This is a genomic window from Acinetobacter sp. 8I-beige (assembly GCF_902505955.1).
In the GTDB taxonomy this organism is placed as follows: Bacteria; Pseudomonadota; Gammaproteobacteria; order Pseudomonadales; family Moraxellaceae; genus Acinetobacter; species Acinetobacter johnsonii.
The window spans coordinates 788,060-903,402 of record NZ_LR732790.1 but is presented as its reverse complement, the minus strand read 5'-3'; the positions used below and the strand labels follow the sequence as shown (position 1 = coordinate 903,402).

106 protein-coding genes, 7 tRNA genes and 1 pseudogene (1 of these 114 cut by a window edge) are annotated in these 115,343 nt (G+C 41.6%); 58 read left to right on the top strand and 56 right to left on the bottom strand.

Features of this window, described 5'->3' with window-relative positions:
• A protein-coding gene (rpsB, locus tag GVX98_RS04250; RefSeq protein ID WP_004982536.1) for a 30S ribosomal protein S2 crosses the window boundary here: on the bottom strand, positions 1–479 show its 5' portion. Its footprint begins 271 nt before the window's first position; 479 of the gene's 750 nt are visible here — the first part of the coding sequence; its start codon is at positions 477–479; the stop codon falls past the left edge of the window.
• Between the two features lie 207 nt (positions 480–686).
• On the opposite strand from rpsB, the gene map reads away from it, so the two are divergent.
• From map to GVX98_RS04230, 5 genes are all read left to right on the top strand, one after another.
• Positions 687–1,514, top strand: a complete 828-nt coding sequence (gene map / locus GVX98_RS04245; RefSeq protein ID WP_004695821.1) for a type I methionyl aminopeptidase — start codon at positions 687–689, stop codon at positions 1,512–1,514.
• A 327-nt stretch (positions 1,515–1,841) separates the two neighbouring features.
• Positions 1,842–2,912, top strand: coding sequence for an OmpW family protein (locus GVX98_RS04240; protein WP_159127340.1), 1,071 nt, complete (start codon positions 1,842–1,844; stop codon positions 2,910–2,912).
• Between the two features lie 153 nt (positions 2,913–3,065).
• Positions 3,066–4,274: an MFS transporter gene (locus GVX98_RS04235; protein ID WP_004982539.1), complete on the top strand. Its 1,209-nt coding sequence runs from the start codon at positions 3,066–3,068 to the stop codon at positions 4,272–4,274.
• Positions 4,267–4,401: a hypothetical protein gene (locus GVX98_RS16970; protein ID WP_004982541.1), complete on the top strand. Its 135-nt coding sequence runs from the start codon at positions 4,267–4,269 to the stop codon at positions 4,399–4,401. Before GVX98_RS04235 ends, GVX98_RS16970 begins: the two co-directional genes overlap by 8 nt.
• A 167-nt stretch (positions 4,402–4,568) precedes the next feature.
• Complete coding sequence (locus GVX98_RS04230) at positions 4,569–5,525, top strand: TauD/TfdA family dioxygenase (protein ID WP_159127339.1); 957 nt, start codon at positions 4,569–4,571, stop codon at positions 5,523–5,525.
• Positions 5,526–5,814: 289 nt separating this feature from the next.
• On the opposite strand, the gene serC is transcribed toward GVX98_RS04230, so the two are convergent.
• Positions 5,815–6,894, bottom strand: a complete 1,080-nt coding sequence (gene serC, locus GVX98_RS04225) for a 3-phosphoserine/phosphohydroxythreonine transaminase (RefSeq protein ID WP_004982544.1) — start codon at positions 6,892–6,894, stop codon at positions 5,815–5,817.
• A 428-nt stretch (positions 6,895–7,322) separates the two neighbouring features.
• Here serC and GVX98_RS04220 point away from each other — a divergent pair, with 428 nt between their 5' ends.
• From GVX98_RS04220 to GVX98_RS04205, 4 genes are read left to right on the top strand one after another with little or no spacing between them, the layout of a single operon-like run.
• Positions 7,323–8,753 carry a TolC family protein gene (locus tag GVX98_RS04220; protein WP_228716287.1) on the top strand — a complete coding sequence of 477 codons (1,431 nt, stop codon included), beginning with the start codon at positions 7,323–7,325 and terminating at the stop codon, positions 8,751–8,753.
• Between the two features lie 21 nt (positions 8,754–8,774).
• Positions 8,775–9,923, top strand: a complete 1,149-nt coding sequence (locus GVX98_RS04215; protein ID WP_159127337.1) for an HlyD family secretion protein — start codon at positions 8,775–8,777, stop codon at positions 9,921–9,923.
• The gene (locus GVX98_RS04210) at positions 9,923–11,053 is read left to right on the top strand and encodes an ABC transporter permease (RefSeq protein ID WP_004982550.1); all 1,131 of its coding nucleotides are present in this window, start codon (positions 9,923–9,925) and stop codon (positions 11,051–11,053) included. Before GVX98_RS04215 ends, GVX98_RS04210 begins: the two co-directional genes overlap by 1 nt.
• Complete coding sequence (locus tag GVX98_RS04205) at positions 11,050–12,138, top strand: ABC transporter permease (RefSeq protein ID WP_159127336.1); 1,089 nt, start codon at positions 11,050–11,052, stop codon at positions 12,136–12,138. Before GVX98_RS04210 ends, GVX98_RS04205 begins: the two co-directional genes overlap by 4 nt.
• A gap of 33 nt (positions 12,139–12,171) precedes the next feature.
• Here GVX98_RS04205 and GVX98_RS04200 read toward each other — a convergent pair whose 3' ends face one another.
• From GVX98_RS04200 to GVX98_RS04175, 6 genes are all read right to left on the bottom strand, one after another.
• Positions 12,172–12,615, bottom strand: a complete 444-nt coding sequence (locus tag GVX98_RS04200; protein WP_159127335.1) for a DUF3887 domain-containing protein — start codon at positions 12,613–12,615, stop codon at positions 12,172–12,174.
• Between the two features lie 73 nt (positions 12,616–12,688).
• Complete coding sequence (gyrA, locus tag GVX98_RS04195) at positions 12,689–15,670, bottom strand: DNA gyrase subunit A (RefSeq protein ID WP_159127334.1); 2,982 nt, start codon at positions 15,668–15,670, stop codon at positions 12,689–12,691.
• A gap of 306 nt (positions 15,671–15,976) precedes the next feature.
• Positions 15,977–16,585 (bottom strand): hypothetical protein, encoded by a 609-nt coding sequence (locus GVX98_RS04190; protein ID WP_159127333.1) that lies wholly within the window; start codon positions 16,583–16,585, stop codon positions 15,977–15,979.
• A gap of 260 nt (positions 16,586–16,845) precedes the next feature.
• Positions 16,846–17,781: an FAD-binding protein gene (locus GVX98_RS04185; protein ID WP_004982561.1), complete on the bottom strand. Its 936-nt coding sequence runs from the start codon at positions 17,779–17,781 to the stop codon at positions 16,846–16,848.
• A gap of 17 nt (positions 17,782–17,798) precedes the next feature.
• Positions 17,799–18,551, bottom strand: a complete 753-nt coding sequence (locus GVX98_RS04180; RefSeq protein ID WP_005400499.1) for an electron transfer flavoprotein subunit beta/FixA family protein — start codon at positions 18,549–18,551, stop codon at positions 17,799–17,801.
• A 481-nt stretch (positions 18,552–19,032) separates the two neighbouring features.
• Positions 19,033–19,638, bottom strand: a complete 606-nt coding sequence (locus GVX98_RS04175; protein ID WP_159127332.1) for a LysE family translocator — start codon at positions 19,636–19,638, stop codon at positions 19,033–19,035.
• Between the two features lie 114 nt (positions 19,639–19,752).
• On the opposite strand from GVX98_RS04175, the gene GVX98_RS04170 reads away from it, so the two are divergent.
• Together GVX98_RS04170 and GVX98_RS04165 are read left to right on the top strand one after the other, a co-directional pair.
• Complete coding sequence (locus GVX98_RS04170) at positions 19,753–20,247, top strand: Lrp/AsnC family transcriptional regulator (RefSeq protein ID WP_004695793.1); 495 nt, start codon at positions 19,753–19,755, stop codon at positions 20,245–20,247.
• A complete protein-coding gene (locus GVX98_RS04165) occupies positions 20,247–20,852 on the top strand; it encodes a GNAT family N-acetyltransferase (protein WP_159127331.1) in 606 nt (201 codons plus the stop codon). The genes GVX98_RS04170 and GVX98_RS04165 overlap by 1 nt, the downstream gene beginning before the upstream one ends.
• Here GVX98_RS04165 and GVX98_RS04160 read toward each other — a convergent pair.
• From GVX98_RS04160 to GVX98_RS04135, 6 genes are all read right to left on the bottom strand, one after another.
• On the bottom strand, positions 20,779–21,177 hold the full coding sequence (locus tag GVX98_RS04160; protein ID WP_078425374.1) for a hypothetical protein: 399 nt from the start codon (positions 21,175–21,177) through the stop codon (positions 20,779–20,781). The genes GVX98_RS04165 and GVX98_RS04160 overlap by 74 nt on opposite strands.
• 339 nt (positions 21,178–21,516) lie before the next feature.
• Positions 21,517–22,428, bottom strand: coding sequence for a tyrosine recombinase XerC (locus GVX98_RS04155; protein ID WP_159127953.1), 912 nt, complete (start codon positions 22,426–22,428; stop codon positions 21,517–21,519).
• A 154-nt stretch (positions 22,429–22,582) separates the two neighbouring features.
• Complete coding sequence (gene dapF, locus GVX98_RS04150; RefSeq protein WP_004695783.1) at positions 22,583–23,428, bottom strand: diaminopimelate epimerase; 846 nt, start codon at positions 23,426–23,428, stop codon at positions 22,583–22,585.
• Positions 23,429–23,434: 6 nt separating this feature from the next.
• Positions 23,435–24,685, bottom strand: coding sequence for a diaminopimelate decarboxylase (gene lysA / locus GVX98_RS04145; protein WP_159127330.1), 1,251 nt, complete (start codon positions 24,683–24,685; stop codon positions 23,435–23,437).
• 32 nt (positions 24,686–24,717) lie between these two features.
• A complete protein-coding gene (locus GVX98_RS04140; protein ID WP_125273268.1) occupies positions 24,718–24,942 on the bottom strand; it encodes a hypothetical protein in 225 nt (74 codons plus the stop codon).
• Between the two features lie 133 nt (positions 24,943–25,075).
• Positions 25,076–26,479, bottom strand: a complete 1,404-nt coding sequence (locus GVX98_RS04135; protein ID WP_004695775.1) for an amino acid permease — start codon at positions 26,477–26,479, stop codon at positions 25,076–25,078.
• A 331-nt stretch (positions 26,480–26,810) separates the two neighbouring features.
• On the opposite strand from GVX98_RS04135, the gene GVX98_RS04130 reads away from it, so the two are divergent.
• The 3 genes from GVX98_RS04130 (at position 26,811) to GVX98_RS04120 (ending at position 30,788) form a co-directional block, all read left to right on the top strand.
• Entirely contained in the window at positions 26,811–28,172 is a 1,362-nt protein-coding gene (locus tag GVX98_RS04130) for a sodium:alanine symporter family protein (protein ID WP_004695773.1), read from the top strand.
• A 143-nt stretch (positions 28,173–28,315) separates the two neighbouring features.
• Entirely contained in the window at positions 28,316–29,707 is a 1,392-nt protein-coding gene (gene radA / locus GVX98_RS04125) for a DNA repair protein RadA (protein WP_004982587.1), read from the top strand.
• A 118-nt stretch (positions 29,708–29,825) separates the two neighbouring features.
• The gene (locus GVX98_RS04120) at positions 29,826–30,788 is read left to right on the top strand and encodes a Tim44 domain-containing protein (RefSeq protein WP_004982589.1); all 963 of its coding nucleotides are present in this window, start codon (positions 29,826–29,828) and stop codon (positions 30,786–30,788) included.
• Between the two features lie 476 nt (positions 30,789–31,264).
• On the opposite strand, the gene GVX98_RS04115 is transcribed toward GVX98_RS04120, so the two are convergent.
• Positions 31,265–32,443 (bottom strand): S1C family serine protease, encoded by a 1,179-nt coding sequence (locus tag GVX98_RS04115; protein ID WP_004982593.1) that lies wholly within the window; start codon positions 32,441–32,443, stop codon positions 31,265–31,267.
• A gap of 168 nt (positions 32,444–32,611) precedes the next feature.
• Between GVX98_RS04115 and GVX98_RS04110 the strand changes: the two genes are divergently transcribed.
• From GVX98_RS04110 to GVX98_RS04075, 8 genes are all read left to right on the top strand, one after another.
• Positions 32,612–33,370: a Nif3-like dinuclear metal center hexameric protein gene (locus tag GVX98_RS04110; protein WP_004982594.1), complete on the top strand. Its 759-nt coding sequence runs from the start codon at positions 32,612–32,614 to the stop codon at positions 33,368–33,370.
• 345 nt (positions 33,371–33,715) lie between these two features.
• Positions 33,716–34,336: a superoxide dismutase gene (locus tag GVX98_RS04105; RefSeq protein WP_114837192.1), complete on the top strand. Its 621-nt coding sequence runs from the start codon at positions 33,716–33,718 to the stop codon at positions 34,334–34,336.
• Between the two features lie 209 nt (positions 34,337–34,545).
• Entirely contained in the window at positions 34,546–35,172 is a 627-nt protein-coding gene (locus GVX98_RS04100; protein ID WP_159127329.1) for a superoxide dismutase, read from the top strand.
• 144 nt (positions 35,173–35,316) lie between these two features.
• Positions 35,317–35,392: transfer RNA gene (locus GVX98_RS04095), tRNA-Asn, on the top strand.
• Positions 35,393–35,396: 4 nt separating this feature from the next.
• Positions 35,397–35,472, top strand: a tRNA-Asn gene (locus GVX98_RS04090).
• A 196-nt stretch (positions 35,473–35,668) separates the two neighbouring features.
• Positions 35,669–35,744: transfer RNA gene (locus GVX98_RS04085), tRNA-Asn, on the top strand.
• A 287-nt stretch (positions 35,745–36,031) separates the two neighbouring features.
• Positions 36,032–36,107, top strand: a tRNA-Asn gene (locus GVX98_RS04080).
• A gap of 20 nt (positions 36,108–36,127) precedes the next feature.
• The gene (locus tag GVX98_RS04075) at positions 36,128–36,628 is read left to right on the top strand and encodes a DUF2726 domain-containing protein (protein WP_159127328.1); all 501 of its coding nucleotides are present in this window, start codon (positions 36,128–36,130) and stop codon (positions 36,626–36,628) included.
• Between the two features lies 1 nt (position 36,629).
• Here the strand turns inward: GVX98_RS04075 and GVX98_RS04070 are convergent, their stop codons facing one another.
• The 6 genes from GVX98_RS04070 to glnA form a co-directional block, all read right to left on the bottom strand.
• A complete protein-coding gene (locus GVX98_RS04070; protein WP_039890041.1) occupies positions 36,630–36,860 on the bottom strand; it encodes a hypothetical protein in 231 nt (76 codons plus the stop codon).
• A 99-nt stretch (positions 36,861–36,959) separates the two neighbouring features.
• Complete coding sequence (locus GVX98_RS04065; protein WP_159127327.1) at positions 36,960–38,411, bottom strand: S9 family peptidase; 1,452 nt, start codon at positions 38,409–38,411, stop codon at positions 36,960–36,962.
• Positions 38,412–38,518: 107 nt separating this feature from the next.
• Complete coding sequence (ubiA, locus tag GVX98_RS04060) at positions 38,519–39,400, bottom strand: 4-hydroxybenzoate octaprenyltransferase (RefSeq protein ID WP_159127326.1); 882 nt, start codon at positions 39,398–39,400, stop codon at positions 38,519–38,521.
• The gene (locus GVX98_RS04055; protein WP_010327240.1) at positions 39,397–39,882 is read right to left on the bottom strand and encodes a chorismate lyase; all 486 of its coding nucleotides are present in this window, start codon (positions 39,880–39,882) and stop codon (positions 39,397–39,399) included. Before GVX98_RS04055 ends, ubiA begins: the two co-directional genes overlap by 4 nt.
• Before the next feature lie 87 nt (positions 39,883–39,969).
• Positions 39,970–40,245, bottom strand: a complete 276-nt coding sequence (locus GVX98_RS04050; RefSeq protein WP_004982609.1) for a hypothetical protein — start codon at positions 40,243–40,245, stop codon at positions 39,970–39,972.
• Positions 40,246–40,334: 89 nt separating this feature from the next.
• A complete protein-coding gene (gene glnA, locus GVX98_RS04045) occupies positions 40,335–41,750 on the bottom strand; it encodes a type I glutamate--ammonia ligase (RefSeq protein ID WP_005400480.1) in 1,416 nt (471 codons plus the stop codon).
• An 842-nt stretch (positions 41,751–42,592) separates the two neighbouring features.
• On the opposite strand from glnA, the gene GVX98_RS04040 reads away from it, so the two are divergent.
• Genes GVX98_RS04040 through trpC form a run of 3 tightly spaced genes read left to right on the top strand, consistent with a single transcriptional unit; the run spans position 42,593 to position 45,063 of the window.
• Complete coding sequence (locus GVX98_RS04040; RefSeq protein ID WP_005400479.1) at positions 42,593–43,177, top strand: aminodeoxychorismate/anthranilate synthase component II; 585 nt, start codon at positions 42,593–42,595, stop codon at positions 43,175–43,177.
• A 16-nt stretch (positions 43,178–43,193) separates the two neighbouring features.
• Positions 43,194–44,240, top strand: coding sequence for an anthranilate phosphoribosyltransferase (trpD, locus tag GVX98_RS04035; RefSeq protein ID WP_005400478.1), 1,047 nt, complete (start codon positions 43,194–43,196; stop codon positions 44,238–44,240).
• A gap of 16 nt (positions 44,241–44,256) precedes the next feature.
• A complete protein-coding gene (gene trpC, locus GVX98_RS04030) occupies positions 44,257–45,063 on the top strand; it encodes an indole-3-glycerol phosphate synthase TrpC (RefSeq protein ID WP_004695695.1) in 807 nt (268 codons plus the stop codon).
• A 115-nt stretch (positions 45,064–45,178) separates the two neighbouring features.
• Here trpC and GVX98_RS04025 read toward each other — a convergent pair whose 3' ends face one another.
• The gene (locus tag GVX98_RS04025) at positions 45,179–47,017 is read right to left on the bottom strand and encodes a LuxR C-terminal-related transcriptional regulator (protein WP_228716265.1); all 1,839 of its coding nucleotides are present in this window, start codon (positions 47,015–47,017) and stop codon (positions 45,179–45,181) included.
• Entirely contained in the window at positions 46,999–47,832 is an 834-nt protein-coding gene (locus tag GVX98_RS16875) for an AAA family ATPase (RefSeq protein ID WP_228716264.1), read from the bottom strand. Before GVX98_RS16875 ends, GVX98_RS04025 begins: the two co-directional genes overlap by 19 nt.
• Positions 47,833–48,182: 350 nt before the next feature.
• Between GVX98_RS16875 and GVX98_RS04020 the strand changes: the two genes are divergently transcribed.
• From GVX98_RS04020 to GVX98_RS03995, 6 genes and pseudogenes are all read left to right on the top strand, one after another.
• Positions 48,183–48,677, top strand: a complete 495-nt coding sequence (locus GVX98_RS04020; protein WP_159127325.1) for a 2,4'-dihydroxyacetophenone dioxygenase family protein — start codon at positions 48,183–48,185, stop codon at positions 48,675–48,677.
• A 72-nt stretch (positions 48,678–48,749) separates the two neighbouring features.
• Positions 48,750–50,384, top strand: a pseudogene (locus GVX98_RS04015) (long-chain fatty acid--CoA ligase).
• A gap of 32 nt (positions 50,385–50,416) precedes the next feature.
• Positions 50,417–51,241 carry an SDR family NAD(P)-dependent oxidoreductase gene (locus GVX98_RS04010; protein WP_159127324.1) on the top strand — a complete coding sequence of 275 codons (825 nt, stop codon included), beginning with the start codon at positions 50,417–50,419 and terminating at the stop codon, positions 51,239–51,241.
• Positions 51,242–51,507: 266 nt separating this feature from the next.
• Positions 51,508–52,194 carry a Smr/MutS family protein gene (locus GVX98_RS04005; RefSeq protein ID WP_159127323.1) on the top strand — a complete coding sequence of 229 codons (687 nt, stop codon included), beginning with the start codon at positions 51,508–51,510 and terminating at the stop codon, positions 52,192–52,194.
• A gap of 93 nt (positions 52,195–52,287) precedes the next feature.
• The gene (gene folE, locus GVX98_RS04000; protein WP_171054237.1) at positions 52,288–52,836 is read left to right on the top strand and encodes a GTP cyclohydrolase I FolE; all 549 of its coding nucleotides are present in this window, start codon (positions 52,288–52,290) and stop codon (positions 52,834–52,836) included.
• Positions 52,837–52,922: 86 nt separating this feature from the next.
• Positions 52,923–53,282 (top strand): cupin domain-containing protein, encoded by a 360-nt coding sequence (locus GVX98_RS03995; RefSeq protein ID WP_004982633.1) that lies wholly within the window; start codon positions 52,923–52,925, stop codon positions 53,280–53,282.
• 56 nt (positions 53,283–53,338) lie between these two features.
• Here the strand turns inward: GVX98_RS03995 and GVX98_RS03990 are convergent, their stop codons facing one another.
• The 5 genes from GVX98_RS03990 to hemE form a co-directional block, all read right to left on the bottom strand.
• A complete protein-coding gene (locus GVX98_RS03990; RefSeq protein ID WP_159127322.1) occupies positions 53,339–54,715 on the bottom strand; it encodes a diguanylate cyclase in 1,377 nt (458 codons plus the stop codon).
• A gap of 196 nt (positions 54,716–54,911) precedes the next feature.
• On the bottom strand, positions 54,912–56,795 hold the full coding sequence (locus GVX98_RS03985; protein WP_004982635.1) for a DUF4105 domain-containing protein: 1,884 nt from the start codon (positions 56,793–56,795) through the stop codon (positions 54,912–54,914).
• A gap of 69 nt (positions 56,796–56,864) precedes the next feature.
• Positions 56,865–57,335: a DUF3015 family protein gene (locus tag GVX98_RS03980; protein WP_004695672.1), complete on the bottom strand. Its 471-nt coding sequence runs from the start codon at positions 57,333–57,335 to the stop codon at positions 56,865–56,867.
• Positions 57,336–57,481: 146 nt separating this feature from the next.
• Positions 57,482–58,279, bottom strand: coding sequence for a DUF817 family protein (locus tag GVX98_RS03975; RefSeq protein WP_171503326.1), 798 nt, complete (start codon positions 58,277–58,279; stop codon positions 57,482–57,484).
• Positions 58,280–58,315: 36 nt separating this feature from the next.
• Positions 58,316–59,386: a uroporphyrinogen decarboxylase gene (hemE, locus tag GVX98_RS03970; RefSeq protein WP_159127320.1), complete on the bottom strand. Its 1,071-nt coding sequence runs from the start codon at positions 59,384–59,386 to the stop codon at positions 58,316–58,318.
• Positions 59,387–59,588: 202 nt separating this feature from the next.
• On the opposite strand from hemE, the gene GVX98_RS03965 reads away from it, so the two are divergent.
• From GVX98_RS03965 to GVX98_RS03955, 4 genes are all read left to right on the top strand, one after another.
• Positions 59,589–60,845: a L,D-transpeptidase gene (locus tag GVX98_RS03965; RefSeq protein WP_159127319.1), complete on the top strand. Its 1,257-nt coding sequence runs from the start codon at positions 59,589–59,591 to the stop codon at positions 60,843–60,845.
• 83 nt (positions 60,846–60,928) lie between these two features.
• Positions 60,929–61,216, top strand: coding sequence for a hypothetical protein (locus GVX98_RS16870; RefSeq protein ID WP_228716263.1), 288 nt, complete (start codon positions 60,929–60,931; stop codon positions 61,214–61,216).
• A gap of 306 nt (positions 61,217–61,522) precedes the next feature.
• On the top strand, positions 61,523–61,993 hold the full coding sequence (locus tag GVX98_RS16865) for a hypothetical protein (RefSeq protein WP_228716262.1): 471 nt from the start codon (positions 61,523–61,525) through the stop codon (positions 61,991–61,993).
• Between the two features lie 122 nt (positions 61,994–62,115).
• Positions 62,116–62,811 carry a pirin-like bicupin family protein gene (locus GVX98_RS03955; protein WP_159127318.1) on the top strand — a complete coding sequence of 232 codons (696 nt, stop codon included), beginning with the start codon at positions 62,116–62,118 and terminating at the stop codon, positions 62,809–62,811.
• Between the two features lie 78 nt (positions 62,812–62,889).
• Here GVX98_RS03955 and GVX98_RS03950 read toward each other — a convergent pair whose 3' ends face one another.
• The 3 genes from GVX98_RS03950 to GVX98_RS03940 all read right to left on the bottom strand — a co-directional run bounded on the left by GVX98_RS03950 (position 62,890) and on the right by GVX98_RS03940 (position 64,924).
• On the bottom strand, positions 62,890–63,243 hold the full coding sequence (locus GVX98_RS03950) for a DUF1304 domain-containing protein (protein WP_159127317.1): 354 nt from the start codon (positions 63,241–63,243) through the stop codon (positions 62,890–62,892).
• A gap of 67 nt (positions 63,244–63,310) precedes the next feature.
• On the bottom strand, positions 63,311–64,288 hold the full coding sequence (locus GVX98_RS03945; RefSeq protein WP_004982648.1) for a zinc-binding dehydrogenase: 978 nt from the start codon (positions 64,286–64,288) through the stop codon (positions 63,311–63,313).
• A 3-nt stretch (positions 64,289–64,291) separates the two neighbouring features.
• The gene (locus tag GVX98_RS03940; RefSeq protein WP_004695655.1) at positions 64,292–64,924 is read right to left on the bottom strand and encodes a TetR/AcrR family transcriptional regulator; all 633 of its coding nucleotides are present in this window, start codon (positions 64,922–64,924) and stop codon (positions 64,292–64,294) included.
• 171 nt (positions 64,925–65,095) lie between these two features.
• Here GVX98_RS03940 and GVX98_RS03935 point away from each other — a divergent pair, with 171 nt between their 5' ends.
• Positions 65,096–66,244, top strand: coding sequence for a DUF1624 domain-containing protein (locus GVX98_RS03935; protein ID WP_159127316.1), 1,149 nt, complete (start codon positions 65,096–65,098; stop codon positions 66,242–66,244).
• Positions 66,245–66,385: 141 nt separating this feature from the next.
• Here GVX98_RS03935 and GVX98_RS03930 read toward each other — a convergent pair whose 3' ends face one another.
• The 6 genes from GVX98_RS03930 to greB all read right to left on the bottom strand — a co-directional run bounded on the left by GVX98_RS03930 (position 66,386) and on the right by greB (position 70,310).
• On the bottom strand, positions 66,386–67,258 hold the full coding sequence (locus GVX98_RS03930; protein ID WP_159127315.1) for a DMT family transporter: 873 nt from the start codon (positions 67,256–67,258) through the stop codon (positions 66,386–66,388).
• A gap of 25 nt (positions 67,259–67,283) precedes the next feature.
• Positions 67,284–68,189 carry a DMT family transporter gene (locus tag GVX98_RS03925; protein ID WP_159127314.1) on the bottom strand — a complete coding sequence of 302 codons (906 nt, stop codon included), beginning with the start codon at positions 68,187–68,189 and terminating at the stop codon, positions 67,284–67,286.
• Positions 68,186–68,764 carry a TetR/AcrR family transcriptional regulator gene (locus GVX98_RS03920; protein ID WP_159127313.1) on the bottom strand — a complete coding sequence of 193 codons (579 nt, stop codon included), beginning with the start codon at positions 68,762–68,764 and terminating at the stop codon, positions 68,186–68,188. Before GVX98_RS03920 ends, GVX98_RS03925 begins: the two co-directional genes overlap by 4 nt.
• A gap of 561 nt (positions 68,765–69,325) precedes the next feature.
• Positions 69,326–69,415: transfer RNA gene (locus tag GVX98_RS03915), tRNA-Ser, on the bottom strand.
• Positions 69,416–69,636: 221 nt separating this feature from the next.
• Positions 69,637–69,726: transfer RNA gene (locus GVX98_RS03910), tRNA-Ser, on the bottom strand.
• 89 nt (positions 69,727–69,815) lie between these two features.
• Positions 69,816–70,310: a transcription elongation factor GreB gene (greB, locus tag GVX98_RS03905; protein ID WP_159127312.1), complete on the bottom strand. Its 495-nt coding sequence runs from the start codon at positions 70,308–70,310 to the stop codon at positions 69,816–69,818.
• Between the two features lie 365 nt (positions 70,311–70,675).
• Here greB and GVX98_RS03900 point away from each other — a divergent pair, with 365 nt between their 5' ends.
• Positions 70,676–71,788, top strand: a complete 1,113-nt coding sequence (locus GVX98_RS03900) for a transglycosylase SLT domain-containing protein (protein ID WP_159127311.1) — start codon at positions 70,676–70,678, stop codon at positions 71,786–71,788.
• A 66-nt stretch (positions 71,789–71,854) separates the two neighbouring features.
• Here the strand turns inward: GVX98_RS03900 and GVX98_RS03895 are convergent, their stop codons facing one another.
• Positions 71,855–72,238, bottom strand: coding sequence for an SCP2 sterol-binding domain-containing protein (locus tag GVX98_RS03895; protein WP_004695646.1), 384 nt, complete (start codon positions 72,236–72,238; stop codon positions 71,855–71,857).
• Positions 72,239–72,465: 227 nt separating this feature from the next.
• Entirely contained in the window at positions 72,466–73,389 is a 924-nt protein-coding gene (gene ttcA / locus GVX98_RS03890) for a tRNA 2-thiocytidine(32) synthetase TtcA (protein ID WP_004695645.1), read from the bottom strand.
• A 502-nt stretch (positions 73,390–73,891) separates the two neighbouring features.
• On the opposite strand from ttcA, the gene GVX98_RS03885 reads away from it, so the two are divergent.
• Both GVX98_RS03885 and htpX read left to right on the top strand, forming a co-directional pair.
• Positions 73,892–74,764 carry a lytic transglycosylase domain-containing protein gene (locus GVX98_RS03885; protein ID WP_159127310.1) on the top strand — a complete coding sequence of 291 codons (873 nt, stop codon included), beginning with the start codon at positions 73,892–73,894 and terminating at the stop codon, positions 74,762–74,764.
• A 117-nt stretch (positions 74,765–74,881) separates the two neighbouring features.
• Entirely contained in the window at positions 74,882–75,787 is a 906-nt protein-coding gene (gene htpX / locus GVX98_RS03880; RefSeq protein ID WP_004982663.1) for a protease HtpX, read from the top strand.
• A 203-nt stretch (positions 75,788–75,990) separates the two neighbouring features.
• Here htpX and GVX98_RS16860 read toward each other — a convergent pair whose 3' ends face one another.
• From GVX98_RS16860 to GVX98_RS03860, 4 genes are all read right to left on the bottom strand, one after another.
• Positions 75,991–76,224, bottom strand: coding sequence for a hypothetical protein (locus GVX98_RS16860; RefSeq protein ID WP_004982665.1), 234 nt, complete (start codon positions 76,222–76,224; stop codon positions 75,991–75,993).
• Between the two features lie 6 nt (positions 76,225–76,230).
• Positions 76,231–76,824, bottom strand: coding sequence for a DUF4112 domain-containing protein (locus GVX98_RS03870; protein ID WP_159127952.1), 594 nt, complete (start codon positions 76,822–76,824; stop codon positions 76,231–76,233).
• Positions 76,825–76,939: 115 nt separating this feature from the next.
• The gene (mgtE, locus tag GVX98_RS03865) at positions 76,940–78,286 is read right to left on the bottom strand and encodes a magnesium transporter (protein ID WP_004695636.1); all 1,347 of its coding nucleotides are present in this window, start codon (positions 78,284–78,286) and stop codon (positions 76,940–76,942) included.
• 133 nt (positions 78,287–78,419) lie between these two features.
• The gene (locus GVX98_RS03860) at positions 78,420–81,524 is read right to left on the bottom strand and encodes a multidrug efflux RND transporter permease subunit (RefSeq protein WP_159127309.1); all 3,105 of its coding nucleotides are present in this window, start codon (positions 81,522–81,524) and stop codon (positions 78,420–78,422) included.
• Positions 81,525–81,780: 256 nt separating this feature from the next.
• On the opposite strand from GVX98_RS03860, the gene GVX98_RS03855 reads away from it, so the two are divergent.
• Both GVX98_RS03855 and GVX98_RS03850 read left to right on the top strand, forming a co-directional pair.
• Positions 81,781–82,926 carry a glycerophosphodiester phosphodiesterase gene (locus tag GVX98_RS03855; RefSeq protein ID WP_159127308.1) on the top strand — a complete coding sequence of 382 codons (1,146 nt, stop codon included), beginning with the start codon at positions 81,781–81,783 and terminating at the stop codon, positions 82,924–82,926.
• A 208-nt stretch (positions 82,927–83,134) separates the two neighbouring features.
• A complete protein-coding gene (locus tag GVX98_RS03850) occupies positions 83,135–83,509 on the top strand; it encodes a diacylglycerol kinase (RefSeq protein WP_035326984.1) in 375 nt (124 codons plus the stop codon).
• Between the two features lie 104 nt (positions 83,510–83,613).
• On the opposite strand, the gene GVX98_RS03845 is transcribed toward GVX98_RS03850, so the two are convergent.
• Positions 83,614–85,218 carry an isocitrate lyase gene (locus GVX98_RS03845; protein WP_004982675.1) on the bottom strand — a complete coding sequence of 535 codons (1,605 nt, stop codon included), beginning with the start codon at positions 85,216–85,218 and terminating at the stop codon, positions 83,614–83,616.
• Between the two features lie 648 nt (positions 85,219–85,866).
• Here GVX98_RS03845 and GVX98_RS03840 point away from each other — a divergent pair.
• The 4 genes from GVX98_RS03840 (at position 85,867) to GVX98_RS03825 (ending at position 90,298) form a co-directional block, all read left to right on the top strand.
• Entirely contained in the window at positions 85,867–86,856 is a 990-nt protein-coding gene (locus GVX98_RS03840; RefSeq protein ID WP_004982677.1) for a LysR family transcriptional regulator, read from the top strand.
• A gap of 129 nt (positions 86,857–86,985) precedes the next feature.
• On the top strand, positions 86,986–88,314 hold the full coding sequence (locus tag GVX98_RS03835; RefSeq protein WP_004982679.1) for a hemolysin family protein: 1,329 nt from the start codon (positions 86,986–86,988) through the stop codon (positions 88,312–88,314).
• Positions 88,315–88,551: 237 nt separating this feature from the next.
• Positions 88,552–89,892: a CitMHS family transporter gene (locus tag GVX98_RS03830; RefSeq protein WP_004982682.1), complete on the top strand. Its 1,341-nt coding sequence runs from the start codon at positions 88,552–88,554 to the stop codon at positions 89,890–89,892.
• 121 nt (positions 89,893–90,013) lie between these two features.
• Complete coding sequence (locus GVX98_RS03825; protein WP_004982685.1) at positions 90,014–90,298, top strand: hypothetical protein; 285 nt, start codon at positions 90,014–90,016, stop codon at positions 90,296–90,298.
• Positions 90,299–90,346: 48 nt separating this feature from the next.
• Here the strand turns inward: GVX98_RS03825 and GVX98_RS03820 are convergent, their stop codons facing one another.
• Positions 90,347–90,859: a hypothetical protein gene (locus tag GVX98_RS03820; RefSeq protein WP_004982687.1), complete on the bottom strand. Its 513-nt coding sequence runs from the start codon at positions 90,857–90,859 to the stop codon at positions 90,347–90,349.
• Between the two features lie 173 nt (positions 90,860–91,032).
• Between GVX98_RS03820 and GVX98_RS03815 the strand changes: the two genes are divergently transcribed.
• Entirely contained in the window at positions 91,033–91,761 is a 729-nt protein-coding gene (locus GVX98_RS03815; protein WP_004982689.1) for a hypothetical protein, read from the top strand.
• A 40-nt stretch (positions 91,762–91,801) separates the two neighbouring features.
• Here GVX98_RS03815 and GVX98_RS03810 read toward each other — a convergent pair whose 3' ends face one another.
• On the bottom strand, positions 91,802–93,568 hold the full coding sequence (locus GVX98_RS03810; RefSeq protein ID WP_159127307.1) for an alkaline phosphatase: 1,767 nt from the start codon (positions 93,566–93,568) through the stop codon (positions 91,802–91,804).
• A gap of 213 nt (positions 93,569–93,781) precedes the next feature.
• Here GVX98_RS03810 and GVX98_RS03805 point away from each other — a divergent pair.
• Together GVX98_RS03805 and GVX98_RS03800 are read left to right on the top strand one after the other, a co-directional pair.
• Positions 93,782–93,867, top strand: a tRNA-Leu gene (locus tag GVX98_RS03805).
• Positions 93,868–93,964: 97 nt separating this feature from the next.
• The gene (locus GVX98_RS03800) at positions 93,965–94,333 is read left to right on the top strand and encodes a hypothetical protein (protein ID WP_151836785.1); all 369 of its coding nucleotides are present in this window, start codon (positions 93,965–93,967) and stop codon (positions 94,331–94,333) included.
• Positions 94,334–94,388: 55 nt separating this feature from the next.
• Here GVX98_RS03800 and GVX98_RS03795 read toward each other — a convergent pair whose 3' ends face one another.
• The 4 genes from GVX98_RS03795 to rlmE all read right to left on the bottom strand — a co-directional run bounded on the left by GVX98_RS03795 (position 94,389) and on the right by rlmE (position 98,522).
• The gene (locus GVX98_RS03795) at positions 94,389–94,700 is read right to left on the bottom strand and encodes a DUF5713 family protein (protein ID WP_004982696.1); all 312 of its coding nucleotides are present in this window, start codon (positions 94,698–94,700) and stop codon (positions 94,389–94,391) included.
• A 160-nt stretch (positions 94,701–94,860) separates the two neighbouring features.
• Positions 94,861–95,712: a dihydropteroate synthase gene (folP, locus tag GVX98_RS03790; RefSeq protein WP_159127306.1), complete on the bottom strand. Its 852-nt coding sequence runs from the start codon at positions 95,710–95,712 to the stop codon at positions 94,861–94,863.
• A gap of 134 nt (positions 95,713–95,846) precedes the next feature.
• The gene (gene ftsH / locus GVX98_RS03785) at positions 95,847–97,739 is read right to left on the bottom strand and encodes an ATP-dependent zinc metalloprotease FtsH (RefSeq protein ID WP_159127305.1); all 1,893 of its coding nucleotides are present in this window, start codon (positions 97,737–97,739) and stop codon (positions 95,847–95,849) included.
• A 132-nt stretch (positions 97,740–97,871) separates the two neighbouring features.
• A complete protein-coding gene (gene rlmE, locus GVX98_RS03780; RefSeq protein ID WP_004695608.1) occupies positions 97,872–98,522 on the bottom strand; it encodes a 23S rRNA (uridine(2552)-2'-O)-methyltransferase RlmE in 651 nt (216 codons plus the stop codon).
• Positions 98,523–98,716: 194 nt separating this feature from the next.
• Here rlmE and yhbY point away from each other — a divergent pair, with 194 nt between their 5' ends.
• Both yhbY and GVX98_RS03770 read left to right on the top strand, forming a co-directional pair.
• Entirely contained in the window at positions 98,717–99,040 is a 324-nt protein-coding gene (yhbY, locus tag GVX98_RS03775; RefSeq protein ID WP_004695606.1) for a ribosome assembly RNA-binding protein YhbY, read from the top strand.
• Between the two features lie 12 nt (positions 99,041–99,052).
• The gene (locus GVX98_RS03770) at positions 99,053–99,592 is read left to right on the top strand and encodes a DOMON-like domain-containing protein (protein ID WP_159127304.1); all 540 of its coding nucleotides are present in this window, start codon (positions 99,053–99,055) and stop codon (positions 99,590–99,592) included.
• Positions 99,593–99,678: 86 nt separating this feature from the next.
• Here the strand turns inward: GVX98_RS03770 and GVX98_RS03765 are convergent, their stop codons facing one another.
• On the bottom strand, positions 99,679–100,125 hold the full coding sequence (locus GVX98_RS03765) for a hypothetical protein (protein WP_010327273.1): 447 nt from the start codon (positions 100,123–100,125) through the stop codon (positions 99,679–99,681).
• A gap of 308 nt (positions 100,126–100,433) precedes the next feature.
• On the opposite strand from GVX98_RS03765, the gene carA reads away from it, so the two are divergent.
• From carA to GVX98_RS03745, 4 genes are all read left to right on the top strand, one after another.
• The gene (carA, locus tag GVX98_RS03760; RefSeq protein ID WP_116760350.1) at positions 100,434–101,576 is read left to right on the top strand and encodes a glutamine-hydrolyzing carbamoyl-phosphate synthase small subunit; all 1,143 of its coding nucleotides are present in this window, start codon (positions 100,434–100,436) and stop codon (positions 101,574–101,576) included.
• A gap of 14 nt (positions 101,577–101,590) precedes the next feature.
• Complete coding sequence (carB, locus tag GVX98_RS03755; RefSeq protein WP_159127303.1) at positions 101,591–104,824, top strand: carbamoyl-phosphate synthase large subunit; 3,234 nt, start codon at positions 101,591–101,593, stop codon at positions 104,822–104,824.
• A gap of 93 nt (positions 104,825–104,917) precedes the next feature.
• The gene (gene greA / locus GVX98_RS03750; RefSeq protein WP_004695598.1) at positions 104,918–105,394 is read left to right on the top strand and encodes a transcription elongation factor GreA; all 477 of its coding nucleotides are present in this window, start codon (positions 104,918–104,920) and stop codon (positions 105,392–105,394) included.
• 211 nt (positions 105,395–105,605) lie between these two features.
• Positions 105,606–106,223 (top strand): CatB-related O-acetyltransferase, encoded by a 618-nt coding sequence (locus GVX98_RS03745; protein ID WP_159127302.1) that lies wholly within the window; start codon positions 105,606–105,608, stop codon positions 106,221–106,223.
• A 34-nt stretch (positions 106,224–106,257) separates the two neighbouring features.
• Here the strand turns inward: GVX98_RS03745 and GVX98_RS03740 are convergent, their stop codons facing one another.
• On the bottom strand, positions 106,258–107,061 hold the full coding sequence (locus GVX98_RS03740; RefSeq protein ID WP_151836778.1) for a hypothetical protein: 804 nt from the start codon (positions 107,059–107,061) through the stop codon (positions 106,258–106,260).
• 516 nt (positions 107,062–107,577) lie between these two features.
• Here GVX98_RS03740 and GVX98_RS03735 point away from each other — a divergent pair.
• A complete protein-coding gene (locus tag GVX98_RS03735; protein ID WP_004982711.1) occupies positions 107,578–108,018 on the top strand; it encodes a universal stress protein in 441 nt (146 codons plus the stop codon).
• Positions 108,019–108,061: 43 nt separating this feature from the next.
• Here GVX98_RS03735 and GVX98_RS03730 read toward each other — a convergent pair whose 3' ends face one another.
• Together GVX98_RS03730 and GVX98_RS03725 are read right to left on the bottom strand one after the other, a co-directional pair.
• Positions 108,062–108,385 (bottom strand): MGMT family protein, encoded by a 324-nt coding sequence (locus tag GVX98_RS03730; RefSeq protein WP_159127301.1) that lies wholly within the window; start codon positions 108,383–108,385, stop codon positions 108,062–108,064.
• Positions 108,386–108,499: 114 nt separating this feature from the next.
• A complete protein-coding gene (locus GVX98_RS03725; RefSeq protein WP_159127300.1) occupies positions 108,500–109,999 on the bottom strand; it encodes a sodium:proton antiporter in 1,500 nt (499 codons plus the stop codon).
• A 223-nt stretch (positions 110,000–110,222) separates the two neighbouring features.
• Here GVX98_RS03725 and GVX98_RS03720 point away from each other — a divergent pair, with 223 nt between their 5' ends.
• Positions 110,223–110,780 (top strand): hypothetical protein, encoded by a 558-nt coding sequence (locus GVX98_RS03720; RefSeq protein WP_159127299.1) that lies wholly within the window; start codon positions 110,223–110,225, stop codon positions 110,778–110,780.
• A gap of 54 nt (positions 110,781–110,834) precedes the next feature.
• Here the strand turns inward: GVX98_RS03720 and GVX98_RS03715 are convergent, their stop codons facing one another.
• Together GVX98_RS03715 and GVX98_RS03710 are read right to left on the bottom strand one after the other, a co-directional pair.
• The gene (locus GVX98_RS03715) at positions 110,835–111,740 is read right to left on the bottom strand and encodes a neutral zinc metallopeptidase (protein ID WP_159127298.1); all 906 of its coding nucleotides are present in this window, start codon (positions 111,738–111,740) and stop codon (positions 110,835–110,837) included.
• A 41-nt stretch (positions 111,741–111,781) separates the two neighbouring features.
• A complete protein-coding gene (locus GVX98_RS03710; protein WP_159127297.1) occupies positions 111,782–112,708 on the bottom strand; it encodes a DUF808 domain-containing protein in 927 nt (308 codons plus the stop codon).
• A 197-nt stretch (positions 112,709–112,905) separates the two neighbouring features.
• Between GVX98_RS03710 and trpS the strand changes: the two genes are divergently transcribed.
• On the top strand, positions 112,906–113,919 hold the full coding sequence (trpS, locus tag GVX98_RS03705) for a tryptophan--tRNA ligase (protein ID WP_159127296.1): 1,014 nt from the start codon (positions 112,906–112,908) through the stop codon (positions 113,917–113,919).
• Positions 113,920–114,378: 459 nt separating this feature from the next.
• A complete protein-coding gene (locus GVX98_RS03700; protein WP_159127295.1) occupies positions 114,379–115,023 on the top strand; it encodes a YqiJ family protein in 645 nt (214 codons plus the stop codon).
• Positions 115,024–115,343 lie beyond the last annotated feature (320 nt).

The following is a 115,343-nucleotide window of genomic DNA, read 5'->3' as shown; positions in this document are numbered from 1 at the left end:
GGTAAACCACCCATGTTCTTAACGCCGCCTAAAGCGCGTTCAAGTTTTTCCATCTCACGAGTACGCTCTAAAGCTTCACGTTTAGTAAGCTTAGCGAAAGTACCATCTTGAGATTGAGTTTGAAGGTCTTTAAGACGGTTGATAGATTGGCGAAGTGTTTTCCAGTTCGTCAACATACCACCTAACCAACGGTGATCAACATATGGTTGACCAGCACGTTGTGCTTGTTCACGGATGATGTTAGAAGCAGCACGTTTCGTACCAACAAACAATACTTTATTCTTTTTGCTAGCAAGGTTGTTAACAAAGTTCAAAGCATCATTTAACGCAGGAACAGTGTGCTCAAGGTTGATGATGTGAATTTTGTTACGCGCACCAAAGATGTATTGACGCATCTTTGGGTTCCAGAAACGTGTTTGGTGACCGAAGTGTGCGCCTGCTTGAAGAAGGTCGCGCATGCTTACGTTGTAATCTGCCATTTTCTTTACCTTAAAGTTTGGGTTAGGCCTCCATATATCCGCATCCTCCACCCTAACGGGCACCCAGAGAAATGTGTCGATATATGTGCGGATTTTATTGCCCCATCGCACAAAGCCCGTGAAGTTTATTCACGAAAAAGCATTTGATAAAATGGGCGGCTATTTATACCATAGTCACACACAAATTTCCAAAAGTTTTTAGAGATCATGAACAGTACTTACGAAGCACCCCGTCGACTCATCAAAAGCGCTGAAGACATCGAAAAGATGCGTGTGGCTGGACGACTGGCGGCTGAAGTCTTGGATATGATCAAGCCACATATTAAACCAGGTGTGACTACACTTGAGTTAGATACGATTTGTCACGATTATATTGTCAATAAACAAGACGCGATTCCAGCATGTTTAGGTTACGGTGCAGCACCAGGTCGCCCTGCTTTCCAACATGTGATTTGTACTTCTGTAAACCATGTGGTCTGTCACGGCATTCCTTCAGATGCAAAAGTGTTGAAAAAAGGCGATATTTTAAATATTGATGTGACGGTCATTAAAGATGGTTTCCACGGCGATACCAACATGATGTACATCGTGGGTGGCGAAACTTCTATTCTCGCGAATCGTTTATGTAAAGTGGCACAAGAAGCAATGTACCGTGGAATAGCAACAGTGAAGCCGGGTTCAACCATTGGCGACATTGGTCACGCCATTCAACAATATGTCGAATCGGAACGTTTTGGTGTCGTGCGTGAATACTGTGGTCACGGTATTGGGACTGTGTTCCATGACGAACCTCAAGTCTTACACTATGGTCAACCAAACTCAGGCATGATTTTAGAAGAAGGCATGACCTTTACCATTGAACCAATGGTCAATGGTGGTGATTGGAAAACTAAATTACTGGGGGATAAATGGACGGTAGTGACCAAAGACCATAGTTTGTCTGCACAGTATGAACATACATTGTTGGTCACTAAAAACGGGGTTGAAGTGTTAACTGCACGTCCTGAAGAAGATTTATCACGCTTTCAGTCTTAATTGCTGTCATTGGCATGAAATATGATGCCATCTGTCAAAAAGACCACCTTCAGGTGGTCTTTTTTATGACTAAGCAAATATTGAATTTTAAATTTATTTTTATTTTACATATACATAGAATCAAAAAACACTCAACAGTAGCTTTCTATTACATTCATTCACCTGTAACAAAGATTGCAAGCTAGTAACACGATCACACAAAACGGGTTTTGACATTCACAAATGTCAAAAACACATGTCCTTCAAAAACAACAGCTTTATCGTAGCAGCAACCTTAATAATACGCTCTATAAAAACGAATAGCTAATTTGGACATGGAGTCCCAGAATGAAAAAAATATTGCTTTGTGTAGCAACGTCTATTGCTGCTTTACCTATGCTTGCACATGCAGATTCACCTTATTTTAGTCTACAAGATGGTGATGGCTTTAAACGCTTCTCTGTATCGGTCGGTGCTTTGCACGTTATGCCACAAGGTAAAGCTCAACCTTTCCGAGTTAACACATCGGTTAAAGAAAGCGAAACTGCAAAAGTTGGAGATATCAAAGCACAAACGGTGCTCGACAATATCAAGCCAGGAAGTAGCGTCAATCCTCTCTTAAAGGCTACTCTTGATGGGCTAGCTTTAATTAATGCTGATGTCCCCTCAGCACTAAGTGGGACTGCTGAAATACGTGGCCTCAGTCAATGGGACAACCCAGGCACAGGTTTAGAAGCCGATGATGTCACCACATTGGGCATCATGACCAATTACTTTTTTACCGACAATATTTCTTTTGAAATGAAAGCAGGGATTCCACCTAAAGTCGATTTACAAGGCAAAGGAAAAATTTATGCGCCTTTTTCAGCAACTGCAACACCTATGGGCGGAGCTTTAGGAAATTTAGAACTTGAAAATGATATTTTCATTACCGATTTGGAAGCACACGGCCCTGCGGCATCTGCACGTGCGTGGACACCTGCTTTCGAGTTCCAATATCACTTTGGTAAAACAGGTGTGAATAAATTCCGCCCCTATGTCGGTGTGGGAATGATGTATGCCTACTTTAATGAGCTGGAAATTAACCCACAAACTGAAAAAGACTTGATTGCAGCAGGTCATATGATTGCCAATATTAAAGAAGGAAATGCTGGCGCATCACTTGAAGGGAAAAAAAGTTCAGCCAATCCCAAAGTTAAGCTAGAAGCAACTGATGCCTTCGCGCCTATTGCAACCGTCGGTTTCACCTATGACTTTAATGATAAATGGTTTGCTGTCGGTTCCGTGTCCTATGCTCATCTTAAAAATGAAACCACGATTACCGTCAAAGATGCTACGCACGGTGAACTGATTAAATCCACAGCCGATATTGAAATTAACCCTATTCTAGCGTATGCAGGTGTCGGCTACCGGTTCTAAGCCTTAAAAGAACTACAAAAAAGACGACACCAAGTCGTCTTTTTTCATGAATATTCATTGTTTTTATTGATCAAATAGTCAATTTTTTATCATCGCTTTCAGCAAATAATTCACTTAATATAGCGAACTCTAAGCTCATTTTTTGGTTGAAATATGTCAGAAACTCATTTTTCCAAACCGCTGATTTACATGCTCATTGGAAGTGCAATAATTCTGGCATTATCACTGGGTGTCCGACATGGCTTTGGACTCTACCTTGTGCCTATGAGTGATGAGTTTGGCTGGGGACATAATGTTTTTAGTCTAGCGATTGCGATGCAAAACCTGATTTGGGGCGCTGCGCAGCCCTTTACAGGCGCATTAGCAGATAAATATGGCTCTAAAATCGTGGTTGCCGTCGGTGGTGTGTTGTATACCATCGGTTTGCTGCTCATGGCAGTCAGCTCTACGGGTTGGTTACTCAACTTAAGTGTCGGTCTTATTTTGGGCCTAGCATTATCTGCGACCTCTTTTTCTGTATTGTTATCCGCGGTGGGTCGTGCTGCACCGCCTGAAAAACGTAGCCTTGCTATGGGCATTGCCAGTGCAGCGGGTTCTTTTGGGCAGTTCATTATGCTGCCGTCAACCTTACTGCTGTTACAAAACTTTGGCTGGTCTGCGGCGTTGGTCGTTAGTGCACTTTTAATTGCGATGATTATTCCACTGGCTTGGATGCTCAAAGCTCCCGCCTTTGTTGTACCGAATGCGTCAACCAATCAAGTTCAGCTCAGTTTTAAAGATATTTTAGTCATTGCGAAAAACCATAAACCATTTTGGTTCCTATCACTTGGTTTTTTGGTCTGTGGCTTCCAAGTGGTCTTTATAGGTATCCATTTACCTGGCTATTTGATTGACCATGGTTTTAATGCAACTACAGGAACTGTTTTCTTAGCGCTGGTCGGTTTATTTAATATCGTTGGCACCTACACTGCGGGCTGGCTAGGTGGGAAGTATTCTAAACCAAAGTTACTGATGGGCTTATATGGACTCAGAGGCATTGCCATTATTGCCTTTTTGATGCTCCCACTCAGCACAGTCACCATCTATAGCTTTGGTGTAGTGATGGGTTTATTATGGTTATCTACAGTGCCTTTGACCAACGGTATTGTGGCCAATATGTTTGGTATTAAATATCTGAGCATGCTGAGCGGCATCGTGTTCTTTACTCATCAAGTCGGTTCATTTTTCGGTGGATGGCTGGGTGGTGTGAACCATGACGTGACAGGTAATTATGACTTGATTTGGCTGTTCTCTATTATTCTGAGTGTTTTTGGCGTACTGGTACATTTCTTTGTCGATGAAAAGGCAGTTGTCCATGACTAATTCATTTTTATGGCTCAAATGCGGTATCGGCATTAGTATTATTGCTTTGTTTGCTCTGGCGATTAGCCTTTGGCTGAATACGCCTGACCTGTTTGAGTATTTTAATCAGGCATTTTGCGCACATTAAATCTGCATATTTTGAGCTCAATATTTCATTATAAAAGAAAAACAATATAATCATCAGCTTAGTATTTTTTAATTTTTTTCATAAGTTTAGAACTTCTTTTAATTTTAAGATTACACATATTTTGATTACATTTTCTCTAGACCGCATATCTAGAGAAAATAATCAAAATGACCGCATTAACTCAACTTTCACAAGCGATTCATGATGCCCCGCGTTGGCATCAACCTGAACAATTTCAAGATCCAGAAGAAATACAAATTATCCCACTGGCGGAAGAAGCCTTAGGTGCTGTGGTTTTTGGTTTAGATGCCCGTAAAGCCCAAGCAGGAGAAACCATTTATCGCTTAAAACAAACTTTGGCTGAACATCTAATTTTAATTTTTAAAAACCAAACTTTGGATGATCTGCAATATTTAGCCTTTGCCAGCTATTTTGGTTCTATCTTCCGCCCAAGTGCAGACAATCCAGTGCTGGCTAGTCAGTCTGACACTGGTGTTCCACCCGATGTGGTTCCTGTTTCCAATGCAGTCGGTCAAGGCGACTACACTGGTCATGGCGAACTTACCCCACATGCCGATCACCAGTGGACACCTCTTCCCTCTTTTGGCTCTCTGCTCTATGCTCTTGAGCTTCCTCAAGACGGTGGACAAACCTCTTGGTTCAATACCATCAAAGCCTATGATGCGCTTCCCGATGCCGTCAAAAAGCAGATCGAACAGCTACAGCTGATTACTTATAACCCCTTCATCCGTGCACAAAGTAATACAGGCAATACGGGTTATGGAGACAGCCCTTATTATCGCTTTAAAGATCAACCTATTTTAGGTCATGCCTATCCGCATCCCTTAGTCCGCACACATCCAGAATCTGGGCGCAAAGCACTTTGGCTCAATACCCGTTCGGAAGTTGAATTGCTCAATGTCGATGATAGCGAAGGCAGTGAACTGATTGCTGCACTTCGTACGCACATCATCAAACCTGAGTTTCGTTATGAACATCACTGGGAAACTGGAGATATTGTATTTTGGGATAATCAGGTGACACTACATTCACGTCGTCCCTTTCCTGTCGATCAACGTCGCTTACTCAAACGTATTAGTCTTGCAGGTGGGCGTCCGTACTAGGCGATAAATACAATGAATAATTCATTGGCATGACACCAAAATGTCACGATTGTTTTAGATAATCTGTTAAAAAACCAATAAAAAAGCCTATCAAATAATGTACGAATGATCAGTAAATGCATTTCAATAGAATGCACTTACTGTAGGACTATTCTCAACGGAGTCTTACTGTTTTAAATCGAATTTTTGGAGTTCTTTCTGTTCTTTTGTTTAGCAAAAAGAAAATGCCAGTCAGTTTCTTAACTGACTGGCATTACAACTTTTAAGTTGGCTTTTCTGACTCTATGGCTTAAGCATTGCGTTTCGCAAAGTCATCCATAAAATTCACTAGCGCTTGAACGCCTTCTAGTGGAACCGCATTATAAATACTTGCGCGCATCCCACCAACTGAGCGGTGACCTGCAAGGTTCAACAAATGGTTTTCTTCAGCTTCTTTGAGGAAGAGTTTTTCTAAATCAGGATTCGCTAAAGTAAACGGCACATTCATAATTGAACGGTTTTGCACAGCAATTGGGTTTGCATAAAAATCGCTTGCATCGATATAGCCATAAAGCAGTTTCGCCTTTTCAAGGTTCACTTTATGAATCGCCTCAACACCACCTTGTTCAAGCAACCATTCAAACACTAAACCTGATAAGTACCAAGCATAGGTCGACGGTGTATTGACCATCGAATCATTCTTCGCTTGTGAAGCGTATTTCAAGATGCTTGGAATTTCAGGTTTGGCTTGATCTAGCAGATCTTCACGAACAATAACCAAGGTTAAACCCGCTGGACCAATATTCTTTTGCGCGCCTGCATAGATGATACCAAATTTAGTCACATCAACAGGTGCAGACAAAATACTTGAAGACAGGTCTGCAACCAATGGTGCATTGGTTTCTGGAATAGCCGCAAACTGAAGACCACCAATCGTTTCATTATCGACATAATGCACATAAGCCGCATCTTGAGATAAGTTCCAAGTGCTTGAGTCTGCAATGGCAAGTTTTCCATCAATTTGCGTACCCGCTTCAATGACGTTGATATCGCCATAGCGCTGCGCTTCTTTCAGTGCTTTCTCAGACCAAATTCCAGTATGGATATAGTCCGCTTTGCTGTTTTTACCCAACAAATTTAAAGGAATCGCGGAGAACTGAAGTGAAGCACCACCTTGAAGGAACAAGACTTTATAGTTCTCTGGAATGTTCATGAGTTTACGTAAATCTGCTTCTGCTTTTTCAGCCACAGCAACATAGTCTTTACTACGGTGACTCATTTCCATGATGGAAAGACCCTTGCCTTGCCAATCAAGCATTTCAGCTTGTGCTTTTTCTAAAACGGCAGTAGGTAATGCAGCAGGACCAGCACAGAAGTTGTACGCGCGCATGATTTTTCCTTTCAAAGTGAAACACAATAAAATGATGGCATTTAACCACAGATAGCCAGTGCTTGCAGTAAATTCAACTGAAAATATTTCAATGTAATCTCACCTTTACAGTCAAAAACTCAATCAAGATCAACGATCCAGTTTGAACTCAGCACTCCTCAATCAATTACAGCAGCGCTTTCCGATTCACCAAAGCTCAAACGAAAGCATTTCCTTTGCTTAAAAATGTCGCTAATCTATTGATATACATTTGCAAATTAAACAATTCAGTAACTGAGTCAGCATTCAGAACAGTTAGATTATGCGTATAATGTGCAAAAACATAGAAAAGAGTCGTGCTCATGCCACAAAGACTATTCAACATGCTTAATACACCAGCCAACAAATTCTTATTGCGTACATCACTGCCATCAATCTTGTCATTAAGCATGTTCGGTCTCAGTCTCGGAATCAGCTCGACAACTTTTGCTGCATCCATCAGCTATCAACAAGCTGAGCAAAGTGTGTTACAAGACTCGTTTAGCACACAGGCCACCCAAGCCTTACAACAAGCCTCCAAACTAGAAGCTGAAGCGGTCAAAGGTTTGGGGCTACCCCGTATCGATCTGAACGTACGTGCTTATGCTTTTCATAATGAGCTCGATGTACCTCTTGGTGCACTCAAAAATAATTTAGAACAAACACTGACTGATGGCGTAGCCACGAAAATTGATGAGTGGCAAAACACCTATCCAAATGTGGGCGATTTAAGTGGTTTAGAGCAAGGTATTGATCAAACCATTCACAAAGGTGTCGGGCTTATTCCGAATAGCTCGCAAATTACCTTAGAAGATCAAGTCATACGCCCGACCATTTCTGCAATGATGCCGCTTTATACAGGTGGGTTAACCTCAAGTGCAAAACAAGTCGCCAATATCAAAGCAAAACGTAGCGAACTCAGTACAAAACAACAGCAAGACCTACAACGCTTTGAGCTGATTCAAGCCTATTTCAATGTTCAACTGCAAAAACAGTTACTCGCGTCTAGCGAATATAATTGGCATGCAATGCAAAAACACTATGACAATGCACTTAAACTCGAACAACAGGGCTTTATTAGTAAAGGCCAGCGCATGCAGTTTGAAGTGGCAAAAAACAATGCACAGCGCAGTGAGCAAGCCAGTCAGGCCAATTTAAAAGCCAGTTTATTTCAACTCAATAATCTTTTGCAAAGCAGCCAAATCACTGAGCTAACCACACCACTCTTTATTAACAGCACCCAAAACCAAGATTTAAATACCCTACTCAAGTCATATGCAGATCAATCGGCTTTAGTACAAAAACTACAAATGGACACTCAATTGGCACAAGCCAATGTCACCGCACAAAACGCCGCCAAGAAACCACATATTTTTGCCTTTGGTGAATACAGTCTAGACGATAAAAATAACTGGATCGTTGGCTTAGCCGCACAGTACAATCTGTTCTCAGGCATTGATAAAAACAAAAATGTCCAAGCAGCAGAGTTACAACGCTACGCTTCTGAACTGATGACAGCACGGACTAAACAAGAAATTGAAAATGTGATTTATAAATCGTATAGCGAAGCCACCACAGCGCAGCAAAGTGATCAGTTATTACAGCAAAATATAAAAGCAGCGCAAGAAAATTTACGTATACAAGAACTGTCCTTTAAAGAAGATATGGGAACAGCGACCCAAGTGATCGATGCACAAAATATGCTCAGCGCTTTAAAAGCAGAAACCGCACTGAATGCCTATAAATATGTCATGTCACTGGCGACGCTTCTACAAAGTCATGGTTCGATCCATCAGTTCCAAACTTATCTTCTGCAACCCAATACGCGATTTATTCGTTAATTCTTTGATGAGAGCCATTTAATGAATCAAGATCAAAACCAATCTGATCCGCAAAAACCTGAAAAACAAGAAGATCAAGTGGTGCCATCAACAGAGGAATTAACCACAAATGATACTCAAGAGCAGGCACAGACTGAGAGCGAACAGACTAAGCCAGCATCAACCAATACAAACACCGAGCAAAAGTCCAAAGCGATCAAGCTGATTGGGGGGCTTGCTCTCATCATTCTATTCATCGTGATTGCTTTTGGACTGTGGAAGGCCTATCAACCGAAAACGGTTGAAATCCAAGGTCGAGTTGAGGCAGAAACGATCCATGTCAGTACCAAAGTGCCCAGTCGAATTGATGAAATTTATGTCCATGACGGACAGAAGATCAGCAAAAACCAAGAACTCGTTCGACTGTATAGCCCTGAAGTCGATGCCAAAAAACAGCAAGCACTGGCCAGCTTACAGGCTGCCTTAGCACTCCAGTCCACCGCTGACCGTGGCTCTCAGGAAGAAAATATTGCGAGTTTATACGCCAACTGGCAAGCACTGAAAGCACAGCAAACTTTGGCACAAACCACCTATCAACGTGGTGCAAACTTGTACCAACAAGGTGTCATCTCACGCCAACGTCGCGATGAAATGTATGCTGCGGCGCAATCAGCTGCTCAAATGACAGAAGCCGCATATCAACAATATGCTCGGGCTGAACGTGGCAGCACTCCACAGCAAAAAAGTTCAGCAGATGCTCAAGTGCAAATTGCAAAAGCAGCTGTTGCTGAAGTCAATGCACTTGAAGCTGAAACCAAACTAATCTCGCCGATTGACGGTACCGTGTCTAAAACCTATGGCAAACCCTCTGAATTGGTAGCGATGGGTGTGCCGATTGTCAGTATTATTCAAGATCGCGAGCTTTGGGTATCACTGAATATTCGTGAAGACCAATACGCCAACATCTATCAGGCAAAACAAATTGAAGGCTTTATTCCAGCCTTAAACCTGAATACAAACTTTAATATTAAGAATATTGATGCCGAAGGCGAATTTGCCACTATTAAGACTACACGCCAAACAGGAGGCTATGACATTCGTAGCTTTAAAGTTCATTTGACGCCTACGCAAGCCATTCCAGACCTAAAAGTTGGCATGAGTGTGTTGTTTAAAGTCAAAGAGAGCAAATAATGCTAAGCGGGCTACTGCGGGAACTGAACTATTTACTGAAGCATAAGTGGGATCTATGTTTAGTCACGCTTGCCCCACTGTTTATTATCGTACTGTTTTCCAGCATGTTTGCCCAAGGTAAACCTGAACATTTGCCTATTGCGATTATTGATCAGGACCAAAGCGAGCTCAGCCAAAACATACAGCGCTACTTGAGACTCAACCATACTTTAGATGTCGCCATCGTCAGTGATCAAAATACCGAAGTTGAAAAGCTACTGAACCAAACCAAAGTTTGGGGTTACGTCAGTATTCCCAATGGCGCCGAACAACGTTTTGTTCAAGCTAAAGATGCTGAAATCAGCATCGCCTATAACCAAAGTTACTTTAGTGTGGGGAACACCATTTCATCAGCCATGTTACTCAGCACAGTTGAAGCCATGGCAGACTATGCTGGTGAAAGCTATTTAGAAAATACGATCCCTTATTTAGATGTACCTACACCACACGTTAAAATTTCGACCTTATACAACCCAAATTTGAGTTATGAGTTCTATTTAGAACCCTTTATGATTCCTGCGATTTTGCATTTACTACTCTGCTGCTGTGTCGCATTTTCAGTCGGTCAAGAATTTAAGTTTCATACAGCGCAAAATTGGCTAAACAAGCAATCTGCTTTTAAAGCCATCCTCACGAAAAACCTGACCTATGTACTTATTTTTAGCTTATGGACATGGGCGTGGATGTTTTGGCTGATTGAGATTCGCGGTTGGTTTGTTGCAGGTCAGCTTTGGTTGATCATGTTGGCACAGCTTTTATTTTATAGTGCCTATGCCTTGATCAGTAGCACCATTGTTTTAGCCACCAATAATTTATCCAAAACCTTTGGTTTAATTGCTGTGTACGGCGGCTCATCACTCAGTTTTGCAGGAGTGACCCTCCCCTTAAATAACGCACCACTGTTTACCAAATTTTGGGCCAATATTATCCCTTACACACCTTATGCCAAACTACAAACCGAACAATGGGTCATTGGTAGCCCAATCAGTTCAGCGCTATTGCCTTTACTCATACTTATCCTCTATGTGGTCTTTTACGCTTTGACCTCTATCCTGCTCCTCAAAAAACGAATCAAAGGAGCAGTGTCATGAAGTCATTTTTGCACTATTACATCAAGACATTTAAAGACATTATCGCCAATCAGTCGATTTTAACCACGCTCATCCTCTCGGTGATTTTCTATAGTGTTTTCTATCCGACTGCCTACAAAGCACAGCAAGCAGAAGCTTTGCCGATTGTAATTGTGGATGAAGAACAAAGTATCGTGACCAATAACATCATTCAGCACGTTGCGCTCAGTCCAAATGTTGAAGTGAAAGCTGTGACGGGCAATTTCCTCGATGCTGAAAATATGATTAAACAACAGCAAGCCGATGGTATTTTGCTCTTACCCGAAAATCTTTCCAATAGTCTTCGGCATGGCGAAGTCGGTGGGATTGGGCTCTATCTCAGCGCGGCAAACTTCTTAAAAACCAAGCAAATTGGACTAGGTCTCGCTACCTCAATTGAAAATACTGTACGCGAGCACGTGGAAAAATTTGGCAATATTTCGCACTTTTCACCAGCCATTTCCATTCATCAAACGCCGCTTTTTAACACCATGTCGGGTTATGGCAGTTATATTTTCCCCGCCATTGCTCCGCTGATTATTCATCAAACCATCGTGCTCGGTTTAGGGATGTTATTGGCCAGATACCGCGAACAGAAATGGCGACCAACGACGATAGAATTTTTTGCGATTTTTTGCGCCATCCTGACCATTGGTATGCTCGGTTGTTTATATTTATTTGGCTTTATTTATTGGTTAAATGACTACCCACATGGGGGAAATTTTAGTGGTATGTTACTGGCCGTGCCGATTTTTATAGGCTGTATCGTGGCTTTAGGCATGTTGATTTCAACATTTTTCGATATGCCTGAACGTGCAGGACATGTCATTGTATTTACCTCTATTCCGCTATTTCTACTTTCAGGAACAGCATGGCCACACGCCGCAATGCCCGCTTGGATGCAATACTTGGGTAATGTTTTGCCATCGACCCAAGGGATTCAAATGTTTATTCAACTGAACCAAATGGGTGTACCAACTGCACTTATTCTGCCGAAACTACTGTATCTCTTTGTGTTTGGTATAGCGTGCGCAGCATTTGCTTATTGGCGTCTCAAGCGTCGCTAAATTTTAGAACGTATTGATAGCAATCCTACCCATTTAATCCGTTGAAGCCCCATAAAGTTTGACATCAAAGCTACGAATTTTTGTGCTTCCGCCGGCTTTGTCAAAACCAACATCGTATTGAACTAGGTTTTTATTGCTATAAGCATACTCATAGGTAACTGCATACAAACTTGGTTTTTCCGTCGACTTTTCAATGTGTTTTGATACAATTTTTTGAGTCGTTATGGCTTGTTTAGGAATCGATTTTGCAAATTTTCGCATGTCTTTTTCATGAGTTTTAAATTCACGCTGTAACTCTGGCTCAAAATAAGTATAGAGCTGCGGAAAATCACCCTGAGTAAAGGCTTGATAAGCTTGCTGAGCTACTTTCTCTTGAGCAGGACTCGGATTTGGGATCGAATCCAATGCCTGTTGTCCCAATTTATCACACGCTGTTAAAGCCAACGCACAACTCAAAACCAGTAATTTTGCTTTCATAAAATATTATCCACCACTAGGTCATCGCCAATATGAAAAAGGACGCCGAAGCGCCCTTTTCTTTTTCATTCAGTTAGTCTTCGTTCGATGTATTGGTATCTGTTGTATTTTCAGATGCATCTACATTTACTTCGTCAACCACAGTTTCTTCAGTTGTTTCAATAGAAGCATCTAAAATATCATCTTCGACTTCAACTGCTTCAACAGCAACAACACCGACCAAGATTTCTTCATTACCTAAACGAATCAGACGTACACCTTGTGCATTACGACCCGTTCTAGCAACTTCAGAAGCACGAGTACGAACTAAAGTACCGCCATCAGAAATCAACATCAACTCTTTAGATTCATCAATTGCAACCGCACCGACCAACTCACCGTTACGTTCAGATGTTTTGATGGCAATAACACCTTTACCACCACGTTTCTTGGTTGGGAAGTCATCAACAGGCGTACGTTTCCCATAACCATTTGCAGAAGCACACAGTACTTCGCCAGTTTCAGGTACAACAACCAATGAAACAATACGGCTCGCCACATTTAAATCAGAAGATTCTTCATCATCTGAATCTGTGTCGGTTTCAACATCATCTTCGGCCTGGGCTGCAGCCAAAGTGACGCGCATACCACGTACCCCTTTTGCAGTACGTCCCATCACACGTGCATCAGTTTCAGAGAAGCGAATTGCTTTACCTTCATTTGAGAACAACATGATTTGCTGTTCGCCATCGGTGATTGCAACACCAATCAAGGTATCTTCTTCTTTCAGCTCAATTGCACGTAAGCCATTTGAACGAACATTACTAAATTGCTCTAATTCAACACGCTTGACTGTACCAGATGCTGTTGCCATAAATACAAAGAAATTCTTACGCATTTTCTCTGCAAGATCAGCAAATTCAACAACCGTTTCATTGTCTAAATCAGTTGTTGAAAGCTCAACACCCAACTCTTTCAATTGCTTACGTAATGCATCAGAAAGTTCATCAGCATCTTCAGCCAACTCATCGAATGAAGCTTTTAATGCTTCATAATGCGCGTCGATAATACTATTTTCACGTAATGTCGCGACATTGCTACGCACAAAGTTTTTAAACTCAGCTAAGCGTTCTTTAAATTTCTTCGGTGCATCAATCACAGGAAGAATTGCTGTGATCGTCTCATCGGCATCTAACGGTAACAAGTTCACCATTGGGCGACCTTTTGAACCGCGCGACGCTTGAGGCACTTCAAACACTCTCAGGCGATAGACTTTACCAACATTGGTAAAGCACAGTACTGTAGCATGGTTAGATGTCACAATCAGATGCTGGATGTAATCATCTTCTTTCATCGAGGTCGCAGATTTACCACGGCCACCACGACGCTGCGCAGCATAGTCTGAAAGTGGTTGAGTTTTCGCATAACCTGTTTTTGAAACAGTCAGTACCACTTGCTCTTCAGGAATTAAATCTTCACGAGAGAAGTCAATACGAGACTCAACAATTGCGGTACGACGAGCATCACCGTATTGTTGCAAAATTAAAGCTAATTCTTCTTTAATCACGCCCATCAATAAGTTGAAGTCATTTAAAATAGCTGTGAGTTCAGTAATTTGACCTAAAATCTCAGTATATTCAGCTTGTAACTTGTCTTGTTCAAGACCCGTTAAACGGTGCAAACGAAGTTCAAGAATAGCACCGACTTGCGCAGGCGATAAACGATATATCTGACCATCTAAACCAAACGGACGACTTGGATCTTCACCTTCAATTTCGTCTGGACGTACAGAAACAGAACCTGCTTTTTCAAGCAGTGCAATTACATTCCCAGCTGCCCACTCACCTGCTTGTAAACGCTCACGCGCCTCAGCTGGGTTTGCAGAGGTTTTAATGGTTTCAATGATCGCATCAATATTTGCTAATGCTACCGTCAAACCTTCTAAAATATGGCCGCGCTCACGTGCCTTGCGCAATTCAAACATGGTACGACGCGTCACCACTTCTTGGCGGTGACGAATAAATGCCGCAACAATGTCTTTCAAGTTCATTAACTTTGGCTGGCCGTTGTCTAAGCACACCATGTTAATGCTGAATGAGTTTTCCAACTGTGTATTTTGGAATAAGTTATTCACCACAACTTCAGCGTTTTCACCACGCTTTAAGTCAATGGCAATACGCATCCCGTCTTTGTCAGATTCGTCACGTAGCTCAGAAATACCTTCCAGTTTTTTCTCTTTCACCAACTCAGCGATACGTTCAATCGTTCTTGCTTTGTTGACTTGATATGGAATTTCTGTGAAAACGATCGTGGTACGACCTGTTTTTTGGTCTTCTTCAAAGTGGTATTTACCACGAATATGCAAACGACCTTTACCCGTACGGTAAGCATCAACAATGCCCGCTTTACCGTAAATAATACCACCTGTAGGAAAGTCTGGACCCGAAATATATTCCATCAATCCTTCAATTGAAATATTTGGGTTTTCAGCATAGGCCAAACAAGCGTTCACTACTTCAGTCATGTTGTGCGGCGCCATATTGGTCGCCATACCCACAGCAATACCTGTAGTACCGTTAATCAGTAAGTTAGGAATACGCGTTGGCATCACTTGCGGAATACGTTCAGAGCCGTCGTAGTTGTCTTCCCAATCCACCGTATCTTTTTCAAGATCGGCAAGAATCTCGTGAGTCAACTTACGCATACGAACTTCGGTATAACGCATCGCAGCTGCGCTATCGCCATCGACCGAACCAAAGTTCCCCTGACCATCAACCAATTGATAACGCAAGCTAAAGTCTTGAGCCATACGAACAATGGTTTCATAAACAGCAGAATCACCGTGTGGGTGATATTTACCGATCACATCACCAACCACGCGGGCAGACTTTTTATAAGCTTTGTTGTAGTCATTACCCAATTCGTGCATTGCATAAAGCACACGACGATGAACAGGTTTTAGACCATCTCGAACATCTGGCAAAGCACGAGAAACAATCACGCTCATTGCATAGTCAAGATACGAGTTCTTGAGTTCATCCTCAATCGCAATCGGTCTGATTTCCGATACGCTCATGCATACTCCTTATTCTACAAACGTAAAACCGCTTGCATTTATATGTCGTAAAACTTGCAAAATTATTAGTTCAAAATACTGAACTAAAAACTGAAATATAGCCGCAAATTATAGCATAAACACTCTGATTTTTGTGCCACGTCACCACAGTTAATCTCGTTAATTTTCTTTAATTTAGAGGTTGTTTTTTACACATGCATAGGATGTACATTTACAGCTCCATCACATTCCCTATTAACGTTGCGTAAAATGCAAAAAAGCCCTCATTTTTGAGAGCTTTAAGCCATGTCTTGCCTATCTTTGGACTTACTGATCGATCTCTTGCTTATCGCGCCGCATAATATGAAATGCCACCATAAACAAGCCCAATATTAAAGGAAACTCATATAGCTCCTCCATAAGGTCTTTATATGCAATCTGATGTAAGAAAATTCCACCATAAATGCGACTGTGTTCAATGCCGTCAGAAATAATCAATCCCAACACCGTGAGCAGCATTGCCCAAGCAGGAATCGTCATGCTCTTCATTTTTATCGCAATCTCATGGCGCAATGGTTTAACCAACAACATAAATACGACTGAACCAATCAAAACTACCGAGATGCCACGAAAATATACTTTTGGGACCTCAGGGAAATAGTCTCTACCCCAACTGGTGCTACGCCCAAATAAAAGTAACCACCACAGTACTCCCCAGATCCAAAAATACTTTTTACCCTCTGGAAGACGCATCGGCTGCATATAAAAATAACTAAATACAGCGAATATCAATAAAAGTAGAGCTTGTATATTTTCCACGCCACGTACAACAGCACCACCTAAAAGTGGAAGCTGTAGATCAGCCAAAAATGGAAAGATTAAACACAGAACAGCAAGGATCAGAACAGACCACGATACACGCGTATCAATCAGCAAAATCACGACTCCTAACTTAACAAAAAAAGTTTTGTGTAAGTTAAGCTTAAAAATGGATGGCAAATGGTATCATAAATCTAAAGACCCATATGCACAAAGACCTTAATAAATTCTTAAATTTTCAGATTACAATGATTTAAAACAACAAAATACCGATAAGTTATTTCACCCTTCATTTGCATAAAGGCAGTATGCATTATCAAACAAAGCGCACATAAAAAAACGCCCCTTTCGGAGCGTTTTTGAAACGTTGTTAGGAATTAGATTTTAGATACTAATTCTGGAACAACGGTATTCAAATCACCTACTAACCAGTAATCTGCTACTGCATTGATCGGTGCTTCTTCGTCTTTGTTGATCGCAACGATCACTTTAGAGTCTTTCATACCTGCCAAGTGCTGGATCGCACCAGAGATACCTACAGCGATATACAGGTCAGGTGCAACAATCTTACCTGTTTGACCTACTTGCATGTCGTTTGGAACGAAACCTGCGTCAACCGCAGCACGTGATGCACCTTGAGCAGCGCCCAATTTGTCAGCCAATGGATCAAGAACAGTATGGTAGTTCTCACCTGAACCCACACCACGACCACCTGAAACCACGATACGCGCAGCAGTTAATTCTGGGCGTTCAGATTTTACGATCTCTTCAGCAACAAACTTAGAGATACCAGCATCTTTTGCTTCGCTTACAGCTTCAACCGCAGCAGAACCACCTTCAGCAGCGACAGGGTCAAATGCTGTACCACGTACAGTACCAACAATGATTGCTTCATCAGACTGAACTGTTGCAATCGCGTTACCTGCATAGATTGGACGCTTGAACGTATTTGCAGATTCAACAGCAATGATGTCTGTAATCATACTCACATCAAGAAGAGCAGCCACACGTGGAAGAATATTCTTACCCGTTGTAGTTGATGCAGCCAATACGTGTTTGAAACCACCTTTAGCAATATCTGCAACCAAAGCTGCAACGTTTTCAGCCAATTGGTTTGCGTAAACTGCGTTGTCAGCAAGTAATACTTTGCTTACACCCGCAACTTTTGCAGCAGCATCAGCAACAGCTTGAGCGCCAGAACCAGCAACTAATACAGTGATATCACCACCGATTTTTTGAGCTGCAGCAACAACGTTTAAAGTTGCACCATTTAGTGCTTTGTTGTCGTGCTCAGCGATAACTAAAATACTCATGATTTTATCCTTCTGTATTAGATCACTTTCGCTTCATTTTTTAGTTTTTCTACAAGTTCGTCTACAGACTTCACTTGTACGCCAGCTTTACGTTCAGCAGGTGCTTCAACTTTAACTGTTTTAAGTTTAGTTGTTGTAGAAACACCAAAATCAGCAGGAGACTTCGTATCCAGCGGTTTTTTACGCGCTTTCATGATGTTTGGAAGAGCAGCATAACGTGGCTCGTTCAAACGTAAGTCAGTGGTGATGATCGCTGGAAGTGCAAGTTCAACAGTTTGTAAACCACCGTCGATTTCACGAGTTACTTGTACTTTGTCGCCATCAACTTTAACTTCAGAAGCAAAAGTACCTTGACCTGCACCTAGAAGCGCACCAAGCATCTGGCCGACTTGGTTAGAGTCATCATCAATTGCTTGCTTACCAAGAAGAATCAACTGAGGTTGTTCAGCGTCAACAACGCCTTTCAACACTTTCGCAATTTCTAATGCACCCAGTTGGCTGTCATCAGCTTCAACTAAGATACCGCGGTCAGCACCAAGCGCCATCGCAGAACGGATTTGCTCTTGCGCTTCTTTAGGACCAATAGAAACAACGATGATTTCTGAAACAGTTCCTTTTTCTTTTAAGCGAACCGCTTCTTCCACTGCGATTTCACAGAATGGGTTAATTGACATTTTAACGTTGGTTAAGTCAACACCACTGTTGTCCGGCTTAACGCGAACTTTAACGTTGGCATCAACCACACGTTTTACAGCAACAAGAGCCTTCATGTAATCCTCGGCTGTTTTAGCAAATGTAAATGTTGAGAAAAGTTAGTTTAACTCTTCACTTAAATTTTTTTAGGTGCCCTATCTTGCAATGTGTACGGCATTTCGGTCAAGTCACAATTCACCAAAGAGCTGTAAAAATGCGTAAATTTAGCTGAACGACGCGTTCATACTTTTTTGTACGCACTATATTTGCACAAAATCGCACTCAGATTAAGTTATGATTTTTATTATATTTTTATCTGATTTACATTATTCAAAGATTTGATTTCTTTTCTCTAATATTCACCACTATTTAGATTATTGACTGTCTGTTCACATCTTTATCGGGCTTCACAAATCTGTCATTTAAGATAGATCACACAGCCTTAGATTCAAATACTCATTATTCTAGACATACGATGACACAATATTGCTGCTTTATTAACCAATCTAAAAAACTTCCTCAAAAAAAAGCATGCCATTCTGACATGCTTCTCTGAGTTTAATTGGCAATCAGCCATGTCGCGGCCAATGCCAACAGCCCACCTGAAGTGCCATCAATCCATTTTTGCTTACGTTCATCTATTGGGGACTTCTGTGTCAGTTTTGCAAAAACCAGACTCAAACTACAATAGACCACAAAAATCATCGCGATAAAGAGTAAAGATAAAATCAAACCTTGACTGACAGCATTGGCAGATTTATCGATAAATTGCGGCAAGATCGCAAAATAAATAAGCATACCTTTGGGATTTAACAGCGCGGTAAAAAAGCCTTTTTTGATCGGGTTATTTTCCGTTTTTCGGTCCAGTTGCAATTTTTTAGTGCTAAAAACCGACTTTAATAAACCAAAGACCAAATACAACAAATATGCAATGCCCAACCAGCGGATGGTTTCAAACAAAAGCGGGAAAGACACAATAATGGCAGCAATACCCAAAGCCACTAAAATTGAATGTAGTAAATAGCCTGTACATACGCCGACAGTCGCCATCATGCCTGCTTTTGCATCTTTACCCATAACTTGAGACAGAATAAATAACATATCTGGCCCAGGTGTAAAAATCAGCGGCAGCACGGTCAGTGCAAAGAGTACATATACAGACATTTCCTTTCCCCTTTCATCCATTAGAAAGTGAAAATTAGTATGTGCGAAATAATACAAAATTGGCTTTCAATTTATTCTATAATAAAACGTATTTTTCAAATTATATTCTAAGATATGAAACAATCACCAAAGTCTGTGCGCATAAAACTTGACCGTATTGATAAAAATATCATTCGCCACTTACAAGACAATGGCCGTATTCAAAATAATGACTTAGCACGAGAAATCGGTCTATCACCGTCTTCATGCCTAAGACGCGTCAAACTATTAGAAGAAGCAGGTGTTATTCAAAATTATACCACAGTGGTCGATCCACAAAAAATTGGCCTTCAACTGATTCTGTTCTCACGTATTTGGCTGGTCGGTCAAGATGCCGAAACCATCGACACCTTTATTGAAGCCATGAAAGAGCTCCCTCAGGTCATGGAATGCTACATTATTTTAGGGGAATGCGATGCAATGCTGAAAGTTGTAGTGCCTGATTTAGAAAGTTATCGCGAGTTCCAATCCACACATTTGACCAAAAAGAATGGCATTACCAGTGTCAAAACAGACTTGCCAAGTCAAATCATTAAACAAAGTTTCCAACTCCCGCTTGATGAAATCTAATGTCAGCGCATTTAAATTTTGCGATAGAAACAGTGCGTTTACATCTAAGAGCTTGGCGCGCAGATGACTTTCCTGCATTTGCACAGTTAAATGCCGATGCTCAAGTGATGCGTTATTTTCCTCATCCACTCACGCAAACCGAAAGCGATAATCTTGCGCAAAAGTTTCAGCAATTCATCAATCAAAATGGTTGGGGCTTTTGGGCAGTCGAACTAAAGCATAATCAGGAGTTCATTGGATTTACAGGCTTACATGCTCAACCTGAGTGCTTTGATTTTTCACCCTGTGTCGAAATTGGTTGGCGATTGGACTCGAAGTTTTGGCATCAGGATTATGCCACAGAAGCTGCACAGGCTTGTCTATATTTTGCTTTTTCGGTTTTAAAACTGGATGTAGTTGTTGCTTTTACCGCAGTTCAAAATAGGGCTTCTGAAGCGGTAATGAAACGTCTCGGCATGCAACATCGTGGCTATTTTAATCATCCTAAACTCGATCAAAATAGCCCACTGCTTCGACATACGCTCTATGCTATTAAGCCAACTGACTTTCTAAAAAATCACGATGAATATGACTTAAATCAATCAATTCATATTGTCCAAGATTAAAAATTTTCCAGACTTCAAGAAAGTCATCTTTCAAATCAATGCTATTTGAGGGCTGTGCAGTCGCTTGCCACTGTAAATCGGAAATCCATAAATAGCATTGCCCAGTCTCTGCATTAAAAGCCTGAACTTTACCTGCTGCATTGACGCCTTGAACAAATGCATTTTCAGGCAGTACAGGTTCAATATTGGCTAAACTAATTTCAACAAAGTGTTTGACCTGACGCAAACCATAGCCCGCAAAAATGTCTTTTTGCGCGGAGCTGAGTTGATCATACTTTGCTTGTATATCTGAAATCATATACTGACCTATTTTCGCATTTGTCATCTTCAATATAAGCTTAAATCTACCGTTTCATTAAACTGGAACATTAAGCCCATCCTCTTTTAAGTTTATACTCTATTTTTTGCCGATTTATTATTCTACAAAAGTTCATAATCACACTTTTTCCAACAAAAGTGAGCGATCATTGCTACTTATTGATCAAGTTGATTCAAGCAAGAGTAAGTAAAGCAAGAATAATGCCGAATCTCACAGATGCCCTAGTGCGTACAATAGTTATCTACGGATGTGTTTACGCCGTTTGTTCTGACCTTTGGCATTTAACCTAAAACACAGCGCTATAGTGCATGCATTATGTGACACTATTTTTAAAGTATGTATGAACTAAGTTTTCACCTTTTGCTGTGCTCTTGGATGTGTCTGGTCATACACTTGAGCCAGTCTGTCAAAATCGACATGGGTATAAATTTGGGTGGTACTTAAGTTACTGTGACCTAACATTTCCTGCACTGCACGCAAGTCACCACTGTTTGACAGCATGTGACTAGCAAAACAATGACGGAGTAAATGCGGATGCAGATCGATATTTACGCCTGCGCGCTGTGCCTGAAACTTGACCCGATTTTCAATCTGGCGCATCCCCAAAGGATTGCCCTTTTGAGTAATAAAAACTTGTGCATCGGGCACAAAATCACCATTCCACAGCGGATAAATGCTCAACCATTTCATTACTGCATCTTTGGCTTTAGAACCAAAAGGCACAACCCGAGTTTTATTGCCCTTCCCTGTAATACGTAGTAACTGTCGGTTAAAGTCGATATCTTTAATTCTTAAGCCCTGCACTTCCGCTAAGCGTAATCCACTGGCATAAAGCAGCTCAAGCAAAGCTTTGTCTCGATACCACATTTGCTGTTCAACTTCTTTCTCAGGCAAGGCCTGATCCAAAATTTGATTGATGGTTTCAATATCCACTAGACCTGGTAAAGGGCGAGGTTTACGTTTAAGTTGAAAGTCATCGGCAGGATTAAAAGCCAAATATTGCCCCTGCTCAGCCCATTTCATAAACTGACGAATAGAAGACAACATCCGCTGTAAACTACTGGAGCTCAACTGTTGATGTTCAACTTTTTGCGCAATAAATTCTCGTAAATCAGTGGCTTCAACATCGCCCAACTCAAGTTTTTTCTGTTTGCAAAATAGCAGAAAATCAGACACATCTCGTTCATAGGCCTGCAAAGTATGGGCAGACTGATTTTGTATTTCTCGTTGTTTTAACCACATCGCGAGCAGTTGCATAGGCTCAAAAGTCACAAGTCAGCCTCTATAGTTCTATTCTGTGGAAGATTGATTTTCTTTTGCATAGTAGCACTGTCTTAGCTCTTTATATGCCTATGTTCATTTTTCATAAAAAAAGCACTGATGAATCAGTGCTTTTTATGTGAGGCTAAACTTAGTTTTGATAGTAACTCAGATCTATACGTCCTTCGTAGACATTTGAGGTTGGACCCGTCATCCAAACAACGTCACCTTCACGCCATTCGATATGCAGCTTACCACCTGCCAATTCAATTTCAACAGACGAATCGAGTAAACCACGGCGCATACCTGAAATCGCAGCCGCACAAGCTCCTGTTCCACAGGCCAAGGTTTCGCCTACACCCCGTTCAAACACACGTAAGCGCGCATGCTTTTCATCAATGATTTGCATAAACCCAGCATTCACACGCTGCGGAAAACGCTCATGTGATTCAACCTGAGGTCCTAGACGTGCAACATCAGCTGTAATTACATCAGGAACGATAGTAACTGCATGAGGGTTACCCATATTCACCACATCAATGGTCAATTGCTCATTGTTCGCCAAAGCAATGTCATACAATGCTTCAGGAGCATCCGCAATAAATGGAATTTCCTGCGGCAAGAACTTTGGATAACCCATATTCACGCGTACCCAGCCATTTTGACCGAGTTCGGGTTCCACAATCCCTGCCTTGGTTTGCACTTTAATCTTGGTCTTTGTAGTGAGCTGACGCTCATGTACAAAGCGTGCAAAGCAACGCACGCCATTACCACATTGTTCAACTTCAGAACCATCAGCATTGAAAATACGGTATTTGAAGTCGACATTGGGTAAATCAGGTGGCTCAACAATTAACAACTGATCAAAACCGATGCCGAAATGACGATCCGCCAAGCGCTGAATCGTAACAGTATCAAGGAATGCTCTTTGGCTGATTAAATCAACCACCATAAAGTCATTGCCTAGACCATGCATTTTGGTAAATTCTAATAACATCTTGAATTATCCTTCAGGCAATAAACGTTCTTTGTCCCAAAGCGACTCAATGGTTTCACGCTCACGAATCAAATGTGCGTTTTCACCATCCACCATCACTTCAGCGGCACGACCGCGACTGTTATAATTTGAACTCATGACAAAACCATAAGCGCCAGCACCCAATACAGCCAGTACGTCATTTTCTTTGAGTGCAAGCACACGCTTTTTCCCTAAGAAATCGCCTGTTTCACAAATTGCACCAACCACATCCCACTCTTTTGCCTCGACATCTGAACGCGGTGTAACGGGCTGAATATCCATCCATGCTTCATACAGTGCAGGACGAATCAAGTCGTTCATGGCTGCATCAATAATCGCAAAATTACGGTGAATAGTCGGTTTGAGCAAATCTACTTTGGTCAGGAGTACCCCTGCATTTGCCGAAATACTGCGTCCCGGTTCCATATACACTTTCAAACCCAATTTTTCTAAAGCGGGCTTCATTGCATTGGCATATTCAAAAACGGTAGGCGGCACTTCATCTTTATAGGTCACGCCTAAACCACCACCAATATCGATGTGTTTCAGCTGAATACCCATGGTTTTAAGCTGATCGATCATCACAATCACGCGATCTAGCGCATCCACAAAAGGCTGTGTTTCAGTCAGCTGTGAACCAATATGACAGTCAATCCCAATAATGTCTAAATTCGGCAGCGTTGCAGCATATTGATAGGTTTCAAACACCGTATCAGAAGGAATCCCAAATTTATTTTCTTTCAAGCCTGTTGAAATATAAGGATGCGTTTTCGCATCTACATCTGGATTGACGCGCAATGAAATGGGTGCTTTTTTGCCCAGTTTCGCTGCAACTTTTTGAATACGATCCAGCTCTGCATGAGACTCGACATTGAAGCATGCAATACCCACTTCTAATGCTTTTTGAACATCGATCTCAGTTTTACCTAAACCCGAAAAGACAATTTTAGAAGCATCACCACCCGCTTTTAGTACACGAGCCAATTCTCCGCCCGTCACAATATCAAAACCCGCACCGAGCTTCGCAAGGACATTCAATACCGCAATGTTTGAGTTTGACTTAACCGCAAAACAAATTTGATGATCGATAAAGTCAAAAGCACGATCCATCTCTGTAAAGTGTTTTTCAAAAGTCGCTTTTGAATAAACATACAGTGGTGTACCAAATTGCTGCGCAAGCTGTTGCAGTGAGCATTGCTCAGCGTGCAAAATCCCATGATTGCGGGTAAAACTCATGAATGTATCCTTTCTATGAAGCGTTTAAGGTATTAAGGCTGATTGGTTTCAACTGAAGGTGCAGCAAACTCTTGCTTCACGGGCACGGTATCTTCCTTTTGTGCAGACGGCTTAGATGCTGCGTCTTTATAAAGCAAATATTTCGCTCGTTTGTCGTAGTTTGGATCATTTGGCATATGTAATGTACCAGACTGACCACAACCGACGAATGCAGTACTCATCACCAAGACACTGATGCAGCAAATGACAGAACGCATCTGATCACCTATTTGATATTTTGAAGAAGTATAACCTGATCAACATACATGACCAAACCACTAAGCGCTAAAGATTATAGTGAGTTAAAAAAAAACGCCAGTTAAAGACTGGCGTTTTTTTCAATGGTATCGATTATTTATGTTTCGGTTTGTAGAAACCAAAATAACCAATAATCAAAATGATGAACCAAATCGGACTCACCATTAAAGCTTTCATTGTATCGGCTTCAAGTGATAACACATAGATCACACCAATGAAGAAAACGATCACAAACCAACAGGTAAATAGACCACCTGGTAGTTTAAAAGTCGATTTTGCATGTAACTCTGGACGTGTTTTGTAATACACAATGTAGCTCCAGATAATCATAATCCAGACACAGATAAACAAAATCGTCGACAGTGTAGTTGCCAAAGTAAAGGCTTCAACAGTATTTGGTACAAAGTACTGTAGTGCAGCACCTAACAGTAAACAAATTGCTGAAAAGTACAATGCATTTGCAGGAACAGCACGCTTGTTTAAGTGGCCAAATGCTTTTGGCCCTTGATCTTCACGAGACAAACCAAACAACATACGCGACGTTGAAAACACACCACTATTCATTGATGACATCACAGAAGACAATACCACCAAGTTCATGATGATTGCTGCTGCTGCAATACCCGCTTGACTAAACAAGTTCACAAAAGGCGAAACCGCCGGATCAATCACGTTCCATGGTGTCACAGACATTACAATCACTAAAGACAGCACATAGAAAACAATGATACGAATTGGAATCGAGTTCACCGCTTTAGGCAAATTCTTTTCTGGGTCTTTAGTTTCAGCAGCCGTGGTACCGACCAGCTCTACACCTACAAAGGCAAAGATCGCAATTTGGAAACCCGCAAGGAAGCCTGTCACGCCTGTTGGGAACATTCCTCCATGTGACCAAAGATGACTAAATGATGCAATTTCACCCGTCGTTGAAGTGAAACCTGTAAAGATCATCCATAAACCAACGGCAATCAACACCACAATGGCAATAATCTTAATCAGTGCAAACCAGAACTCCAGCTCACCAAACAGTTTCACCGTGACCAAGTTCAAGCCCATGATGAACACAATGGCCGCAACACTGATCATCACCCCTTCCCCAGGTGTGAACGGCATCCCTCCATTAAAGAACTGAAGGTAATAAATAATGGCTGATAAGTCCGCGATACCAATCGTGATCCAACATAACCAATAGGTCCAACCAACGAAATAGCCTGCCCACGGCCCAATCAAATCGGTAGAGAAATCGATAAACGATTTGTACTTCAAGTTAGACAGCAGTAATTCGCCAAGCGCGCGCATGACCAAAAACACCATAAAACCAATAATCATGTAAATGATTAAAATAGATGGCCCAGCGAGACTAATCGTCTTCCCCGACCCCATAAATAAACCCGTACCAATCGCACCGCCAATCGCAATGAGTTGTAAATGGCGGTTGGATAAACTCCGTTTTAAATCACCTTGTTCAGAGGTCGATTCTGTATTTTCTAAACTCATTCTTGATGTCGTCTTTTATTTCCAGTCGCCAAAATTACCCGAAAAGAACAAAAAAATAAAAATAAAATTGTATTAATCTATATTTTCAACATCTTTTGAAAAGTTAATTAATTTTTCTTATATTTAACACGACAAAGGACACGTAAAAGTTCCTGTTGAAAAAATCAGCAAAACACTTGTCAAAAATAAATTTCCGTGTAACAAATACAACAAGACTAAAAATCAATAAAAAATCGTGCAGGAAGCATGACTGTGGCATATCAATTGCTTAATAAAACTCAAAATTTTTCTAGAAATTTCAAGTTTTAAAACATAGAGGACTAAAAGAAAAATGAATACACAAAGTTTACAAACTTTTATGGAAACCATCAGTGGTTGGGTCTGGGGACCCTATATGTTGGTCCTCATTGTCGGAACAGGGATATTCCTCACATTACGCTTGTTCTTCTGGCAAATTCGCATGTTGCCTCTGGCCTTTAAACAAGTCTTTGGCAAACATGACCAAGCACATTCTCATGCAGGAGATATCTCGCACTTTGCATCCCTCATGACAGCACTCTCTGCCACCATTGGTACGGGTAATATCGCCGGTGTTGCAACCGCTTGTGTCCTTGGTGGCCCAGGTGCGGTGTTTTGGATGTGGATGACAGCCCTGTTCGGTATGGCAACCAAATATGGTGAAGGCGTACTGGCAGTTAAATACCGAATCAAAAATGAAAAAGGTGAAATGTCTGGCGGTCCAATGTACTACATTGAACGCGGCCTAAAATGGAAATGGTTAGCCCTGATTTTTGCACTATTTGGCACCTTGGCGTCTTTTGGGATTGGCAGTTCAGTGCAATCCAACACAGTTGCGCTCGCTGTTGAAAACAGTACGGGAGTTGCAACATGGATCACAGGTATCGTCATTACGGTATTCTCCGCTTTGGTTATTTTAGGCGGGATTAAATCGATTTCTAAAGCTGCTTCTTTCATCGTGCCGATTATGGCGATTGGCTATGTCCTCGGTGGCCTCATTATTATCTTCAACCATCTTGAACTCGTCATGCCTGCACTTGAACTGATCTTCCGTGATGCCTTTACGGGTGAAGCGGTAGCAGGTGGCGCAATTGGTGCTGTCATTCGTTACGGTGTCGCTCGTGGCGTCTTCTCAAATGAAGCTGGTATGGGTTCGGCGCCGATCGCCGCAGCTGCTGCAAAAACCGACCACCCTGCGCGTCAAGGCTTAGTCTCAATGACAGGTACGTTTATCGATACCATTATCGTCTGTAGTATCACAGGGATCGTTTTGGTCATGGGCTTTATTATGGCGGGCAATAGTTTTGGTGGCGAAACAGGCGCGGTATTAACCACCCATACTTTTAACCAATTACTGCCGGGTGTCGGAGGCTGGATCGTAACTTTTGGTATTGTGTTCTTCGCTTATTCCACCATTTTAGGTTGGTGCTATTACGGCGAAAAATGCTGTACTTATTTACTCGGTGAAAAGTATGTTCTGCTGTACCGTCTCATTTACATCGCGTCAGTCTTTATTGGTTGCGTAGCATCACTTGATTTAGTCTGGCTATTTGCCGACACCTTTAATGGTTTAATGGCGGTTCCAAACTTAATTGCCTTGTTATTGCTGTCGACGGTGATTGTGAAAGAGTCACGTGATTTTGTCGAAAAGCGTAAATCAGGTGAGTTGTACTAAGGCTATTTTCAAAGCACATTTTTAAAATCTTCAATAGTTAAGCCACCTTCAGGTGGCTTTTTGATTCAGAGCATTCATTTCAAATCCAATCCTCTGTATGCTGTTGAACCATCGAATACTCCAAATAGTGCATCAAATAAAGCATGGCAAAAGCAAAAAGTGTTTACCGCTGTGAACAATGTGGCGCTGACCATTCAAAATGGGCGGGTCAATGTTCTGAATGTGGAGAATGGAATAGTCTGGTTGAAGTCAATATTGCACCTGCAGTCACACATCGTGCGCAGCCCAAAATGGGGGGCGGCTATGCAGGTCAAGCTGCTGCTATTAGCACCTTAAATCAAATTTCAGTTTCACATGAGACTCGACTGGCTACAGGAATTGGTGAGTTTGATCGTGTGCTTGGGGGTGGTCTCGTCACGGGTTCCGTGGTGCTGATTGGCGGTGATCCGGGCATCGGGAAATCAACCATTTTATTGCAAACGGCAACGCATATGGCCGCGGCCAACAGTGCGGCATTGTATGTCACAGGTGAAGAATCACTCTCTCAAGTGGCTTTGCGTGCAAATCGTCTTGATCTACCCACAGATAAACTCAAAGTCATGGCTGAAACCTGTGTCGAGCGGATATGTGAAATGCTTGCCCATGAGCGTCCAGCTGTGGCAATTTTAGATTCCATTCAAACCCTGTATACCGAAACACTCCAGTCAGCGCCGGGCGGCGTTTCTCAAATTCGCGAATCTGCTGCTTTACTAACACGTTTTGCTAAAAATAGTGGCACAGCCTTGTTCATCGTCGGACACGTCACCAAGGAAGGTGCACTGGCTGGTCCACGTGTGCTTGAACATATGGTGGACTGTGTTCTGTACTTTGAAGGTCAGTCCGACTCACGTTATCGGATGATTCGAGCTGTTAAAAACCGTTTTGGTGCAGTCAATGAACTCGGGGTTTTTGGCATGACCGATAAAGGCTTAAGAGAAGTAGCGAATCCTTCAGCCATTTTCTTAAGCCGTTATGATGAAGCCATTGCAGGCTCAATCGTAATGATCAGCCGTGAAGGCACACGTCCTCTGTTGGTTGAGGTTCAAGCTTTGGTTGATGATGCACATGGTCAACCGCGTCGAGTCGCCTTAGGTTTAGAACAAAACCGTTTAAATATGCTCTTGGCGGTAATGCATCGCCATGGTGGCGTGCAAACATCTGGACAAGATGTCTACGTCAACGTTGTCGGTGGTTTAAAAATCACGGAAACAGGCTCTGACTTGGCCGTCTTATTGGCCTGTGCCTCTAGCCTGCGAGGTAAAGCGCTGCCACAACAACTGGCTGTTTTTGGTGAAGTAGGACTCTCTGGGGAAATTCGCCCAGTGCCAAATGGGCAGGAACGCTTAAAAGAAGCCATTAAACATGGTTTTAAATACATTATTCTACCGCGAGGCAACGCACCGCAAAAAGACATTGCTGGGGTGAAGGTAATTGCCGTGGCGCGCTTACATGAGGCACTCACTGAAGCCATGGGCTTAAGTGACGAACTCAACTAAGCTAAATTCCATTCATTTGGATTCCTCATAAAATAAACACGTTTTTTATTGAAATTTAGGATGAAAGACTGCATAAAGGTAGAGTTAAAATTTATTTTTTATAGAGTAGGAAAATTTGATGGAAGTTCGACAGCGTGGTTTGATTGCTGGTTTTTTAACAGCGGCTCTTTTAGTTGCACCCTTAGCCGCAGAAGCTAAACGTGCAGGTGGTGGTAAAAGCCACGGCATGAGCCGTCAAGCTGCACCAACTCAGTCTTATCAACAACCTCGTCAAGCAACTCCAGCTCAACAACCGACAGCGCCCGCTACAGCTCCAGCTAAATCTGGTCCAGGCGTCGGTGGTATGGTTGCGGCGGGTGTAGCGGGTGCTGCAATTGGTGCTGTTGCTGCAAATGCACTGGCAGATGACAACTCTGCTTCTCAAGCGCAAGCACAGGAAGAAAAAGGTGGTATTCCGAGCTGGATTTGGATTCTTCTTGCCGCTGCTGTTGCCTTCTTCATTTTCCGTAAAATGGGCGCAAAAAAAAAAGTAGCACCTAATCCATACGCGCCAAACAATGGTTCAACTCAAGCACCGTTTGGCCAACAAGCTGCACCACGTACATCAAATGACAACAGTAACATTTTTGGTCAGTCTGTAGGTGGTTCAGCTGCTGCACCACAAAACAATGCACCTTTTGGCGCTGCCTATACCAATAGTGGTAGTCAGCTGCCAGACGGTACAGAACCTGCGGCTTTCTTACGTATTGCTCGTCAACGTTTCAATCATATTCAGTCGATGAACACGGCAAGTAACATTTCTGAAATTCAGCGTTACTTAACACCTGATCTTTACCAGTCTATGTATCAAGACATTATGGCGAATCAAGATCAAGATGTAGCTGAGTTTTCAAACCTTAATGCAATGGTTGCGGACTCTGCAACAGAAAATGGTCAATACGTGGTTAGCGTACGTTTTACAGGTACAGTAAGTGAAGATCTCAACAGCTTACCGCAACCTTTTGCTGAAGTTTGGCACTTTGTAAAACCTGCGGGTTCTACCCAAGACTGGCTCGTTGCGGGTATCCAGCAAGAAGCGTAATTTCCAGATATATAAAAACAGCGACTTCGGTTGCTGTTTTTTTGTGCCCTATAAATCCTCCTGTCGATTCAACCGAGTCATCAGCGCCTCGCTTAAACAAAAACACCATTCAAAACGATAACAGCAATAGTTTTCCTAAAAGTTACGCTCAACATTTCCTGTAACATCCATGTTAAATAACAAGCGTAATGAGAGGAGGCTGTACAATGCATCCTCAATCACATGCCTTCTTTTAGCTTAGACTTTCAATCCAAATAAGTTCATCGCGTTATTAATGCTTGATGCGATTGGGCAATATCTAAAAATAAGTGAGCTTTGATTTTCGAATAAAACTGAGATCATCATTTACCACTCTCAAGCTTTAAAATGCACAGGTTTTTTATTGATCATGCTCTGCATTTAATATTCACACTGTAAATCATCTACTCATAAAAAATGCCTCTATAAAGAGGCATTTTTATTTACGTTTTTTAGTCTTATTCAGGTAATGGGATAAATTGAGAGTCCTGATTTTGCTCTTTTCTTTCCCCAACAACCACAGCCACATCTAAAGGTTTGCCATCGCGCTCAAGTGAAATCTGAATGGTGCTATTTGGCGGTTGTAAAGCCACAAAATTAATCAAATGTGAGGTTGAAGTAATCACTTCATCATTCACTTTCACAATCTTGTCGCCTTTCTTTAAACCAGCTTTTGCAGCAGGTCCCGTTTTTAATACGTCCGCGACAACCACACCAGGCCCTTTAGGCTCTAAGATATTGACTTGTTCAACAGGCAGTAAACTGATACCCAACCAACCACGTACCACACGGCCGTCTTTAAGAATAGAGTTTAGTACTTGTTGGCAAATTCTTGCAGGAATGGCAAAACCAATGCCTAAAGATCCACCTGATTGAGAGAAAATTGCTGTATTAACCCCAATCAAATTACCGGCCACATCAATCAAAGCACCACCAGAATTACCTGGATTAATCGCAGCATCGGTTTGAATGAAGTCTTCATAAGTGTTAATACCCAGGTCAGAGCGACCTGTAGCAGAGACAATACCTTGCGTAACCGTTTGCCCCACACCAAATGGATTACCAATGGCCAAGACCACATCACCCACTTCGTTGCCGCTTAGCTTAAAGGGTAAAACAGGCAGATTCGCTAGCTCAATTTTAATCACAGCCAAATCGGTATCGGGGTCGGTACCAATCACTTTTGCCACTGCTCGACGACCATCTTGTAACGCCACAACAATTTGATCGGCTTGAGCAATCACATGATTATTCGTCAAAATATAACCATCAGGGCGAACAATCACACCTGAACCCAAACTGTTTTCATTTTTATTTTGGCTAAACTGATCTGGAATTTGATTGCCAAAAAATTCACGGAACGCAGGATCATTGAGTAATGGATGGTCAAGTTGTTTGACTTTTTGCGTGGTAAAAATATTTACTACTGCTGGTGCAGCCACTTTCACGGCGGCGCTATAAGAAACCACCCCACCGGTACGCGTGGTGTTAATTAAAGGTTCAACCTTTTCAGCAGGCATCTTAATACCATCGGACGCCACAGGCGCTTTTGGCTTTTGATACTGCTGCCAAGCAAAAAATCCAGCAATGACTAAAATGAGTAATACCCAAGGTAACCAGGAAAAGGTCCTGCGCACGATTTCACCCTCTAAAATGTTTTAATTCATTGATGACTAAGTAATTTATGCCTATTGTAAAGCGAAATTCAAGCCGAAGCACAAAAATAAGCAAGAGTTTTGTCATGCTTTAGTTACAATAAACAATAGGTTCCGATGTAATCAATTTAAAAGAGTTTTTAAGTCGATATGGCAAAATTACAAGACATTATTCAGTGGTGTGATCAAACCCTCAAATCACCTGAGTTTAAGGACTATGCACCGAATGGCCTTCAAATTGAAGGAAAGACCGAAGTGCGTAAAATTTTAGCTGCTGTGACTGCATCGCAAGATGCCATAGATGCCGCGATACGAGAAAATGCGGATCTTTTACTGGTGCACCATGGATATTTTTGGAAAGGTGAAGCCTACCCCATCACAGGTATGCGCGGTAAACGGATCAAGAGTCTGATTCAACATGACATTTCTTTGCTGGCATATCACCTCCCCCTCGACAGCCATCCAAGTCTTGGAAATAATGTAGCGATTGCAGATTTGCTCAAATTGGAACGTATTGAGGCACTTGACCCATCTGAGCGTCATCCTATTGGCAATATTGGTTATTTAAACCAGCCTATGCCTGTGGAAGATTTTAAAAAATTTGTATCTAAGAAATTAAAATTCGATGCCATCCATCTTCCTGCGGACAAGACCATGATTGAAAAAGTCGGTTTTTGTACCGGTGGTGCACAAGATTTTATTGTAAAAGCCGCTGAACAAGGCTGTGATGCCTATATTTCAGGCGAAGTCAGTGAACGTACCTTCTATGAAGCTAAAGAATTAGGCGTACATTATTTTGCTTGCGGACATCATGCGACTGAACGCTATGGCGTGCAGCGATTAGGTCAAGCAATTTCAGAACAATTTGATATTGAATATGTTTATTTCGAGTTAAACAACCCAATCTAAGCAATCACTGGGATGAGACCTCTTTCATCCCAGTCCTTTCAATGCGCTTACATCGCATGGCATCCGACATTACCTCCATTTAAGCAAATTATTACTTTCTAAAATATTATTCCTAGCCTTTCATCTTTTTAAATCAAAACATAGCATCAGCTCAAAAATTCTGTGCATCTCACCTTTGTTATACATACTGAACGTCCAACCTAACATGAACAATAAAACTTGCGACCTTTCACTTCAAAACTGCAAATAATAAGCATATTGATTCTCATTAACTTTTAAGTGGATAATAAAACTGCTTTAAAAAATCCCAATAAAACAATTTTGATGATTAAAGGAATCAAACACATGGCTTATTCTTTACCCGCTCTTCCATATGCCTATGACGCACTCGAACCCAATATTGATACGAAAACGATGGAAATTCACCACAGTAAACACCATCAAACCTACATCAATAACATTAATGGCGCGATTGCAGGCACAGAATGGGAGAAACTGTCTGTGGAAGATTTGGTTGCCAAAGTCAATGAAGTCCCTACTGATCTTAAAAATATGGTGATCAATAATGCAGGTGGTCATGCCAACCACTCACTGTTTTGGACAGTCGTGAGTCCACAAGGTGGTGGGCAACCAACTGGAGCTGTGGCAAAAGCTATTGATGAGCAACTCGGTGGTTTTGATGCTTTTAAAGAGGCATTTACCAAAGCCGCGATTAGCCGTTTTGGCAGTGGTTGGGCATGGCTGAGCGTAACACCTGAACGCAACCTGATTGTTGAAAGTAGTGCAAATCAGGATTCCCCACTTATGCACGGTCATACCCCTATTCTCGGTTTAGATGTATGGGAACATGCGTATTATCTAAAATACCAAAACCGCCGTCCTGAATATATCAATGCCTTTTATAATGTGGTCGATTGGGATGAGGTAAATCGCCGTTACCATGCAGCGTTGCAGACTAAAAATTAATTACACACCTCAATCCATCTAGAGCTTAGAGTCTTTTAAAATGAATATATTCTGTACGAAAGACTCTAATGATATCTTGTGTATCGTATATGTCTCCTTGCGAATTTTTTTGCATATTTTGTGTATTAAAAGACTGCCCTATTGTCTATAGAATCATTTACAATAAATGCACTTAAAGTAAAACCCAGCAAATCTGCAAGGAATGAAACATGACAACCATTACTTTACCTGCACTTCCATATGGCTACGAAGATCTTGCTCCGCACATTAGCAAAGAAACTTTAGAATTCCACCACGACAAACACCACAATACTTATGTTGTTAACCTAAACAACCTAATCAAAGGTACTGACCTTGAAGGTAAAACTTTAGAAGAAATCATCACAGCTTCTTCTGGTGATGCATCTAAAGCAGGTATCTTCAATAACGCAGCACAAGTTTGGAACCACACATTCTACTGGAACTGTATGGCTAAAAACGGTGGTGGTAAAGCAACAGGTGCTTTAGCTGCTAAAATTGATGAAGCATTCGGTTCTTACGAAAAATTCGCTGAAGAATTTGCTGCTGCGGCTACAACTCAATTCGGTTCAGGTTGGGCTTGGTTAGTTGCTGACGAAGTAAATGGCAACCTTTCTATCCTTAAAACTTCAAATGCAGACACTCCACTTGCACACGGTAAAGTTGCAGTGTTAACCATTGACGTTTGGGAACATGCTTACTACATCGACTTCCGTAATGCGCGTCCTGTTTACATCAAAACTTTCCTTGAAAGTCTTGTAAACTGGGATTATGCAAACGCGAAATATGCAGGCCAAGCTGCTGGCGTTGAAAAATAAGATTCGTCTTGTTTAAAAAACCGCTCTTTTTGAGCGGTTTTTTTGTTTTTGCGGCCTAAACGCATATTTATAAAGCAAACAATTCATTTCTCAATATTTTTTGCTTGACCCATTTTCCTTTCCTCCCTAAAATGCCCATCAGATTCTCCAATAGCTCAGTCGGTAGAGCGACGGACTGTTAATCCGCAGGTCCCTGGTTCGAGCCCAGGTTGGAGAGCCACTATTCTTCCATAGCTCAGTCGGTAGAGCGACGGACTGTTAATCCGCAGGTCCCTGGTTCGAGCCCAGGTGGAAGAGCCAAGATTCTAAAAAGCCCAAGCATCGTGACTTGGGCTTTTTTTTATCACTCATTGTTTTGATCCACACCCTATACCCTTCTGGTATACAGCTATGACATATCAAATTGTTTATAAAAAAAACATTTAATCTAAAATTCGACTTTTTTTAGAATTGTAACTTGACCGATGTGTAATTTTCTCTATACTGCATTTCAGATTCTCCAATAGCTCAGTCGGTAGAGCGACGGACTGTTAATCCGCAGGTCCCTGGTTCGAGCCCAGGTTGGAGAGCCAAATTTTAAAAAGCCCAAGCATTATGACTTGGGCTTTTTTCTGTCTATAAAAATGACATTCACCCATACGTAAAACCAATCTCTCAAAATCACTCCAAAGCAGCTTTCCATACAGGCTCTTCTCAGCTTGAATCTCCCAAATATCTCCATGGAAAACCAAAAAGACTGAATCAAACCGCACCAATAAAAGCTAAACGTTTATTTTTAAATCATTTAAAGCAGGTTATATAAAAATATCAGGCCAAAGACTTGACCCTTTGAGCTTTGCCACATAGAATGCGTGCAGATTCTCCAATAGCTCAGTCGGTAGAGCGACGGACTGTTAATCCGCAGGTCCCTGGTTCGAGCCCAGGTTGGAGAGCCAAAATTCTAAAAACCCACTCCATGCGAGTGGGTTTTTTCTTTGCGCTAGAAAATATTGTGTTCGATCTGAGTCAAATCATCTTTTTTATCATCGGCTGCTTCGCCACTATTACGTTAGTGATGATGGTCTACCCTGACCTGTTTCGCCGTAAACAAAAGTTTTATGCCAAACACGTCATTACGCCGTTTGAACGTAAAATGTTTATTCGCTTAAAAGAAGCCTTTCCACGCCATCATGTTCTAGCTCAAGTTTCATTTAGTTCACTGATTACCAGTGATCACTATAAAATGCGGGCCAAATTTAACCGTAAAGTCACCGATTTCGTTTTATTAGATGAACAATTAGCAGTCGTGGTGATTATTGAACTTGATGATCCTTCCCATATCGGCAAAGAACAAGAAGATGCAGAACGTGATGCCATGCTGAATGAAGCAGGTTACATCGTTCGGCGTTTTACTGAAATTCCAAGCACTCGCCAACTGCACAAACACATTGGTATCACGCCTGCAATGCGTGCTTGAATTATTTTGAGACTGCGCTGCTCGCTTCCTGCTGTGTGAATTGCTTTTCGGCAGCCAACTTTTCTTGAATACGCTGCTGTTGTTCTTCTTTAATACGCTGATATTCCGCTTGGTTTTTTGCATCGCTTTTTACCGCTAAAAAAGCAATCCCTAAAATAAGCAATGGAATCACAATACCAAGACTCGCCAAAAACATCACTTTTGGCGTTAGTTTTTGAGTTGATTTCGTCATAGCCAGCCTATTTCCAATATCTAGATTTTGATGGGCCAATACTATAACAAAAAAAGAGCCTCAATCATGAGGCTCTGTCTTCAGTTTAAATGGTTAATTTTATGTCGGTGCTATACCTGTACAGTTTTCATTGGTACTGGCATCTTTTTGTGCATCAGTTAGTACAACACCCGTACCCGCAGACATATAGGTCTGAATAAAATCCACAGCCTCCTTATTTTGACATACGATTGCCTGCGTATGCGTCGCCTTCGGTACAATAGTTAGTTTATAACCATCAGCATATCCATTTTGCGGGAAGTATGTGGTCGCTTTTGCTTTCATATTTGCATATAACGCTTGCGTTACTACAGGTAGTACTGCTTGATCATTCGCACCTTGAATAATAAATACAGGAGTTTTAATCACCTTCGCAGCAGTGGCATTGGTTGCTGGTTGATTATCTGCCAAGAATTTCTGAACCACTGGATCTGTTTTAATTTTATTTAAATCAACACCATACTGTGAAGTCCAGTGTGTTGGATCTGCCAAGAACTCTACAACACCCGCTTTAAATTGTTCTTGTAAGCCATTTGCACTATTCGGTGCTGGATAACCTAAACATGCACCATCATCTCCTGTACGTCCATAAGCACTTTCCGCAATTTCAGCAGCACCCGCTGTAAAGATATTCTTTAAATCATAATCAGGCTGATACGCTTTAATACCCGAGCTTGTGAGTGCCGCATAAGCCAAGAGTTCAGCATAACCATCCGCAATTTGCGCAATCAATGCTTGGCCTTGTGCCGCTGGTAGACCATTTGCCATTGCAATACGGACTTGTTGCAATTTGTCATCTAAAATATTCAAACCATTTGCTTTAGGTTGACCATTTACGTCAAGATTATATTGTGGATCGAGATAAATTTGAATAATTTGTCCTAAACTGGATGCAGGTGCACCAGCCACAGCTCCTTTATAAGTCGTATCAGTATTAGCAAACTCTGCTGTACCCAATGATGCATGTCCACCTTGTGATTGGCCAATCGACATCCATGCTCCATTTAACTGGGTACCATAATGCTCTTTTGCGGCCTTTACGGCTGCAATGGCAGAATTAGCTTGGCTCGACAAATTCAAATAAGGATGTACACCTGATGTACCTAGACCTTCATAATCTGGAGCAACAATGACATAGCCTGCAGCCAATAATGTATTCGCTAAAATTTTAAAGCGTGGATGAATCACATTTTTACTTGGTGCACAATCATCTCCACCTCCGACCGTTCCATGCTCCCATACCACAACACGATAACCATCTTTAGGTCGAGCTACCTGTGGAAATAAAACCATTGCCGTTGCGGTTGCTGTCTTCCCCTGCACATTCGTCATGTTATAAGTCATGACTTTAATCGATGAACTATTCTCGACTGTATCTAAAGAATAATTCCCTTCCGACAGATACGTGGGTTGTTGATTTGAAGCGGGCGAATCATCATCGTCATTACAAGCAGTTAAAGACAGCATTGAAACGGCAACTGTAAGGGCTAATGCTATTTTCGAGCGTTTCATAAAATATCCTTTTATTCATTGTTTTTTTAAGCATGAAACTACATGCCGTTTTATTAAGACATAAAAAAAGCGCCCTGTATAGGACGCTTTTCAACCAAACAATCACTTTAAATAATTAATTCTAAAAAGATTCCAGTAAAAATAATGAACCCCACCCAACGATTGTGACGGAATGCCCAAAAACAACGCTGTGGATCTCTGTCTTTTATTTTGGACCATTGATAAATAAAATCAGCCACCACCACAAGCAATGCGATTAAACCCAATGGCATCAATAAATTTTCAAGGTAAAGCGCCGTACCGATCAAAACCACGCTCATCGCCTGTAAAAGTGCAATGATTTGAATATCAAAACGACCGAACAAAATAGCTGTCGACTTCACCCCAATTTTTAAATCATATTCACGGTCGGTAATCGCATATTGCGTATCGTACGCCACAGTCCAAGCCAGATTGCCAAAATACAGCAACCAACAGGTTAAATCTAATGGCTTACCCATGGCCGTAAAGGACATCGGAATTCCCCACGAAAAAGCCATGCCCAAAACAACCTGAGGCAAATGGGTATAGCGCTTCATGAAAGGATATATAAATGCGAGAAAAAGCCCGCCTAAAGCACAATAAAACGTTTCAATCGGTAGAAACAACAACATACAAGCACTGGCAAAGACTAAAACTAGAAACACATAAATGGCTTCTTTGGCCGTGATAATCCCTGTTGCTAAAGGCCGCGTTTTCGTGCGCTCTACATGCGCATCTACCTTACGATCAGCAAAATCATTAATTGCACACCCAGCCGCACGCATAAATATCGTGCCAAGTACCATCGGAATCAGAATACCCATTGGCGGTATGCCCTCTGCTGCAATCCATAGTGCCCACATGGTAGGCCAGAACACCAACTCTGTGCCAACAGGCTTATCAAAACGACATAAATAATAGTAGGCTTCTAAACGTTCACGCCAAGTAATTTGATGCGCAGTTGTCATGACTGTCCTTCAGATGCTGAATTCTGCTTTTGCAAAAATTGCTCAAAACTCGCCAAAAAGGTTTCTTGAACAATAAACTTGCAGCCGTGCCAAGTATAACAGCTCTGTCTGGTCCAGCCATCTTCTAGCCAAATCACACGACGTTCACATGCTGGATTGGTGCGCTGAAACAAGAACCAACCTATCGGTTTTTTACCAATATGTTTAAAAAGCCGTGCGCGGCCTTGCAAACTTAAGATCGGGAAAATGCTTTTGGCTTTAACCCAAGGCTCTGCATCACTGCCATATAAAAAACTTTCTCGTACCCATGACGTATGCTGAAACGGCATGCCCATCCATTTTGCATCGATAAACTGAAGACGCTGAAAATGCTCTTTGGTTGGTTGAACCCTAAATGCTCCATCAGCCAAATCCGTCAGTTGCTGAGTAAGTGAACCTGAAGCATATAACCATGTTTTCAGTTCAGCTGGAATCTGCTGCATAAGCCTACCTGTACCATTGATTTACTGTGCGCTTAAACGCTTTTTGAGTTATGAAGAATGTCATTGATTCAATTCTAAGATCAATCTTTAGCAATTATCTGTTTTTGCAATGGTTTCAAATTTACCTTGCGGAGTTTTCACCAAAATAAAACCTTCAGCACTCAAGTAAAAACTTTGAGGATAATCATAATCCAATGCCAACTCTGGGCTTTTTAATGCGACAAATTCTGCCTGCTTATAACCTTCAGGGGTGCGACCAACTTCAATATAAGTCACCATCGAAAAATTTAGCTTAAATCCTTTGTCGTGATCTTTAGGGTCAATCCACGGATAAAAACTGGTGTGCTTCTTACGCTGTGCCATTGCTCTCATCAATTTTTTTCAAGTTAAACAGATGATACAAAAAAACCCGCGACTAGCGCGGGTTTTTTACAGTGAAATTCAGTTCAGAATTACAAGCTGTAGTACATATCAAATTCAACTGGGTGAGTTGTCGTGTTCAAACGACGCACTTCTTCAGTTTTAAGTTCGATATAAGCATCAAGCATTTCTTTAGTGAATACACCACCTTTAAGAAGGAACTCATGATCCGCTTGAAGCGCTTCAAGAGCCATATCTAGGCTGTGCGCAACTGTAGGGATTTTCGCTTCTTCTTCAGGAGGAAGGTCGTATAAGTTTTTGTCAGCTGCTTCACCTGGGTGAATCTTGTTTTGGATACCGTCAAGACCCGCCATTAACAATGCAGCAAAGCCTAAGTACGGGTTCATCATTGGATCTGGGAAGCGAGCTTCAATACGTTTGCCTTTCGGGCTAGAAACGTAAGGAATACGGATAGAAGCAGAACGGTTACGTGCTGAGTAAGCCAACATAATCGGCGCTTCGAAGTGTGGAACTAAACGCTTATACGAGTTTGTAGAAGGGTTCGTAATTGCGTTCAATGCACGAGCATGTTTGATTACACCACCGATGAAGTAAAGCGCCATTTCTGAAAGACCAGCGTATTCATCACCAGCAAACAAGTTCTTGCCATCTTTAGAGATTGACATGTGAACGTGCATACCAGAACCATTATCACCAACCATTGGCTTAGGCATGAAAGTCGCAGTTTTTGCATATTGGTGCGCAACGTTCCAAACCGCATATTTGAACTGTTGAACTTCGTCAGCTTTACGAACCATTGTGTTGAAGCTTACACCAATTTCTAACTGGCAAGATGCAACTTCGTGGTGGTGTACTTCTACACGACCTGGACCCATGATGTCTTCAATACGCGCACACATATCTGCACGCATGTCATGTGAAGAGTCAACTGGTGGAACTGGGAAGTAACCACCTTTAACACGTGGACGGTGACCAGAGTTTCCGCCTTCATAGTCTTTATTTGTTGACCAAGCAGCTTCTTCAGCAATCAATGTATGGCGCGCGCCAGACATATCGATTTCCCATTTTACTTCGTCAAATACGAAGAATTCTGGTTCTGGACCAAAGAATGCAGTATCACCAATACCTGTAGATTTTAGGTATTCTTCAGCACGGCGAGCAATCGAACGTGGGTCACGGTCATAACCCTGACCTGTTGATGGCTCAATAACGTCACAAGTAACAACTACTGTCGGCTCAGCGAAGAACGGGTCGATAAAACCAGTTGCAGCATCTGGGCGTAAGATCATGTCAGATGCTTCAATGCCTTTCCAACCTGCAATAGAAGAACCATCAAACATTTTACCGTCTTCAAAAGTATCTTCGTCGATAGTATCTGCTGGGTAAGTTACGTGTTGTTCTTTACCCTTAGTATCCGTAAAACGGAAATCGACCCATTTTGCGCCACTTTCTTGGATGAGTTGTAGGACCTTGTTCGCCATGCTCATTTTGCTCCGATGAATTTTTGTTGCACTCTTTAGTGCGTGTTAGTAGTTGGTTGTTCTAAAGCAATTACCGTACCAACTTTAAAAAGCTTAGCTAAAATGTTGAATTCATTATCAGAATAACAGTTTTAAGCTGTTTGCTTTGGCTCTATTATACTGAGCTAAAAAGTAAATGCACCATATTCAAGCATGCTTCTTCACATTTAATCTAAAAGATTTTGAGTGTGGATCATAATGGTGCATTTTTAAATTTCACTGGTCGATTTACACCCGTTTTTTATAAATTAGAGCACTGTTTAAGCTGTTATTTTCGCATTGATTTGACTTCCACACCTCATATCACGGCGAGCGATATACCTAAAATCAAATATAAGAAGCGTAATTAACTGTTTTTATTTGATTTTTAAAAAATTAAAAACCTCTCCTTTCAAACTAAATATAAAGCCGACATCTCAGATGTGAGCAAGTAAAAAAATATGCTCTGTTTTGGTGACATTAGGGGAGTTTTTGGCTCACTGCATTAAGAGATATTCTTTTATATTCCTTGAATGTGCATGCTTCATGACATTTAGACATAATCTACGTAGTTTCTCTTTAGGATTTGAATCTGAGATATTCATAAACTCTATATCTGTTAGTAACAAAACCCATTGTAATTTTTAGACCTGCGAAAAAATGTCACGCTCTAGCAGTGTATTTTTTGCTATGATAATTTCGGTTTTGTGCCTCCATTCAAGTCATTGAATGAGAAAAATAATTTACTTATAGCTTTATAATGTAAACGCACGAATACCATAGGACTCTTCAAGCACATTTATGTGCATAAATTTCAATAGGTTAAGCTCATGCTTTTAATGATCGACAACTATGACTCTTTTACATACAACATCGTCCAGTATTTTGGCGAGTTAAATCAAGAAGTAAAAGTAGTACGTAATGATGCCGTGACATTGGAAGATATTGAGCGATGGCAACCTAAATATCTTGTGATTGGCCCTGGTCCATGCTCACCTTCGGAAGCAGGAATTTCTATTCCAGCCATTCAGCATTTTGCTGGAAAAATTCCATTATTAGGGGTGTGCTTAGGACATCAGGCCATTGGTCAGGCTTTTGGCGGCGAAATCATTCGTGCCAAAAAAGTGATGCATGGTCGTTTGTCTGACATGCACCACTCAAATAAAGGCATTTTTAGCAACCTCCCTTCTCCGTTTTCAGCAACGCGTTATCACTCACTGGTGATTGATCAAGAAAGCTTGCCTGAATGCTTAGAAGTGACTTGCTGGACCAATGAAGCCGATGGCTCAATTGAAGAAATCATGGGTGTAAAGCATAAGACGCTTGCCGTTGAAGGCGTGCAATTTCACCCTGAATCAATCTTGAGTCAGCATGGCCATCAAATCTTTAAGAACTTTTTAGAAATTTACGCATAAATGAGTGCAGTGAAAAATGAATATGCAACAAGCTTTAAATAACATCACTAAAAATATTGAGTTGACGCAGCCGCAAATGGAAGACGTCATGCGCACCATCATGAATGGTGAAGCAACAGATGCCCAAATTGGTGCACTAATGATGGGTCTTCGCTTAAAAGGCGAAAGTATTGATGAAATTACCGCAGCGGCTCGTGTCATGCGCGAGTTTGCCATCAAAATTGATGTCAGTGATGTACCTTATTTAGTCGACATCGTCGGTACAGGTGGTGACGGTCAGAACTTATTCAACGTCTCGACTGCGTCTGCTTTTGTGATTGCAGCGGCAGGTGCAACCATTGCTAAACATGGTAACCGCGGTGTTTCAACCAAATCGGGTTCCTCGGACTTGTTAGAACAAGCAGGCATCCAACTTGACTTAAACATGCAACAAACTGAACGTTGTATTCGCGAAATGGGTGTGGGTTTCTTGTTTGCCCCGAATCATCATAAAGCGATGAAGTATGCGGTTGGCCCACGTCGTGAATTAGGCATTCGCAGTATTTTCAATTTACTTGGCCCGCTTACGAATCCAGCTGGAGTAAAACGTCTAGTGATTGGGGTGTTTTCGACTGAATTATGTCGACCAATTGCAGAAGTGATGAAACAACTGGGGGCTGAACATGTCATGGTCGTTCATTCTAAAGATGGTTTAGATGAAATTAGCCTTGCATCAAGCACCTATGTGGCCGAACTTAAAAATGGCGAAGTCACCGAATGGGAAATTCAACCTGAAGATGTTGGGATCGAATCGCAAACTTTAACAGGTTTAATCATCCAAGATTCTGCTGAAAGTTTAAGCCTAATCAAAGATGCCTTAGGCAAAAACAAATCCGATAAAGGCGAAAAAGCAGCCAACATGATTGCTTTAAATGCAGGTGCCGGTCTGTATGTCTCTGGACTTTGTACCAGTTATAAGCAAGGCGTGGCTTTAGCACATGACATCATCTACGGCGGACAAGCCTTAGAAAAGATGAGCATCCTTGCTGAATTCAGCAAAACCCTTAAACAATACGACGCTTGATAGACAGGATTTTGTCATGGTAGATATCGCAAATACGATTTTAGGCAAAATTGTGGATCGTAAGCAGGAAGAGTTTGCTGCACGCCTCAAACAACGTAGCTATAAAGATGTTGAAGAATGGGCATTTGAGGCAACTCCTGTGCGTGGTTTTGCAAAGTCTTTACTGAGCAAACAACCGGGTGTGATCGCTGAAATTAAGAAAGCATCACCATCTAAAGGCATCATTCGTGAAAACTTTGATCCTGCTGAAATCGCGCAGCAATACGAAGCCGCAGGTGCAGCATGTTTATCGGTTTTAACCGATGTCGATTTTTTCCAAGGTGCCGATGAGAATATTCAAATTGCACGTTCTCACTGTGCCCTGCCTGCATTACGTAAAGACTTTCTGATTGACCCTTATGGGGTGATTGAAGCACGTGCTTTACATGCGGACTGTATTCTTCTGATTGTGGCATGCTTGTCCGATCAGCAACTCGAAGAAATGTCGAAAACGGCTTTTGAGCAGAATTTAGATGTCTTGGTTGAAGTACACGATGAAGCAGAACTTGAACGTGCTTTACGTCTATCTGAGCGTTGCGTATTGGGTGTCAATAACCGCAATTTAAAAACCTTTGATGTGGACTTAAACACCTCGATTCGACTGAAAAAACTGCTTGAACCATCTCGTCTACTGGTGACTGAAAGCGGCATTGCGACCCCAGCGGATGTTGCCATGATGCAAGAGCATGACATTCATGCTTTCTTGGTCGGTGAAAGTTTTATGAAACAGCCACGTCCAGACCACGCCTTTACTGAGCTGTTTGGAACACCTAAATCACTTTAATCGCACATTCAGGGTAAGGCATGCCCTTGCCCTGAATACTTTGTGATATGTTCTTTCAAAAAGCCGTTGAAGATCTCGTTAAACAGTAACATATAAAAAATTATTCAATCTTAAATTACTCAATTAAACCCTGCTTCTTGGCTTCATTCACTGCTTCCATTCGAGAGCGGACCTGCAACTTGTTATAGATTTTACGCAGATGCCATTTCACCGTATTGATGGACAAAAAGATCGACTCGGATATTTCAGCATCAGTACAGCCACGGCTTAATTTTTCTAAAATTTGGACTTCACGTTTTGATAAAGCCTCAAGGCCAGAACTTCCGATCAAAGCTTCAGCACTGCTTTCAGCTTGATTGAGCTTTTGAAGTTGCTGAATATATTCTAATAACACAACTGTATGCTTTTGCTTCTGTCGACTTAAATGCTGACTTAGCCCACTTAATATATCCCAAATTAAAGGGTCTTCATCTAGAATCACCCGCACCGCCTGAGTCGGCATGAGGGTTTCAAGCGCTTGTTGTAGCGCCTCAAAAGCCTGTTCATGTTGTTTCAGCTGATACAGGGCCAGTGCAAACAAAATTTGAACACGCGCAAAACGTATCGGATAAATCCTAAAAAATGCTAACTGCTGGCTTAAATATTCTTTGGCTTGCTCGGCTTGCCCCATGAAAATTTGCTGACGCACCAGCATTAAATCATCGCCACGCAGCAAATGGGTGAAATTTAAATACGGCTGAAATGCTGCCTGTTCAGTATCTGCTAATACAGAAAGCGGGCTTGCTTGTTGCGCATAGGCTTGTATAGTTTGTGCGAGTCGAGGTAACGACCATTGACTACTGCGGGTATGGGCTTGATGCAAACACACTTGTATCGCGGCTTGATCTTGATGCAACGTAGCTAAACGCATTTGTAAGATATAGCCCACCACCACCATATCAGGCATAGCCAAATGACCGCCGCCCTTAAAGTCCATTAATGCAACTTCGACTTGCGACATTTGGTTCATTTCATAATACAGGTCTGCTTTAAAGCTGCTCAGAATATTCATAATGGCCGCTTGATTGTCTTCATCTAGACCTAAGTTACGATATTCCTCGCTCTGCCCTACTTGAGTAAATTTCTCTGCCGCGAGCGTTAAATTTCCTAATAAATAATCACATAGGGCATCAATACAATCGACCATTGCCAAACCATATAGGTTATGACCTTGCAAATAGATAATGCGCGTTTGTAGTAATAGCTTTCGTGCTTCACTCATTTGCCCCAAACAAATGTGATGTAAAGCCCCAATCCCAATCAGTAGAGCACGGACAAAATAAACGGTACTTGGCAGTTGTGCTAAGTTTTGTTGCGCTAAGCGATAAGCCACATCTAACTTGTCTTCTAAAACAGCAATGAGAGGGGCTAAACCTAATTGGTCCTCATGTTGTAATAAGGTTTCATGTTGATCCACACTATGCCAGAGCTGTAAATAATGATTGGCTAGGGTCACTTGATGCGTCAGCACCAAGGTCCAAATAATGTCATAGAGCAAATTTGGATTTTGCAGCAAGACAGAATCAGGGATCTGTTTGACCAACTCCAACAACGTATAGTGTCGGCCTTCTAAGATCAGTTCACGACACACCGAGTTAAGCAATGATAAAATCAGCTGCTGATCTTCTGCTTGTTGGGCGTGATAAATCGCCTCCATCAGATAACGCTGTTGTTTAAACCATTCTGCCGCTTTACTATGCATTTTCTGATATGCATCAGGTTGTAAAAGTTTAAACTTCGATTGTAAAAAGTCTCGAAATAAATGATGCACGCGATACCATGTACGCTGTTCATCTATTGCTTGAATGAACAAACCTTTTTGACTGATGACATCGAGAATTTGCTGTGCAACAGGATTACCCGTTAAAGCGATGACCAAAGCTGGATTAATTTTTCTCAGTACACTAATTTGCAATAAGAATTGCTGAATTTCAGGGTCTTGTTGTAAAAAACCTGCTCACTGAGGTAATTTACAATCTGATGGTGCGCACCACTTAAGTTTTGAATAAAGTCATGAATATCTTGATGTTCTTTCAAATATAAATTGGTGAACTGAATGCCTGTAAACCAGCCTTCAGTTTTATCAATCAGTTGTTCTGCAAGCTCAGTGCTTAAAGCAAGCTGGTCAAAGTTTTGTTGTTGTAAAAACTGAATAAGCGCACTGCTTTCTTGCTGTTTGATACTCAGCTGAGACTCTGTGACCCACTTTAAACGACCTAATAGATATTCTTTCGCGAAACTCCAGTTGGGTTTGACCCTTGAAGCAATCACCAAATGACAATTTTCAGGTAAAGACTGGTACAACCACCAAAAGATATTTAAACATTCTGGGTTCGTTAATGCTTCAAACTCATCGATAAATAAAACAGTATCAGCATCCACTTCTGCAACGTTTTGCGTCAGCTCAATGATGTGTTGTTTATGGATCTGTCCATAAGAGAGGGACTGCGGCGGTTCTAAATCCAAAAGCGCCAAACGCAAGTATTGATAGAGTCGAATCGGATCATTGTCATCGTCATCCAAAGTCAACCAACAGACTTTGTTTCCCTTTGCTAAAAGAGACTCTGAGAGTTGATTCATCAGTGTGGTTTTTCCATAACCCGCCGCGGCGTGAATAAAAACCAAAGAAGACTGACAATAGTCCACCATCTGACTTAACAGTTGGGAACGTTGCATGGCCCTGCCATTTTGCATGCTCGGACGACTGAGTTTAGTCTTCAACACTTGCATGTATATTCATCCAATCGTTTTTTATTCAACTTCATCTGCAATGTTCATTTCCCTGAATTTTGCATTGAGCACAACATCATCCTCAACCAATCATGTTATGCCATTCTCCAGTCTAAAACACTTATAAATTAGTCGGGGAACTACAGTTAGACAATGTGAAATTGCATCAAAATGATCCTTTCAGCCCCCCAACTTCAAACTATTCATTCGCACATTTATCAAACAATGTGAATTCCATTCTTTCGAGTGGTTTGCGATCTTTGAAACATTGCTATGCTCAAACAGATGGAAATCTTTGATGCCTGTTGCTGGTATCGCCCTCTGAAATAGCGACATACAAGGAGTTTGTCATGAGCATTGCACAATCCGTTAAACATCAAGACCGTTTATTAACCATTAATGTTAGAGAAGGTGAAGTCAAAAACGCTTTACCAGGTGTACATGTATCACCTTGCTTTTTAGATCCAGACAATGGCGTATGGGTAGTCAATGTACGTTTTGACGCAGGTACGATTCTGCCACGTCACTTCCACACAGGTGTAGTACATTTCTATACCACAGCAGGTTCGTGGCATTATGTCGAATACCCTGAAGATGTTCAAACGGCAGGAAGCTATTTATTTGAACCAGCGGGTTCTATTCATACCTTATCAACTCCAGAAGGTGCTGAAGGCTTCATGGTCATTGAAGGTGCAAACGTGAACTTAAACGATGATGATTCATTAATGTTCATTATGGATGCAGGCTGGATCGAACGTACGCTTCATGCTGTGGCACAACAAACTGGGCAAAAAATGCCACGTTATATCAAACCAGGTTCTGCAGTTGGTTTCAGCGACCAATAAGTATTTAAAGGCTTTTCGCTTCGGCTAAAAGCCTTTTTTTTATGATAAAAAAAGCCACAAAGGATGAATGAAATGTTTGGCAAAATGATGCACCAATCTTTGTTGATTAGTAATTTAATCGAACATGCAGCAAAGTACCACTCTGACACCGCTGTACTTTCACGTGAAGTTAGTGGTCAAATGACCACCACCAATTGGCTCCAAATCCAACAAAACAGCAAACGTTTAGCCAATGCTTTCACGTCATTCAATCTTAAACAGGGTGATCGTCTTGCAACCATCGCATGGAACAATCATCGTCATTTAGAATCTTGGTATGCAATTTCAGGTAGTGGTTATGTCTGCCATACCATTAACCCACGTTTGTTCCCTGAACAATTAATTTTCATCATTAACGATGCACAAGATAAAGCCATTTTCTTTGATAGCACTTTCTTACCGTTAATCACTGCGATTCAAGGTCAAGTCCCAACCGTTGAGAAATTTATCTGTTATGGCGCACGTGACGAAAAAGTTGCCGCAGCTCTACCCGATGTAATGTTCTATGACGAATTAATTCAAGGTCAGTCGACTGAATTTGTTTGGCCACAGTTTAGCGAAGAAACGCCAAGTTCGCTTTGCTACACTTCTGGCACTACAGGCAATCCTAAAGGGGTGTTGTATAGCCACCGTTCAACATTATTACACAGCATGGCAACGTGTTTCCCTGACTCACTCAACTTGTCTGCATCAGATATCGTCATGCCTGTCGTACCCATGTTCCATGTAAATGCATGGGGTGTTCCTTACTCAGCAGCAATGGTAGGTTGTACTATTGTCCTTCCGGGGCCAAATCTGGATGGTGATAGCCTAGCCAGCTTAATTGATGACTATAAAGTAACCATCGCCTTAGGTGTGCCAACCATCTGGCAAGGTTTACTTGCTGCTGCAAAAAAACGCGGCACAACCTAAGACAGTATGAACCGCAATGTTGTGGGTGGCGCTGCGTGCCCACCGTCGATTATTCGTGACTTCAAAAACAACTATGCATGCGACACCATTCATGCTTGGGGGATGTCTGAAACCAGTCCACTCGGCACGATCAACCAACCGAAAGCAAAACATTCAGCTTTAAGCGCTGAAGACTTTGAAAAACTACGCTTAACCCAAGGTCGCCCGCCTTTTGGCGTTGAACTACGTATTGTAGATGGTGATAGCCTAAATCCTTTACCAAACGATGGTCATACTCAAGGTAATCTTCAAATCCGCGGGCCTTGGATTGTTGATCATTACTTCAACCAAGAAAAAAGTGCTACCACAGCAGATGGTTGGTTCGATACAGGCGATATTGCAACATTAAATGCAGACGGCTATATGACCATTTGTGACCGTGCGAAAGATTTGATCAAATCAGGCGGTGAATGGATTTCTTCGGTTGAAATTGAAAATATTGCAGTTGGACATCCTGAAATTCGCATGGCTGCCGCAATTGCAGCACGTCATCCAAAGTGGGACGAGCGTCCAATCTTAATTGTAGTAAAACAGGAAAATTCAACACTCACTGAAGATGAAGCCCGAGCTTATTTTGAAAATAAAATTGCACGCTGGCAGATTCCGGACGTAGTCATTTTTGTAGATGCACTGCCAGTCAATGGCACAGGCAAAATTGTCAAGGCTGAACTTCGTACAAAATTTAGCGATGTTTTGCTAAAAGAAGAAGTTGTTTAAAAGCAACTTAAAACATTTAGAAGGATTCTGAAATGAAAAACAATACATCTAGAACAGCATGGGTAACAGGCGGCAGCAGCGGTATCGGTCTTGCATTAAGCAAACTGTTACTAAAAGATAAATATCAGGTTTGTATTTTTGCCCATGCGGGGATTGAGCAAGCAGTAACTGAATTAAAAAAACAGTCACCATCGGTACATGGTTTTGAAATTGATGTACAAAATGAAAGTAATTTGGAAAAGGCATTTGCTGAAGCAGTTACTGCAGCAGGTACGCCTGATCTTGTAATCAATTCTGCTGGTATTGTGATTGCAAAATCTTTTGAAGACATGAGTTCTGAAGAGTTTTTACGCCAAATCAATATTAACCTTGTTGGTAGTCGCAATGTTGCTCATGCTGCATTACCTTATTTAAAACAAACTACCCAACAAGGCAGACGCCCTAAAGTTGTCTTCATTGCTTCAGCATCTGGGCTGCTCGGTTGTTATGGCTATACAGGTTATTGTTCTTCTAAATTTGGTGTGGTTGGCCTAGCTGAAGTACTCCGTATGGAGCTACGCAGCCAAAACATTGATATTGCCGTGGTATGCCCACCTGAAATTGATACGCCGTTGGTGACTGAAGAGCGTAAACACGGCTCGCCTGTAACAGCTGCTTTGAAACAGCTGGGTGGTAGTATGCCTCTAGATAAGGCATCTAAAGAAATTTACAACGGTATTTTATCTTCTGATTTCATGATCATTCCAGGTACACAAGTACGTCTTCTTATTAAAGTATCGCGTTTACTACCGAATACCTTCCGTGGTCAAATCGACAAGAAACTGGATAAAATTCTCAGTAATTTACGTGCAAGTTAAGTGAGTCCTCACTTAAGGACATAATAATTATGTCCTGCCTAAACCCGAGTAAATCATTTGTCTGTTCTAGATAGTATGTTTACTTGGGTTTTTCTGTTTTACGCGCATCTACAACAATCATTCTTTTGCACACCATTCAACAGATTAGAAGCCATTTTGTGTTCAGGCTTTTACTCTTTCCTAATGAGAGTAATTCAGTTCAAATCAGAACAAAACCAGACTATAATTATCGCCTAATTCCTTATTTTGCGTATTTTTCTGACCCTATGAGCAAACATGATTCATCGCTTTCTAAAGAACAGTTTAATTTACTGAAAGACTTTAAAAAGCAAATCACCAATCCGCATTCGACTGCCATCAAACAGTCTGAGGCCCCAGCTCAAGTTGCTCCGCCAGAGCCAGAAGATGATTTCGCGTTGTTTCAAAAACAAATGCAAGGTGTCCAAAAAATGGAGACCGCGAACATTGCCAAAATAGAAAAAAATCCAAAGAAAAAAATCGATGCGCAAACTTTAGCAAAACGTGCAGCGGCTGAAGGCCCTATGCATACCGATGCAACTGAGCTATCCGATACTCAAGCAATGCTCAACCCTGTCGCGAGCCAAGCCGCGCTCAGTTATCGCATTGCTACGCTGCAACACAAAGTATTTGAAGATTTAAAAGCGGGTAACATTCGTTGGTTTGAAGCAGTCGACTTGCATGGTTGCACCGTTGAAGAAGCCCGTGTCGCAGTTTTACAAGTCATTCAAATGGCCAAAGATGAAAATCAAAATGTCATTAAAATTGTGCACGGCAAAGGTCCGGAAGCCATTTTAAAAACCTATGTGAATGGTTGGCTGCGTCAACACCGCGATGTGCTGGCTTTTGTCAGTGCGCCAGAGAAGCAAGGTGGCACAGGTGCAGTTTTAGTGTTGCTAAAACGAAGCGAGAAGAACCCAAAGTTTAAACAGTAATCGGATTTTTGTCCAAAATAAGGCATTGGAATAGTTTTCTGCTACAATGCCGTCCTTGTTCAATATCAGTGTAAGTGAACACGTCTTATGTCTATGCAGCAATCCTACGCTAACATCTTAACTGCCGTTGGTGAAGACCTAACCCGTCCAGGTCTCCTCGATACGCCTATGCGTGCTGCTAAAGCTTTTTCGTATTTAACGTCTGGTTATAGCAAAAGCTTAGAAGAAGTGACCAACAATGCGGTGTTCCCATCGGACAACCGTGAAATGGTACTGGTTAAAAATATCGAGTTTTATTCACTCTGTGAACACCATTTATTGCCTTTTTATGGTCGCGTACATATTGCATATTTACCTGAAGGCAACGTCCTTGGACTCTCTAAATTTGCACGCATTACCGAAATGTTTGCACGCCGTTTACAGATTCAAGAAAATCTGACGCAGCAGATTGCAGAAGCGGTTGCAGAAGTGACGGGTGCACGCGGTGTGGCAGTCATGATTGATTCGGCACATATGTGCATGATGATGCGCGGCGTCGGCAAACAAGAATCGACTACACGTACCGTTTCCTTTATTGGTGACTTTAAAACCAATAAAGAAGAGCGCCGCGAGTTTTTAAGTGCAGTCCCTGAAAGCTATTAATTTAAACATAAAGCCTCGACCTCTGTTGGGGCTTTTTTTATGCATATATCATTGAACGATTCATTTTTTGTTTAGAGGAATACGCAATGTCAGCAATTTGGTTAGCAGGTCATGGTTTGACCCAAGGCGAACAGAGTATTGATTTTCCACGTCCAGACCGTTTGGTTCAAGGCAATCCACAGCGCCAGACCTATAGTCTATATGAACACCCACACATGGGCTGCGGGATTTGGCACTGTGAAGTTGGCTCATGGAATATTCAATTTTCCGACAATAAACAAGAATTTTTTCAAGTGATGGAAGGCATCATCCGTATTCATGATGCCCACACTCAAGACTTCATTGAAGTCACAGCAGGTCAGGCAGGAATTATTCCACCGAGTTTTATCGGCACATTTGAAGTGGTTGAAGCTGTAAAAAAATACTATGTGATTGTTGAGGTATAAAAACCTCAACAACCGATTTGAAACGTCTTAGAATAGTTCGTGTTTAAGTCTGAGCTTTAAACACTCAGGACTTTTTCAGTCACATGAATACAGTTACGCCCTTTATTTTTGGCAGCATAGAGTGCCGAATCGGCAGTGTCTAAAAAGCGTTGATAGTCAGGATGACCATTATAAACCGTACAGCCAATACTGACGGTAAAACTAAAACTTTGCCCATGAGCGGTACGAATTGGGGTTTCCTGTATCCGCATACGGATCGTTTCAGCGATTTGTAAAGCACGCGTGAGATCACTGTCGACCAACAGCAATAAGAACTCTTCGCCACCGACACGGAAGGCATAGTCACTACCCTTGGCAACATCTAACAAGACTTCAGCAATAAAACGCAGTGCCAAGTCCCCTGCGGTATGCCCATATTTATCGTTGATACGTTTGAAATAATCCGCGTCGATTGCCAATAGGCTCAGCGCTGCATCATTTTTACGGGCAAAATTAATTTCACGCGACACAATCGTACTTAAATAACGACGGTTTAACAGCTGAGTCAGTGAGTCATTGCCTGAGTCTATATATTCGGTCACTTGAAACAGTTGATCGACCAAATGCTGAATCTGTCGGTTCACGTCACGAATTTCTTGAATGCGTTCAACTTTCTGAGTCTGATCCTGACAGTCGAGCACGTCAAAATTGAGGGTATCGACCTGTTGAATCAGCCTGATAATGGTCTCCACCTGCTCTGCACCTGTAAAGGCATACGCTGCTTTATGCACAAACCATAGACCAAATTCCGACTTAGACAAAGCAATATGTTGCAACTGCGGATGCTCGGAGAAAACTTTGAACATCAACTCATTTTCCCAGTCGAGCAAAATGCTGCGCTGCTTATCTTTTTGTACTGCGACATCTTGCATTGCAGAAAATAAACGATAGCTATGCTTAACTTCATGGCTCCGCTCTGTATTGGCTTCATAGGATCTGCACATAATTTCTGTCGCAAAGCCCATAATTTGCAGCATATAACTTAGCATGTAGTGGTTGTTTTCTAGCGGAAGTCCAGCCAAGAGTTCCAAGATCTTGTTTTCAATCTCACGAATACCGCGCATGATCAACCAAGAAGGAATGCCCACCCGCGCATGTACCTGCCCAACTTTTTGTTGTTTTTCAACTGCTGCATAATAAGCTTCATTCACAGCCACGTCGAAACTTTCAATGAGCCATTGGTTTAAACTGTTTTTTAAACGTTGTTGAATGATGTCATCTTTAAAAAAATCTGCAGCCTCAGGCTCCAAGACAATATTGCTATAAAATTCATTGACCAATACAGACGAATGCTGCTGAATAAAATTTTGCGCTTTAACGTGATCATTCACTGAATAATGTTGGCAAATTTTCCCCCATTGCTCGGCCAATTTAGCCATGCATTCATCATTCATAAAACTTACCTATTTATATATTTTTGAGACTTACTAGACATTTATGTGATTAATATAACAAATTTCAATACTTATTTTCACCATCAGCTTTCATTTTCAGCGCTTTATAAAAAGTAAGGCTCACGTTTGGTTGTTTTAACGGCAATGACTTTCATAAAAAAAGCCCCATTATTGGAGCTTTGAAAAGAGGATCGAACTAAAAGAAATGGATATAACTCAAACCCGTCTGATCCCAATCTTTGCCTTTTTGCTGTTGATACTGCCAATGAAGCCTCAACGCATTTTGCTGATTGAATAAATATTGCAACTGTGTATTCAGTCTGACTTGCCATTGATGGCTATCTTCCCAATATGGCAGCTCGACCTGTACCAAACTATTGATATGTTCACTCCAGATGTTCTGGCAGCCTACCGTTGGCCCAAGTCCCACGCGCCAACCTCGGTCTAAAGCTTTACCTGCTTGAACATGATTTTGCAATTGTGCATAGCATAAATGTTGACGCTCTTGATCTGCCACACTATAGCCAAACTGACTGGATAGATTGAATACACCGTGTTGATCCTGTTCACTAAATGCACCATCTCGATCTAGTGCCTCTTGTTGCCAACCCATGTTAAACCCCCAGCTTAATGGTGTTTTAAAGGCAGTCAGTGGACTGTAGGCATTGACCTCCAGCACATTTAGCTCTTGCAGTTTTAGTCGATCATCACGGTATTCGAGACTGCCTTCTAGAAACTTAAGCTGTGTACCCAAACGGAAACCGCCTTGTGGGTCAATCAAGTCATGATAGGCCTGACGATGGCTCAGTCGGAAATAAGTGTCACCTTGTATTTCACCCGCTTCAAACTGAACGGTTCGCGCATGGTGGCCTTTTACCGGATCTACTTTTGGCGCTTCGACTACTTGACGTTGCTTTTCCAAGTCAATCTGACTCCGCAAACCCAGCAGTTGTCGAATACGCGGTTGGGCGTCTTCTGCCGCAATCTTTTGTGCAATTAACTGTAAATACACATGGTCATAAGCCATTTCTAAAATACGTGCCTGATCCACCAAGGCATAGCGATTCAAATAATCTTGCATTTGAGCAGGTTCAAGTTGCGCAACCTGATGCGCAGCCGATGCCAAGGCTTGTCCGTGTTGTTTGGCTTGTGCCAACAACTGAGTTTCTAAAGCTGGACGGTAAACACTTTCTGCAATTAGATGGTTTTCATCGACCGCCTTAATAGTCTCAACAGGAATCGCAGCGGTTTTAAATTGTTTTTGTAGGTTGACCTCTGGCCGTACCAAATCAATTAAACCCAGTAAACGATAGGCGCAGTTATCACTGATAAAATAGTAAGGAAATTGCACATGCTTGAGTTCCCAAATATGCTCAACCATGGTTTTGGTTTCTTCTGGCGTCAGGGCTAACTCGTACTCCCACAAATCGCGGCTTTCCAAATCACCATATTCTTTCACTTTTCGATAGTACGGCATGAGTGAGTACTCACCTGGGTACTGCCCGGTTAAGCCCTTCCATGCAAAAGAAAAGCTATCGCTATTGGCCACTGTCGCTGCATAATTCACGGCATAAGAAACTAAGTTCAGCTGTTTTTGGTCTTTAGGATCAAGCCTTAACAGGGTATGCCCAAACATCGAACTGGGATTGCCCATAAAGTCCGTAGCGTAAATTAAAGTCGCCTTATACGGCTTAATTTGCCCAAGCCACTCATCCAGCTCAGGACATGAGGCTTTAGGCAGTTGGTTTGATGCAATATTCAGTTGTCCTATGAGCCATTTTGAACGTGCCGGAAAGCGACACTGAATCGATTGATTGGCTTCGGCTGGGGTAAAAAGTGCTGCAATATTGGTATCAAGCTCTTGTTTGAGCTGAGTTTGTCCGTGTTCGCTATAAAAAAATGGACGGTAAGTGACTTCACTTTGTCCTGAAACATTGGCATACATCAAACGTTGCCAAGTCACATTTGAGGCTAGCTTCAGCTGCTGTGCTTTTTCAATATAAAACTCGGCTGAGCTAGGTGCTTGAGCAAAGATGCTGGTGCTGAATAGCACACTAAAGAGGAGGACAACAGATTTCATGCAGTGTTAGCTATTCTTCTTTTTTAGATATGAAAAACCCTGCCTGAATGGCAGGGTTTTATGGTGCAATTAAACGTATGCTTTTAATACGCTATCCGTTGCCATGACTGCTTGTAAAGATGCTAATACTTGAAGCGCATCTTGGTTTTCAGCTGAATAGATTTTTGCGAAGTTTTGTTTAGACACTTCAAAGAAACGTGCTTTATCTTCAGACTGGATGTTCAGTAATTCAGCCAGTACATTTAGACTTTCGCCCTCACCGACTGCCATATCACGCGCCAATGCTTCCGCATTTTCGTTGGTAAATGTTACTGCCTGAGCAGTCACAGTACCCGTACCGCTACAACCTAAAGTACCAAAGGTAATACCGAAAAGTTGGTTAGCGAAAAGACCATTGGTTGTACCCGCTAAAATTTTAGCGACTTTACCAGACTGGCCAGCCCAAATTTGTGAACCAATACCACAACCGACGTCATTATCTGCAAATGTAGCGGTAGAACCAACAGCCAAAACCGCAGCCAATGCTATTTTTTTCAACATAAGGTTTCTCCAGACTCGATTATCTCCGAGTATTTTTATTGTTCCTATTGTGTGTATTTTGAGCTACACCCTTGTAAGATAGCGGTAACAAGCGCATAACGCAAAACAATTTATACTAAAGTGAAGTGAATATTTAAAAATGTGCTTTAGCGGTATAAGGACCAACTGCCACGTAGGTCTCGTTTCCCTAAAATCTTTAGCACCAACACCAGACTGAGCAGTAGCAATAAATACCAAGAACCCAACTTACCCCAACCGACCATATGCCATGCATCGACTTGACTTGGGTACAGCCAGATTTGGTAAAACGTACTGATATTTTCCGCAATCCAAATAATAAAGGCCAACAGTAAAAGCACGGGTAACATCGGCAGGTAAAAACGATGCTGCTGCAATTCAAAGCCAATCTTGGTTTTCCAAAACAGCACTATGCTCCACGCAAACAAAAGATAACGAATATCTGGAACAAAAAATTTGGACATAAAGTTGATATAAGACAACACCGCCAATGTCAGCATGGCGGAGAAACGGGGCAAGTGTTCAAAAGAAACATGATAAAGACGTAATGAACGCGCAAAAAAACTGCCCACAGCCGAATACATAAAACCTGCAAACAAAGGCACTGTTAAAATTTTAAATACGGCGGGATGCGGATACTGCCAAGATGCAATTTGCGGATGGGTCAAAAAGATTTCCATCACCATTGCCATCACATGAAATAGCGCAATCACTTTGGCCTCGGCCCAAGACTCCAGTTTTAAATACAGCAGACAAACTTGAATCAGCACGGCATAAAACAGTAGATAGTCATAACGGAAAAAGCCGAAATATTCCTGACTCCCCATACTGGCTGTGAAGGCAAAAGCCAATAACAGCAATATCCCAAATAAGGCAGCCGAAGCTGCCTTAGATGAGAACTCAAAACATGATTTTAAAATCGTGATCACGCATGAACCCTAATTGAATTGAAGCTGTGAAACTTAGAGATATTTGGCACTGTATTCATGCACAGTATCAATAAAGGCTTTCGGGTTTTCAGGGTCAACCCATTGAGTAATGCCGTGACCTAAGTTTGCAACATAACCTGTTTTCTCACCGCCTGCATAAGCGTCATCTAACATAGCTTTGGTGGCTTTCACGATGGTGTCATGCGAACCATATAATGTTGCAGGGTCTAAGTTACCTTGCAGTGCCGCACGGCCAGCCACCGTTTGGCGAGCCACATTCAATGACGTCGTCCAATCTAGACCAAAAGCATCCGCCCCTGTTGCCACCATTGGCTCTAGCCACTGACCGCCACCTTTGGTGAATAAAATCACAGGCACTTTACGTCCTTCATTTTCACGCTTTAAACCTGCAACAATTTTTTGCATGTATTTTAAAGAAAATTCTAAATATTCACGGTGTGCCAATGCCCCGCCCCAGCTGTCAAAAATCTGTACGGCTTGAGCACCTGCATCAATTTGCGCATTTAGATAATCAATCACCGCATCAGCCAAACGATCAAGCAATGCATGTAAAACTTCAGGTTGCGCATACATCATTTGCTTGGTGAAACGGAAATCTTTGCTCGAACCGCCTTCAACCATATAAGTTGCCAGCGTCCAAGGACTGCCTGAAAAACCAATTAATGGCACTTGGCCGCCAAGCGCTGAACGGATCGTCTTGACCGCATTCATCACATAGTCGAGATCAGACGCGGCATTAAACTGAGGTAAGTTCGCCACATCTTGTTCAGTACGAACTGTTTTATGAAATTTAGGCCCTTCCCCAGCTTCAAAATACAGCCCTAAACCCAAAGCATCGGGTACAGTTAAAATATCTGAAAATAAAATGGCAGCGTCGAGCTCATAACGACGTAAAGGCTGTAAAGTCACTTCACACGCAAATTCGTTATTTTTACACAGCGAAAGGAAATCACCCGCTTGAGCACGGGTTGCACGATATTCAGGTAAATAACGCCCTGCTTGACGCATCATCCAGACGGGTGTGGTATCTACAGGTTCACGTAATAAAGCACGTAGAAAACGATCATTTTTAAGCGTCGTCATTTACTTTCCCATCTCAATTAAATTTGCTCACCATCATAACAAAAAGGTCGAATTTTTAATAACTTCTCATAACACTAAAATTCGATCAGGACAAAGATGCAAACGAATATTTACACAAAACAAATACTGCATCTCCATCTTTTTTCTGTAATACTTCACTAGTTTTTACTTTGTAAATGAATAATTCTTAAGGTTGAATTACATGTTCGTTCGCACAATACTCGCGATGAGTTTAAGTTGCATTCTTGCTGGTACAGCGTTTGCTGCATCTACTACTGAACAACCCTTGACGCCAAAAAAGATCATTGATACTTCAGTTCAAGATCCTATTGATCCTTTAGCAACAGATGTCGCTTCAGCTTCTACTGCGGTTGCAAACAGCCAAATTACAGCAAAAGAACAAGCAGACTTAAACCAAGCTTCGCAAACTTTAGATCAACTTGAACAATCTGAAGATAAAACTGCTGACGTTGGTGCTGCACCAAGCAAAACCACCACTGCACCAACCACCACTGCACCAACCACCACGACGACCAATCCTGCTGCGGCTAAAGCATCGTGGACATTAAATGGTTTAAACAGTGCAGAATGGTTTGACAACATTGGTAAAGGCCAATTCCCTGTCTATGCACGTGCTCACGTGATGTTGAATAATGCACATGCGTCTCCGGGTGCAATTGATGGCATGAGCGGTAAAAACACCCTCAAAGCCATTGCTTCGTTCCAGCAAATGAGCGGTTTAAAAGCAACAGGCACTTTAACCAAAGAAACTTGGGATGCCCTAATAGCAAGCCAAGGTTCTAAACCTGCGTTTATTGAATACACCATTACCGAAGCAGACCTAAAAGGTCCTTATGCTGCATCAATTCCACGCGACTATGCACTACAATCCAAAATGAAAGGCTTGTATTACACTCGTGTAACTGAAATGTTGGCTGAAAAATTCCATATGGATGAAGACTTTTTGAAAAAGTTAAATCCAAAAGCGACCTTCAAAAAAGCGGGCGAAAAAATTATTGTGGCCAATATCCGCAATGAAGTGCCAGAAGACATTCATTTGATCGTTGCTCACAAAGGTGCAAAACAGCTGTATTTATTTAACAGCCGCAACCAAATGATCGGTTCTTTCCCTGCAACCATTGGTAGCTCAGATACTCCGTCTCCAACGGGTACTTATAAAGTCACGGGTGTTGCGCCAAATCCATGGTATAGCTACTCTCCAAGTAACTTTGTACAGGGCAAAAACTTAAAACCACTTTCTCTACCACCGGGTCCGAATGGTCCTGTAGGGAATATCTGGATTGGTTTAAGCAAAAAATCATTTGGTATCCACGGTACACCAAACCCTTCTGCAATTTCTAAAACAGCATCACACGGTTGTATCCGTTTGACCAACTGGGATGCCAATGATCTTGGCAAAAAAGTGAAGTCAGGTGTAACGGTTAAATTCTTAGAATAATTGGCTTTCTAAGGTGTTTACGCTATAAAAGGTGTTCTCTTGAGAGCACCTTTTTTTTAATTACAACAATTATAAAAATGACGATGAACGCTTTAAAAATAATACTGCCCGTAGCCTGTTTACTAGCTTTCTCAACTTATACCTTCGCCGAATTAGATGAAGAAATCGTGACCAGCGTGGATGCTTCTGCTTATGCGGTGGAATCTGACCATCCATTTGACAGTCTGGATGATCATGAAAAAATCCGCCATCCGCAATACATTCCAGAGCAAGACAGTCTGAAAGAACCACTTTTCAATACGCGCTATATATGTCATCGCAGGCAAGTCTCCGATTTACTATTACGCGATTCGAACAGGACCAAAGCTTAAACTACTTTATTTAAACCAACCCCACTCGGCAGTTTTTTCAATAGGCGAGGCTTATGCTGAAAATCGAGAAAAATTTACCCTACAGCCTCAACTCAATAATATAGTCAAAGATCATGAACTGTTTTCGATGATGCCCATTGCTCAGCATTTCGCTCTGATATTTCGTACTCGCTATGCCTATACCCCTACAGAGTTGAAAGCCAATGCGGCCATGAACGCCATCTATGCCAACAATCGCTACCGATATACAGCTATGAAATTATTGAAATCGACACGAATGGCAAACAGCTCCACCGCGTGCAATTTGTGGCTCCAACTATTGAAGATGGAATGAGTTTTGGCCCCAAATGGGATGAAGACTTATTAGATTATAATCATGCAATACTGGAATACAGCACCAAGTCCCCAGGCGACTACCAAACCGTGCATCCTTATAATATTGAAACCCGCTATGAATACAGACAAGGTCAATTGAAGCACTTTGAACAGAAAATTCTGCTCACCGCCAGTGACAAAGTGTTCTTAAAGAATCCACCCAACTCAATTAACTATGAAAATTATCTCGATGATCAAGATGTACCACTCTCCGTTGAAAGCAGTACTTGCCTCGATGACTATTTTGTTTTTAAAGACAAAGCACCTCCACTTGGTATGAAATGGGGCAATGACTGGATGCAACAGCAGCCGAAGCTACATCAACAATTTTTAGCTGAATATGCGCAAGGCAAAAACTACGTCTGGAAAGATTTCCGTGTACGGTATTGTGATTTAGACTAAGTCTACAATGTCGCGTTTAATCATTTCAATATTGAAACGCAACATTGCAAATTCACTATTTTGGCGATAAATATAAAACGCTAAAATTGCTCCATAGATTAAAAATAAGATTGGAGTTCAAAATGGATGCTTTCATTCATCGCAGTCAAGACCGTGGTCATGTCAATATCGGCTGGCTAGAGTCTAAACACAGCTTTTCTTTTGGCAGTTGGTATAACCCTAAATATATGGGCGTAAGTGCTTTACGTGTCATCAATGACGACGTGATCGCGGGTCATCAAGGTTTTGGTCAACACCCCCATGACAATATGGAAATCTTGACCTGTGTGCTCAAAGGTACCATCACCCATAAAGATAGCATGGGCAACCATGGTGGTATTTCTGCAGGTGAATGGCAACTGATGAGTGCAGGTACGGGTGTGCAGCACAGTGAAATGAATCAGGGTGATGAGCCAGTACATTTACTACAAATTTGGATTACCCCAAATCAAAGAGATGCAGCGCCAACTTATCAACAGATTCGTCTTGATCCATATGAGCAACCAAATCAATGGCATGTGATTTGTGGTCCAAATGACAATGCTGCAATGCATATTCGTCAAGATGCCGAAGTCAAAACGGCTGTGATTGAAAAAGATCAAATGCTAGAAGTTAGAGCTACACAGCATATTAACTATCTGCACGTGATTTCAGGTTCAATCCAAGTTGCAGAACACACCCTTCATGCAGGCGACGCGATTGCTTTTTTAGAAGCAAGCGATGTTGAAGCTTTGGAAGATGCACAAGTGATTTGGTTTGATTTGCCTGAAGTCAAATAAGTCATCACTCACCATAAAAAGCCAACGTCGAGACGTTGGCTTTTTTAATGCAGAACTCAAGCAGTTTTTACTTTTGGCTTAGAGAAAATTCACCACAAGTAACGCCACAGCCGCAGGTAAGGCTTGGATGTAGATAATTTTCTTACTGGCGGTCAGACCACCATAAATCCCAGCAACCAAAACACAGCCTAAAAAGAAATTGGCCAGTGGCAGTGCATAAGTTTCAGGTGCACATAGCGCCCAAAATAGACCTGCAGCCAAGAAACCATTGTATAAACCCTGATTTTGCGCCATGACTTTGGTCAGCTGTGCTTTTTCAGGCGTATTGCCAAAGGCTTTTAAACCATAGGGCTTATCCCATAAAAACATCTCTAAAACTAAAATATACACATGCAACAGTGCAATTAAAGTAATTAAAATTTGTCCCATCATACGCTTTATCCTTATTTTTGATGAATGATGCTAGATCAGCTTCACAGCTGATCTAGGTCGAAAACGCTTAAGGTTTCAAAAGTACTTTACCCTGACGTGCGCCTTGCGTCGCTTTCAGTGCAGCATCTTTAATTTGAGCAAAGCTGAAGATGCCTTCAACAGGCAGCAGTAATTTTTTCTGTGCAGCAAGCGTCAATAACTCCACAATTAACTCCTTTTTACGTTCAGCAGACAATTGCTTATTCACCACACTTGCCCAAAAACCTTTGACTGTGGCTTGTTTAAAAATCAGATCTCCCGAAGAAATCTGCATGGTCTCACCCGTCATACTACCAAATGAAACCAATAGACTATTTTCACTCAGCAAAGCCAACATTTCACCACTGGCCTGACCACCAATGGAGTCTACACCTGCGATCAGTGGCTGATCTGCATGAATCGCTTTGACTTGTTCTTTCCAATCAGCTTGGTCTGTTGCTACCACATTTTGAATGCCTAAGGTCTGCATTTCAGCTACAGCCTTAGTACGGCGAACCAAATGAATTACCTTTTGACCACGCGCTTTTGCAATCATTGCCACGGTTTTACCCACCGCACCATTGGCAGTGTTCTGAATCAACCACGAATCTACTGGTAAATCGATAAAATCTAAAAGCATCAGTGCACTGATCGGCATCCCAATCAACTGCGCTGCCGTTTCATCATCAATAGCGTCAGTTAAAGGCACGATGCCATGTGCTGGCGCAATAAAATACTCAGCCCAACTGCCATGAACTGCAGCAACTGCTACACGCTGCCCTACCGATACGCCTTGTACACCCTCACCAAGCGCATCAATCACGCCCACAGCTTCGCTACCACCAATTGCAGGCAGTGTTGGTTTATAACCATAACTACCACGCACTGTCCACACATCGTGGTTATGCATTGGCGATAGAATCATTTTAATACGTACTTCACCCGCTTTCGGTTCAGGTTGCGGCATATCTGCAGCTTCCAAGACGTCAACAGGTTCACCAAAATGGTGATGAATAATACTTTGCATTTGCTATTCCTTTATCGGCTGTAATAGTTGTTGGGTAGTTTCCAAAGCGAGGTAAAGGGGCTGCTTATCTCGGGCCAGTCTTGCCAATAAAGCTGCTCCCAACCACAATTGATACATGGTTTGTGCCATTTTTTCAGCGTCAATATGCGCTGGAATTGAACCATCTTGCTGCCCGGCTTGGATTAGACCCGAAATACGTTCTGTTAACTTACGCACCCCGAAGTTCAAAATCTGACGCATATCTTCAGATAAATCTGAGACTTCTGCTGCCAACTTGACGATCAGACAGTTCTCCGCCCATCCCCCATCGCTATGATGTTCAACATCACTTTCAATATGCGATGGGTTATCAATCCATGCTTGCCAAAGTGCCACGAGACTTGCATAGGCGCTTCGCTGTTCTTGCTGTATCAGCTGATCGATTTTGACTTTATAGTCGGCCAGATACTGCTGAAGTAGCGCACAGCCGAAAGCCTCTTTCGAAGCAAAGTAGTAATAGAATGAACCTTTCGGCACATCACAATTCTTTAGAATTTCCTGTAAGCCCACTCCGACAAAACCTTTATGTAATACCAGTTGAAAACTGCTATTTAAAATGTGTAGTCGTGTTGCTTCACTTTTATCTGATCGTTTCATATCCACACTATAAATCAATAATAGACCAGTCGTCTATAAAATAATGCATCTACCTTTGATACTTCATCTCGAATCATTGGATTACATATAAATTTTGCTGATTAAATTTTAGATATAAATGATTGAAATAAATGTTACATTATACTATAACACTAATTTTCAATTCATCTTATGTCTACACCTTCACAACGTTTACAAGCGATTGACGCCCTCAGAGGATTGGTTATTCTGATTATGATGGTCGACCATGTCAGAGAAACTTTTTATCTCCACCAGCAAGTCCCCGACCCGATGCTGATTCCAGGAACCGAAGAATCCCTTTTCTTTAGCCGAATCTTGGCTCACTTATGTGCCCCTGTTTTTGTGGTATTAACAGGCTTATCGGCTTATCTTTACCAAGCAAAAAACAGCAGTGTTCAAATGACACGTGAACTTTTACTCAAACGCGGTCTATTTCTGATTTTTCTCGAACTAATCATTATCAACTTCGCTTGGACTGGACAGTTCCCGCCCGATGTCATCTATTTACAAGTGATTTGGGCCATTGGTCTCAGTATGGTGGTTTTAGCAGGCTTGATTGGGCTATCGCAAAAATGGCTTTGGGTGATCAGTCTCAGCATTATTTTTGGACATAATACGCTGGATCAAGTGTCATTTTCACAAATATCGATCCTGCAAAATCTGTGGTTTGTTTTACATGAACGTGGTTGGATCGAATTTGGAGATCTGATTCGTTTTAGAACCTCTTACCCAGTACTGCCTTGGATTGGGGTGATTGCCCTCGGCTATTGCATCGGTCATACCATATTTAACAGTACATACGATGTCGCAAAAAGAAATCAAATCTTGTTAGGCTTCGGACTTGCAAGTATCAGCTTATTTATCGTTTTAAGAATGATCAATCTCTATGGCGACCAAGCATGGTCAGTCATGCCGACCAGCACTGAAACCATTATGAGTTTTTTGAACTTGACCAAGTATCCGCCATCGCTGCTGTTTATTTTGTGGAATGTCGGGCTAGGCTTAGTCCTGTTAGTGTTACTTCAAAGGGTTGAAAGTAAACCTTGGATCAAACCCTTGATTATCTTTGGTTCCGTGCCAATGTTCTTCTATATCGTACACTTATATGTGCTGAAAGCACTCTATCTCATTGCGGTCGCTCTGTTTGGCACGACCCATGGCGAATACTTCGGCGTCGATCATGTCTCCACCCTCTGGCTCATTTCGATTATTTTAACTGTAGCTCTCTATCCCTTGATGTTGAAATTTTCAGCCTTTAAACATAAAAACAAACACATTCGCATTCTTAAATACCTCTAAGGGTTTAAGGTGTATAGCCAATTTCACTGAAACAAGATTGATGCTTAGTCCAACGAGGCATCAATCTTGACCTTATATCGGGTTATCAATAATGGCGCTTATATGCACAGTCCTGCCCTGCTTCAACTGTTATAAACAGACCTAGTCTGCACATGTTTGAGCAACGACTGTCTTTTGATAAGAACAATAGAAGAACCCTGCACACGATGCCATGATAATTGACACCCCTATCATTTGATAAAGGTTTAAATTTTCACCTAAAATTAACCACCCCGCCAATGCACTGACGATTGGTGAAGCACTTAACAACACCCCAAATATTTTGGGTGACAAACGCTTCATTGCAAAAATATCCAGTAAAAATGGAATACAACTCGACAGCAATGACACCACGATGCATAGACCGAATACCTCATATGTACTGAAAGCCTGTCCAACATTAGATATTCCAAAAGGAACAATACATAGCGTCGCAATCATCATGCCGATTGCTACCGTGTTACTGCCGCCTTTGGCCACTTTGGTTCCATAAATAATATAAAGTCCCCAGCAGATAGCTGCACCAAGCGCATATAACATGCCAATATAGCTAAAGTTATTATCCGCCTTCCCTAAGGGAAATAAGATCAAACCAATCAGCGATAAGCCACCCCAGACAAAGTCCGATTTATTTCGTGACATAAAAATAGCCACAGCCAAAGGCCCTAAGACCTCAATTGAAATCGCGATCCCGACCGACATATAGGAAAAGGCTTTATAAATGAGTAAATTCATCAAGCTTAAAATCACGCCATAACAAAAGAGATCTTTCCATTCCATGCTGTTTTGACGAAAAGTTTTCCATGGCTGAAATACAATCCATAAAAAGACTGCGGATAAACCTAAACGCACCAAAGCGACCGTTTCAGCTCCGAGGATGGGAAAAAGCATTTTTGCAAACGCAGCACCCACTTGTACTGAAATTAAAGACAATACGGCTGCGAAAAGCGCTGTTTCTTGTTTATGTATCATCATGTATGAAACGCCCCAAGGAGAAAATTTACTTTGCTTTGGTGAGTAATGCTAAGCAGATTGAAATTAAAACCATCCCAATCCAACCGATTGGTGCAAGTTGTTCTCCCACCAACAGGATTGCAAAAACAGCGGCAACCAAAGGTTCAAACAAGGTCAAGGTAATGGCTTTACTGGCAGGCACAGTTTTTAAGCCATATCCAAATAAAACATAGCCCAAAAACATTGGAATCAACATCATATAACCCACGACATAAAGGTTGATGTTTTCTTCAAACAAGTTTGAACCTGTTATCCATAAAGTCGGAAGTAATAATAAAGAACCAAGTCCGAAGATGAGCCCCATAGACGCTTTTGCATCCATCCCTCGGTCAATCATTCGTTTTGCCGCCCAAGAATATAAAGCATAGGTCAATCCCGCAACCGCCCCTAAAGCAATACCCAACATTGGTCGATTTTGGGACAAATGCTCCGTGGTTGCTACAGCATGTGATTCCCCGAGAGAAAGTAGCGCAACGCCCGTCACTCCCAATACGAAACTCATCAGCCATGTCATGGAAAGTTCTTTTCGGTCAAACACCCTTTCTAAAAGTGCCGTAAATAAAGGCGCCGTACCAATCGACACGACTGTTCCAATGGTGATGCCTGCATAGTGCATAGATGAATAAAAGGCCAAAGGATAAATAAAAACCGCAATTATGCCTACAGCGAGCATCACAGCATTGGCTTTGATATGTGCCAGATGGTAGATAATACTTTTTCGCGCCAAAAGTGCCTGTAACAGTCCACCACCGCCCATGGCGGCAGCGCCAACAGCCAAAGGACTCAAATTAGGCGCAAAAGATGCGACTGTGCCCGTCGTTCCCCATAGAAAAGCAGCGAACAGCACTGCAATAAAACCATAATTTGGTACCGCAGAAACAGACTGATTCACGTACTCATTTCCTGCGCTAAAAGTGTTTTCACCATCGCGGTTGCAGCTTGTACTTTTTCACTCGAGCTTTCCAAACCCGCTCGCGCAATCGATCCCTCTAGAATAAAAGACAACAACAAAGCCATTTGTTTGACCTTGTCAGCGTCCGAAATGATAAGGGCAAGCTGTGTAGAGATAATGTTTTCAATTTCATCCTTATGCCGTTTTACAGCCAAGCGCTCGGCGCTGTGCGCTGGGAACTCAGCAGCAGCATTCAACAAACCACAGCCCCGAAAACCTTTTTCATAGGCAAACTCAGCATGGTCTTGATAGGCTTCAAAAACCGCGACAATTTTATCAATAGAGGTATGCGCTTGTTGGTTTCGAAGCGCATACAAATCTAACCACTCTTGATGCCGTGCTTCTATATAAGAGGTGATCAGGTCAGCCTTGGTCGGGAAATTATTATATAAGGACATTTTGGCAACTTTGGCCTTATCGGTAATGCTATTAATCCCTGTACCGGTGATGCCATCGTTATAAAACAAAATCGCGGCTGCATCTAAAATTTTCTGTTTCGCAGTTTTTGTATTCATCACACTCAACTAAGTAGACCGATCTACCTAATCTATAGAATCTGTAAAAATATTCAAGTCACCTTTGCTTATTTAATGAAGGAAATATCAGATGAATCAAATACGGGAGAATACCCTTCAATCGACCCATTGCAATGGCCGTGGATAAAAAGCGAAACAGAACAATCGCTCTATACACATGTAGTTCCAACTTATATGTAATGAGTTGCTAGATAAACCAAACGAAGGATGCTAAAAACCACTCAGATGAAATAAAAAAACTGATCTACAGAAATGACTGCTATACAGTACAACTGCATAGTCTCTATAACTGCTTGTCTGAAACGAATAGCGAATCTAAAAAGGAATTGAGTTGGACAACTCAAGCTATAACTGAATAGTTATGAAAGAAGGCTTAAATGCCTTAAATAGAAAAAGCAGCAAGAGAAGGTCTGACTGCTTTTTTTAGAATTTGATCACTGCCGATCTATGTGGTGTGCCCCACACTACTTGACGTAATGGCCAAACTTAAACTTGGATTATCGATTAATGATTAGTTTTAATTTGTATTTAAAAATAATTTGGCGGAAGCGGTGAGATTCGAACTCACGGAGGACTCACACCCTCGTCGGTTTTCAAGACCGGTGCATTAAACCGCTCTGCCACGCTTCCATGGGCGCTATCATATAAATAAAAATATTTTTTGGCAAATATTTTTCATCTCACGGCCTTCAAAAAAGACACTATTCAGATAAAAAATGTTCAATCTCAATAAGATATTAACTTTACAGCCTGCATATGCCAGAAAATTGAGCGATAACTCTGGCATCTTTTAGAAATTAATTTTAAAAAAGGCATAAAAAAACCCTGACACAGTCAGGGTTTTTTGAATTTGGCGGAAGCGGTGAGATTCGAACTCACGGAGGACTCACACCCTCGTCGGTTTTCAAGACCGGTGCATTAAACCGCTCTGCCACGCTTCCATGGGCGACATCATATAAACATTCAATCTACTTGGCAAATACTTTTCTTCAAAAATCACACCAAGTGGCTAAAATTAAAACAAAATCTTTTAGTTCTCTGAACTTTCAGGTCTGTCATAACGAATTGAATTGACATACCAGTATTTTTTTCCAGTTGGCGTCAACACTTCAATTTCATCATCGACTTGTTTGGACAGTAAAGCCCGTGCCATCGGTGAGTCGATGGAGATGTGCTGCGGGTGATGATCATAAATTTCATCCACCCCGACGATGCGTAAGGTTTTTTGTTCCCCTACGTCATTTTCAATTTCGACCCAAGCCCCAAAATAAATCTTGCCAGCCTGCTCTTCAGAAAAGTCGATAATACGAAGTTCTTCGAGACGTTTTCCCAAGTAGCGAACCCGTCGATCAATCTTACGTAAGATCTGTTTGTTGTACTGATAATCCGCATTTTCACTACGGTCGCCAAGGCTCGCCGCCCAGTTTACTTTCTTGGTAATTTCAGGCCGTTCTTCATGCCAAAGCTGCTTTAATTCCGCCACCAATTTGTCGTGACCAGCACGTGTAATTAAGTTTGATTTCATGATGAATGCCGTCTAAATCCGTTCATTGATTTACAACAAAGGATAATTTTATCCCTTATTTCTTCACAACAGAAGTTTATAAAATAAATTCATGAATTAAATTAAATTGTTATGTTACATTTTTCAAAAAAATATTGCACAAAATTTGACACTTTTAAAATTGCTATATATTATGCGCACATCTTAAATTAGTTGCCTATTTTTTAATCTATGTAGTTTTTCTACATAATCTTCTTAATCCCATGTCATTTTGAATGACGTCATGAATGCCCAACCTCTTATTGAATTTAGACAACTTGAACTCGTTTTAAGGCATGTTTTTGCCTTTGCGTTCTAGGGCATAAATTACTTGTAGCGGAGACAACATGCACAGTAGTTCAACTTCTGGATCGAGGCTTTGCCTTAATTCATTAACTTTCTCTCTCCCGTTGAAAGCCCTTGCTTTAAGTACTTTGTTAATTCCATTTCATAGTATTAATGCAAGTAAGACCTACCAATATGATAACGTCGTCAATCATAATAAATTGACTGTCGTTTCAGTGGAAAACCCAACGACCGTTTTTAAAGATGGTCAGCATTTGCATGGTTTTGGTTATGACCTTGCACGTAACTATGCAGACAGCTTAAATGTAAAGCTAGACTTCAAAACCGTCCCCGATAATGCTACAGCACTTAAATGGGTCGCACAGGGCAAAGCAAATTTTGCAATGACGACGGCAAGTGTTCAAACGATTGAACAAAAAAGTCTCGCAACCTTTTCTGCAACTTGTGGTGATTTAAACGTTTTACGTAAAAATGGCCTCAATACTGAGCTGAACTGGGTATTTAAACATGCGAATGATCCATTGACGCAAACGGCGAGTGGATTTGTCTGCCGTGGTAAACAATCTGGTTCAATTGGTCAATTGGCCTCTTTTTACAACCGCAATGTCGTGAAGCCTGAAAACTGGAATACGATTCAACGCGATTTGCGTCAGCGTATGCCAATCTATAAGGCCAGTTTTAAAAGCACAGCGCAAAAGTACGATTTAGATTGGCACTTATTGGCAGCGATTGGTTATCAAGAGTCTTATCTTAAACCGAACTCAGTTTCTCCCACGGGTGTTCGTGGTTTGATGATGTTGACCAATAGCACAGCCAAAGCCATGGGTGTGAGTAACCGTACCGATCCTGCGCAAAGCATCCAAGGTGGTGCCAAGTACTACGACCAAATGCTGAGTCGCTATGAGGATATCCCCTTTCCTGACCGTAACTGGTATGCATTGGTTGCGTACAATATGGGACCGGGTGCGGTGAATCAGATTCAAAAACGGATTCAGGCACAAGGTAAAGACCCAAATAACTGGCTCAATTTGTATGCTTACTTACAACAGAACCAAGCGAAGAATGGCCGTTACCGTCAAGCACTACAGTATGTGACACGTATCCGTGCTTATCTTGAGCACATTAAAACCACGCCGCAGCTGGTCAATATCTAAAAGATCATCTCTATCGGCATAAAAAAAGCTTACCTATATAGGTAAGCTTTTTTTATTTCAGAACACTTAAGCTGTTTGCTCAAGCACTTTCTTAAATAAATCTTTTTGCTCTTGGCTTGGCTTCGCTGTTTGCAATGCCATCAACTGTGACATATCACCTTGAACTTTTATTTTACCCGTCATGAACGCTTGCATTGCTGCAGCCATATCAAACTCAAGGAACACTTTACGTAGTGTTTCAGCATCCATGTTCAAGGTTGTTTTCGCGTTTGAAGACAAACCTTTTTTAATTGCGCCACCATCTAAAGATAATTCGGTATTACCCGCATTGTCAGCAACAACTAAGTTAATTGCAAGATTCGCAAGTGCTGGCGGCAGGTTCAAATTCCCCGCTTGAGCAGTTAATGTTTCTACAGTTGAAAACCAATCATCAGTTAAAAAAGCAGGCATGATGTTTCCTCAATTCTTTGTTCGTTGTGTGCTGCCTATCCAGACGGCATCATTGTGAAGCTAAATACGCTCGGAGATTGTTATAGCATGTATATCCTGCATGTGCCTAAAGTTTTTTGTACGTACCGTTCATATTTTATATTTCTTATACAAAGTTTATCAAAATCATCCACATAAAAAAAACACCAATCATTGATTGGTGTTTTGCATTGGCCTAACTGACAAAATTAGTCTGCAGCAAAGCCAAGATTAACCATGTTAATGCGTTTGTTCTCCGGTTCATCTTCCGTTGAACAACTTTCACCTTTAAAGTCGAATTCACGTTCGCTATCTAACGCTTCAAAGTCGAATAACTCACGGTCTGCCAGCTGCGATGGCGAAACATTCTGCAAGGCGCCAAAAATACTGTGTAAACGCTTTGGATGTGCTTTATCCCACTCGCGCAACATGTCATTTAACATGGCACGTTGCAGATTTTCCTGAGAACCACACAAGTTACATGGAATAATCGGGAACTGACGCATTTCAGCATATTTAATGATGTCTTTTTCTTCCACATAAGCCAGTGGGCGAATCAAGATATTCTTTTTATCTGACGATAACAATTTAGGAGGCATCGCCTTTAAGCTGCCTCCATGGAATAAGTTCAAGAAGAAAGTCGCCAAGATATCATCACGGTGATGGCCCAACGCCACTTTGGTCGCGCCAATTTCTTGCGCAAAGCCGTATAAAGAGCCACGGCGTAAGCGTGAACAAACTGCACAGTAGGTTTTGCCTTCAGGCGTTAAGCGTTTGGTGATGCTGTAGGTATCTTTTTCTAAGATATAGTAGGGAATATTATTCTCTTCTAAATAACGTGGTAACACGTCCTCAGGGAAACCCGGTTGCTTCTGGTCCAAATTCACAGCCACCACATCAAAATTGATCGGTGCAATGCGTTTAAACTGCAACATAATATCGAGCAAGGTATAACTGTCCTTACCACCGGAAATGCAGACCATCACTTTATCGCCTTCTTCGATCATTTTAAAATCGCGAATGGCATGACCCACCTGACGGCGTAACTTTTTCAACAGACGATAATACGCAGAGCTAGTGGGTAGTTCTGGTTTAAAATTAAATCCCTGATTGGACTCAACTGGCGAGAACATAGACGAGTTAAACCTTAAAAAAAATACCGCGCAATTTTATCCGATTCACAGCCATCTCGCACCTAAAGAATGTAAATTCTCATGAATTGTCATTGCTGTCATATTCATGTATTGAAATCGGTTTAACTTTGAACGATTGCGTTCATATTTTAGCTGAACTGCTTATGTTTTGGACTTTTCCACATTTTTCCACAAAAGCTGGGGATAACTTTGTGGATTCTAATCGACTTGACAGGGTGTTCCCCCCACTCTTTAAGGCTTCTATTTAAATTGATCATTTTTTAATCAATTTATTTACCATTTAATTTCAATAACTTAACCCAGTCAAGCAATCCTCATTAAAAATAAATTAATTATTTTTTTTGATTACTTGCTCAACAATTTGACTTGATTTTTACAAAGACATGGATTTTTTGAACTTAAAATAGTTTCAGACGGTTCTTTTTTTGCTAAACTCATTTCTAGTCACTGAAATCGATTTTTTTACGATTAATAATAGATAATGAAAAATAAGCTGCTTTTGAGTCGTTTTTACGTTTTGGGGTGTATGACGATTTCGTTCATGGCACTAGATTGTCACGCGGGTCAAACCATCTACCAATTGAGAGATTCCAACGGCACGACCTTGTTAACCAATAAACAAAGTCGTTATAGCAACTTAAAGGTCGAAAAGAAAACCTATTATCCAGACAGTAATATCCACAGTTATAGTAACTGGGGGGCTTCTGAGTCTTCTGTGTTACCCAGTTATAGTCGTAACAAAAATGCTTTTGACCACATTATTCGCCAAGCCGCTCAAACCCACGGCGTTTCTGAAGGCTTAATTAAAGCGGTCATGCATACCGAATCAGGCTTTAATGTGAATGCACGCTCACCTGTTGGGGCTCAGGGGCTTATGCAACTCATGCCTGCGACAGCACGGCGCTTTAATGTCTCTAATGCGTATGATCCGCAGCAGAACATAAATGCAGGTGCCAAGTATTTGGCATGGCTGATGAAACGCTTTAACGGCAACACCAGTCTTGCGCTTGCAGGCTACAATGCTGGCGAAGGCAATGTACAAAAGTACGGCGGTATTCCACCCTTCCGTGAAACTCAAGACTATGTTCGCCGCGTGAGTAGCCGTTATAGCAATTTATATGCGGGCGGGATCAACATTTCTGCAGGCTCAAATAACACACCAGCCAATGCTCAAGTCATTGCGCAATCTGCACATTACGATGCAGACTCTTCTCCAAGCACACAACTCAGTGTGAGTCGTAGCGCACCTTCACGCCAAATTATCCTCGCAGCCGATGGCAGTTTTACTGATGCGCCGGGTTCCTATGCCACAGCCAATGCAACCGCCTCTGCCCGCATTCAAATTTCAGAATAATTTTTATAGCAGTTTTATTATTTTTTCTTGAATTTTGAAGAGTTTCACCTCATATTGAGATCAATGATTTTCGATTTATAAATCAGATTATTTTTTTATTATAAGAGGATTTTCTCAATGATGCGGATTGGTTTGTTCTTGCTAACCAACCTCGCGGTACTGGTTGTAGCTGGCATTATCTTGTCACTCTTCGGTGTCGGTAGTTACCATGGCGCGGGTGGCTTAAATCTAGGTAACCTACTGGTTATCTGTTTTGTCTTTGGTATGGTTGGCTCAATGATTTCTCTATTCATGTCAAAATGGATGGCGAAAAAAACAACTGGTACAGAGTTAATTGACCCAAATGCCCCGCGCAACCAAGCTGAAGCATGGTTGTTACAAGAAGTCGCTCAATTGGCGCAACGTTCTGGTATTAAAATGCCAGAAGTCGGTATTTTCCCGTCTTACCAATCTAATGCTTTTGCTACAGGTTGGAACAAGAACGATGCATTAGTTGCAGTTTCTACCGGCTTACTTGAGCGTATGAATAAAGATGAGCTTCGTGCAGTCTTGGCTCACGAAATTGGTCACGTCGCCAATGGTGACATGGTGACTTTGGCGCTCGTTCAAGGTGTCGTGAACGCCTTTGTGATGTTCTTTGCACGTGTCGCAGGTGATTTCATTGACCGTAATGTCTTTGGTCGTGAAGAAGGTGAAGCACCAGGTTTAGCTTATTTTGCCATTACCATCGTGCTTGATATTGTCTTTGGTATTTTAGCTTCTGCAATCGTGATGTGGTTCTCCCGCTACCGCGAATATCGTGCAGATGAAGCAGGCGCGCGTCTTGCAGGCAAACAAGCAATGATTTCTGCCTTGTTGCGTTTACAAGCGGAGTCACAACTTCCAGATGCGATGCCTAAAGAAATGAAAGCGTTTGCTATCGCGGCAGGTCAAGAGCAAGGCTTTAGTTTAGCTGCTTTGTTCCAAACCCACCCAACGATTGAACAACGTGTTGCTGCTTTACAACAGCTCGATTGTCCATAAACAATTCGTTGACTAGATTTTAAAAAGCCTCCGCATGGAGGCTTTTTTTGTGACTCGGCATAAGAACATTTTTATTTAATCGTCACTTCGATACAGCGTAATAAACTGCCATTTGGGTCAATGATGCAAAACTGGCGGATCTCATCAAAATCCTGAATATCGGTCATACGGACAGTTTCCCACAACGACCAATTCACTTTAGATCAGTATTCATAATAGGGTTGAATTTCCGCTACGCGAATACAGGCACTATGCCATGAACTATTTGGGTCTAAATGCGGATGATGGAAAAACTCCAGTGTCATTTCGCCCAAACGCAGAATCACCCACTCTGCGGACTGATAAACCAGATCAAAGCCCAAGCTTTGATAAAATGAAGCAGTGCACGCCAAATCAATCGCTGGCAAATTTGCCGTAATCTGACCTTCAAATTTCATGAGTGGCTATCCTAAGTTTAGTCCCTGTAACCAATGCCACATCACACTACCACCCCACCACAATAAGCCCATAAAACACACCAAAAAGATCAGGCCAAACAAATCGGGGATGTGTAGCCAAAGCCATGCCACTACTGGATTTCGCCAAAATGCGGATTGTTGCTGTTTCTTTTCCAATTTTTCATGGAGAAAAGGATGCGTCAGATGATGTTCTGAATGGATTTGGTATTCTTCCCGAATATGGTCATGAACCACATCCAGTGCTTTACGACTCGGACGTATAAAAATATCAAACAATGTCCCTAACACAGGGATAAAACCGACCACAGCATCAATCATAGCCAGCTTCAATACTGGACTCAATTTCTCTTGCGGTACACCAATTTGCTTGGCTTTATAAATGGCATAACACGTTAGGGCAAAACCAGCGATATCACCAGCAATCGGAACAGTACTCAACGCAGCATCGGCACCGACACCCTGCTTGGTGAACGGAATACGCACCACAGAATCCATCATATTGGCATATTTGGCCAAATCACGCTCTAAACGAATGACATCTTGCTGGCTCATTTTTTTTTGTTCAAAGGGTTCAGGCATGTTGTTACTGACCTCCATCATTTCAACCACATTAACATCATAAAACCACTGAATTATGCTGGTTTTTATGACTTTTTTCTGTGCTAACTTTGTGCTGAAACAATTGCTTATAAGTTTAAGACAAGGTCAGAATTTGCGACGCAATCAGCAGATATACCACCACGCCTGACGCATCACAAATTGAGGTGACCAAAGGTGCAGATGCACTGGCTGGGTCGAGTTTCATGCGGTTTAAGATAAACGGCAGACTCATACCAATCAGACAACCCATCAACACAATACCCATCATACTCAGTGCCAATACTACGGCGACCAGAATGTCCCCACGGAAATAACCCAAAATGGAAACAGCAGTTGCCATAGTTCCGCCCAGACACAGCGCAACCAAACTTTCACGTCCTAGCAAATAAAACCAGTCTTTAAAATGTACATCGCCCGTTGCCAGTGCACGTACCATTAAGGTTGCAGACTGAGACCCCGCATTTCCTCCACTTCCCACCAGTAAAGGTAGGAAAAATACCAAAACAATATGTGCCGCAATCAAGTCTTCAAAGTGCGCAATTCCCAGCCCTGAGAGTAAACTGCCAAAAACCAGAAACACCAACCAAAACACCCGCTTCTTATACAGTAAGAGGATTGGAGCCGTTTTAATACTCATCTGCGGACTGGCCGCAACCGCACTACTTTTTAGAATATCTTCTGTGGTTTCTTGTTGTACCACATCCATTGCATCGTCATAAGTCACAATCCCCAATAGACGCTGCTGCTCATCGACAATGGGCAAAGCCATAAAATCATAATGAGCCAGTTTCTGTGCAATACTTTCCTGATCCTCACTGACTAAACCCGTAATGACATGGCTGGTCATAACCTGTCCAATCAATTGCTCAGGTGGAGACTGAATAATTTGCCGCAGCGAAATCACCCCGTGTAAATAACGCGAGGCATCGGTCACATAGATGAGATATAAAGTTTCACTTTCCGCTGCATGCTGTCGTATATGTTGAATCGCCTGTTGCATGGTCATTTCGGCATGTACCGTAATGACCTCGGTACTCATAATTGCACCCGCAGACTCGGCTGGATAATCCATCAAGGTCTTCAGCTGGGCTTGAACATGCGCATCTAGCTGCGGAAAAATCTGACCTTGAACCTCTTGTGCCAAGCTTTGAAATAAATCGGTACGGTCATCCGAATGCATATGAGCCAATAACCTCACCAGCAAAGTCTGAGGCAATTGCGCTGCTAGCTGCTGCTGCTCGGTTAATGCTAAAAACTCAAAGACATAACTGGCTTGTGGTAATTGTTTCAATAGCCGAATTTGGTCATTTATAGGCAGGCCCATTAAAATATCAGCCAAATCCGCAGTGCTGTACTGTTTCAAACTTTGGATAAAAGCATGGTTATCGGGCTGATTTAATTGCTCTTGGAAATCTTGCTGTGAAAATGACGGATTTGGCATACACCACTCAAATATTGTTTTTCTTTATCTGTCCGAGTATAGCAAAGGATCTTTAAATGTCAGGCCTTTCGGCCTGATTGGGTTAAATGTTCGCTTTGCCTATTCGCTGCATACGAATGTTTCGGATTCGATCTTAAACCTCGTCCTGAGGAGTTCGTCCATGAAACACACGGCGAACCAAAACATACATTAAAGGAATAAACAGCAATACCAACACCGTGCCAAAAATCACGCCACCGAGTACACTCACCCCAATTTCCTGACGACTTGCCGCCCCTGCACCAAAGGCAAAGACCAGAGGTGTGACACCCGCGCCAAAAGCCAAAGACGTCATTAAAATCGGGCGTAGACGTAAGCTTGCTCCTTCCAAGGCAGCTTCAATTGCAGTCTGGCCTTTTTGCTGCGCCAATGAAGCAAATTCCACAATTAAAATCGCATTTTTACAGGACAGACCAATTGTGGTCAGCAAGGCAATTTGGAAGTAAATATCATTCGGAAAACTCATCAGATAACTGAACAAAATATTGCCGCCAATACCGAGTGGAATCGCACTCATGACTGCCGTTGGAATACTCCAACTTTCATAAAGTGCAGCAAGGCATAAAAAGATAAAGCCGATGGAGACCAAATACAGCAGCAATGCTTGGTTATTGGACTGGTTTTCCTCGAACGATAATCCACTCCATGCCAGATCAATACCATCATGCCCTCGTACCATGTTTTGTACATCTTGCATGGCTTGTCCCGAACTGACATTTTGTGCTGTATCCGCTTCCATTTCTAGTGCGGTATAGCCCATAAAGCGATTCACCACCTCAGGGCCTCCACTCCAAGACACTTGGGCAAAATTTGTAAAAGGAATCATTTGGTTCAAATCATTCCGTACCGTCCATACTTGAAGGTCATCAGGTTTTGAACGAAACTCGGCATCCCCTTGCATAATTACCCGTTTAATCCGACCACGGTCAATAAAGTCATTGATATAACTTCCACCCCAAGCACTGGATAAGGTGCTATTAATGGCGGTCTGACTCAGTCCATTGGCCAAAGCTTGCTTTTGGTTTACATCCACTTTGAGCTCGGCTTTATCAGGGTTAGAACGTTTATCTAAATTGCTAAAACTAGAATACTGCTTGGATGCATCTTGCAAAGTTTTGAACTGTGCTTCTAAATAAGCACGACCTTCGCCATTGATATCACGTATCCAAAACTCCATGCCATCGGTTTGCCCTAAGCCACTGACTGAAGACGGCATATTTACATTAATTTGTGCATTTCGCTGCGACCTAAAATGAGCAATCGCCCGTTCTCGAATCGCCTGTGCGGAGTTCCCTTTCCCCTTACGATCATCCCAATGTTTCAACGCAATAAAACCTTGACCTAAATTTTGTCCCGTCCCCGAGAAATTACGCCCATAGCGGATCATCACCAAATTAATATTGGCCTGTTCTTTATCTAAAAAGTATTGGCGAATTTCTTCTCCCACCACACGGCTTTGACTCAGCGGTGCACCATCGGCCAGTTTAAACTGCACACTTAAAATACCCTGATCTTCACTGGGAATAAAACTGGTCGGTAATGCCCGATAAAACAATGCAAAGATGGCAATTAACGCTACAAAAACCACCAGCATGATTTTACTGTGCTGAATGGTCTGAGTACTCAGCTTTAAATAACGCTGTTTTAGCTGATCCAATTTCAGATTAAACCAAGTTGCCCATCGTGCCGATTTATCATTGGGTTTTAAAATCAAGGCGCACAACGCTGGCGTCAGAATCAATGCGACCAGCAGCGATAGCGCCATGGCAGCAACTAAGGTCATTGAAAACTGACGGTAGATCACTCCTGTCGAGCCACCGAAAAAGGCCATGGGAATAAACACTGCGGTTAACACCAAAGTAATCCCAATCAATGCCCCACTGATTTCCTGCATCGATGCAATTGAGGCTTGTTGAGCACTCATCTGCTGTTCATGCATCAGCCGCTCAACATTTTCCACCACCACAATCGCATCATCCACCAGAAGCCCGATCGCTAAGACCAATGCAAATAAGGTTAAGGTGTTGATACTCATCCCGAGCACATACAGAATGGCCAGCGTGCCCAAAATTACAACAGGCACAGTGATGGTCGGAATCAGTGTCGCGCGCCAATTTTGCAAAAAGACAAACATCACCACAATCACCAAAAGCACTGCTTCAAACAGTGTTTTGACCACTTCCTTAATCGACTCTTGCACAAAAGGCGTGTTATCACGTGGATAAACAATCTGATAGCCTCCAGGGAGTTTAGAGGACAATCGGCTGACTTCTTGTTTGATCAATGCCGAAGTTGCCAGTGCATTGGCACCTGAAGACAGTGAAATACCCATGCCCGCTGAAGGAAAACCATTGATGGTATTAAATGACTGATAATTTTCTGCGCCTAGTTCCACCCGTGCGACGTCTTTTAAATAAATAAAACTGCCATCGCGGGTCGATTTAACAATGATGTTTTCAAATTCTTCAACGGTTTTTAGACGTGTACCGGAGGTGACTTTGGCATTTAAATATTGGTCTGACAGGCTGGGTAACTCGCCAATTGCCCCTGCGGCCACTTGCGTATTTTGCGCTTCAACCGCTGCACGTATATCGCTTGGCATCAGTCCATATTGACGCAATTTGTGCGGATTCAGCCATAAGCGCATGGCATACTGTGCACCAAAAACATCAACCTCACCAACTCCATCAATACGAGCTAAATCTTGCTCCAAATGCGTCATCATATAATCAGACAGTGCAATATTACTGCTTTTGCCTGTTTGGTCATATAGGCCAATCACCATATGCGTATCGCCAAGCGACTTATAGACATTAACCCCTTGACGCTGCACATCTTCTGGTAAGCGGTTAATCACCCCATTGATGGCATTTTGAACTTGAACCTGAGCGGTATCTGGGTCGGTACCATTTTCAAAACTAATACTGATTCGACTACGGCCATTCGAGTCACTGCTCGAACTAAAATACAGTAAATGATCAATCCCTTTAATTTGCTGTTCTAAAACCTGAGTAACGCTCTCCTCCACCGTCTCTGCCGACGCGCCTGTATATGTTGCGCTCACCGTAATTCGCGGAGGTGCAATATCGGGGTAGCGCTCTACAGGCAACTGAAAGGTGGCAAATAAACCAAATGCCATCACGATAATCGCCAGCACACCAGCAAAAATTGGACGATGAATAAAAAATTTAGACAGCATGGGACTGCGGTACTCTTCGGTCTGAGGCTAGATCTAGAAAGTGGTATCACTTCATGCTTGATCTTCTATGACGAATCATTAAAAAACAAGACTTAACAACATGAAATAGAACATTAGGGCTAAATATGAAGAAACTATGAAGAAAGCTTTTTGACCAATTGATGACATCCTGTAATTTTTCGCAATTTGTCATTGATCTGAGATATTAAAATTGAACACTGAGTCCGCAACACCACAATAAAATGTTGAGGAACACATGTTAAAAAGAACATTATTGAGTTTTATTTTTTTAAGTTTATTGGGCTGTCATCATGATCAGAAAGACAATGCAGCGTCCCAACCACCGCCAAACAACGCCGAATACATTGAGCCTAAACTCCTTATTATTGGACATCGTGGCGCCAGTGCGCTACGCCCTGAACACACCTTAGCCGCTTATCAAAAAGCAATTGATGACGGTGCAGATTTTATTGAGCCTGATTTGGTGCCAACTCTAGACGGTTATTTAATCGCTCGCCATGAAAATGAAATCGGAGGAACCACCAATGTCAGCAGCTTGCCGCAGTTTGCAGAGCGGAAGACCAGTAAAGTAGTTGATGGCGTAACTTACACAGGTTGGTTTACTGAAGACTTTACTTTAAACGAGCTGAAGCAACTGAAAGCACGAGAACGTATTCCAGAAATTCGCCCAGCGAATACCCAATATAATGATCAATTTGATCTGCCCACTTTAGATGAAATTATTGAACTCGTAGATGCGCACTATAAAAAGACAGGAAAAATTGTGGGCCTGTATATCGAAACCAAACATCCTAGCTATTTCCAAGGTCTCAATTTGGCCATGGAGCAACGCCTACTAACCACGCTGGCCAAACACACCTATAGTCGTGACATTGCACCAGTCTATATTCAGTCGTTTGAAGTCAGCAACTTAAAACAGATGCGTCAGCAGTTGGATCAATTAAAATCGATTCGACATGTCAAAATTATTCAACTCTATGGCGGCAAGTCCGAACAACCTGCCGATGCTGTGCTTGCCAAATCAACACTCCGCTATAGTGATATGGCAACACCTCAAGGCCTAAAAGACGTCGCAAGTTATGCGCATGGTGTTGGGCCAAGTAAAACCTATATCGTGCCGAATACTCAGCCAGCGACCCCGACCAGTTTTGTGAACGATGCACACACAGTGGGCTTAAAAGTACATCCTTATACCCTACGCCCTGAAAACAATTTCTTACCAGACTATTTAGACTGTAGCGCCATTGCCGCTGAAAAGTGCGAAAAAGGTGCGCTGGCTGAGTTTGAAATTTTCTTTAAAGCGGGAGTGGATGGTGTCTTTACCGATGATCCCGCTTTAGGTCGTCAAGCCGCCGATGCTTTTTTGAAAAAAATAGAATAAGTCACGCAAAGCAAACCAGACAACTGAGCAACTCGTTTACTTCCAACCCATATCCATCCTTTAACTATAGAGATTAAAAAGCAGGCTTTTTTAATCTCTTTCTCCTTATTTTAGGTGTACATAGATTAAGCACTTTTTGAATACTATAATTAAGTGACTTTTAATATAGATCATGTATTGTGGCTGAAATTTTAAAATGGTTGATGGTATGAGCCAATATTCCCCACTCAAAGGCAAGTCAGGTTTTAAACGTATTTTTAATGCAACTCATTATTCTATTTCAGGTTTTAAGGCCGCATTTGCGCACGAAGCAGCTTTTCGACAAGTCCTATTGATTAACCTGATTCTGATTCCAACAAGCTTTTTCTGTGAGGTCAGTCGCTTAGAACAAGCCCTCATGGTAGCCGTCTGTTTACTTGCAATTATTGTTGAATTGTTTAATTCAGCCATTGAGGCGATTGTGGATCGTATTTCATTGGAGCGCCATGAGCTTTCAAAAAATGCCAAAGACATGGGAAGTGCTGCACAGTTTGTTTCTTTAAGTATTATCTTTATTGTTTGGCTGCTGATTCTGATGCCTTAACGTTTTTGTTCAATATTTCACTTTCAAGCTGTTCAACAAGCTCAAAATTAACTCATAAAAAAACCCTGCTTTCGCAGGGTTTTTCTTTTGAATTAGTTCAGTGCTTAGTGAGCAGCGAATTGGTTCATTGTGTTTTTAGCATCATCGTGCGCTTTAAGAGCATTGTCACCAGAGAAAATTTCTTTGTGATCATCACCGATGTCAGAACCCGCCATTGCTTGGTGTTTAACACAAGCGATACCACCGCGGATTTCTTTACGTTGTACGCCAGCAACATAAGCCAACATACCTTCAGAACCGAAGTAACCTTGTGCAAGCTCATGAGTAGAAAGCGCAGCAGTGTGGTAAGTCGGAAGTGTGATCAAGTGATGGAACACACCCGCTTCACGAGCAGCATCTGCTTGGAATGTACGGATCTTAGCGTCTGCATCAGCAGCTAATTCAGTAGCATCGTACTCAGCGCTCATTAATTTAGCACGGTCGTAAGCAGAAACGTCTTTACCTTCAGCAACCCAACGGTCGTAAGCTTGTTGACGGAAGTTTAAAGTCCAGTTGAACGATGGGCTGTTGTTATAAACAAGCTTCGCATTTGGAACAGTTTCACGTACACGGTTAACCATGTGAGCGATTTCTTCTACGTTTGGAGTCGCAGTTTCGATCCAAAGAAGGTCAGCACCATTTTGAAGGCTAGATACACAGTCAAGTACAACACGGTCAATTTGAGTGTCAGCACGGAACTGGTACAAGCCAGAAGCTAAACGCTTAGGACGGTGTAATTTACCATTACGTTTGATCAAGATTTCATCTTCTTGAGCATCAGCAATGTCAATTTCAGTTGTGTCTAAGTAGCTGATGTATTGAGAAGCGATGTCACCTGGCTCTTTAACCACTGGGATTTTTTGAGTCAAGTCAGCGCCTTCAGAGTCAGTACGCGCAACGATGATACCGTCATCAAGACCCATTTCTAAGAATGCATAACGTAATGCATGGATTTTAGAGATGAAATCTTCGTGTGGAACAGTTACTTTACCAGCTTGGTGACCACATTGTTTCGCGTCAGATACTTGGTTTTCGATTTGTAGTGCACAAGCACCCGCTTCAATCATTTTACGAGCAAGTAAGTAAGTCGCTTCTTCGTTACCGAAACCAGCATCGATGTCCGCAATAATTGGTACGATGTGAGTTTGGAAGCCGTCGATTTGAGCAGTGATTTCAGCAGCTTTAGCAGTATCGCCTGCTTCGTTTGCTTTTTTAAGCGCACGGAAAAGGTCGTTTAATTCTTTCGCATCAGCTTGACGTAAGAACGTGTAGATTTCTTCGATCAACGCAGGTACTGAAGTTTTTTCATGCATAGACTGGTCAGGAAGTGGACCGAATTCTGAACGAAGCGCAGCTACCATCCAACCAGAAAGGTAGATATAACGACGGTCAGTTGTACCGAAGTATTTTTTGTTCGCAATCATTTTTTGTTGTGCGATGAAACCGTGCCAGCAGCCTAAAGACTGTGTGTATTGGCTAGAGTCAGCATCATAAGCAGCCATATCACGACGCATAATTGCAGCTGTGTATTTAGCGATATCTAAACCAGTTTTGAATTGGTTTTGCATTTGCATACGTGCAGCATCTTCTGGGCTAATATCGCGCCAAGTGCTACCGAATTTTGCTTTTAATTCGCGGATTGCATCAATCGCTGTTTGATATGTAGTCATGATATTTCCTGTAATAATATTAGGATTTTCTTCAACGAAAAGCTAAAATCAGACCCTCAAGCTTTTGCTTAGATTTAGAGCACTTCGTTGCGATGAATACAGATTAGATTGACAGAAAAAATTAATCCAATATTCTGCATTAATTTTCAGTATTTATTTAAAAAATATATAGATAAAAGTCTAATTATATTTCAATAAAACAAAATTAAGTAATTGTTATTATTAAACTTAAGTAAAATAAGAAAACAGTAAAAAATACATACTTTGTCGAATATTTCTTCATTAGACTTAAGTCTTGGCCGTTGAAAAAAAGAGTCCCAACCGAAAATCAATACTTAATGTGACCGAAATGATAAAAGTTCAAAACTGAGCAAAAAGAGTATTTATCACGCTTTTATTCCATCAATAACAGGCAAGATTAAGCCATTTCCTAGGCGATACTCTAAGCCTCAATTCACACATATTGAAACATTACTTAGAGCTAATATGCCCTCAGTTTTTAAGCATAAAAACCCATTTTCTGAGAAAATGAAGGGGGGTGTTCTTTATCCAACCCGATGCTTTTTTTTTCGTCAGTTTATTACACAAGCCCGATGGCTTATGGCATAATGCAAATAATTTCATGATTTTATTCTCGGTATTTATTTTATGAATCTGGAGCGGGTTGATCTAAACCTCTTAATTTACTTGGACGTACTTTTACGCGAAAAAAATGTAACCCGAGCAGCTGAACAATTGGGTGTCACCCAACCAGCAATGAGTAATATTCTACGTCGTCTTCGTAACTTATTTAATGATCCCCTGCTAATTCGCTCTTCTGAAGGTATGACACCGACCGAACGAGCATTAGAATTACAACCCCGCATACGTGACGCTCTTTCTGATCTCTCCATGATTTTGGAACCTCGTACCGAGTTCCGTCCTTATACCTCAAACCGTGTTTTCCGTATTATGACTTCGGACTATGCCGAAGCAACCTTAGTTCCCCGCCTCGTTAAAGCATTACGTTCAGAAGCACCCAATGTGGTCTTAGACTTCTTAACCCCAAGTGATGTGTCATATCGTGATATGGAACAAGGTAAAGTTGATCTCGCTATTAACCGTTTCAATGAAATTCCACAAAGCTTCCACCAAGTTTTAGTCTGGCGTGACAGTTTTTCATGTTTGCTCAATGGTAAACACCCTGCTGCCAGCAACTTAAACCTAAAAAGTTACCTCGATGCACAGCATATTTGGGTCTCTAAAACAGGTATGGGCGTTGGTTTCGGCGTTAACCCTGAAAAACAAGCAGGTCTAGGTTGGATTGATCAAGCTTTAGAGCGTATTGGCCAAAAACGTAAAATTTCGGTCTTCACTCGACATTATCAAATGCCTGCACTATTGGCTTCAAATGTAGATTTGATCGCGACTTTACCGACCCGTATTGCACGCTTACAAGCCAAAAGTCAAAATCTCTTGATTAAAGACCCACCTTTTTATATTCCAGAATTTGAGTTGAAAATGGCATGGTGTCCACTGTTGCATCACCATCCTGCACATCGCTGGCTTAGACAGCTGATTTTGTATGTGGCACGTCAAATGATTGAGGAAGAAAATCGTGAGTTTTTAGGCAATAACTCGCAATTCTCACATTATTAAGTATTCAAGCTCTAAATAATTCATTTTCATACCAATAACTCAGGTATGATAGAAGACAGTAAGTGATTACTGTCTTTATTTTTTTGTGTTAAAAATATTCATAATAACGATGAATCACAGGTGGATTCCGTGAGCCTTTTTCAAAACATAGTTATCATTCTAGTCCTGATTGCTGGGGCGGGTTTCTTGTCTCTGACAGAAATTGCACTGGCAGGAGCACGTAAGGTCAAGCTGAAAATCTTGGCTGAGTCGGGCGATGATCGCGCACAGAAAGTTTTGAATTTACAAGAAAATTCTGCTGACTTCTTTGCCGCTTCACAAATTGGCTTAAACGCAGTGGCAATCTTGGGCGGTATTTTAGGTGAAGGGGCTTTTCGTCCTTACTTCATGAGCTTTGTTGCTCGTTTTTATACTGGTCCTTGGTCTGAAACTATTAGCTTTGCTCTATCTTTCACTTTAGTCACCTCGCTATTTATTTTGTTTGCTGACCTCATGCCAAAACGTTTGGCCATGATTGCCCCTGAAAAAATCTCTATTGCAGTGATTAACCCCATTCAGGTGTTTATTAAGGTCTGCAAACCTTTGGCTTGGATTATTAATGCCCTTGCCAACTTGTTATTCCGCCTGTTTAAAGTGAATACCACCCGTGATGACAACATTACCTTTGATGATATTTCTGCAGTGATGGATGCTGGTGCGCAAGCTGGGGTGCTGCAAAAGCAAGAACACCATTTCATTGAAAACGTATTTGAACTTGAAGAGCGGAATGTACCTTCAAGTATGACCACGCGTGAAAATGTGGTGTATTTTACTTTAAATGAATCTGAAGCCAGCATTCGTCAAAAATTGGCCGAATATCCTTATTCAAAATTCTTGGTGTGTAGTGAAAATATTGACGATGTAATTGGCTATGTCGATGCCAAAGACATTCTGGTCCGTATCCTGAATAATCAATCTTTACTGCAACTCAATGAAAGCACTATTCGTAATGTTCTCACTATTCCAGACACATTAACCTTGTCTGAGTTATTAGACCGTTTCCGCTCCACCAAAGAAAAATTTGCAGTGGTGATTAACGAATATGCGTTGGTAGTGGGTGTCATCACCCTGTCAGACATTATGATTACGGTCATGGGCGATTGGGTTACTCCAATTGAAGCCGAACAACAGATCATTAAACGTGATAATAATTCATGGCTGATTGATGGCAGCACGCCGATTGAAGACATGAAGCATGCACTGGCCATTGATGAAATGCCGGATGAAGAAAATTATGAAACTTTGGCTGGTTTTATGATGTACCGTCTGCGCAAAATTCCACGCCCTGCAGATACCGTAGAATACGCAGGCTTTAAATTTGAAGTGGTCGATGTCGATCATTTTAAGATTGACCAACTTTTAGTGACGCGTTTACTTGAAGAAACACTACAGCCTGAAACCAAAACAGTCGATGAATAGAAACATCGCCTTGAATCAAAACCTTGCAACTGCAAGGTTTTTTTTGGCCTCAGATTTAACCATATGGAGTTATACAAAATAAGTATCTTAACCATACTTTATAGATATATATTATTTATTAGAAAAATAGAACGAAAAATCACATATGTTTAAGAGCATTTAAAAATCATGCTGAATTGCATACTATCGCTGTCACTTGATGAATAAACAGACTTAACACGTTCAAAGGATTGATCCATGCTGACCATTTTAGGTTTAGGCATGATTATGTGCTTCATGTACTTAATCATGTCCAAACGACTGAGCGCTCTTGTTGCTTTAACTTTAATCCCTATCATTTTTGCATTACTTACTTATGTTTTAAGTCTCTTTGTTGACAACCTTGCTGGATTTGATATTGCTGAACTTGGCAATATGATGATGGAAGGCATTAAAAAGCTCGCTCCTACGGGCGTAATGCTCCTTTTCGCAATCCTTTATTTTGCAATTATGATCGATACGGGTCTATTCGACCCTTCTGTGAAGTGGATTTTAAAGCAGGTTAAAGGCGATCCTTTAAAAGTGACCCTTGGCACCATTACGCTGACTTTAATTGTTTCCCTGGATGGTGACGGTTCAACCACTTATATGATCTGTGTTGCCGCAATGCTACCGCTGTATAAGCGTATTGGTATGAGCCCTTTAATTATGGCCTGCCTAATGATGCTTGCGAGCGGAATCATGAACTTAACGCCATGGGGTGGACCAACAGCACGTGCTGCAACTGCATTACATGTTGATCCAAACGATGTCTTTGTTCCGATGATTTTACCAATGCTGGTTGCAATTGGTTGGTTATACTTCCTCGGCTTTATGTATGGCCGTATGGAGCGTAAGCGCATTGGTATTGTGGAATTAGATATTAGCCATGGTGACAGTATTCAGATTTCACAAGAACCTGAAGCCAACCGCGCCCACTTAAGATGGTTTAATGCTCTACTGACTTTGGTCTTGATGGTCTGCTTAGTGATGGGTGTTTTACCTGCGGCGATTCTGTTCATGGTAGCGCTGTGTATTGCCTTGGTGGTGAACTATCCAGATTTAGACATGCAAAAGCGTTTGGTTGGCAACCACTCTGCCAGTGCCCTAGCTGTAGTCGGGATTATCTTCGCGGCAGGTATTTTTACTGGCATTTTGTCCGGCACAGGTATGGTTGAAGCCATGTCTCAAGAACTGGTTGCCATTATTCCGGAAAGTATGGGACCGTATTTAGCACCAATCACGGCTGTGATTAGTATGCCACTGACCTTCTTTATGTCGAATGATGCCTTCTACTTTGGTGTACTGCCTGTACTCTCTGAAGCCGCTGGGCACTATGGTATTACCCCTGTGGAAATGGCTCGTGCATCGATTGTCGGTCAACCTGTACACTTACTGTCTCCATTGGTTCCATCGACTTACTTACTCTGTGGATTGGCTGGAATTAACTTTGGTGAACACCAAGAATTTACCATCAAGTGGGCAGTAATTACCTGTTTAGTCATGTTGGTTACAGCGATGATCTTTGGTATTTTCCCACTTTATTCAACACTAGGTTAATCGAATACTCACACTGGGCTATAACGAACCTTAAGTTCAACAATCAATAAATACCCGATGTATCACATCGGGTATTTTCATTTATAATGCCTTGATATAACAATACAATAGAGTCAAGTTTATGTCTTTTTCATTGCCCGCTGTTTTGGCATGTACTTTCTTTTATTCTGCGCTCTATCTGATTTATTATTATTTTGCTCAATATAGCCACACGCTGCTGATCGTAAGTGCGATTGTTTTGCTGATTTTAGCATGGCGGATTACACCTTATGCTTATGAACGTGGGCAACGCAGCTTTAACGAGACTCTGTCTTTTGGACAGTATTTCTGGAATCCACTGATTACATGGTGGCGACTGTTTATTTGGCCCATCAGCTTATTACTGTCTTGGATTTTCCATAGTTAAATATAAGACCATAAAAAAGCACCCGAAGGTGCTTTTGAGACTGCGATCTTAACGACCATATAATTCAAGCAGTTTATCTAAAGTCGCTTGATAGTGAATGCTAATATCTTCAGATAAAATTTTATATGCACTGTCAAACTGAACCATTGGCCAGCCTTCTTTCCAAAATGGGAAGATGTTGTGCAAATCATGTGTCACGGTCGCATCTTCCCGTACAATGGCTTGTGCAACTTGTGACAAGACTTGTGCTGTTTCCGCACCATCAATCGCCATGTAATCAATCCCACGTACTTTTAAAATACGGATGCGGTCTTTCTTATAGCGAATTTTTTTGGCTTGACCTTCATTCAGGCCCAATGCCAAAGCTACAGCTTCAACAAACTTACTTTCAAAAGATTGGTTCAAAGCCACAATCGCAAGTTTATGTGCTTCTTGACGACCCGCTTTACCACCTTTACGAATCTCTTCTTTTGCCTCTGTATCAAGCTCATCGTCTTTCATAGACTGCAAAATGTCTAAAATTTCGATATCACTTAAAGATTCAGGAGAATGATCAGTCATGAACTGCCCTTAGACAAAAAAATTGAATCCGACATTTTCGCATAATTCAGAGCAAAAAAGCGAAATTGTTGTGCTTTTCTCTGTGAATATTCTGTTTCACGTATTTTTTTGAGCCATCCTCCTCCAAATCTACTATAGTAAAGGCTATTTTTCTCATACGCTCTTTTTTGACGATGCAATCCAAACAAGTTCAACTGTTACTGCAACAATTAGAGACCCGCTACCCTGCCGCATTTAAACGTAATTACTTGCTTTATAGTCAAATCAAAACACGCGGTATTTTAGATGACCAACGTGAAATTATTCCGTGGGTTTTGGCGGTGATGATTTTTATTCCAATCAGCTTAATTCTGAAAGATTTTTACTTAACTCACTTGGAGAATCTCGACCCGCTCCAAAGTCATAGTTACGCCATTATTAGTATTTTACTGGTACTGATGTGGGTCTTACCTTTTGTCATTAAGCAAATTAAACATTCATCAAACTCCTTGTATCAACTGCAACGCCATGCGCCCTTCAAACTCGCTGCCGTGATTCTTTTAAGTGGACTAAATCTGATGTTCCTTGAAAGCAGTTTGCTGATGTGGATATTGTTTTATTTTGGTGTGAACTTTGGTTTTGTGCGCTTCTATAAAGAAAATTTATTTCGAGACCACAGCCAGTCGGTTGAACATCATCAGTTACAACAACTCAGACGCGTTTGTTTTTGGGCCTATAAGCAAACGGTCAAATCACGACTCCAATTACGCTTTAGTTCCCATCAATCTGAAGTTTATCAGGCACGGAAAACCCAGCTGGGGCATGAAGCAGATTTGTATGTGCAACTTCTGAAGTATGAGCATGCTTACTGTAAGCAGATTAAGCATATCGATCTCGACAGTTATATCGATGAGAAATTATAAAAAAACCGAGCAATGATGCTCGGTTTTTTCTAAGGTCATTTTAGGCCGTTTGCTTTAACGCACTGATTGGCAATAATGTCGAGTCTAATATCACTTGATGCGAGCGAGTTTCATCAACGATGTATTCTTTGTTCTTAATGGTATCCACGAAAATCCAATCCGCTTGCACCTGCTCTGCGGTAAAACGGACTTTCAAATAACCGCGTTGATTCAAATTGCAATAATTTAACTCCTCAATCAAGCTGGTAAACGCAAATTCAAATGCTTGTAGCTGCTGCATCGGAATGGACAAATATTTCTCCAACCCAGGGGAAGAGACCGAACTGGTTGCCAACTCCACGCCAACCAATACCCCATCTTTACTCGATAAATCTGAAGCCCAAGCATTATGGGTATCTCCAGCAAGGACCACAACTTTTTTCTTAAGTTGTACCAAAGTGCCATACAAAATTTCACGCTCAGCAAAATAGCCATCCCACGCATCTAAGTTATAAGGTGCAGTAACCGCAAGACGTGCTTTTTCCTCTGGAGTTACGGTTGGATCACCTGCATCCATTCGAGCTTTAATTTCTAATAGTTCAGTGATTTGTGTGGTGATTTTGCTTAAGGTCTCAGGACTAGGATTTCCTGCTGTAATTTCTGCCAGCGACATTAACAATTCTGCTGGAACAAACATTTTGCTCATCAGAATCTGCTGGCCGAGTACATTCCATGTTGCCGTAGATTGCTGAAGTTTCTGCAATAACCAATTTCGCTGCTCCACACCCATCAAGCTACGCACAGGATTGATTAAATCGGCTTGGAATTTTGCAATATCTAAACCTGTAGCAGTCATATAGTTTGCATAATCTAATTGCACATTACGTGCAATAATCCGTGTATCCAGCATCGTCAATTGAACAAGCGTACCAAAATCAAATTGACGATAAATCTTGATATGCTGATCATCAATTGGACGGATTGGCATCCATTCAAAATAGGCCGCCAGTGCCGCAAGTTTACGTTCAAGGAAATCGCCTTCAGTATCTGACTGATGATTTTCAGCACCCTTTTCCCATGTATCATTTGCGAGTTCATGGTCATCCCAAATCACAATAAAAGGATGACGTTGATGCGCGGCCTGCAAATCTGCATCTAGTCGGTATAAAGCATAACGTTTGCGATATTCATCTAAGCGAATAATTTCTGCATTGTTATCATCTGCCAGTGCGCGCCCCATCGCTACAGCCTCTTCCGTTGCATATTCGCCCATACCATATTCGTAAATGTAATCCCCCAAATGAATCACAACATCCACATTCTGTTTTGCCATTTCTTTATAAACATGGAAATAGCCCGCTGGGAAATTTGAACATGAGCATACTGCAAACTGTACCGACTGTACTTGCGTTGCCAAGGTTTTGGTTTGCCCTGTGATTGAATACTTCGACGCCGATTTAAAACGGTAGAAATACACTTGTCCCGCAGCAAGTCCCGTCACATCCACTTTCACCGTAAAATCTTGTGCAGCCGTGGTCAGCACCTTTCCTGTTGCTGTAATGTGTTTAAAGCCTGCATCTTTTGCCACTTCCCAGAGCACCTCTAAACGCGCACTGCTGTCCGTCGGTGTTACACGTGTCCAAATGATGACTTGAGTTTGTAAAGGATCACCACTGGCAACCCCATGCAAAAATTGCACTTGCGTATTGGGCTGTGTGTTTGAGTCGGCGTCATCACCACAAGCAGTCAGTGAAATAGGTAAAGATAAAGCACCAAATCCTGCCAAAGTTTTTTGAATAAGTTCTCGGCGGTTCATTTTTTTTGTCATGTGGATTGCCTAAAGACGATATGGACTTGAAATTTATGCGAAAAAGATGACATCCATATCTCAAGTCGATGACATTTTTATGAAGCCTGAACAAGTGCAGCACAGATAATTTTGCTATTTTTTAAACATAAACCGCTGAATTGATTGAAAAGAAAGCAAATAATCACAAATAGACTTGCCAACTTTTATTTCGTCCTCTATTATTGCGCTCATGCCCGAGTGGTGAAATCGGTAGACACAGGGGATTTAAAATCCCCCGCCCACAAAGCGTGCCAGTTCGAGTCTGGCCTCGGGCACCATTCTTAAGCTAATTAAGATGGTGCAATAAAAAATCCAGCGATATGCTGGTTTTTTTATGTCTATAATTTATGCATCGAATCACATAACAATCACAATATGAAAAAGAACACTCTCATTATCATTTTATGCCTAATTTTTTCAAACATCGGCCATGCAGAAATACTCTCTCAACAAACGGGTAGCGACACGTTTTATGACTTGTTTGCAGGCACGATTATTGAAAAAGACCACCAACTTTATTTACATGTGTGTAAATCAGTAGATGCTCATTTTAAATTAAGCTTTAATCACACTAAAGATGAGCAACATATTCGTGAGCTCATGAAAAAGCATCCAAAATTTTGGCTGAATCTCAGTGCAAATGCTGAAATGGTCGAAGACGAATACGTGATGACAGTCGATGCGATTGGAGATGAACATTTGAACCAAAGTTGTCATCTCACCGATCTTTTAGATGAACTGTAACAGCAATCTCAGCTTCTAAAGCAAAAACCAACTGCACTTGAAATGAGAGAGTGAGTCACCACTCTCTGTTCACCACCAATTCTTCCATTTCAATATCCATAAACCCAGCATCTTGCACCACCATCATCATCGCTTCAGCAATAAAATCAGCAGCAGAATCATCTAACGATGAATCCAGATCTTCAAAATGCGGCTTCATTTCATTAATTTCAGCCACTGTGGCATTGGCATATTGATAAATATCACCCTCAGATTTTGCTTTTACAATTTTTTTAGCAAAAGTCTCGACATGCTGCTTCACTTCAGCAACAAGAATATCGGGATAATATTCATCATCAAACATAGGGAGAAGTAAATCTGCAAACATACAGGCACTCAAAACGAGAAACTTAAAAAACGAGTCTGTATAACATAAACCAAACAAATCACCAAATAAAAAAGCAGCATCTGAAGATGCTGCTAGTCTAACAATCTGATATAGATCAAATTTTCAAATTAAATCATTCGTTCGGCATTCCGCCGCCCCATTAAGCCATATTCATCGCCTGCCAAACTTTGATCGCATCACTCATGGCTTTGACATCATGAGCGCGCACCATACACGCGCCTTGTTGAATACTCAGCAAATGTCCCGCTACAGAACCCACGGCCCGCTGGCCTGCATCTGCCCCACCTAAGGCTTCGCCGATAAAGCGCTTCCGTGACAATGCGGACAAGATGGGATACCCGAGCTGATTTAGCTGATGGAATTCGTTTAAAAGCTTAAGGTTCTGCTTTGCATTTTTAGCAAAGCCAAAACCCGGATCAATCATGATATTTTCAGCTTTGACACCAGCCTTGAGTGCATCCGCCACACGCTGGGAAAGCTCAGTCATCACATCTAGAGTGACATTATCATATTGATCTAAACCATTCATGGTGGTCGGTTCACCACGCATATGCATGATGATCACTGGAATATTCAGTTCAGCTGCCGTCTCTAAAGCATTCGGACGTGTTAATGCTCGTACATCATTCCAGATATGCGCGCCTGCTGCGACCGCTGCTTGAATCACTTCAGGTTGAGAGGTATCAATCGAAATGACCACATCAAGTTCAGCCAAGGCTTCCACCACTGGAACGACACGACGAATCTCTTCCTCAACCTCAACTACAGATGCACCTGGACGCGTCGATTCACCCCCAACATCGATGACTGTCGCCCCATCCACAATCATTTGCTGAGCATGTGCAATCGCTTGTGCTTTGCCATTATGTTTACCGCCATCACTGAACGAGTCTGGCGTCACATTTAAAATACCCATCACATGCGGTACCGACAGATCGAGTGATAGCTCACCACAACGTAGAATTTTCTTCGGCAAAGCCATCAATTGCATGTGATATTCTCCAGTTCAACTCGCGTTATCTTAACGCTTTCCCAACTTTACGCGCTAATTTTTCTTAATCGGAAGTGAAAATTTGCGCAATAAAAAACCACCCGAAGGTGGTTTTTTATTTTAACTTTTTAAAATTAAGTTGCAGATGGTAATGGTGGTGGCGTGCTTGGACCATCCGTTGGAGTTACATCCATCACAGGATTTTCTGCAACATATACTTTTGGTGGTTGTGGCTCACGACCTTCCATAATGTCACGAATTTGCTCGCGATCAATCGTTTCCCATTCCATCAAAGCTTTCACCATCGCATGAGCAATCTCTTTATTATTCTCCAAGATATTACGTGCGACATGGTATTGCTCATCGATGATACGACGAACTTCAGCATCTACTTGTTGCTGCGTTGCTTCAGAAATCGTACGACTACCAATGCTACCCATGAATGATTGCTGAGAATCATCTTCATACACCATTACACCAAGTTTGTCAGACATACCGTACTTGGTCACCATTGCACGTGCCATTTTAGTTGCACGTTCAAAGTCGTTTGAAGCACCTGTCGACATTTGGTTGATAAAGATTTCTTCGGCAATACGACCACCAAACAAAATTGAAAGTTCATTCAACATTTTGTCTTTATAGTGGCTGGTTTGGTCATGTTCAGGCAACTGCCATGTTACACCCAACGCCCAACCACGCGGCATAATAGTTACTTTATGTACAGGGTCTGTACCCGGTAGAATTTCAGCCACAATCGCATGACCAGCTTCATGGTACGCGGTTGCACGACGTTCTTCTTCACGAATCACCATCGACTTACGTTCAGGGCCCATGTACAACTTGTCTTTTGCATCTTCAAAATCATGCATATCGACAGTGTTCTTGTTACGACGTGCAGCAAATAATGCAGCTTCGTTCACAAGGTTCGCCAATTGTGCACCTGAGAAGCCCGGCGTACCACGTGCAAGCACTTGTACATCGACACCAGTCACTGAAGGCAATTTCTTCATATGAACATTTAAGATTTGCTCACGACCTTTAATGTCTGGTAAGCCAACCATTACTTGACGGTCAAAACGACCCGGACGGAGTAAAGCTTTATCCAGTACATCGGCACGGTTTGTTGCAGCAATGACAATAATGCCTTCATTGCCTTCAAAGCCATCCATTTCAACTAACATTTGGTTTAAAGTTTGCTCACGCTCATCGTGACCACCACCCGTACCTGAACCACGATGACGACCCACAGCATCAATCTCATCAATAAAGATGATACATGGTGCATGACGTTTCGCTTGTTCAAACATGTCACGGACACGAGATGCACCCACACCCACGAACATTTCAACAAAGTCAGAACCAGAAATACTAAAGAATGGTACTTTCGCTTCACCTGCAATTGCTTTTGCAAGTAAAGTTTTACCTGTACCCGGTGGACCCACCATTAACACGCCTTTAGGAATCGTTGCACCTAAACGTTTAAATTTTGAAGGGTCTTTTAAGAAATCAACAATTTCTACAACTTCTTGCTTTGCTTCATCACAGCCAGCGACATCAGTAAAAGTCACTTTAATTTGGTCTTCTGCCAACATTTTTGCTTTTGACTTACCAAAACTCATTGGACCGTTTTTACCACCTGCTCCGCCACCCATGTTGCGCATAAAGAACATGAATAACAAAATGATTAAAAGTACAGGGAAGCTTGCGATCAAAAGTTGCATCAATAAACCTTGACGTGCAGGTGCAGTACCTTCAACGACAACGTTATTTTTAATCAGATTAGGCATAAGCTCTGGGTCTTGAACCGCAGGACGAATACTTTCAAACTCTGAACCGTTTGATTTTTGGCCATGAATTCGTTCGCCATCAATTGTCACTTGCTTAATTTGACCAGCATTCACCGCAGCAACAAACTCTGAATAATTCATCGCTGTCGGCTTTTCATTGCTACTGACATTACTGAAAATAAGGATCAGTACGCCCAGTATCACTAGCCACAATATGGCATTCTTGAAGAGATCGCTCAAAGCTTTATTCCCATATCAATCTAATTTGATCATGCCCTATCGGGTGACCTTAAAGTTTCTGCTGAAGATCAGCTTCGCAAAATAATAAAAAGGTACAAAATGCACAATTTTTAACGACTTGGCAAGTAAACTTTATTTGAAAGCCTTCTTACGGCCTTGCCCAACTAAGAATACTTCCTTAGATCGGGCACGTGATGCAGCAGGTTTTACTGTTTTTAACACATCAAAGTTGTCGACTACTTGCTTACGGAACTCGTCAAAGCCTGTACCTTGGAATACCTTTACAACAAATTGACCATTTGGACCGAGCACTTTCGTAGCGAAATCGATGGCCAATTCACAGAGGTAAATCTGGCGAGGTTGATCTACAGCCTTATTACCTGAAGTATTGGGGGCCATATCTGAAATTACAACGTCTACTTTACGTCCATCTAAAATATTTAACAATTTATCGAATACTTCTTGCTCACGAAAGTCACCTTGCAAGAAGGTCACGTCTGGAAGTGCATCCATTTCCAAAATATCAGATGCAACCACTAATCCTCGATCACCGACCAGCTTTCCTGCAATTTGTGACCAACTTCCAGGTGCAGCACCCAAGTCAACCACGGTCATGCCAGGACGAATGATGTTATATTTTTCTTGAATTTCAAGTAACTTATAAGCTGCACGTGCTCGATAACCTTCTTTTTGCGCTTTTTTCACAAAATGATCATCAAGGTGCTCTCTCATCCACGCACGGCTACTTTTGGATAACTTTTGGTTGGTAATGCGTGTTGCCATATCTCTCTAAAACATTAAAATTTCTTAAACTTAATTGTACGTTAAATTCTCTAGGCTTGCAGTATACATCTGTATCCAAATCTTGGGTTTTAGTTGTTTTTTTCTATTATCTAAATCGATTATTTCCACAGAATATAAAGCGTTTAATTTCGCAGTTTGTTATACTAAGCCGTTTTTAAAATTAGGTTATCTTTATGGCGACTTTATCCATTCAGGAACGCAAGCGTTTGCGTCAAATCGGTCATGCTTTAAACCCTGTGGTAATGCTTGGCGGTTCAGGTCTGACTGAAAATGTCGTTGAAGAAATTTTACGCGCTTTAAACGACCACGAATTGATTAAAGTCAAAGTCGCGGGTGAAGACCGTGAAGAGCGCGCTGCAATCATTGCAGAAATTGCCTCAACTACAGGTGCAGAAATTGTACAGACCATTGGTAAGATTGCGTTGCTTTACAAAAAAGCGGCGAAACAAAATGCCAAATTGTCTAATTTAGTTCGTTTCGCTCACGCAGCAAAATAATTGTAGTTTTTTATGGCAAGTTACGAACTCAGTGCATTTGATCGTCGCTTTCAAGCAATTTCGCTTGTTGGTGCGATTGAACAACAAAGCCCATATGCTCTCAATATCGGTTTTTGGTTACGCGATCCCAATTTGTACATGCACTGGCCCGAAGTCGTGAATGCAAATCCTCGTCAAGACTTTTTATGGGAAAACACCTGTTTTGAAGTCTTTATCGGGGTAAAAGGCGAAGATTATTATCGCGAGATCAATCTCTCCCCTTCGCAAGCTTGGCAGGCCTATCAGTTTGAGGAATATCGTTATCCTGAAGATATGCCGCCACAGGTCGCTTACGATATTGAACTCAATCAATTGAAGCGCACCCACTATGGTTTAAATGTCAGCATTGATCTGACTGAATTTATGCTGCAACACAAACTGAAATGGGCTGACCTATATCTAGGTTTATCCGCTGTGTTGAATACGTCACAAGGTCATCAGTTCTATGCCATGCAGCATAGTGGCCAACAAGCTGACTTTCACAATAAACGTGATTGGCTACATCAGTTTTAATCCAGACAAATAAACCAGAGCAATAAAAAAGTGAGGCTATGACCTCACTTTTTTATGCACTTAATCTTGAGCTTCGTACAGCGAGATTACTTGCTTGAAACTTTATTCCACGCATCTAAGGTGTGTTCTTTTGAACGTTTGAAAGTTTCAGTCAACTGATCTTTATGTTTTACTGAAATTTCGCTGACATCACCTTTTAACTCTTTACCTAGTTTGGTCAAGTCATCTAAAACGGCCGTAAACTCAGTTTTAACAAACTCTTTTAGTTCAGTTAAGTCTTTTTGAGAGTTTGATAACTGCCCTTTAATGGTTTCTAAACGCAGTAAAAGATCTTGTTTAAACTGGCGGAGTTGCTCTTGCACACTGGCATTCAGCTGCTTCGCTTCAGCTTCAAGCTTTTCTTTGCTTTCAACTACCGCTTCAGTGACCTGCTCTGTTGCTTCTTTCGCCACTTGCTCAAGCTTTTCAGTGCTTTCTGCAACAACTTCTTTCAACGCTGGCTTTGGTTTGGTCACTTTGTCTTGTTCAGTCATGGTGTTATTCCTGTTGTTATATATACAGCGACAGCTTAACGTGATTCGATAAAATTTAGATTTTGATTTGTTAGACAATTATTTGTTGTTACATTTTTCTTTAGAAAACTTAGAAACAGCTTCCGCTACAAAATAAAAGCACTTTATCTTGTTAATTCCATCTTATTGGCATGGACTTTGTTAGTGAAGTTGCGTATAGTGCCATGTTAAGTTCAAGCGAGCAGACATAGGGAGGGTAGGTTTTTAGATAGCCTTCCTTTTTTTTCGTCTACTCGCTTTTTTACAGCCTAAATTTCAGGAGCTTTGGTTTGAGCACCCCAGCAATTTTAGCCCTTGCCGATGGTACGATCTTTAAAGGAACGTCTATTGGTGCATCGGGTAGTACGACTGGTGAAGTCGTTTTCAACACTGCCATGACTGGCTATCAAGAAATTTTGACTGACCCGAGTTATGCACAGCAACTTGTGACTTTAACTTACCCTCATATCGGTAACACAGGTTGTAATGATGAAGACGCTGAGTCAGGTCGAATTCATAAAGTGTGGGCCAACGGATTAATTATTCGTGACCTGCCTTTATTGCATAGCAACTTCCGATCAACGCAATCTTTAGGCGAATACTTAAAAGAACATAATGTTGTCGCAATTGCAGATATTGATACGCGTAAATTAACCCGTATTTTGCGTGACAAAGGTGCGCAAAATGGTTGCATCCTTGCTGGTGAAAATATTACTGAAGAGCAGGCTTTAGAAAAAGCACGCGCATTCGGTGGTTTAAATGGTTTAGACCTAGCTAAAGAATGCTGTGACCCAACTGGTTTCGAATGGACAGAAGGTTCTTGGGTATTAGGCAAAGGCTTCACACAACCTGAACTTAAATTCCATGTTGTTGCATACGACTACGGTGTCAAAACCAACATCTTACGTATGCTTGCAGACCGCGGTTGTAAACTCACTGTCGTGCCTGCACAAACTCCTGCTGCTGACGTGCTTGCATTGAATCCAGATGGCGTGTTCTTATCGAACGGTCCTGGCGATCCAGCGGCATGTGACTACGCAATTGAAGCTGTAAAAACAATTGTAGAAGACGCTCGTAACCTACCAGTCTTTGGTATTTGCTTGGGTCACCAAATTCTTGCACTTGCCTCAGGTGCAAAAACGGTGAAAATGCCGCATGGCCACCACGGTGCTAACCACCCTGTTCAAAACATGGAAACAGGCATAGTGATGATTACTTCTCAAAACCACGGCTTCGCAGTGGATGCAGAAACACTTCCTGCAAACTTGAAAGCTACGCACAAGTCTTTGTTCGATCAAACTCTTCAAGGGATTCATCGTACAGACAAACCAGCGTTCAGCTTCCAAGGTCACCCTGAAGCAAGCCCTGGTCCGCATGACTGCGCACCATTGTTCGATCATTTTATCGAACTTATCGAAGCATCTAAGAAGTAATTAAGGAAGCGATCATGGCTAAACGTACAGACATTAAAAGTATCTTAATTATTGGTGCAGGTCCGATTGTCATCGGACAGGCATGTGAGTTTGACTACTCAGGTGCGCAAGCGTGTAAAGCTCTTCGTGAAGAAGGCTACCGTGTTATTTTGGTGAACTCTAACCCAGCAACCATTATGACCGACCCTACAATGGCAGACGCAACGTATATCGAGCCAATCACTTGGCAGACCGTTGCACAAATCATTGAAAAAGAGCGTCCAGATGCTGTTCTTCCAACAATGGGTGGCCAAACAGCATTGAACTGTGCGCTGGCACTGGATGCCAACGGTATTTTAGAAAAATACAATGTTGAATTAATCGGTGCGAGTAAAGAAGCGATTGAAAAAGCGGAAGACCGTAAACTGTTTGATGAAGCAATGCGCAAAATTGGTCTTGAATGTCCAAAAGCTGCAATTGCTGAAAACATGGAAGAAGCTCTAGAAATTCAAGCGCGCTTCGGCTTCCCTGTGATTATCCGTCCGTCATTCACCATGGGTGGTTCAGGTGGCGGTATCGCTTATAACAAAGAAGAATTCCTTGAAATCTGTGAACGCGGTTTCGATCTTTCTCCAACCAAACAATTATTGATTGATGAATCTTTAATTGGCTGGAAAGAATACGAGATGGAAGTTGTTCGTGACAAAAACGACAACTGTATTATCGTTTGTGCGATCGAAAACTTTGACCCAATGGGCGTGCACACAGGTGACTCAATCACTGTTGCTCCTGCGCAAACATTGACAGACAAAGAATATCAATTGATGCGTAATGCATCTTTAGCAGTTCTTCGTGAAATTGGTGTAGAAACAGGTGGTTCTAACGTTCAATTCGGTATTTGCCCAGATACTGGCCGTATGGTGATCATCGAGATGAACCCGCGTGTATCGCGCTCATCTGCTCTTGCATCAAAAGCAACAGGTTTCCCAATTGCAAAAATCGCCGCGAAATTAGCTGTCGGTTATACCCTTGATGAATTAAAAAATGACATCACGGGCGGAACGACTCCTGCTTCGTTCGAACCTGCAATTGACTACGTGGTAACAAAAATTCCACGTTTCAACTTCGAAAAATTCCCACAAGCAGACGCAACACTGACCACACAGATGAAATCTGTGGGTGAAGTAATGGCAATTGGTCGTAACTTCCAAGAGTCTGTAAACAAAGCACTTCGTGGGCTTGAAGTGGGTGCGTGTGGTTTTGATGAAAAAATCGCAGTAGGTACTGAAGGCGCGAAAGAAAAGATCTTGGTTGAACTTAAAGTTCCGGGTCCAGAGCGTATTTGGTATGTAGCTGATGCATTCCGTCATGGTTTCACGTTAGAAGACGTGTTCCAAGCGACGAAAATCGATAAATGGTTCTTGATCCAAATCGAAGACATCATCAAAACTGAAAATGAAATCAAAACTTTAGGTTTTGGTGATCTAAACGCAGACAACATTCGTTCATTCAAACGTAAAGGTTTATCTGACCTTCGCATCGCGAACTTGATGGGTATTTCACAAAAACAATTCCGTAAGCACCGTTGGAACTTGGGCGTGACTCCAGTTTACAAACGTGTAGATACTTGTGCAGCAGAATTCGAATCTGACACTGCATACATGTACTCAACTTACGATGATGAGTGTGAATCAAACCCATCTGATAAAGATAAGATCATGGTGATCGGTGGTGGTCCGAACCGTATTGGTCAAGGTATCGAATTCGATTACTGCTGTGTACACGCGGCGCTTGCAATGCGTGAAGATGGCTATGAAACCATCATGGTGAACTGTAACCCTGAAACAGTTTCAACGGATTACGACACTTCTGATCGTTTGTACTTCGAACCAATCACTTTGGAAGATGTACTTGAAATCGTACGTACTGAAAAGCCAAAAGGCATTATCGTTCAGTACGGTGGTCAGACTCCGCTTAAATTGGCTCGTGCTTTAGAAGAAGCAGGTGCACCAATTATCGGTACATCACCAGATGCGATTGACCGCGCAGAAGACCGTGAACGTTTCCAACAAATGATTCAACGTCTTCAACTTCGTCAACCCAACAACAGCATTGTAAAATCTGCTGAAGAAGGTATGGCTGAAGCATCGAAAGTAGGCTACCCACTTGTGGTACGTCCTTCTTATGTACTCGGTGGTCGTGCGATGGAAATCGTATACAACGACGACGAACTTAAACGCTACTTACGTGATGCGGTTCAAGCATCAAATGAAGCGCCAGTTCTTCTTGACCGTTTCTTAGATGATGCGATCGAAGTTGACGTAGACTGTGTATCTGACGGTAAAGACGTGGTGATTGGCGGTATTATGCAGCACATTGAACAAGCAGGGATTCACTCAGGTGACTCAGCATGTTCGATTCCTCCATATTCGCTCTCTGACGAAATTCAAGATGAAATGCGCCGTCAAACTGTTGCAATGGCGAAAGAACTTGGCGTTATTGGTTTAATGAACGTACAGTTTGCTGTGAAAGGCGAAGACGTTTACATACTAGAAGTGAACCCACGTGCGTCTCGTACTGTGCCATTCGTTTCTAAATGTATTGGTGAGTCTTTAGCGAAAGTTGCTGCGCGTTGTATGGCGGGTCAGTCTTTAGAATCTCAAGGATTTACTAAAGAAATCATCCCGACTCACTTCTCTGTAAAAGAAGCGGTGTTCCCATTCAACAAATTCCCGGGTGTTGACCCTATTCTTGGCCCTGAGATGAAATCTACAGGCGAAGTAATGGGTGTAGGTAAAACATTTGGTGAAGCATTCTACAAAGCTGTGTTAGGCTCGAATGAACGCGTACCGGGTCTTCCTACAGAAGGCGAAGTGAAGCATGCATTTATCTCTGTGCGTGATTCAGACAAGCCTCGTGCTGTTGGTATTGCGAAGCAACTGGTAGGCTTTGGCTTCAAAGTACTTGCGACTGGCGGTACTTATGAGTTCATTAAAGCTGCAGGTATTGAGTGTGAACGTGTAAATAAAGTCACTGAAGGCCGTCCTAATATCGTGGACCGCTTGAAAAATGGCGAAGTTCACCTCATTATCAATACAACTGAAGGCAAACAAGCTCAACAAGATTCGTTCTCGATTCGTCGTTCAGCGCTTCAAGCGAAAGTGTATAACACTACAACCTTGAATGGTGCTGATGCTGTATGCCAAGCTTTTGCAATTCAATTGCCAATGGATGTATACCGTTTGCAAGATTTACAAACTGTAGGTTAATTCGTTTACCGAGAAGTCCCGTCACCTCTCGGTGGCGGGCTTTTTTCATTTATAAACCTATATTTTTTACACTCACAGACTTGAGGGACAACAATGCAACGTTATCCTATGACTCCCCAAGGCAAATTAGCCTTAGAGAAAGAATTACATCAATTAAAAAGTATTGAACGTCCACGTATTATTGCGGCAATTGCTGAAGCACGTGAGCACGGGGATTTAAAAGAAAATGCGGAATACCATGCTGCGCGTGAGCAACAAGGTTTCTGTGAAGGTCGTGTTCAAGACATCGAAGGTAAATTGGGTGCGGCTCAAGTTATCGATGTCAAAGAACTTGAACAAAACGGTCGTGTGGTTTTTGGGGTGACAGTCACTATCGAAAACTTAGACACAGAAGAACAAAAGACCTATATGATCGTGGGCGATGACGAAGCTGATTTTAAAATCAATAAAATTTCAGTGAACTCTCCTATCGCACGTGGCCTTTTGGGCAAAAGCGAAGGCGACGAAGTAAAAATTCAAACCCCTCAGGGTGAAGTTGAATACGAAATTGTAAAAGTTGCATATATCTAAGGTTCTTTGATATTTACGGCTGTAGAAACCCCTCGATTGAGGGGTTTTTTGTTTTTGTATTTTCCCAAATACCTCTCCCTAGCACTCTTCTTATGCACGTGAGAAATTTCACTCCAAGAATGAGATAGATTTAAGGCATCCATTTCCCCTCTTTTTCAAAGGAAGCGTTTTATTTGTTATAATTCCTCACACTCTCCAACGCTGTCTTTTTATGTCTGACCCCCTGATTAATTCTCCTGTCAAACACTGGTGTGAGTTTGAGTTCATCTCTAAAACGGTGAAGAATCCGAATATTCACATTAAAGGGAATTACTCTTACTACTCAGCGTATTGGGATCAGGGTTTTGAACGTTGTGTCGTGCGCTATTTGCATGATAAGCCTTCTACAACCGACAAACCGATTGATCAGCTCTATATCGGCAATTTTGTTTGTTTTGGCGCAGAATGCGTCATTATGATGGGTGGTAACCAACTACATCGTACTGACTGGATTTCGGCCTTTCCCTTTGATACGCGTAGTTTTGTTCCAGCAGGTGATACCATCATTGGCGATGGCTGTTGGATTGGTTCACGTGCCATGATTATGCAGGGTGTAACACTCGGTGAAGGTGCTGTGGTTGCGACGGGTGCTGTAGTCACTAAAAATGTACCACCTTATGCGGTTGTAGGTGGTATACCTGCAAAAATTATTAAATACCGATTTCCAGAAGATGATATTCAAAAACTGCTTGCCCTTAAACTTTATGACTTAGATGAAAAGCAGATTTTAAAAATGCGTGAGCAGTTACAGACGAGTGATGTTACTCAACTCATTGAACACCTGAATTAAACATCTGTTGTGAGATAGCATCTCATTCTTCTTGTTATACCCTCACCCGGAAAGAATCGATCATTTTAAAAGAATCTTGTTGTATTTCTTGCCAATGCGGAAGCAATTCTGCATGAAAATAGATCGTTATATAGCTCGTATTGAATCCATAATTTGGTACATGATAACTTAATTCACAACTTGTATTTTCACTTTGAAAGTAATAGCAATTGATAATGGCATCCACTCCTTTCCCCTCAACTTCTTGCCAAAAAACTCTTTGAGAAACCCGCCCGATTCCTCTAACATCTATTTGGTAGAGTCCAAGATTTAGGTTAAATACTTTTTTTTCATTGATCTCTTTTGCGCTCATCTCTTCATGTGTTGCTATATCTCTTAAGTAGAGTTTTAAACTAGCAATTGAATCAAAAAAGCCTTTGCTCTCTTGTTCTTCTGGCCATATAGTCCGCTGATTGAGTGCTACTGTGATGTTATTTACATTTTTTGAATCCAACTGAAATCCATCTGATGGCTCCATTTCAGGCCATTTGACGTCAAAACTAGCATTTTGAATCTGATCATCGCATCCTTTGATATTATGCTGTTCTCTAACATTCTTACCCCAATAGTTCACATCTTGGTATTCAACTCTTGCAAAAAATAGATAATTTCGATCGATCTTCATTTGTTGATCACCAAATCTCCCACACTCGTAAGGCTGATCTTTTATACTTGGAATATCACTAGGTTCTAAAATTATGGCAATAAAGATCACAATACTAATAATTACTGGTGACAATAATAGTAAGACTAAAAAATCTACGACTGTAAGTGGTTTTCTGAGAAAATCTAAAATCATGAGTTGCCTTAGTTGGTAAATATTTAGCTACCTAATGCTTAACATCTAATAAGTTACTAAAATATATTGTTGTATTTTCTATCATTATCATTATCATTAAAATTCAACTACTTATTATTCTTTAAATATAACCATTCGAAAAATTTAAAATAGCTTAACAAACATTTCAACATTCTCTAAATTTGTCCGTTGCTAATTCAGTTGATTCGTATCTGTCATCGTATTTATAAAGTAGTAAGTTATTAATAAATATAAGCTATTTTTTAGACAAAGCCTATGTTTCTTAAACGCTACATTTACATTCAACTTTAGTGTTAAATTGATTATTATTCACACGCTTTTGTGCTAATTTAGAAGTGAGAAATTAGCATTTCATATGCAAATATCCATATGAATTTACTAGGTTTTATTCTTTAAAAAATACAGCTAATATCAAGGTATAAGCTGTATTTAACCCGTGATACATTAGAACAGAAATCTGCACGTATAATCAATTGATAATAAGGAGAAACAACCATGGCATACCAAAACATTTTAGTCCCTGTAGACGGTTCAGAAACATCATATGCAGCAGTTGCGCAAGCGGCTGAACTTGCTAAAGCATTTGGCGGAAAAATTACAGTCGTTCAAGTACTTGCACTTGACCCTTACATTGCTGCCGAATACATTTCTGCAACTCAAACCAATGACTTAATTGAACGTGCGCGCACTTCAGTTTTGAAAACACTTGAGGAAGCAGCGGCTAAATTTAGCGATCTAGGCATTCCAGTTGAAGCAAAATTACTGGAAGGTCAGGTGGTGCATCGTGAAATTATTAGAGAAGCTGAAACATCTAAAGCAGACCTGATTGTCATTGGCTCTCATGGCCGCACAGGTTTAAAACGTTTATTCCTAGGCAGTGTTGCACAAAGTGTTTTAGGTGAAGCGCACATTCCTGTTTTAGTTGTTCGTCAGTAATACATCGAGTGCTCTACTTCCACGGAGGTAGAGCATTTCTATTTTAAATATTCCACTGAAACTCTTTCATTTTTACTTTTCCCCCAATCACTAAAATACCTTCCGCCATAAGTAACTGTGCTTGAATGTTCTGTCCCTGATCATTCAGTTTACTTAGGCTAATTTTCCCTTGGGAGTTGATTACCCGATACCAAGGCAAACTACTGTCTGCATCCATATGTTTCAGTACATAGCCCACTAAACGCGAATGTTTAGGAATGCCTGCTAAACGTGCAATTTGTCCATAACTGGCTACCCGTCCATAAGGAATCTGAGCGATCACCTGAAAAATCATCGGTGCCAGTTCTTTGACTATCGATTCTGCCATTTCAAATGTGCCCTATTCTAATTATTCCATAATGACATCGTTATATGATTCAAATAGACCCTCTCATTCATTCTAAGAAACACCAATACAGGGGCTTTTTAGTTGAGTAAATCACTAAAAGTTATCAGGACTTTCCAGACGTTTCACTTCCTGAACTCGCTCAGGGTTATGCACCGCAGCAATGCCGTCATCTGCTTTAACATCAATCAATGCTTCAGGTTGATAGACAATAATGGTTTCATAGCCCTGTGCATCTTCACCAATAATATACTTGAAACCTTTACGGTTCATTTTATTACACAAGCGTTGATACCAGCCTTTAAAACCCGTCTTTTCTTCATTCGGGTTGTAGTAAAACGCATTCATTACAGCTGGTAATCCTAGACCGCAGACCATGCCTGAGAGCAACACGGCGATAAAAGTATAACCAATCAAGATACTGCTGTATTCGCTCAGCTCAGGCACGTTAGCTACGGCTAAGATCAGTGCTAAGGAGATCCCTCCACGCACTCCACCCCATGACAAAATCGCTAAACTTCCGTTATAACTTTTCTTACGGAAAGAGGGAAAAAAGGCAAAAGATAAATAGTTCGCTGCAAAACGTGAAGCATGCAGAATAATAAACGCGACGATGCCGCCAAAAATCAGACTAAAGCTGAGATCTAAAATAAACAGTTCCAAACCAATTAAGGTGAATAAGAACGAGTTAATAATCCCTTCAACCGTATGCCAAAAATGGTTCACTTCCCGTATTTCGCGCTCTTGTAAAATTTCTTTCCATTTATTCCCCACAATCAAACCACCGATGACGCAAGCAATCGGTGCTGAAGCATGGGCAAACAGTGCAACCAAGTACGAACCGCAGGCCAAAAGTGCTGTGGTTAAAATGAGCGACTCCATTTCATGCTTACCACGTAGCAGTCGCAAGATACCTAAACCAAAGACCCAACCAATAATAACTGCGACAAAAATTTCATAGAGTAAGGTCTGTAACACACCCATGACAGTAAAGTTTTCACCCTGTAAGACATTTAAAAGCGTCATAAACAAGGCAATACACATCGCATCATTAAACAGTGATTCGCCCTCAAGCTTGACCATTAAATGATGCGGTGCACGTACCGAACTGAGCACGCCTTTGATCCCAATCGGGTCCGTTGCACCCAATGCAGCACCCAACAGCAAAAGCACCAATAAATCGACATGCTGTCCAATGATGAACTGATAACCATAGAGCACCACCCCAAAGAACACGGCGCACAGTACCAACGCAATACTGGCTAAAATACTGATCGGCTTCCAATAACTACGTAAATCTGAGACTTTGAACTTCAGTGCCGAAGAGGTCAAAATGAAGCAAATCACACCATTGATTAAAAAGTCATAGAAGTCGATGTGACGAACCGCTTCTTCAATGTTGTGAATATTGATGGTAATAAACTGATTACCACTCAGCAGGCTCGCACCCCACTGTAAAATAAAGACAAAAATGGCAGAAACGATGGGTACGCCAATGGCTTGAGGAAAACCTAAAATGCGTTTATTGAAAATAGTCGTTGCAATGGATAATGCAAAAATAACGGTAAAAACTTGTAGAAAAAAATAATTTCCCATTGAACTTCCAAATTGGGCGGTTGGGGAGACGGCGGCTTTCAGTGCTTATCTATGGAATAAAAGTTCATTTCATACACATTGATGCTCGAAATATTTTAATCATTTTTCACATCAACGCCCGAAAAAAATAATTTTTTTAACATTTCTCCGAATGATGAATTAACATAGGGCATATGCATGTTTTTTATGCGTGAACTTTCCCTTTGGCCAAGTTTGATCTCCTATGCAATTCACTTTTAAAACCATCTTTCGGATGTTCTTCGCACTGATTATTTTCCTGACAACCTTTGCGTTGTTTCTGACCTGCTTTGCAAAAACCAAAGAAATTTTACAGGCTGAGCAAAATTTTGCCTCAGCCCAAAGTTTTAAAATGAACTCTCGTCCCGATCAAACACTGGTTCTACTTTCAAACAATAAAGCTCCCGATGATCATATTTATTTGCATGTGGCCAATCAGGGTTATATCGCCAAACTCAGCTGTGATCATTATTTAACTGACATTTGTGTGGATGATTACAACGAACAACATACCCGCCAAATTCAGTCAATTGAACTACTCAAAGCAGGTCAGTTTAACTATATTCAGCAAGTCAGTTATCTCGATACACGCACACAAGATGTTAAAACATTGCGTTATACGCCTGAACAAATTCAACAGTTTTACCGTGCGGATATGAGCAACTTAAAGTATGTGGTGTTTGGGGTGTTGTTATTTGCCTGTATTGCGTTATATGTGAGTGTCCGTATTGCTCGAAACTTTAAGCAGTTCTTAAACCGATAGAAAGAATTGATTGAAATAAAAAAAGAGGCGATCAATCGCCTCTTTTTTTATGGCTTAAATGGCTTGGTTAAAGGTATCACAACTTTCAACTTGACCCGACTTAAAGCCAGTGCCAAACCAAGTCATACGCTGTTGACTGGTTCCATGGGTAAAGCTATCAGGGACCACTTGCCCTGTTGCCCGCTTTTGTAGGTAATCATCACCAATCTTATGTGCCGCATCCATCGCCTCTTCAACATCGCCTTGCTCTAAGAACTGAGTTCGTTGATTGTTATGATGCGCCCATACTCCTGCTAAACAGTCAGCCTGTAACTCTTGGCGTACCGATAAAGCATTGCCTTGCGCTTTTGAGCCCTGTGCACGAGCCTTTTGCACTTGTTGAGAAATCCCTAAAATGGTCTGAATATGATGTCCAACCTCATGTGCCACTACATAAGCCTGAGCAAAGTCACCCGCTTGATCTTGGCGCGCCAACTCCGTTTGGTTTTGCTCCCCGCCAATACCCATTTGAGTTCGCATGTCTTTAAAGAAAGCGGTGTCGATATACACCTTCTGATCTGCTGGACAGTAAAACGGCCCCATTGCAGACTGAGCAGTACCACAACCCGAATTGATCACTCCTGAAAACATCACCAACTTCGGTGGAACATATTGTTGTCCCAATTGCTGTTGGAAAATTTTACTCCATGTGTCTTCAGTATCGGCCAGTACCGTACCGACAAAGTCCATCGCTTCCTGCTGATCAGGCGTTGGGTTATCTAAACCTTGGGTTTCTGCCGCTCCAGTTTGTGCGGTCACTTGTTTAGTGGCTTGGTAGGCTTGCTGCGGATCGACTCCTAGAAATTTCCATGCCACAAAGGCAACGATCAGCCCTAAAATACTGATGCCACCCGCCTTGACACCGCCACCACCGCGACGATCCTCGACATTGCTACTGACACGACGTCCCTTCCAACGCATAGCACTCTTCCTTCTTCTAATACATGCTGACCCGATCCAGTTTATGCCTTTTTTGAGCTCGGCCAAACTTTTTTAATCAAGCTCACAATAGCCAATACAATCAAACCAGCCACAAAACCAATCACTAAGTTAATCAGTGTTGGGGTTAATGCCCCTACAATGCTGCCCACAGTTGGAATATGTTCAGCATAATCCACTGAACCTTCAGTGAAATGATGCAATAAAGGCACGCCGTGGGAAATAATGCCACCACCCACTAAAAACATCGCGATAGTGCCCACGATGGTTAAGGTCTTCATTAGTTTTGGTGCAAAAGCCAATAAACCGCGGCCAATCGTTTGCTTAAATGAAGAGGCTTGCTGAGTCAGATACAGTCCTAAATCATCAATTTTGACAATCATCGCCACAAAACCATACACACCGACGGTCATTAAAATGGCAATTACAGACAACACCATGACTTTGGTTGAAAAAGTTGCTGCAGCCACAGTCCCCAGTGAAATCACCACAATTTCTGCCGACAAAATAAAGTCGGTACGAATCGCGCCTTTGACCTTATCTTTTTCAAAAGTTGCCATATCCGTTTCAAACGCAGTTAATTCTTGGCTGGCTTCTTCTTCGGTTTTGGCTTTTTTGTGATGCAAACTATGTAGGACTTTTTCTACCCCTTCATAACATAGAAATAAACCACCAATCATTAACAGTGGCGTGATCAGCCACGGCGCAACTACACTAATCAACAGCGCCGCAGGGACTAAAATTAATTTATTAACAAAAGAGCCTTTTGCCACAGCCCAAACCACAGGCAGCTCACGGTCAGTACGAACCCCGCTGACCTGTTGAGCATTGAGTGCTAAATCATCGCCCAAAACACCAGCCGTTTTTTTTGCCGCCATTTTACTCATGACCGCAACGTCATCTAATATCGTGGCAATATCATCTAGTAATATTAATAAGCTACTCGCCATTTATTTTTATCCATCTTGAGAATTCTGACATTTTAATCTGTGATCTAAGCTTTTGAATATTTGTTTTTTGAAATTTAACTGATTTTATAATTTTTTCACTGCAGTTTTTTTAAGACTGACATTGAAAAAGATTATGCCGTACAATGTCTGCATTCTTTGAAAATAGCATGTCGCTACGACGACTTTGGAAATAGATAATGAGTAATCAAGACAACCGTCCTGTTATTTTGACAGGCGACCGTCCAACGGGACAACTTCATTTAGGGCACTTTGTCGGATCTTTACGTTCACGTGTGGGTTTGCAGGATTCACACCATCAGCATTTATTATTGGCCGATGCTCAAGCCTTTACTGACAATGCAGATAACTTTGAAAAAGTTCGCCGCAATATTATTGAAGTTGCCACAGATTACTTAGCAGTCGGGATTGACCCAACCAAAACCACCATTTGCGTGCAGTCGAGCTTACCCGCGCTGAATGAACTCACCATGTTGTATCTAAACTTTGTGACCGTGTCTCGTTTAGAACGTAACCCAACCATTAAGTCTGAAATTCAGATGCGTGGTTTCGAACGAGATATTCCAGCTGGTTTCTTATGCTACCCCGTCGCACAAGCGGCAGATATCACCGCATTTAAAGCAACAGTTGTACCTGTGGGTGAAGACCAGATTCCAATGATCGAACAGACCAATGAAATCGTACGCCGCTTAAACCGTCAGATTGGTCAGGAATTACTACCTGAGTGTAAGGCTCTGCTTTCCAATATGAGCCGCTTACCTGGCTTTGATGGTAAAGCCAAAATGTCAAAATCTTTGGGCAATACCATTGTGTTGGATGCAACAGATAAAGACATTAAAAAAGCTGTTAATGCGATGTACACCGACCCGAACCACCTGCGTGTTGAAGACCCAGGTCAGGTTGAAGGTAATATCGTATTTACGTATTTAGATGCGTTTGATCCAAACAAAGAAGAAGTTGAAGAACTGAAAGCACATTACCGCCGTGGCGGCTTGGGCGATGGTACAGTGAAAAAACGTCTTGAAGGCGTATTGAAAGAGCTGATCACGCCAATTCGTGAACGTCGTATGGAACTTGCGAAAGATCCTGATTACATCATGGATATTTTGAAGACTGGTACAGACAAATGTCGTGATATCACTCAACAGACTCTAGATGAAGTTAAATCGGGTTTAGGGGTGTTTCATTTCTAAACCCACCTTAAACTAAAGCGCATATTTAAGCCTTTCTCACTGAGAAAGGCTTTTTTGATCACTAAACAAACAAAAACAAGCCACATGCATCTCAAAAACTGACATTTAGTGTCGCTTGTTAACCTAAATTTACAGTAATTAACGTGAATACTCATGAAATAAGAATGCACAGCCCTTATGATGAGTCCATAGCTTAGATTAACCCTGAGATATAACGTTTCTCCTTTTTACCGAAACTGTGTAACAACAGATTCGTAGTTCTACGCAATGAATACCCCAATCATTGCGTATTTTTTTGCCTAAAATTTGTCAAATCACAATTAAATCGCTTTCTCGTTACGTGCCAACAAACTTAGACATTCTGTTTTTTGAATGCTATGCTAAAGCCCAATTTCAATACAATTCTTTTTAAAAATTTACACTTAACTGATAACAGCAAAAAAATAGAGAACCTTTAGAATGTGGGAATTATTTACTCACCCATCCAATTTAATTTTTAGTATTTGCCTCAGTCTGATGTTTTTATTGGGACTGCTCGAATTGATTTTATTGGTGTTAGGAGGCGGCTCACAAGGCCTACTTAACCAATTCCTACCTGATGACTTAGGCAGTACTAAAGACGTCGACATTGCACTAGATGCCGATCAAGGTTGGTTCAATGCATTGCTGGATTGGTTGTTTATCGGCCGTGTTCCTCTTTTAGTTTGGCTGATTATCTTCCTCACTCTATATAGCTTAAGTGGCTTTATTCTACAGTCCATTCTTCAAACTTGGACCGGGAACTATTGGAGTGCATGGATCATGGCACCACTTTGCCTCATACTTTCGATGCCTATGATTCGTTACAGCGCCATGCTGATTGCTAAAATTTTGCCACAAGATGAAACCACAGCAATTTACAGTGAAGAGCTGATTGGACGAACAGCACTAATTATTTTAGGTGAGGCTAAAGTCAACTCACCGGCTCAAGCACGAGTTCAAGATCAGTTCGGGCAAACGCATTATGTACTGGTTGAACCTGAAACAGACCTTCATTTTTCTCAAGGTCAAGAAGTCATTTTGACTCAAAAAACCAAGATTGGCTTTAAAGCCATTTCACTTTAATTCTTTCATTTTGTACTTATAACTTTAAATAAAATCGGGACCCTTATGCTCAGCAACAATTTCTATAACATTCTTATTCTTGCAGGGATTATCTTTGCAGCTCTGGTCATTATCGGCATTATTATTGCTCGTCTGTACCGTCGTTCCAGCAAAGAAATCTCTTTCGTACGTACCGGTTTTGGTGGCGAAAAAGTTATAATGTCATATTTATTATGTTAATAGTAATGTCATATTCAACGAACATAAAATTGTTAACCAAGAAATTTAATTGTTAAAAAGATATATCTATATATTACAATATCTTACTGTAATATTTGAAG

Bases quoted from the DNA above. Each gene is read 5' to 3' on its own strand.
- GVX98_RS03715 (WP_159127298.1), bottom strand. From the start codon at position 111,740: ATGCGTTGGAAGGGACGTCGTGTCAGTAGCAATGTCGAGGATCGTCGC.
- GVX98_RS04160 (WP_078425374.1), bottom strand. From the start codon at position 21,177: ATGACAAATGCGAAAATAGGTCAGTATATGATTTCAGATATACAAGCA.
- carB (WP_159127303.1), top strand. From the start codon at position 101,591: ATGGCTAAACGTACAGACATTAAAAGTATCTTAATTATTGGTGCAGGT.
- GVX98_RS03985 (WP_004982635.1), bottom strand. From the start codon at position 56,795: ATGAAATCTGTTGTCCTCCTCTTTAGTGTGCTATTCAGCACCAGCATC.
- GVX98_RS03995 (WP_004982633.1), top strand. From the start codon at position 52,923: ATGTCAGCAATTTGGTTAGCAGGTCATGGTTTGACCCAAGGCGAACAG.
- GVX98_RS04165 (WP_159127331.1), top strand. From the start codon at position 20,247: ATGTCAGCGCATTTAAATTTTGCGATAGAAACAGTGCGTTTACATCTA.
- GVX98_RS04050 (WP_004982609.1), bottom strand. From the start codon at position 40,245: ATGGCACAGCGTAAGAAGCACACCAGTTTTTATCCGTGGATTGACCCT.
- GVX98_RS03870 (WP_159127952.1), bottom strand. From the start codon at position 76,824: ATGCCTGAACCCTTTGAACAAAAAAAAATGAGCCAGCAAGATGTCATT.
- yhbY (WP_004695606.1), top strand. From the start codon at position 98,717: ATGGCGACTTTATCCATTCAGGAACGCAAGCGTTTGCGTCAAATCGGT.
- GVX98_RS03730 (WP_159127301.1), bottom strand. From the start codon at position 108,385: ATGGCAGAATCGATAGTCAAAGAACTGGCACCGATGATTTTTCAGGTG.
- radA (WP_004982587.1), top strand. From the start codon at position 28,316: ATGGCAAAAGCAAAAAGTGTTTACCGCTGTGAACAATGTGGCGCTGAC.
- GVX98_RS03895 (WP_004695646.1), bottom strand. From the start codon at position 72,238: ATGCCTGCTTTTTTAACTGATGATTGGTTTTCAACTGTAGAAACATTA.
- GVX98_RS04230 (WP_159127339.1), top strand. From the start codon at position 4,569: ATGACCGCATTAACTCAACTTTCACAAGCGATTCATGATGCCCCGCGT.
- GVX98_RS03800 (WP_151836785.1), top strand. From the start codon at position 93,965: ATGAAAAAGAACACTCTCATTATCATTTTATGCCTAATTTTTTCAAAC.
- GVX98_RS04065 (WP_159127327.1), bottom strand. From the start codon at position 38,411: ATGAAACGCTCGAAAATAGCATTAGCCCTTACAGTTGCCGTTTCAATG.
- GVX98_RS03945 (WP_004982648.1), bottom strand. From the start codon at position 64,288: ATGCAAAGTATTATTCATCACCATTTTGGTGAACCTGTTGACGTCTTG.
- GVX98_RS16875 (WP_228716264.1), bottom strand. From the start codon at position 47,832: ATGCAAGTGTTGAAGACTAAACTCAGTCGTCCGAGCATGCAAAATGGC.
- GVX98_RS04240 (WP_159127340.1), top strand. From the start codon at position 1,842: ATGAAAAAAATATTGCTTTGTGTAGCAACGTCTATTGCTGCTTTACCT.
- GVX98_RS04185 (WP_004982561.1), bottom strand. From the start codon at position 17,781: ATGAGTATTTTAGTTATCGCTGAGCACGACAACAAAGCACTAAATGGT.
- dapF (WP_004695783.1), bottom strand. From the start codon at position 23,428: ATGTTATTAGAATTTACCAAAATGCATGGTCTAGGCAATGACTTTATG.
- htpX (WP_004982663.1), top strand. From the start codon at position 74,882: ATGATGCGGATTGGTTTGTTCTTGCTAACCAACCTCGCGGTACTGGTT.
- GVX98_RS03850 (WP_035326984.1), top strand. From the start codon at position 83,135: ATGAGCCAATATTCCCCACTCAAAGGCAAGTCAGGTTTTAAACGTATT.
- GVX98_RS04070 (WP_039890041.1), bottom strand. From the start codon at position 36,860: ATGACGAAATCAACTCAAAAACTAACGCCAAAAGTGATGTTTTTGGCG.
- GVX98_RS04220 (WP_228716287.1), top strand. From the start codon at position 7,323: ATGTTCGGTCTCAGTCTCGGAATCAGCTCGACAACTTTTGCTGCATCC.
- GVX98_RS03710 (WP_159127297.1), bottom strand. From the start codon at position 112,708: ATGGCGAGTAGCTTATTAATATTACTAGATGATATTGCCACGATATTA.
- GVX98_RS16860 (WP_004982665.1), bottom strand. From the start codon at position 76,224: ATGAAATTTGAAGGTCAGATTACGGCAAATTTGCCAGCGATTGATTTG.
- GVX98_RS04010 (WP_159127324.1), top strand. From the start codon at position 50,417: ATGAAAAACAATACATCTAGAACAGCATGGGTAACAGGCGGCAGCAGC.
- GVX98_RS04055 (WP_010327240.1), bottom strand. From the start codon at position 39,882: ATGCAGCAGATTCCAGCTGAACTGAAAACATGGTTATATGCTTCAGGT.
- glnA (WP_005400480.1), bottom strand. From the start codon at position 41,750: ATGAGCATGGCGAACAAGGTCCTACAACTCATCCAAGAAAGTGGCGCA.
- GVX98_RS04180 (WP_005400499.1), bottom strand. From the start codon at position 18,551: ATGAAGGCTCTTGTTGCTGTAAAACGTGTGGTTGATGCCAACGTTAAA.
- GVX98_RS03815 (WP_004982689.1), top strand. From the start codon at position 91,033: ATGCAATCCAAACAAGTTCAACTGTTACTGCAACAATTAGAGACCCGC.
- GVX98_RS16870 (WP_228716263.1), top strand. From the start codon at position 60,929: ATGAACGCTTTAAAAATAATACTGCCCGTAGCCTGTTTACTAGCTTTC.
- GVX98_RS03940 (WP_004695655.1), bottom strand. From the start codon at position 64,924: ATGAAACGATCAGATAAAAGTGAAGCAACACGACTACACATTTTAAAT.
- GVX98_RS04020 (WP_159127325.1), top strand. From the start codon at position 48,183: ATGAGCATTGCACAATCCGTTAAACATCAAGACCGTTTATTAACCATT.
- map (WP_004695821.1), top strand. From the start codon at position 687: ATGAACAGTACTTACGAAGCACCCCGTCGACTCATCAAAAGCGCTGAA.
- rlmE (WP_004695608.1), bottom strand. From the start codon at position 98,522: ATGGCAACACGCATTACCAACCAAAAGTTATCCAAAAGTAGCCGTGCG.
- GVX98_RS04105 (WP_114837192.1), top strand. From the start codon at position 33,716: ATGGCTTATTCTTTACCCGCTCTTCCATATGCCTATGACGCACTCGAA.
- GVX98_RS03740 (WP_151836778.1), bottom strand. From the start codon at position 107,061: ATGATTTTAGATTTTCTCAGAAAACCACTTACAGTCGTAGATTTTTTA.
- hemE (WP_159127320.1), bottom strand. From the start codon at position 59,386: ATGACGACGCTTAAAAATGATCGTTTTCTACGTGCTTTATTACGTGAA.
- GVX98_RS04155 (WP_159127953.1), bottom strand. From the start codon at position 22,428: ATGCAACTGCTCGCGATGTGGTTAAAACAACGAGAAATACAAAATCAG.
- GVX98_RS03965 (WP_159127319.1), top strand. From the start codon at position 59,589: ATGTTCGTTCGCACAATACTCGCGATGAGTTTAAGTTGCATTCTTGCT.
- GVX98_RS04040 (WP_005400479.1), top strand. From the start codon at position 42,593: ATGCTTTTAATGATCGACAACTATGACTCTTTTACATACAACATCGTC.
- gyrA (WP_159127334.1), bottom strand. From the start codon at position 15,670: ATGAGCGTATCGGAAATCAGACCGATTGCGATTGAGGATGAACTCAAG.
- GVX98_RS03920 (WP_159127313.1), bottom strand. From the start codon at position 68,764: ATGAATACAAAAACTGCGAAACAGAAAATTTTAGATGCAGCCGCGATT.
- GVX98_RS04210 (WP_004982550.1), top strand. From the start codon at position 9,923: ATGCTAAGCGGGCTACTGCGGGAACTGAACTATTTACTGAAGCATAAG.
- GVX98_RS03720 (WP_159127299.1), top strand. From the start codon at position 110,223: ATGCAATTCACTTTTAAAACCATCTTTCGGATGTTCTTCGCACTGATT.
- GVX98_RS04075 (WP_159127328.1), top strand. From the start codon at position 36,128: ATGCGAGTGGGTTTTTTCTTTGCGCTAGAAAATATTGTGTTCGATCTG.
- GVX98_RS03810 (WP_159127307.1), bottom strand. From the start codon at position 93,568: ATGACAAAAAAAATGAACCGCCGAGAACTTATTCAAAAAACTTTGGCA.
- GVX98_RS03885 (WP_159127310.1), top strand. From the start codon at position 73,892: ATGAAAAATAAGCTGCTTTTGAGTCGTTTTTACGTTTTGGGGTGTATG.
- folP (WP_159127306.1), bottom strand. From the start codon at position 95,712: ATGCAATTGATGGCTTTGCCGAAGAAAATTCTACGTTGTGGTGAGCTA.
- trpS (WP_159127296.1), top strand. From the start codon at position 112,906: ATGAGTAATCAAGACAACCGTCCTGTTATTTTGACAGGCGACCGTCCA.
- GVX98_RS03745 (WP_159127302.1), top strand. From the start codon at position 105,606: ATGTCTGACCCCCTGATTAATTCTCCTGTCAAACACTGGTGTGAGTTT.
- GVX98_RS03725 (WP_159127300.1), bottom strand. From the start codon at position 109,999: ATGGGAAATTATTTTTTTCTACAAGTTTTTACCGTTATTTTTGCATTA.
- GVX98_RS03860 (WP_159127309.1), bottom strand. From the start codon at position 81,524: ATGCTGTCTAAATTTTTTATTCATCGTCCAATTTTTGCTGGTGTGCTG.
- greA (WP_004695598.1), top strand. From the start codon at position 104,918: ATGCAACGTTATCCTATGACTCCCCAAGGCAAATTAGCCTTAGAGAAA.
- GVX98_RS03795 (WP_004982696.1), bottom strand. From the start codon at position 94,700: ATGTTTGCAGATTTACTTCTCCCTATGTTTGATGATGAATATTATCCC.
- GVX98_RS04140 (WP_125273268.1), bottom strand. From the start codon at position 24,942: ATGCGTTCTGTCATTTGCTGCATCAGTGTCTTGGTGATGAGTACTGCA.
- GVX98_RS03735 (WP_004982711.1), top strand. From the start codon at position 107,578: ATGGCATACCAAAACATTTTAGTCCCTGTAGACGGTTCAGAAACATCA.
- GVX98_RS03825 (WP_004982685.1), top strand. From the start codon at position 90,014: ATGTCTTTTTCATTGCCCGCTGTTTTGGCATGTACTTTCTTTTATTCT.
- GVX98_RS03855 (WP_159127308.1), top strand. From the start codon at position 81,781: ATGTTAAAAAGAACATTATTGAGTTTTATTTTTTTAAGTTTATTGGGC.
- GVX98_RS04135 (WP_004695775.1), bottom strand. From the start codon at position 26,479: ATGAGTTTAGAAAATACAGAATCGACCTCTGAACAAGGTGATTTAAAA.
- GVX98_RS04005 (WP_159127323.1), top strand. From the start codon at position 51,508: ATGAGCAAACATGATTCATCGCTTTCTAAAGAACAGTTTAATTTACTG.
- GVX98_RS04170 (WP_004695793.1), top strand. From the start codon at position 19,753: ATGAAACAATCACCAAAGTCTGTGCGCATAAAACTTGACCGTATTGAT.
- GVX98_RS03830 (WP_004982682.1), top strand. From the start codon at position 88,552: ATGCTGACCATTTTAGGTTTAGGCATGATTATGTGCTTCATGTACTTA.
- GVX98_RS03930 (WP_159127315.1), bottom strand. From the start codon at position 67,258: ATGATGATACATAAACAAGAAACAGCGCTTTTCGCAGCCGTATTGTCT.
- GVX98_RS04200 (WP_159127335.1), bottom strand. From the start codon at position 12,615: ATGAAAGCAAAATTACTGGTTTTGAGTTGTGCGTTGGCTTTAACAGCG.
- serC (WP_004982544.1), bottom strand. From the start codon at position 6,894: ATGCGCGCGTACAACTTCTGTGCTGGTCCTGCTGCATTACCTACTGCC.
- lysA (WP_159127330.1), bottom strand. From the start codon at position 24,685: ATGAGTTTTACCCGCAATCATGGGATTTTGCACGCTGAGCAATGCTCA.
- GVX98_RS03955 (WP_159127318.1), top strand. From the start codon at position 62,116: ATGGATGCTTTCATTCATCGCAGTCAAGACCGTGGTCATGTCAATATC.
- ubiA (WP_159127326.1), bottom strand. From the start codon at position 39,400: ATGACAACTGCGCATCAAATTACTTGGCGTGAACGTTTAGAAGCCTAC.
- GVX98_RS04175 (WP_159127332.1), bottom strand. From the start codon at position 19,638: ATGTCTGTATATGTACTCTTTGCACTGACCGTGCTGCCGCTGATTTTT.
- GVX98_RS04130 (WP_004695773.1), top strand. From the start codon at position 26,811: ATGAATACACAAAGTTTACAAACTTTTATGGAAACCATCAGTGGTTGG.
- GVX98_RS04110 (WP_004982594.1), top strand. From the start codon at position 32,612: ATGGCAAAATTACAAGACATTATTCAGTGGTGTGATCAAACCCTCAAA.
- trpC (WP_004695695.1), top strand. From the start codon at position 44,257: ATGGTAGATATCGCAAATACGATTTTAGGCAAAATTGTGGATCGTAAG.
- GVX98_RS03990 (WP_159127322.1), bottom strand. From the start codon at position 54,715: ATGAATGATGAATGCATGGCTAAATTGGCCGAGCAATGGGGGAAAATT.
- GVX98_RS03900 (WP_159127311.1), top strand. From the start codon at position 70,676: ATGCACAGTAGTTCAACTTCTGGATCGAGGCTTTGCCTTAATTCATTA.
- GVX98_RS03845 (WP_004982675.1), bottom strand. From the start codon at position 85,218: ATGACTACATATCAAACAGCGATTGATGCAATCCGCGAATTAAAAGCA.
- GVX98_RS04215 (WP_159127337.1), top strand. From the start codon at position 8,775: ATGAATCAAGATCAAAACCAATCTGATCCGCAAAAACCTGAAAAACAA.
- GVX98_RS04235 (WP_004982539.1), top strand. From the start codon at position 3,066: ATGTCAGAAACTCATTTTTCCAAACCGCTGATTTACATGCTCATTGGA.
- GVX98_RS04120 (WP_004982589.1), top strand. From the start codon at position 29,826: ATGGAAGTTCGACAGCGTGGTTTGATTGCTGGTTTTTTAACAGCGGCT.
- ttcA (WP_004695645.1), bottom strand. From the start codon at position 73,389: ATGTTCTCGCCAGTTGAGTCCAATCAGGGATTTAATTTTAAACCAGAA.
- greB (WP_159127312.1), bottom strand. From the start codon at position 70,310: ATGAAATCAAACTTAATTACACGTGCTGGTCACGACAAATTGGTGGCG.
- GVX98_RS03700 (WP_159127295.1), top strand. From the start codon at position 114,379: ATGTGGGAATTATTTACTCACCCATCCAATTTAATTTTTAGTATTTGC.
- folE (WP_171054237.1), top strand. From the start codon at position 52,288: ATGCAGCAATCCTACGCTAACATCTTAACTGCCGTTGGTGAAGACCTA.
- GVX98_RS04100 (WP_159127329.1), top strand. From the start codon at position 34,546: ATGACAACCATTACTTTACCTGCACTTCCATATGGCTACGAAGATCTT.
- GVX98_RS03980 (WP_004695672.1), bottom strand. From the start codon at position 57,335: ATGTTGAAAAAAATAGCATTGGCTGCGGTTTTGGCTGTTGGTTCTACC.
- GVX98_RS16970 (WP_004982541.1), top strand. From the start codon at position 4,267: ATGACTAATTCATTTTTATGGCTCAAATGCGGTATCGGCATTAGTATT.
- GVX98_RS03765 (WP_010327273.1), bottom strand. From the start codon at position 100,125: ATGACTGAACAAGACAAAGTGACCAAACCAAAGCCAGCGTTGAAAGAA.
- mgtE (WP_004695636.1), bottom strand. From the start codon at position 78,286: ATGCCAAATCCGTCATTTTCACAGCAAGATTTCCAAGAGCAATTAAAT.
- GVX98_RS03950 (WP_159127317.1), bottom strand. From the start codon at position 63,243: ATGATGGGACAAATTTTAATTACTTTAATTGCACTGTTGCATGTGTAT.
- GVX98_RS03840 (WP_004982677.1), top strand. From the start codon at position 85,867: ATGAATCTGGAGCGGGTTGATCTAAACCTCTTAATTTACTTGGACGTA.
- GVX98_RS03820 (WP_004982687.1), bottom strand. From the start codon at position 90,859: ATGACTGATCATTCTCCTGAATCTTTAAGTGATATCGAAATTTTAGAC.
- GVX98_RS04205 (WP_159127336.1), top strand. From the start codon at position 11,050: ATGAAGTCATTTTTGCACTATTACATCAAGACATTTAAAGACATTATC.
- trpD (WP_005400478.1), top strand. From the start codon at position 43,194: ATGAATATGCAACAAGCTTTAAATAACATCACTAAAAATATTGAGTTG.
- GVX98_RS03770 (WP_159127304.1), top strand. From the start codon at position 99,053: ATGGCAAGTTACGAACTCAGTGCATTTGATCGTCGCTTTCAAGCAATT.
- GVX98_RS03935 (WP_159127316.1), top strand. From the start codon at position 65,096: ATGTCTACACCTTCACAACGTTTACAAGCGATTGACGCCCTCAGAGGA.